We start from the raw sequence: 112302 nt of genomic DNA on the forward strand, positions 1-112302 counted from the left end.
CAAGGTCAATGTCGACGAGAATCCCGGCATCTCGGCCAAGTACGGCATCCGCTCGATCCCGACCCTGATGATCTTCAAGGGCGGCGAACTCGCCGATCAGGTCGTCGGCGCCAAGCCCAAGGGTGAGCTGTCGCGCTGGATTCAGGCCAAGGCCTGAGCGGCGCGGCCGCCGAACGACGAGGAGCCCGGCCGAGAGGCCGGGCTTTTTCGTATCCAAGGCCCGTCGTCGTCATGCATTGCCGACACGATGCAATTCCGACCCTGATCGGGAGCCCTGGAAAGTCGATATTGGTGTAAAATTAACGTACGCATGTCGATCATTCGCTCTCGGGCTGGTCTGGGACGCTCATCCGCCACCCTTGAGAGTGAGGAAGACGTGACGATGACGATCATGGCCGTGAGCGACGACAGCTTCGAGCAGGACGTGCTGCAGGCGGCAGAGCCGGTCGTAGTGGATTTCTGGGCCGAGTGGTGCGGACCCTGTCGGATGCTCCATCCGATTCTGGAGGATGTTTCGGTCAAGATGTCGGGAAGGGTAAGGATCGTCAAAATCAACATCGATCAAAACCCGTCGGTGCCGATGAGATACAATGTACGTGCGGTTCCGGCCTTGTTGCTTTTCAGGAACGGCAACGTCGTTGCGAGCAAGGTTGGACTGCTGCCGGCCAGCAAACTGATCGAATGGATCACGAGCAACAGCTGAATTTTTGCTGGACTGCGACGAACCGATGAAGGCGTCGTCCTCGCGCTCGCCGGCCGAGGGAAGGGGGCGGACTGCGCCGGCCCGACCGGGTGCTGGTGACGGTTGGTGCCTCACCCCCGCCGCAGCAAGGGCCGCGCGCTCCCCGGACCATAGGCTACCCAGATCGCCTCGCAGGCCGCCTGCCGGTCGCGCCGCAGCCGGGTGTCGAGGTCGTCGAGGGCTGCCTGGAGACGGACCGAGCGCGTCTTCTGGAAGAAGTCGGCGTGGTTGAGGCGCGTCTGCGACGAGAAGGCCCGGAAATGGTCGGCATCGATCCGGACGCCGTCGCATTTCCGGCTGGCGAGGTCGGCCTCGATGCCGGACAGCAGCACCGGGTCCTGCGGCGTCGCCTGTTCCCGATGCGGCTGGGCCGTGAAGCCGAAGGCGATCCAGGACGCCACGGCGAGAGCGGATCCGAGGGAGGAGCGCAGAATCATGGATGGGCTCGCGATGCGTCGATGACGAATCTGCGCCGAGAACGAGCGAGGACCATCCCTGTTCCTGCGCGCGCGGCCCGACATGTGCGCGGGCGCACGCCCGTAACGAGGGTCCGCGCCTCCGCTCGCTTTCATGCCGGGTCGCGGTCGATCCAGGCCGGGTCCATCGCCGCGACATCCTCCGCCGGGGCGACCCCGTCGAAGGGCGCCGCTGCCGGGGTCTCGCCGCGGATCAGGCTCTCGGCCTCGTCGTGGTCGACCTCGCGCATCTGCTCGGCCAGCAGCGCGAGGTAGCTCGCCGCCGCGGCCGTGCCGAACAATTCGGCGAACCGCGCATGGGCGACCGCCGTCATCGTCTCGACCAAGGCCTCGGGCGGGCTGCCGGCCTCGACGGCGTTGTCGAACACCGCCCGCCAGGCGCGGGACAGGCGCTCACGTAAGTCGAACGTATCGTCCACGGGTCGGCCTCTTTCGGGCCGGGAAAGGCCGGCCCTGATTATGGGCGTGCGGACCGGCGGTTTCCAGGCGGGGGAGGGGGTTCCCACCGGCCGGTCGGGTGCGATATCCGCCGCGGCGGTCGCTGCGCGGCCGCAAGGGAGAAAGACGCGATGAAACTCTACGGCACCAGCCTGTCGCCCTTCGTCCGCAAGGTCCTCGTCGTCCTCGCCGAGAAGGGCGTCGAGGTCCAGCACGTGCCGCTGCGCTTCCACGATCCCGATCCGCGCTTCCGGGCGGCGAGCCCGTTCGGCAAGATTCCGGCCCTGGAGGACGAGGACTTCCGGCTCGCCGATTCCTCGGCGATCATCCATTACCTGGAGCGCCAATATCCGGAGCCGGCCCTGCTGCCGCGCGGGGCGCGCGATCTCGGCCGGGCGACCTGGTTCGACGAGCTCGGCGATACCGAGCTGTTCCCGGTGCTGATCAAGCCCTTCGTCCAGCGGGTGTTGCGGCCCAAGATGATGAACCAGCCCTGCGACGAGGCGGTGGTCGCCAAGTGCATGACCGAGGAGCTGCCGCGGCTGTTCGATTATCTCGAAGGGGTGATCGACGGGCCGTATCTGGTCGGCGGCGCCTTCGGTCTGGCCGACATCTCGGTCGCGACGACGTTCCACAACCTGCATCTGGCCGGCGAGGCGGTCGATGCGGGGCGCTGGCCGAAGCTGGCGTCCTACGTCAAGGGCATCCTGGAGCGCCCGTCGTTCCAGACGGCGATCGCGGCCCGGCAAGGCTGAACGAGGACGGCGAGGAAAGGGAGGGAGAGGGGGCTTTTCCGCGTCCCCTCTCTCAGCGTCCCTTGGCGCTGCGGCGGTAGAAGCCGTCGACCTGGGCCTGGGCCTCGGCCCGGTCCCGCTCGTTGGCCGCCGCCATCGCCTGCTCCTGCAGGGTGACGATCCACTGGTCCTTCGGCCCCTCCGCGGCGTCGCGGGCGAGCGTCAGCCAGGCCAGGCCCCGGGCGCGCTGCACCGTGACGCCCTGGCCGTTGATCAGGAGCTGGCCGAGCAGCGCCTGGGCCGCCGGGTGCCCCTTCTCGGCGGCGAGGTTGAACCAGCGCGCCGCCTGGCGCGGGTCCTGGCCCACGCCGGTGCCGTCGAGGTACAGCCGGGCGAGGTTGTACTGCGCGTTCGGGTCCCCGTAATAGGTCGCCGCGTAGTTGAACATGTCGTAGGCGCGCTCGACGTTCGCGCGGACGTAGGAGCCCTTGATCCCGTCGAGGAAGTAGCGCCCGAGCGCCGTGAAGGCGCTCGCCACCACCCCGGCATTCGGCGCCTCCGGGCCCTCGTCGGCGTTCTCGTCGGCGATCTTCGAGAAGAACTCGAACGCCTTGAGGTCGTCGTGCGGGACGCCGTCGCCCTCCGCATACATGCGGCCGAGCTTCCACAGGGCGAGCGCGTGGCCCTGGCCGGCGGCGTATTCGAGGGCACGCGCTGCGCCCTCCTTGTCGCCGGCATTGTAGTCGCGCATGCCCGTCCGCATCGCCTCGCGGGCGTTGCGGTAGCCCACGGCTGCAGGCACCGGAGTCCGCACCGCGGCGTCGAGCGCCGCAGCGGGACCCGCCCCGGCCATGGTCAGGCCGAGCAGCGCGAGGAGGAACCGGCGACCCGCCCGCTGGGGCAGGCCGGCCTCAGATATCCGCATAGGAGAGCGTCTCCTGGGCCCCGCCCGGATGCGTCACCGCGCCCGTCACCGCCGGGCCGACGGTCTGCGCGTATTTCCACAGGTAGCCCGAGGTCGAATCGTTGGCCCGCGGCTGCCAGGCCGCGCGGCGCCGGGCCAGCTCGTCGTCCGAGAGGTCGACCGAGAGCGTCCCCTGGATCGCGTCGATGCGGATCATGTCGCCGTCTTGCAGGAGGCCGATCGGGCCGCCCACCGCGGCTTCGGGCCCGACATGGCCGATGCAGAAGCCGCGGGTGGCGCCCGAGAAGCGCCCGTCGGTGATGAGCGCCACCTTGTCGCCCATGCCCTGGCCGTAGAGGGCGGCGGTGGTCGCCAGCATCTCGCGCATGCCGGGGCCGCCGCGCGGGCCCTCGTAGCGGATCACCAGGACCTCGCCCTCCTTGTAGCTGCGGTTCTTCACCGCCTCGAAGCAGAGTTCCTCGTTGTCGAAGACCCGGGCCGGGCCGGCGAAGGTCTGCTTCTCCGGCGGCATGCCGGCGACCTTCACGATCGCGCCTTCCGGCGCCAGGTTGCCCTTGAGGCCGACCACGCCGCCGGTCGCGGTGATCGGCTGGCTGGAGGGGCGCACCACGTCCTGGTTGACGTTCCAGGCCACCTTGGCGAGATTCTCGGCGATGGTGCGGCCGGTGACGGTGATGCAGTCGCCGTGCAGGAAGCCGCCGTCGAGCAGCGTCTTCATCAGGAGCGGGATGCCGCCGACCTCGAACAGGTCCTTGGCGACGTAGCGCCCGCCGGGCTTCAGGTCGGCGATGTAGGGCGTGCGCTTGAAGATCTCGGCGACGTCGAACAGGTCGAATGCGATGCCGCATTCATGCGCGATCGCCGGGAGGTGGAGCGCCGCATTGGTCGAGCCGCCCGACGCCGCCACCACGGTCGCGGCGTTCTCGAGCGCCTTGCGGGTGACGATGTCGCGCGGGCGGATGTTCTTGGCGAGCAGCTCCATCACCATCTCGCCGGCGGTGGCGCAGAACCGGTCGCGGATCTCGTAAGGAGCGGGCGCGCCGGCCGAGTAGGGCAGGGCGAGGCCGATCGCTTCGGAGACGGTCGCCATGGTGTTGGCGGTGAACTGCGCGCCGCAGGCGCCGGCCGACGGGCAGGCGACCTGCTCCAGCTCCTCGAGGTCGTCGTCGCTCATCGCGCCGACCGAGTGCTTGCCGACCGCCTCGAACAGGTCCTGGATGGTGACCGGCTGGCCGCGGAAGGTGCCGGGCAGGATCGAGCCGCCATAGATGAAGACGGAGGGCACGTTGAGGCGCACCATCGCCATCATCATGCCGGGCAGGGACTTGTCGCAGCCGGCAAGCCCCACCAGCGCGTCGTAGGCGTGGCCGCGCATGGTGAGCTCGACCGAATCGGCGATCACCTCGCGGGACGGCAGCGAGGCGCGCATGCCGCGATGCCCCATGGCGATGCCGTCGGTGACCGTGATGGTGCAGAATTCCCGCGGCGTGCCGCCGGCCGCCGCCACGCCCTTCTTCACGGCCTGGGCCTGGCGCATCAGCGAGATGTTGCAGGGCGCCGCCTCGTTCCAGCAGGACGCCACGCCGATCAGCGGCTGGTGGATCTGCTCGCGGGTCAGACCCATGGCGTAGAGGTACGACCGGTGCGGCGCGCGCTCGGGACCCTCGGTCACGTAGCGGCTGGGCAGCTTCGATTTGTCGGTGGTGTGACGCGCGTCCATGGCCCTGTCCCGTACCCGTAGTTTCTTGAAAGGCCGGTTTTTCCCCGGTCCCGCTCCCTGCACCGCCCTGGGACGGCTCGCGCGAACGGACCCGTCGCCTCAGTCAATCCGCCAGCGCCGCCCGCGATCCCCGGGAGGCCCGGAACACCACGATAAATCACTGTAGGGACAGTCGTTTAACGTGGCCGTTGAGGTGCCGCCGGTTTATGGCGGGAACGCGGCGGTGCGGGGGGCGGTCTGGGGCAAAGCTGGGATGCTTTCGCGGTGTTGCGGCCTCGCCACAGCTAAGCTTGTGGAGAAGCTCTGACAGGCGAGGCGGTCGGTCGTCGGCATGGGGGGAGAGTGCCGGTTGTTTGTGCCCGGCGTGAGGCATGAGCCGTGCGGGAATATGGCTCGCGCGGGACGGTTTGGGGCAGCCATCCGATGATCGGCGCGATGCGTCGCATCGCTCCGGGAAAGCTGTTTTCCAGTAAAGCTTCCACCGCACAGGGTCATCCCGGGGCCGCGCAAGCGGAGCCCGGGATCCAGAACCGCCGGAGGACCAGGATCAAGCGGTGCGCGATCCGCCTTGTTCTGAATGGTCGGCAGTTCTGGCTTCCGGGCTCCGCTTGCGCGGCCCCGGAATGACGAGGAGGGTATCAAGACGGTCGGTACGAACCTCGAGTCGTACTCACGCCGAGCGCGGCGCCGCCACCCGGTGCCGCAACCCCGCGATCACCGCCCGGAGCGTCCCGGCCTCGGTCTCCGCCGCGTCGGTGCGGGCGTAGATGCGGTCGTGCACGAAGGACAGCTTGCCGATCGTCGCCGGCGTCATCCGGAACGGGTACAGGTCGGGCTGGCCCATGCTGCGGTTGAGCGAGTTCATGGCGAAGGTCAGCGGCAGCCAGGCCTCGATCAGCCGGCCGAAATCCGGGCTGCGATAGGGGTCGAAATCCACTTTCGCGGCCAGCGTGATCGGCGCGTGGAGCGCCGGCCCGGCCTGGAGCTTGGGCTGCACCCGCACGCCGAACTGGCTCGCCGTCTCCAGCGTGTCGACGATGTGCATGTAGTGGGCCCAGGTCTCGGCAAAGTCCTCCCAGGGGTGGGAGGTGGCGTAGGCCGACACGAAGGTCTCTTGCCAGCCCTCGGCCGGGCCGTGGGCGTAGTGGCGCTGGAGCGCCGCGCCGTAATCGGCCCGCTCGTCGCCGAACGCCGTCCGGAACGCGTCGAGGCAGGGATCGGCCCGCACCAGCACGTTCCAGAAGTAATGCCCGATCTCGTGGCGGAAGTGCCCGAGCAATGTGCGGTAATGCTCGCCGAACTGCGTGCGCCGCCGCTCGCGCTCGACGTCGTCGGCCTCCGCGATGTTGAGGGTGATGAGGCCGTTGTCGTGCCCGGTCAGCACCGGCGGGCCGGTGAGGTAGGATTCCGCCGGATCGACCAGGAAGTCGAAGGCGAGGCCGGTGGGGTCGTCGCGCCGGGAGGCGAGCGGCAGGCGCAGACGCAGCATGGCGTAGAACAGCCGGCGCTTGGCCGCCTCGACCTCGCGCCAGCGGGTCTTGTTCCAGGGAATCGACAGGTCCGGCACCACCCGGTTGTGCCGGCAGGCGAGGCAGTAGGTCTCGCCCGAGCCCGCGGGAACGAGCCAGTTGCAGCCGCCCGACTCACGGTTGGCGCAAGCGCGGTACTTCCGGCGCGGATCGGCGAGGCCGCGCCAGCGCGAGCCGGCCCGCAGCATCGCGGTCATGTCGGTCAGTTCGGGATCGTAGCCGAGGCGGCATTCGCAGCTCTCGCAGGAATCGGCCTCGAAATGGGCCGGCTGCGCGCAGGACTGGCACTGGAAGATCTTCATCGCGGCGTCCGGACGGGCCCCGCGGGATGCGGGGGTGGAAACCCGACGGGGCGAAACCTCAAGGAGCTATCCCGCCCGGAGGTTCCGTGGCGGACGGCACGGGACTTGCCTCAATTTTTTGCCCTGCCGCCTCAGGACCGGTTTCGCGATGACGTAGAGAGACGCGAGACCGGTGCCGAGACCGGTGCAAGGAAGCGTCCGTCACGCGATGCGGCGGCTGACGCGGGCCCTGCCACGGTGTAGAAGCCCAAGCTTGGAAGCCACGGAACGCGCGAACAGGCCGGCGGGCTCATCCCTCACGAGAGCAGAAGGTTCGGATTCGTCGTGTCGATCAAGGCCGCACTGCACCACGTCACGTCCTACACCTACGATCGGCCGATCTCCCTCGGCCCGCAGGTGATCCGCCTGCGGCCGGCGCCGCATACGCGCTCGCGGATCGAGAGCTATGCCCTCAAGGTCACGCCGGCCAACCACTTCGTGAATTGGCAGCAGGATCCCAACGGCAACTGGCTCGCCCGCCTCGTCTTCCCCGAGAAGACGACGCAGTTCCGGATCGAGGTCGACCTCGTCGCCGACATGTCGGTGATCAATCCGTTCGACTTCTTCGTCGAGGAGTATGCCCAGACCCGGCCCTTCGCCTATCCGGACGAATTGAAGGCCGAGCTCGGCCCCTACCTCGCCGTCGAGGAGGGCGGCCCGGAGATCGACGCCCTGATGGCGCGGCTGCCCGCCGAGCCCAACACCGTGCTGTTCCTGGTGGCGCTGAACGCGCTCGTGCGCGACTCGGTGAAGTACGTCGTGCGGATGGAGCCGGGGGTGCAGACCCCGGCCGAGACTCTCGTCAAGGGCAGCGGCTCGTGCCGCGATTCGGCCTGGCTGCTGGTGCAGGTGCTGCGCCGCCTCGGGATGGCCGCCCGCTTCGTCTCCGGCTACCTGCTCCAGCTCGTGCCCGACACCACCGCGGTCGACGGGCCGGCCGGTACCACCACCGACTTCACCGATCTCCACGCCTGGGCCGAGGTCTACGTGCCGGGCGCCGGCTGGATCGGGCTCGACGCGACCTCGGGGCTGCTCTGCGGCGAGGGCCACATCCCGCTCGCCGCGACCCCGCATTACCGCTCGGCGGCGCCGATCGCGGGCCTGGCCGACCACGCCGAGGTCACCTTCGACTTCGAGATGACCGTCACCCGCGTCGCCGAGGCGCCGCGGGTGACGAAGCCGTTCTCGGACGATGCGTGGAATGCCCTCGACGCGCTGGGCGAGCGCATCGACCGCGACCTCGCCGACCAGGACGTGCGCCTGACCATGGGCGGCGAGCCGACCTTCGTGTCGGTCGACGATTTCGAGGCGCCCGAGTGGAACGCCGCCGCGGTCGGGCCGACCAAGCGTGGCCTGGCCGACCAGCTGATCCGCCGCTTGCGCGACCGCTTCGGCCCCGGCGGCTTCCTGCATTACGGCCAGGGCAAGTGGTATCCGGGCGAGAGCCTGCCGCGCTGGGCCTTCGGCCTGTACTGGCGCAAGGACGGCGAGCCGGTCTGGCGCGACCCTGCGCTCATTGCCTCCGAGACGGGCAAGCGGGATGCCGGCATCGAGGAAGCCGAGGCGCTGATCCACGGCCTCGCCCGGCGGCTCGGCCTCGACGCCTATATCCAGCCGGTCTTCGAGGACCCGGAATACTGGGACCGCAAGGTCGCCGACCTGCCGGTCAACGTCACGCCCCTCGACCCGAAGGTCGGCGACGAGGAATCGCAGCGGCGGATGGTCCGGGTCTATACCCGCGGGCTCGAGAACGCGGTCGGCTTCGTGCTGCCGCTCGCCAACGTGGCGGTCGGGGCCGACCGGCACTGGGTCTCGGAACTGTGGCAACTCAAGCGCGGGGCGATCTACCTCGCGCCGGGCGATTCCCCGGCGGGCTTCCGCCTGCCGCTCGCCTCGCTGCCCTACGTGCCGCCGGGTGAGTACCCGTATTACGTGCCGCAGGATCCGGTCGAGCAGCGCGGGCCGTTCCAGCCCGGCGCCGCCGCCGCGCCGCCGCGCAAGCCCGTCCCGGTCGGCGTGGCGGTGCGCACGGCACTCGCGGTCGAACCGCGCGACGGCGTGCTCTGCGTGTTCATGCCGCCGGTCGAGCGGGTGGACGAGTACCTGAACCTGATCTCCGTCCTGGAGGAGGCCGCCGCCGAGATCGGCCAGCCGCTCCACGTCGAGGGCTACGAGCCGCCCTACGATCCGCGCCTCTCGGTGATCAAGGTCACGCCCGATCCCGGCGTGATCGAGGTCAACGTCCAGCCGGCCAAGACCTGGCGCGAGGCGGTCGAGATCACCACCGGCCTCTACCACGATGCCCGCCAGACCCGGCTCGGCGCGCAGAAATTCATGACCGACGGGCGCCATACCGGGACGGGGGGCGGCAACCACGTCGTGCTCGGCGGCGCGACCCCGGCCGATTCGCCGTTCCTGCGCCGGCCCGACCTGCTCAAGAGCCTGGTGCTGTACTGGCAGCGCCACCCGTCCCTGTCCTACCTGTTCTCGGGCCTCTATGTCGGCCCGACCAGCCAGGCGCCGCGCATGGACGAGGCGCGCCACGACGGGCTCTACGAACTGGAGATCGCGCTCGCCCAGGTGCCGCCGCCGGGCGGGCCGGACGTGCCGCTCTGGCTCGTCGACCGTTTGTTCCGCAACATCCTCACCGACGTGACCGGCAACACCCACCGGTCCGAGATCTGCATCGACAAGCTCTACTCGCCCGACGGCCCGACCGGGCGGCTCGGCCTGCTGGAGTTCCGCTCCTTCGAGATGCCGCCCGAGGCGCGGATGAGCCTCGCCCAGCAGGTGCTCTTACGCGCCCTCGTCGCCTGGCTGTGGCGAGAGCCGCAGGAAGGCAGCTTCGTGCGCTGGGGCACGACGCTCCACGACCGCTTCATGCTGCCCCACTTCCTGTGGGAGGATTTTTCCTCGGTGCTGAGCGACCTCAACCGCGCCGGCTACGCCTTCGATCCGGCCTGGTACGAGGCACAAGCCGAGTTCCGCTTCCCGCGCTACGGCGAGGTCGAGCGCGGCGGGGTCAAGCTCGAGCTGCGCCAGGCCCTGGAGCCCTGGCACGTGCTCGGCGAGGAGGGCGCGATCGGCGGCACGGTGCGCTACGTCGATTCGTCGGTGGAGCGGCTGCAGGTCAAGGTGTCGGGCTACGTGCCGAGCCGGCACGTCGTGACCTGCAACGGCCGGCGCCTGCCGATGACCGATACCGGCCGCTCCGGCGAGGCGGTGGCGGGCCTGCGCTTCAAGGCCTGGCAGCCGGCCTCCTCCCTGCACCCGACGATCCCGGTCCACGCGCCGCTGACCTTCGACGTGCTCGACACCTGGAGCGGCCGGTCCCTCGGCGGCTGCGTCTACCACGTCGCCCATCCGGGCGGGCGCAACTACGAGACCTTCCCGGTCAACACCTACGAGGCGGAAGGCCGCCGCCTCGCCCGCTTCCAGGAGAACGGCCACACCCCGGGCCGGGTGAGCGCGCCGCCGGAGGAAATCCGGCGCGAGTTCCCCCTGACCCTCGACCTGCGCACGCTTGGCGGCCGATGAGCGAGGCGCTGGCGAAGGCGGGTCTCCCGGCGCCGGCTCCTCCGCAGGACGGGCCGGGCGGGGAGGCGGTGCGCGAGGACGGGCCCGAGGAGCGGCTGGCACGCTGGACGGCGGGTTACGCCGCTCTGCCGGGCCTGCCCGATGAGCTGGTCGCCCCGGACGGGTCCCTGCGCCCGGCCTGGGAAAAGTTCCTGCGCCACCTCGCCGACCTGCCCGATTGCGAGATCGCCGCCCGCCTCGCCGCGGCCGGGCGGCATATCCACGAGACCGGCATCGCCTACCGGGCCTATGGCGAGGCGACCGAGCGCGATTGGCCGATCGGCGCCCTGCCGCTCCTGATCGAGGGGGCGGAGTGGCAGGCGATCGCCGCCGGGGTGGCGCAGCGCGCCGAGTTGCTGGAAGCGGTGCTGACCGACCTCTACGGCGACGGGGCGCTGGCCCGGGCGGGCCAGCTGCCGGCCGCCGCCGCTGCGGGCGATCCGGAATTCCTGCGTCCGCTCGTGGGCGTCGCGCCCCCGGGCGGGCGTCACCTGCATTTCTACGCCGCCGACCTCGCCCGTGGGCCCGACGGCGCCTGGCGGGTACTCGCGGACCGGACCCAGGCGCCGTCGGGGGCCGGCCACGCCCTCGAGAACCGCCTCGTCATGGCCCGGGCCCTGCCGGAGGTCTATGGCGCCCTCGACGTCGAGCGCGTCGCCTCGTTCTTCCAGGCGTTTCGCGACGGCCTCGCCGCGGCGGCGACCCGGGCCGAACCGCGCATCGGCCTGATGACCTCGGGCCCCTACAGCGATACCTACGTCGAACAGGCGGTGCTCGCCCGCTATCTCGGCTTCTCCCTCGTCGAGGGCGACGACCTCCTGGTGCGCGACGGGATGGTGTCGATCCGCACCGTCGCCGGCCTGAAGCGGGTCGACGTGCTGTGGCGGCGCATCGACGGCGACTTCGTCGATCCCCTCGAGCTGAACCCCGCCTCCCGCCTCGGCGCCCCCGGCCTGGTCGAGGCCCTGCGCGCCGGCGCCGTGGCGATGGGCAACATGCCGGGCACCGGCCTCGTCGAGAGCGCCTGGCTCGCCGCCTCCCTGCCGGCCCTGTGCGAGCGGCTGCTCGGCGAGAGGTTGCGCCTGCCCGGCCTGCCGACCTGGTGGTGCGGCGATCCCGAGCAGCGCGACGCCGTGATGGCGCGGTTCGACGACCTCGCTTTCCGGCCGGCGGCCGCGGCGGCGCAGGGTGCCTTCACCAGCCGGGCCTTCGGCGAGGGGCGCGACGCGGCCGAGACCGCGCGCCTGCGCGCCATCCTGCGCGACCGGCCCGGCGACCTCGTCGCCCACGAACCGGTGCGGCTCTCCACCGCCCCGGTCTGGGACGGCACCCGGCTGGTGCCCCGGCCCTTCGTGCTCCGGGTCTTCGCCGCCGCGACGCCGGAGGGCTGGCGGGTGATGCCCGGCGGCTTCTGCCGCATCTCCGAGACGCCGGACGTGCGCCCGGTGGCGATGGGCGCCGGGGTCCGCGCCGCCGACGTCTGGATCCTGTCCTCCGATTCCACCGCCGCCCAGGCGAGCCTGCTGCCGCCGACCGACCGGGTCGCGGTGCGCCGGGTGCCCGGCCTCCTGCCGAGCCGCGCCGCCGACAACCTGTTCTGGCTCGGCCGCCACCTGGAGCGTACCGAGGCGGTGATCCGCCTCACCGCCTGCCTGCTCGACGGGGCCGGCAGCATCTCGACGGCCGAGGAGGACCGCGCGACCTCGGCCCGCATCCGCGCCCTGCTCCATCGCTTGGGCGCCGTGCCGGCAGTCGAGGGGCCGGCGGTGCTTCTCGCCCACCACGCCCTGTCGGATGGGGCGCAATGGGGCTCCGGCCTCGCCCATGCCCTCTCGGCAAGGCGCAACGCCGCGTCGTTGCGCGAGCGCCTGTCCGGCGAGACCTGGCGCGCCCTCTCGGCCCTGCACGCCGCCCTGGAGGCGCCGGCCGAGAGCCCGGATTCGGAGGCCGCCCTCCTCGACCGGGCCGAGCGCGCCCTCTCGCTCACGGCGGCGCTGGCCGGCCTCGCCCAGGAGAACATGAACCGGGCCGGGGGCTTCGCCTTCGTCGACATGGGCCGGCGGGTCGAGCGGGCGGTCAACGCCTGCCGCTTCGCCCTCGAATTCGGCGCGGCGGGGGCGAGCACCGACGATCTCGGCGTGCTGCTCGAACTCGTCGATTCGCGCATCTCCTACGGCGCCCGCTACATCCTCGGCGTGGCGCTCGCGCCGGTGCGCGACATGGTGCTGCTCGATCCCTACAATCCCCGCTCGCTGGCCTTCCAGGTCGCGTGCCTCGCCGAGCGCCTTGCGGTGCTGCCGTCCTTGCGCCAGGACGGGGTGGCGGAATTGCCGGTGCGGCTCGTCGCCGGCTTATCCGGCGAGATCGCCGCCGCGGAAGCCGCCACCCTGCCGCTCGACACCGTGGCGGCCTGGGAGACGCGGCTGTGGGAGATCGCCGAGGCGATCGGTGCGCGCTACTTTCCGGGCGGGTCGGACGCCGCGCGGCCCGAACCCCTCACCACCCTGGCGTGAGTCGAAGCCCCCTGGAGCGGCGTCCGATCGCGCGACACGCGGATGGCGCTCTAGGTCTTTGATTTTGCCGCATTTTCTTTCGACGAACCGGTATCCACTTCGTCGGACAAGGCTCTATCTCCCCCCACGATGCTCTACCGCCTTCGCCATCTCACGGCCTATGCCTACCGCAACCCGGTCGGCTTCGCCCGCTGCACCTTGCGCCTCGCGCCCGCGGCGGGGGATGGGCAGGCGCTCCTGTCGCACGAGGTGGTGGTCGAGCCCGCACCGCAGACCGCGACCGAGCGCACCGACTTCTTCGGCAACCGCGCGGTCTCGCTCATCGTCGAGACGCCGCACCGGGACTTCCGGATCGATGCGCATTCCCGCATCCGGGTCGAGCGGCCGCCATTGCCCGACCCCGCGGCGGGACCGGCCTGGGAGGAGGTGCGGGCGCAGGTGCTGACCTGGCCCGGACTCGGGTCCGACGCGCCCCTGCATTTCGCGGCGCCGAGCCGGCGGGTGCCGCTCCTGCCCGAGATCACCGATTACGCGCGGGCGAGCTTTCCTCCCGGCGGCGGCGCCTATGCGGGCGCCTTCGACCTGATGCGCCGCATCCGGGCCGATTTCGCCTTCGATGCGGAGGCGACCGAGGTCGGCACGCCGCTCGCCGAGTCGTTTTCCGGGCGCCGCGGCGTGTGCCAGGATTTCTCCCACATCATGATCGCGGCCCTGCGCGGCCTCGGCCTGCCGGCGGCCTATGTCAGCGGATACCTGCGTACCCTGCCGCCGCCGGGCCAGCCCCGGCTGGAGGGCGCGGATGCGAGCCACGCCTGGGTCTCGGTCTGGTGCGGGGAGGGGTGGATCGGCCTCGATCCCACCAACGGCATCGGCGTGCAGGACGACCACATCGTCGTCGCCCGCGGCCGCGACTATGCCGACGTCGCGCCGGTCGCCGGCATCATCGCCGGATCGGGCGCGCAGAGCCTGCAGGTCGCGGTGGACGTGGTGCCGGAGGACGAAGAGGCGGGCGGGCCGGGCTGATGCGCTGAACTCGGGGAGACGAGTGGCCCGGCCCGCGGGTGCGACACCAGCCGAGTGCCGTCGTTCGGACGGGACAGGGCCGGCGTGGCGAGGGGCACACTGGGCCTGTTTCGGGGGGGCGTCCTCAACCTGGATCAATCTTCGGCGATTTCGGGGGGCGGGTAGAGATCGCTGACGTCATCGCGCTTGCCGAAGCGAGGGTTCGATAGCCGGTGCCGACGACGAGTGCGGCGGCGATCAGGGCGTGGGTGATCCCGGTCGTCTTGCGCCGTTCCCTGGTGAGGTCGGCCCGCTCCGCGGCAAGCATCCCGGTCAAGCGCACCTGCCGGACCCGTTCCGCGACGCAGCCATGCTGGGCCCGCACCAGAACCAAGCTAGCGGCGCCTCGTTGCCCCGGCATGGATCTCACGCTTCAGCCCGTGCGCGTCAGGACCGGAGGCGAGGCCGAGCACGGATTGCTCGTCTTCGTCGACGGCCATCTTGCGGCGGTGCTGGTGCGTCTCTCCGACGAGTACGGCGACGAGGCGGGCCTATGGTTCCTCGAGGCGGGCTTCGGCCGCCTGGCCTCGCCGCAGCCGATCACCTTCGCCGATCTCGACGCGGCGGAGGACTGGATCGCCCGGCGACTCGCCGACGTCATTTCCCGTCCTCCTCCGTGACGGTGTCGGAGAACGGCACGGTCATCACCGGGCGGCCGTCCTCGTCCGTCACCTCGAAGGAGCAGGCGAACCAGTCCCGCACCGCATGGAGCCGCACCCGGGTGATCAGGTCCCGGGCGACCATCAGCGCGTGGGCGCGCGCCGCCTCCGGCCCGGCCAACTCGTCCCCCTCCGGGTCCAACGCCAGGCCGTCGGACCCGGTACCGTGCCGCACGTGGAAGAAATAGCGCGGCATCAGGCGCCGTCGATCAGGCGGGCATACTCGGCTTCCGGCGTGCCGTAGCTGCCGTTCGTCAGCGCCAGGAGCTTGTCGCGGTCGAGCACCTGGATGCGCCGCCGCTTGGCCCGGATGCGGCCGGCGCCCTCCAGGTCCTGGATCGCCAGCGTGACCCCCGCCCGTTGCACGCCCAGCATCATCGACAGGAACTCGTGCGTGAGGACCAGTTCGTCGCCCTCCGTCCGGTCGTGGCACATCGGCAGCCAGCGCGCGAGGCGCCCCTCCAGGCTCGGCGACGCGTGGGCGTAGGCGGTCCGGGGTGATTCGGACGTTCAGGGTGTGGATTTAGCGCAGCAGCAGCCGGCGCAAGCGCGGACTGTCGCGCAGCGCGGCGCAGAAGGCCTCCCGGCCGATGTTCAACCCCTCGCCCGACAGGGGGACGAAGTCGACATGCGGCGTGGTCACGCCGTCGAGCGCGACCGGTACCGCGCCGACCAGTCCTTCGGGGCCGACCAGGCCGATCTCGATCCGGCGCCCGTCATGCGCGGTCGAGACCGAGACCATGCCGGTCTCGAGGAAGAACAGCTCGTCCACCGGTGCGTCCGCGGCGATCACCACCTCGCGCAGCTGCCGCGTGATCGGCTCGAGATGCGGCGGCAGCCGCGCGAAATCCTCGGGCGCCATGGCCCGCAGGAGACGGTTGCGCAGGGTCGATTGCCGAGGTTGCGGCACGGCTCCCTCCTCGCGGATCGGCGGCTGGGACTTCTGTCCCAACGGGACGGCATGTCGTTGGTTCGCGCTCGGCTCGAATCGTTCAACCTACCTGGAAAATAATCCATAATCATAACAATTGTTATATGGATTGTCATTTGGTACGAGTCGACATCGTTTTCGATTTATTACGTCAAATCGGGAACCGGCACCGCGTGATGTCATTGTACGATACAACACCGAACCGTGCGATCTCTTACGGGTGCGGCGACATGCGCCTATAATTCTTCGCAACGGCACGCATCCGCGCGCCGAAGACGGGAGAATCGCGTGTGCGCCAGGATGTTCGCCGTCCGACCGTCTTGCTGATCGAGGGAGAGCCGCTGGTCGGCGACGTGCTGGTGGAGGTCGGCTACCGGGTCGCCGGGCCGGTGACGAGCCAGGCGGAGGCCCTGGCCTGGATGGCCGGCGCCGCGCCCGACCTCGCCATTCTCGACCTCCCGCTCCGGAACGGCGACGGCAGCCGCCTCGCCGAGGTCTCGCGGGCGAGGGGCGTGCCGTTCCTGGTCCATGCCGACGACGCGTGCGGCGCCACGGCTTGCCCGGAGCTTCGCGCCGCGCCCCGATTGACCAAGCCGGCCTGGCACCGCGACCTCGTCCTGGTGCTCGGCCAGCTCGCCCGCGAGGCGCGATCATGACTTCGACATCGACGATGCCCCATCCCGCCAGCGTGTCGGGCCCGTGCGAGCCCCTGTTCCATCCCATCGTGCGCAAGCTCACGTCCTACGGGGGCCTCGACCACGCGGAGCAATCCGCGCTCGCGACCTTGAGCGCCGGCGGGCAGCGGGTGGACGGGCGCCTCGACCTCCTGGTCGAGGGAACCGTGCCCGACAACGCCGTGCTGATCCTGGAGGGGGTGGCCTGCCGCTACCGCCACCGCCCGAGCGGGGCGCGCCAGATCACCGCCTATCTCCTGCCCGGGGACCTCTGCGACCCCGATCTCATGTACCTGAGCCGGATGACCCACAGCGTCGGCACCCTCTGCCCCTGCCGGATCGCCCGCATCCCCCGGGAGGCGATGGCCGGTCTCACCGAGCGGCATCCCGGCATCGCCCGGGCCCTGCGCCATGCCAAGCTCGCCGAGGAGGAGACGACCCGCGAGTGGGTGATGAACATCGGCTGCCGCTCGGCGATCGAACGGGTGTCGCACCTCCTGTGCGAGTTGCACGAGCGGCTGCGCATCGTCGGCTGGGCGACGAAGGGCGGCTACGACTTGGCGCTGACGCAGCAGGACATCGCCGACACGACCGGCCTGTCGAACGTGCACGTCAACCGGGTGCTGCGGCAGTTGCGCCTGATGCGGCTGGTCGAGGTCGGCGGCAGGCGGGTCGACATCCTCGACCATCCCGGCTTGCAGGCCGTCGCCGAGTTCCAGCCCGGCTACCTGCGGCCGACCTCCGGCTGATCAGCCCAGATCCAGCTCCACCGTCACCGGCACATGGTCGGAGGGTTTTTCGAGGCCGCGCAGGTGTTTCTGCACCGAGGCCGAGACCAGGCGGTCGAGAGCCTGCGGCGAGAGCAGCAGGTGGTCGATCCGGATGCCCTGGTTGCGCGGCCAGCAGCCGGCCTGGTAGTCCCAGAAGCTGTAGACGCCCGGCCGCCCGTCGCAGGCGCGAAGCCCGTCGGTGAAGCCCTCGTTGACGAGGCTGCGGAACGCCGCCCGGGTCTGGGGCAGGAACAGCGCGTCGCTCACCCATTCCGCGGGGTTGGCCGCATCCTCGGGCTCGGGGATCACGTTGTAGTCGCCGGCGAGCACCAGCACCTCTTCCCGTGCCCGCAAGGCCACGGCATGGGCCTGGAGGCGGCGTAGGAAGGCGAGCTTGTAGTCGTATTTCGGCGTGCCGACGGGATTGCCGTTCGGCAGGTAGATCGAGGCCACCCGCACCGGCACGGTCGGGGTCGGGATCAGCGCCTCGATGTAGCGCGCCTGCTCGTCGGTCGCGTCGCCCGGCAGGCCGCGGCGGATCTCCTGGAGCGGCAGCGGCCGGCGGGCCAAGAGCGCCACGCCGTTGAACGCCTTCTGGCCGTGGGTCGCCACCACGTAGCCGGCTTCCTCGATCTCGGTGCGGGGAAACGCGTCGTCGACGCATTTCAGCTCCTGGAGGCAGACCACGTCGGGTTGCGCCTCGGCCAGGAAGCCCAGGAGATGCGGCAGACGCTGCTTGACCGAGTTGACGTTCCAGGTGGTGATCCGCATCGCGTCCCGCGCCGCTCGCAACCAAGCTCTCGCCGAAGGCCCCGTCATCGGGGTTTCGCGCCGCCCTGGCAAGCCGCGGGGAGCGGCGAGGTGGGGACGGGCATGGCGTCGGGATGGTGGGAGCCGGTGCGCGACTATTGCGAGCGCACCGGGCCGGGGCTGTGGGCCGAGCCGCTGAACGCGGTCTCGAACGCCGCCTTCGTGGTCGCGGCTGCCCTGCTCCTGCGGCGCGGCCGGGCGCCGGACCGGGTCGCCGACGGCTTTGCCTGGCTGATCGGGGTGATCGGCCTCGGGAGCGCGCTGTTCCATACGCTCGCCGTGCAATGGTCGATGCTCGCCGACGTGATCCCGATCGCGCTGTTCATCCACGCTTATTTCTTCGTGGCGCTCAGGCGCTTCCTCGGTCTCTCCGTCATCGTCGCGCTCGCCGGCACCCTGGCCTTCGCGGTGGCCGCCGCGTTCTTCGAGCCCGCCCTGTCGCGGATCGCCGGGCAGCCGCTCTCGCCCCTCACCAACGGTTCGATCGGCTATGCGCCCGCGGCTCTGGCCCTGTTCGGCGTCGGGGCGGCGTCCTGGGCGCGGGGCAGGCGGGAGGGCGCGGCTCTGGTCGGGATCGGGGCGCTGTTCCTGGCCTCGCTGGCGGCGCGCACGCTCGACGCCTCCTTTTGCCCGGTCGTGCCCTTCGGCACCCACTGGCTCTGGCACCTGCTGAATGCCTGCGTGCTCTACGCGCTGGTGCGGGCGACCCGCCGCGCGGGGCCGGCCTGACGCCGCGGGAGCCGCCTTCCTTGCACGGGTCCGGAAACCGTTGCAGAAGGACCCCGCTTGCGGGGCTGCGACATGTCGGCCCCGGCGCCTGCCTGCCCGGATTGTTCGCCATGACTCAAGCCCTCCGCCTCGGCATCGCCGGTCTCGGCACCGTCGGAGCCTCCGTCGTCCGCATGGTCGCGCGCCGCGCCGAGGCGATCGGCGCCACCGCCGGGCGGCCGGTCCGGGTCACCGCCGTCGCCGCCCGCGACCGCACCCGCGACCGCGGCCTCGACCTCGCGGGCGTGACCTGGTTCGACGATCCGGTGGCGCTCGCCCGCTCTGCGGATGTCGATTGCGTCGTCGAGCTGATCGGCGGCGCGGAGGGCAAGGCGCGCGAGACCGTCGAGGCGGCGCTCGCTTCGGCCAAGCACGTCGTGACCGCCAACAAGGCGCTTCTCGCCAAGCATGGCCCGGCGCTGGCCCGCGCGGCGGAAGGCGCCGGCGTCGCCCTCGCCTTCGAGGCCTCGGCGGCGGGCGGCATCCCGGTGGTCAAGGCCCTGCGCGAGGCGCTGACCGGCAACCGGATCTCCCGCGTCTACGGAATCCTCAACGGCACCTGCAACTACATCCTCAGCCGGATGGAGCTGGAGGGCCTGACCTTCGAGGCCTGCCTCAAGGACGCCCAGGCGCTCGGCTACGCCGAGGCCGACCCGACCTTCGACGTCGAGGGTTTCGACACCGCCCACAAGCTCGCGATCCTGACCAGCCTCGCCTTCGGCACCGAGCTCGACGCCGAGGGCGTCTCGGTCGAGGGCATCTCGGCGATCACCCCCCTCGACCTGCGCATGGCCGACGAGCTCGGCTACCGGATCAAGCTGCTCGGCGTCGCCGAGGCGACCGAGGCCGGCATCGAGCAGCGGGTCCACCCGACGATGGTGCCGAAATCCTCGGCCATCGCCCAGGTGATGGGCGTGACGAACGCCGTCACCATCGACACCGATGCCCTGCGCGAGCTGACCCTGATCGGCCCCGGCGCCGGCGGCGAGGCCACCGCCTCCGCGGTGGTCGCCGACATCGCCGACGTGGCCGCCGGCCGGGTGCCGCCAGCCTTCGGCCGTCCGGTGGCGGGTCTGAACCCCCCGGTGCGGGCCGAGATGCAGCGCCACGAGGGCGGCTACTACATCCGGCTCACCGTGCACGACCGCCCCGGCGTCGCCGCCGGCGTCGCCGCCAAGATGGCCGAGCGCGAGATCTCCCTCGAGAGCATCCTCCAGCACCGCTCCGAAAGCGCCGCCGCCCGCGACCGCCACGGGCGCTCGGGCCTGCCCGTGCCGCTGGTGCTGATCACCTACGCGGCGACCGAAGCGGCGATCCGCGCAAGCCTCGACGCCATGGCGGCGGACGGTCTCCTCTCGGAGCCGCCGCAGCTCATCCGCATCGAGCGCGAGTGAGCATGGGTGGGCGGCGCCAAGTCGCCGCCCGCTCCGGCCACGGATTGAACGGAAAACGATCCCGCACAATCGACTCTCGACCCCTGGCCGATTGACAAAATTCAGTTCAGCGCCGCCGGATTCTCCTTTAAGACCCGGCCTCAAGGACCAGAACGAGGATCACCAACGCATGTCGGACGCCAAGAAGCCGGGGCCGAGCCAGGTCATCGAGCGCATCCTGACCCTTGAACTGGTGCGCGTCACCGAGCGCGCCGCCGTGGCGGCGGCGCGCCTGCGCGGCCAGGGCAACGAGAAGGCCGCCGACCAGGCCGCCGTCGACGCGATGCGCCGCGAGCTGAACCGCCTGCCGATCGACGGCACCGTCGTCATCGGCGAGGGCGAGCGCGACGAGGCTCCGATGCTGTTCATCGGCGAGACCCTCGGCAACGGCTCCGGCCCGAAGGTCGACATCGCGGTCGACCCGCTCGAGGGCACCACGCTGTGCGCCAAGGACATGCCGGGCTCGGTCGCCGTGATGGCGATGGCCGAGGGCGGCACGCTGCTCGCCGCCCCCGACGTCTACATGCACAAGATCGCCATCGGCCCAGGGTATCCGGCCGGCACCGTGCATCTCGACGCGAGCCCTGAGGAGAACATCCACGCGCTCGCCAAGGCCAAGGGCGTGCCGCCGGCCGAGATCACCGCGCTCGTCCTCGACCGCCCGCGCCACACCGACCTGATCGCGGCGATCCGCCGGACCGGTGCCGGCGTGCGCCTGATCTCCGACGGCGACGTGGCCGGCGTGATCTTCACCACCATGCCGGAGGAGACCGGCATCGACATCTATCTCGGCATCGGCGCCGCGCCCGAGGGCGTGCTGGCGGCGGGCGCGCTGCGCTGCATCGGCGGCCAGATGCAGGGCCGGCTGATCCTCGACACCCAGGAGAAGCGCGACCGCGCCGCCCAGATGGGCGTCTCCGACCCGAACCGCCTCTACGCCCTCGACGACCTCGCCCGCGGCGACGTGGTGGTGGCGCTGACCGGCGTGACCGACGGGGCGCTGGTCAAGGGCGTCCGCTTCGGCCGCCACACCATCCGTACCGAGACGGTGGTCTACCGCTCGCATACCGGCACCGTGCGCCGGATCGAGGCCGAGCACCGCGACTTCGACAAGTTCCACCTGAAGTAGGGTGTTTCCTCGGGGGGCCGCGCGGCCCCCTTGATCCGGGGATCGTTCCCCGCGACCCTGGCGGCGATTCCCTTCCACAGGATCGCCGCCGGATGCCGACCCCCACGATTCGCCCGCTGCACCCCGACGAGCGCGCCGCCTGGGATCCGCTCTGGCAGGGCTACCTCGCCTTCTACGGCGCCACGGTCGCCCCCGAGGTCAGCGACCTCACCTGGGCCCGCCTGCACGACGCGTCGGAGCCGATGCACGCCCTCGTGGCCGAGCAGGATGGCGCCGTGATCGGGCTCGTCCACTACATCTTCCACCGCTCGACCTGGACCGCGGGTCCCTATTGCTACCTCCAGGACCTGTTCACCGCGAAAGCGGCGCGCGGGCAGGGGGCCGGACGGGCGCTGATCGAGGCGGTCTACGCGGCGGCGCGCGAGGCCGGTGCGAGCCGGGTCTACTGGCTGACCCAGGAGGCCAACGTCACGGCGCGGGCGCTCTACGACACGCTGGCGGACCGGCCCGGGTTCATTCAGTATCGGAAGGTGCTGTGAGGCCTCGCTGAGCGGGCCGTATCGGGACCCTCCCCCCACTGCGCAGGGGCTGTCCGGGGAAAGAAGAGGCGCGGGTTCTCTCCTCTCCCCGCGGGCGGGGAGAGGGCTGCTGACCCCTTGCTGGGTCAGCAGCTAGCCCGCAGGGCGAGGGTGAGGGGGTATCTCCGGATGAGCCTCCTCCGGCACCACCCCCTCACCCTCGCTCCGGCTTCGCCTCCGCTTGCTGCGTCTCCTGAACGGAGACACAGCCCTCTCCCCGCCCACGGGGAGAGGGGATTTCCAGCGCCATTCTTTTCCCCGGGCAGCCCGGCGCAGTGGGGGGAGGGTTCAAGCGCGCGTAGAGTCCCAAAGAAAAAGGCCGCCGGCGATGCGCCGGAGGCCCTTTGATCCAAGACTTCTGCGACCCCTACCGGAACAGCGACGCCATGCCACCCTGCATCCGGCCCAGGCCCTGCTTGGCGATCTGGTTGCCCTGGTCGATGGCGACGGCGCGCTGGTAGCTCTCCAGCGCCTCCTGGCGGCGGTTGGACTTCTCGTAGGCGAGCCCGCGATAGGCCCAGGAATCCGCGTCCTTGTTGTTGACGTTGAGGGCCGCGTTGTAGTCCTCGATCGCCTTGTCGTACTGGTTGGTGGCGATCAGGCTCTGGCCGCGGGCGGCGTAGGGCGCCGCCACGAAGGGGTTGCGGTCGATGGCGGCATCGAAGTCGCCGATCGCGGAGCGGTGCTGGCCTTGCGCCTGCCGCACCAGGCCGCGCGCGTGATAGGCCTCGGCCGATTCCGGCGTCAGGCGGATCGCCTGGCTCAGGTCGGAATAGGCGGCCTCGTAGTTGCCCTGCGCCCGCTGCAGGTTGGCCCGGCCGATATAGGCAGCGGTGTAGTTCGGATCGGCGTTGATCGCCTTGGTGAAGTCCTGGAGCGCCGCGTCGTTGCGGCCCGACTGGCGGTAGGCCAGGGCCCGGTTGCCGTAGGCAGAGGCCGAGTTCGGATCGAGCTGGATCGCCTTGGTGAAGTCGGCGATCGCCGAATCGAAGTTGCCCGCGCGGGCATAGGCCGCGCCGCGGGTGTTGTAGGCCGCCGCGTCGCTCGGGTTGCGCTGGATCACGTCCGACAGCGAGGCGATGTTGACCTCGGTGGCGCCGGACTTGTCGGCCTCGACCACCGCGAATTGCCGCGTCGCGGTGGCCCGGCTGACGGTGTCGCAGCCGGCGAGCGCCAGCGCGGTCAGCACCGTCGCCCCCAGCATCCGGGCCGCCGGTGTCACGCGGCTCAAGCCGATCACGTTGTTCATCGCCCGCTCCCCCGGGGCGGCGCATCCACGTCGCGCCGCACACCTTCGCCATTCGCACGCACGCGCCGCTCGAGCCGCGGTCCCGGTGCCGGACAGACCATTCCGGATCGGGGTGAACGCCGGCTTAAAGCGATGCGCCCCCGACGCTTGTGCGGTCCGATGTGGCGAAGGTGTGGCCTCTTACCGCCGCAAGGGCAGGGGAGCGCGCCGCCGGGACCGGGTGTGGCCGGAAAGCCGCACCTGCAAGGGGCCTCAATGGGTCAGGACCCGGTCGCGACCCGGGTGACGTGCCCCATCTTGCGGCCGGGGCGAGCCTCGCCCTTGCCGTAGAGGTGGAGATGGCGGCCCGGCTCGGCGAGGATCCGGGTCCAGTCGTCGGCCTCGGCCCCGATCAGGTTCAGCATCTCGACGCTCGTGCCGGTGAGCGATGCGCTGCCGAGGGGCCAGCCGCAGATCGCCCGGACGTGCTGGGCGAATTGCGAGGTCTCGGCTCCCTCGATGGTCCAGTGGCCGGAATTGTGCACCCGCGGGGCGATCTCGTTGACCACCACGCTCGCCCGGCCGTCGGCGCCGCGCACCAGGAACATCTCGACCGCCAGCACGCCGACATAGCCGAGCGCGTCGGCGATCCTGCGGGCGATCTCGACCGCTTCCGCGGCGGTCTCGGGCGCCATGCCGGGGGCCGGCACCACCGTGCGGGCGAGGATGTGGTGGCGGTGCTCGTTGGCGCACGGGCTGTAGGCCGAGAAGCGCCCTTCCGCGTTGCGGGCGGCGACCACCGACACCTCGGCCTCGAACGGCACGAAGCCTTCGAGGATGCAGGGCTGGTCGCGCAGGGACGCCATCACGGCGGCGGGATCGGCGACCGCCTCGCGCAGCATCACCTGCCCCTTGCCGTCATAGCCGAAGCGCCGGGTCTTCAGCACCGCCGGCAGGCCGATCTCCCTGATCGCCTCGGCGAGGCCCGCCGCGTCGTCCACCGCCCGGAACGGCGCCACCGGGATGCCGAGGCCGGCGACGAAGCTTTTTTCCGTCAGCCGATCCTGGGTGGTGGCGAGCGCCGAGGCGCTCGGATGCAGCGGCCGGCGCGCCGCCAGGATCTCGGCCGCGGCACTCGGAATGTTCTCGAACTCGTACGTCACCACGTCGACGGAATCGGCGAAGGCCCGGAGCGCCGCCGCGTCGTCGTAAGCCGCGATCGTGCGCCGTCCCGCCACCTCGAAGGCCGGGCTGTCGGGATCGGGGCAGTAGATATGGCATTTCAGCCCGTACTGCGCCGCCGCGACCGCGATCATGCGGCCGAGCTGGCCGCCGCCGATGATTCCGATGGTCGCGCCCGGCGCGATGGGGGGCGTGATGCTCACGGGGCGCTCGTATCCGGGTGTTCGGCCACCGCGGCGCTCTGGCGGGCGCGCCAGGCGTCGAGCCGGCCGGCGAGGTCGTCGTCGGTCAGGGCGAGGACGGCAGCGGCCAGCAGGGCGGCGTTGACGGCGCCGGCCCGGCCGATCGCCAGCGTGCCGACCGGGATGCCGGCCGGCATCTGCACGATCGACAGGAGGCTGTCCTGGCCCGACAGCGCCTTCGATTCGACCGGCACGCCGAAGACCGGCAGCGGCGTCATCGCGGCCGCCATGCCGGGCAGGTGGGCGGCGCCGCCGGCGCCGGCGATCACCACCCGGAAGCCCGCGGCCTTGGCGCCCTTGGCGAAGGCGACCAGGCGGTCGGGGGTGCGGTGGGCCGAGACGATGCGGGCCTCGTAGGGAATGCCGAGCGCATCGAGCGTCTCGGCGGCGTGGCGCATCGTGGCCCAGTCCGACTGGCTGCCCATGATCACCGCGACGGGGGGCGATGCCGCCATCGTCAAGCGCATCCTCCAGAAAGCGCTGCCAGGCCGCGAGCGGGCCGCAGCCGATCCTGTCGCAGTAGCGACGCATTTGCATTCGTGCAAGCCGAGTGCAAATGCCCGGCCGACCCGTCAGGCGATGATGTCCGGGGTCAGCTGGTCCTCCAGGAACGAGATGCGGTCGCGAAGCGCCAGCTTGCGCTTCTTGAGCCGCTGGAGCTGCAGGCGGTCGCCGGCCATGACCCCGGACAGGGCCTCGATCGCGTCGTCGAGGTCGCGATGCTCCTCCCGGAGCCGCGCCAGCTCGGTCTCGAATTCCTCCGTCGATTCCGCACTCAACTCGAACGCCATCGCCGCCCCAAGTTCTGGAGATATGCCCCTGGAAATATGCGGCGAAGCATGAACCAGGCCCCTGCCTCCGGCAAGGGCGTCGCGAGTGTGTCGGCAGGGTTGTGCAGCCCCTCCTTGGCCGGGCTCCTTGGCCGGGTGCTGCGGTGCACATTACGCAAATGCAATACGGAATGCCTTAGACATCGGCCGCGGGCTGTGGCAGGCTCCGTGTGTCACCTACATGACAGGAGGCAATGGCTGATGTCGCTGAACACGCATCTCTCCGAGCTTGAGCGTAAGCACGAATCGTTGGAGCGCGAGATCCAGGACGCAATCACCCACCTCTCCACAGACGACTTGCGAGTTGTAGAACTCAAGCGGCGAAAGCTTCACCTGAAGGATGAGATCAGTCGCCTGCGGACGACGTCCACCCGCGTGATGCACTAGCCCGGAAAAATTCTCCAGCGCCGCCGCGCCAGCGTTCGACGCGGCGGCCCCTGACTGGAGGACATTCGCCTAGCCCCGGCACCGTCGGAGCCGCCCGACCCGGGCGATTGAAGTCTTCCTTCTTTCTTGTCCTTCTCCGTCGCTATTTCGACGCACCATTTCTTAGATGGGACTGCAAGATTTCGTTTTTAACTGCAGGTTGCCTCGCCTTGCCGGCCGATGTGTCCGGTAGACCTTTCGCATCGACTCGACGACGCCCAGACCTGCAGCAAGCTCTCGGGCCGCGGTCGAGGGATCCTTTTTGGCCTGTTTTGCATCGGCGTGACGGCTATCGCGCCAGAATCCTCCCCCTACGAAACTCTGGCTTGCCCGAGTTTCGCATCCCTGTGCCCAAATCAGGCAAGTCCGGTTTGGGAGGGGGGAGGGTGCCCCTCGGATGCGGGGCGGGACGGGGGGCGACGCTTCCGGAGAGGTCGCGACATTCAAGGGCACGTCTGGATCAGCGCCGCGCTGCCCCACTCCCGGCCCTACTGACGCGGGGGTCGCCCTCCCCCGCAGATGCTGGCTGATTCACACTTTTCCTCTGAGGTCTAACTATCTGTCAGTATATGCGCCTCCCCTCCCCACAGGGGGAGGCGCACTATCTTCAAAGGAAGAAGCACCGGACCGAGATGTGTGAATGCAATAGCCCGCAAAGGGGGAGGGTTGCTGAGCGGCGTCTGTCGACATGCACCAAGTTACCTTCTGGTGCCATGAGCCCTGATGTTCGTCCATTCGCGGGCTGACCCCTCTCCAGCCGCTCGCGAAGCGACCGGACGATCGCGGAGTCGACAAAGCGGGCAAGCGGATTGCACCATCCCGCACAAGCGGTGATTCGGAATCCAGGCGCCGCTACTGCAAGTCCCTGGCGGTACTCGGCGGCTGGTCGTGCCAGCGGCTCCAGGCCCGGCGGAGCTGGCGCGGCGAGGCGAAGCCGGCCCGCTCGGCCACGCGCTCCATGTCGAGGCGGGTCCGGGCCAGCAGGTCGCGGGCGAGCGCCACCCGCAAGCCGTTGATGTAGCGGGGCAGGCTCATCCCGGCATGGCGGTTGAACAGCCGCGACAGGTGGCGCGGGCTCGTGGCTGCGAGGTCGGCCAGTGCCTCCAGGGTCCAGGCCCGGGCCGGATCGGCGCTCACCGCGTCCTGCACCCGGTGGATCGCCGGGTGGAGGTGGTTGCGCCCTTCCAGCCAGGGCGAGAGCTGCGGGTCATGGCCGGCCCGGCGCAGGTAGACCACGAGGTAGCGCGCCACCGCCGCCGCGCAGGCCGGATCGACGAGGCGCGCCACGAGATGCAGCATCAGGTCGATCCCGGCGGTGATGCCGGCGCTGGTCAGGCGCTCGCGGTCCTCGACGAACAGGCGGTCCTCCAGCACCCGGGCGGCCGGCGCCAGCGCGGCCAGTTCCGCGCAGGCCGCGTGATGGGTGGTGCAGGCATGGCCGTCGAGGAGCCCGGCCCGGGCCGCCAGCAGGGCGCCGGAGCAGATCGAGACGAGGCGGTGCCCCGGTCGCACCTCGGCCCGCAGCCATGCGACGATCGCCGCTTCGGCCGCCCGCTCGTCCGCGCCCGGGGGCGAGGGATCGCCCAGCACGAGTTCCGCCGTGCCGGCGAGGACCACGATCGCCCCCTCCGGCAGCGGCGACGGCAGGGGCGCGAGCCCCGAGAGCCCGAGTCCGATCGAACTCGTCACCTCGGGGCAGGGCCCGACATGGCCGACCCGGAAGCGGATCCGGTCCTGGATCAGGTTGGCCTTGCGCAGGACCTCGACCGGCCCGGCCACGTCGAGGAGCAGGGTGCGCGGTGGGCACACCACCACGACAGGGATCTCGGCCGGCCCGCTCACGCGGCGAGGCGGGGCGCCGGTCCGGACAGCGCCTCCTCGACCGTGGCGATGCGGGCGAAGCGTCCGGCGAGAACCAGTTCGGTGCGGGCCCGGATCTCCTCGGCGCTCCAACGCCGCCCGGCGGCGTCCGTCATCGCGAAGGTCAGGGTCGCCTCGGCCACGTAATCGACGCCGTAGCCGAGATCGGAGGCGTGGCGTGTGGTGGTCTCGCAGCATTGCTCGGTGCGGATGCCGCTGACGATTAGCCGGCGGATGCCGTTGCGGGTCAGCCAGACGTCGAGCCCGCTGCCGACCAGGGCCGAATGGCGCCGCTTGTGGAACACCGCGTCCGGCGCGATCCGCAAGGGCTCCAGGGGACGGACATGGCCGGAGGCGAGGGAGAATGGTCCCGGGTTCTCGACAGGGGAGTCCTCGACGTGGAAGACCTGCACGACGGGGACGTTTTGCGCCACGGCGCCGTCGATCAAGGCCTGCTGGCGATCGAGGAAGCGGGGCAGGTCCGCCTCGTCCCAGTAGGGGCGGTGGCGAAAGGATTCCTGCACGTCGATGACGAGGAGGGCGGTGTCCGGCATGGGGCTGATCCTTAGCGGGTGGGACGGCGCCAGGATAGGCACCGTCCCGAGACCCGAAAGGCCGCGCCCGGACCGGAAGCGGACGAAAAAGGACAGGCATCAGTGCGGTCGGAAGACCCGCAGCCGGTGTCCGTCGGGATCGAGGGCCACGAAGGTGCGGCCGAAATCCAGGTCGGTCGGCGGCTGGAGGATCGACAGGCCCCTTGCCGCCCAGTCCGCGTGGGTAGCCTCCAGGGTGGCGTCGTCCACCACCGTGACGGCGATCTCGGTCCCGCCGCCGGTGACGGAAGCGGCCGGCGCGACGGTGTGGCGGGACCACAGGCCGAGCTTCAGCCCGGTCTCGAAGGCGAACAGCACGAAGGTCGGGCCCGCCTCGACCGGGGCGCGGCCGAGCAGGGCGGCGTAGAATCGCCCGCTCGCCTCGGGGTTGTCGACGTAGAGGAGGGTGTAGGTCGGCTGGAGCATCGTCGGGGTTCCCGTCTGGTGCGACGCCCCGGGATCTACGCGGCCCCGCTGACAGATTCCGGCAGCAGCGATCACGCGGCGGGCGCGATGCCCTGGAGCGCCCGCCACTCCCGCATCAAGGCATGGCGGGGGCGGGGATAGCGCTCCCCGGTGAGGGTCAGGGCCTCGACCCGGTCGGTGCGGAAATGGCGAAAGTCGTCCCTCGTCTCGCACCAGGCGACGACGACCCGCACCCGTTCGAAGAAGCCGAGGGCGAAGGGCCAGATCACCCGCTCCGATCCCGCCCCGCCGGCGTCGCGGTAGCGGATCGCCACCCTGTGCTGCGCCCGGATGGCACCGCGCAGGGCGGCGAGGTCGATGCGCTCCGGCACCGCCTCCGCCGGGCCGACGATCAACGTCGAGGTATCGAGCCGTTCGCGCAGCGCCTGTGGCAGGACGGCGGCGATCTTCGCCAGCGCATCGCCCGCCGCCGCCGCCAGGGGGTCGTCGGTCCGCGTCGCCACCCAGCGCATGCCGAGGACCAGGGCCTCGATCTCCTCCTCGCGGAACATCAGCGGCGGCAGGGTGAAGCCGGGGCGCAGGACGTAGCCGAGGCCCGGCTCGCCCTCGATCGCCGCCCCTTGCGCCTGGAGACTGGCGATGTCGCGGTAGAGGGTGCGCAGGCTGACGCCGGTCTCCTGCGCCAGGTGTCGCCCGCTCACCGGGCCGCGGTGGCGGCGCAGGACCTGGATGAGGTCGAGCAGGCGTTCGGCACGGGACATCGGGGCGGGCTCGCGGCGGATCGGACGCCGCGTCGTCGCAGACCCCGCTCCGAAGCGGAAGCCCCCGCCCGTCAGCGCGCCGCGACCACCGCCACGCCGGCCCCGACCATGACGCCGCCGGAGACCCGGTTCGCCCGCCGGACCGCCGCGCGGGTGCGAAGCGCGCGCCGCAGCCGTCCGGCGAGGAGAACGTGGCCGCCGATCACCAGGGCCTCGACCGCGACGATGACCGCCGCCAGGAGCCCGACCTGGGGTGGCGTGAGCGCGGCGCCGACGACGTTCGGCAGCAGGGCCAGATAGAACAGCGGCATCTTCGGGTTGCCGAGATTGAGGGCGATACCGGTGAGGAAGCCCGCTACGAGGCCCGGCCGCCTGCCGTCCGCGCGCTCGGCCGGCAGCACCGGCTCCGCGGTCCAGAGCCGGATCCCGGTCCAGACCAGGTAGGCCGCACCGGCATAGCGCAGGACCGTCATCGCCACCCCCATCTCCCGCGCCACCACGGCGAGGCCGGTGGCGGCGAGCACGAGGAAGGCCAGGATGCCCGCCACCATCCCGAGCCCGTAGGCGATCCCGGCGGCCGGCCCGTGCGACAAGGTGCGGGCGACGATGGTCATGTTGTCGGGCCCGGGGCTCGCGGCGAAGACCAGGAAGGCGGCCGCGAAGGCGAGAAGGGTGGCGGAATCCATGGGGCGCTCCGGATCGGCGACGAGAGATCGCAACCCTATCAAGAGCCGGGCCACGGATTCCGCCGGGTCAAGCCGACGCGCAGGCGGGTTCCGGGCGCTGCCGTCCGCGCCGCAGGCCCAGCAGCAGGGCGAGGGCGGTGGCGGCCGCCGCGGCGCCGGCCAGCGACACTGCCGGGAAGCCGAGACCCGCATCGATCACCGCGCCGCCCAACGCCGCCCCGATCGCGTTGCCGAGGTTGAAGGCACCGATATTCATCGCGGAGGCGAGGTTGGGCGCGGCGGCGGCCGCGGCGACCACCCGCATCTGGAGCGGCGGGACGATGGTGAAGCTCGCCACCCCCCACAGGAAGATCAGCGGCACGCTGGCCCATTCCGAGCGCATGCCCGCCGCGAACAGCACCAGGAGCACGATGAGGCCCGCCAGCGAACCCAGCAAGGCCCCGTCGAGGGAGCGGTCGGCCAGTCGCCCGCCGAGCCAGTTGCCGAGGGCGAGACCCAGCCCGTAGACGACCAGCATCGCCGTGACGAAGGCGGAACCGGCCCCGGTCTCCCCCCGCAGGATCGGCGCGATGTAGGTGAAGACGGTGAACATCGCGCTGGCGCCGAGCACGGTCAGCAGCAGGGCGGCGAGGACGGGGCCGTGCCGCAGCGCGCGCAGCTCCGCCCGCATGTCGGAGCCGGCCTCGACCGGCAGCGGCGGCAGCGAGAGCCGCAAGGCCAGCATGGCCGCGCCGCCGATCGCCGCAATGCCGAGGAAGACGAGGCGCCAGCCCAAAGCCTCGCCGATCCAGGCGGCGAGCGGCACGCCGCCGATCGTCGCGATCGTCAATCCTGAGAACATCGCGGCGACCGCCGAGGCGCGCCGCTGCGGCGCCACCAGACCCGCCGCGACCACCGCGCCGATGCCGAAGAAGGCGCCGTGGTTGAAGGAGGTGACGACCCGGGCGGCGAGCAGCGTGCCGTATCCGCCGGCCAGGCCCGAGAGCAGGTTGCCGAGGGTGAACACGCCCATCAGGCCGATCAGCAGGGCCCGGCGCGGCGTGCGGGCGAAGAGCAGCGTCATCAGCGGCGCGCCGACGAGGACGCCGACCGCGTAGGCGCTGACCAGCAGGCCCGCCGCCGGAATCGAGACCCCGAGATCGGCGGCGATGGTCGGCAGCATGCCCATCGGGGCGAATTCGGTGACGCCGATGCCGAAGGCGCCGATCGCCAGCGCCAGCAGGGGTGGGTTGATCGTCTTCGGACGAATCGTCATGGAAAGCTCCCCGGTTGTTCCGGGCCGGAATTACGTCGACCGCGAGGAGGGCGGTAGCCGGGCTTGCGGACCAGGATCTGTGCGTGGGAGTCACGAATGGCGCGCGACGCGACCGACCGGGCCGGGGAGATGGCGGCCTTCGCCGCGGTGGTCCGGGCCGGCAGCCTGTCGGGCGCCGCGCGGTCGCTGGGCCTGACCCCGTCCGCGGTCAGCCGCATCGTCGCGCGCATCGAGGCCCGGCTCGGCGTGCGCCTGATCGTGCGCACGACGCGCAGCCTGCACCTCACGGCGGAGGGCGAGACCTATGCCCGGGCGGCGTGCCGCGTGCTGGCCGATCTCGACGAGGTCGAGAGCACCATCGCCGACCAGGCCTCGCCGCGCGGCCGGGTCCGGGTCAGCGCCGCCACCGCCCATGGGCGCCTCGTCGTGGTGCCGCTGCTGGCGGAGTTCGTCGCGCGCTACCCCGAGATCACCGTCGAGATCGATCTCAGCGACCAGATCGCCGACGTGCTCGGCGGCCGGGTCGACGTGGCGATCCGCTTCGGGCCGCTGGCCGACAGCCCGCTCACCGCCCGCCGCCTCGGCGAGACCGGCCGCATGGTGGTGGCGGCCCCGTCCTACCTCGCCCGGGCCGGCGTGCCGCGGGTCCCGGCCGATCTCGCCCGGCACAATTGCCTGGATTTCAGCTTCCGGCGCATCGAGCCGGGCTGGCCGTTCCGCGAGGCGGGACGCGACGTGCTGCTCGCGGTGCGGGGCAACCTGACGGCCAATAGCGGCGAGACGCTGGTGCAGCTGGCGGTCCAGGGGGTCGGCATCACCCGGGTGGGCACCTTCCATATCGGCGAGGAGGTGGCGAGCGGCCGGCTCGTCCCTCTCCTCGAAGCCTACAACCCGCAGGACCGCGAGAGCATCCACGCGGTCTTCGTCGGCGGCGCCACGGTGCCGGCACGGGTGCGCGTCCTGGTCGATTTCCTGGCGGAGCGGATGCGCACCCGGTCGGGCGACGGTTGATACGCCTGCGGCAGCCGCCCGTCAGTGCTCTCCGACTTCGCCCAGATGCGCCAGCAGCGCCTCGGCCACCTTCTCCGGTGCCTCGCGGGTCGGGAAGTGGCCGACCCCCTCCAGCTCCACCTGGCGGTAGGCCGCGGTGAAGAACTGCTTCTGGCCCTCGAACGAGGCCGGCAGCACGCAGGTGTCGGTTGCGCCGTGGATCACCAGGGTCGGCACCGCGATGCTCGGGGCTGCCTCGGCCGCCTGCCGCAACTCGGCAAAGCGCGGATCGGCTGCGTCGGCGCCCCAGCGCGAGCGGTAGAAGTTGAGGGTGACGGCGGCCCAGTCCGGGTTCTGGAACGATGGCGCGGTCTTCGAAAAGGTCTCGTCGGTGAACCAGGGGCCGGGCGGGCTCCAGGCCACCCATTGCTCGCGGGCGAAGGCCAGGGGATTCTCGCGCACGAAAGCGGCCCCCGGCTCGGTGTTCATGAACCACTGGTACCAGAAGGCCCGGACCTGCGGCAGCGGCGGCACGCCGATGCGGCCGGGGGCCCAGGGCACCGAGAGCGCGGCGAGCGAGGAGACCCGCTGCGGCCGGGCGGCGGCGAGCATGTAGGCGACGCGAGCCCCCCAATCGTGCCCGACCACCGGCAGGCGCGAGAAGCCCAAGCCATCCATGAAGGCCAGGATGTCGGTGGCGAGCGCCGCCGTCTCGCCGGTCCTCGGGGCCTCCGGGTTCAGGAATTTCGTCGGGCCGCAGCCGCGCCAATAGGGCACGATGGTGCGCCAGCCGGCGGCGTTCAGCAACGGCACCACGCCGTCGAAGGTCCGCGGGTCGTCCGGCCAGCCGTGCAGCAGCAGGACGGGCTGGCCCATGTCGGGGCCGGAAGCCTCGTAGGTGATCTCGACCTCGCCGGCCGTGACGCTGTTGACGTCCATGGGCACTACTCCCCCGTACACGAAACGCTAAGGGGCGGGACCCGCGAAGGTCCCGCCCCATGCACCCCTGAAGCCTCAGATGGGTCAGCCGATGATCTTGTCGATGGTGATCGGCAGCTCGCGGATGCGCTTGCCGGTGGCGTGGAACACCGCGTTCGCCACCGCGGCGGCGGCGCCGACGATGCCGATCTCGCCGAGACCCTTGACGCCGAGCGGGCTGACCTTGTCGTCGTGCTCGTCGACGAAGATCACCTCAATGTCGTGGATGTCCGCATTCACCGGCACGTGGTACTCGCCGAGATTGTGGTTCATGATCCGGCCGAGGTTGTGGTCGAGCATCGACTCCTCTTCGAGCGCTGCCCCGATCCCCATCACCACCCCGCCGAGGATCTGGCTGCGGGCGGTCTTGAGGTTGAGAATCTTGCCCGCCGCGATGGCGCTGACGATGCGGGTGACCCGCACCACGCCGAGATCCTCGTCGATCTTCACCTCGGCGAAGACCGCCGAGTGGGTGTAGGCCGAGAAGCGCATGTTGGTGAGCATGCTGGGCTTCACCGTCTCGGTCGCCTCGACCCGCTCGACGCCGCCGGCCCGCATCGCATCGGCGATTCCCACCTTTCGCGAGGGGTCGCCCTGGAGCCGGATCTCGCCGCCCGCGAAGGTGACATGGGCGAAATCGGCATTGGCGAGCGGCGAGTCGGCCATGCCGCGGGCATAGCCGAACAGCTTCTCCGCCACCGTCCGGCAGGCCGCCTGCACCGCCGCCCCGGACGAGGCCGCGGTCCAGGACCCGCCGGCGAGCGGCGCCTCGGGCAACGCCGTGTCGCCGAGCCGGGTGGTGACATGGTCGAGGTCGAGGCCGAGGGCGTCGGCGCCGATCTGGGCCAGGATCGTGTAGGTGCCGGTCCCGAGATCGGCGGTGGAGCAGGCGAGTTCGAGCTTGCCGTCGGGCGTGAGCGTGGCGCTCGCGCTCGATTGCATCATCATCGCCTCCCACACCCCGGTCGCCATGCCCCAGCCGACGAGCTCGCGCCCGTCGCGCATCGCGCGCGGCTCAGGCTTGCGCTTGCCCCAGCCGAACTTCGCCGCGCCCTGCTCGTAGGCGGCGCGCAGGGCCTTCGAGGTGAACTCCTTGTCCTCGCCCTCGTCGCGCTCGGCATAGTTGCGCAGGCGCAATTCCAGCGGATCGACGCCGGTGGCGTAGGCGAGTTCGTCCATCGCCGATTCGAGGGCGAAGATGCCGGTGACGGCACCGGGCGCCCGCATGTCGGAGGGGGTGTAGGTGTCGATCTTGGCGAGCTTGTAGTCGAGCGTGACGTTGGGGCAGTGGTAGAGCAGGCCCGACCAGTTGACGACCGCTTCCTGGTAATCCTCGAAGGTCGAGGTGCCGGCGACCGCGTCGTGGGTGAGCGCCTGGAGCCGCCCGTCCTTGTCGGCGCCGAGCGCCACATTCTGGTAGGTCTCGGGCCGGTAGCCGAAGGTGAACATCTGGTCGCGGGTCAGCACCACCCGAACCGAGCGCTTGAGGTCGAGGGCGGCCGAGACCGCGAGATAGAGCTGGTATTGCGGCCGCAACCCCGAGCCGAACCCGCCGCCGACGTAAGGGGTGATCACCCGAACGTCGTCGGGCTTCAGGCCGAACACGCTGCAGACATAGGCCTGCGAGTTGTTCACGCCCTGGATCTTGTCGTGGATGGTGAGCTTGCCGTCGGCCTCGTAGACCACCGTCGAGGCGTGCGGCTCCATCGGGTTGTGGTGCTCGATCGGCTGCTTGTACTCCTGCCGCAGCTGGATCGGCGCCGCGTCGTAGGCGCCGGCGGCGTCGCCGCGCGGGTCCGGCGGCGGCTTGATGCCGGAGCGCTTCTTCGGCGGCACGTAAGCCGCGTCACGGTTCTTCTCGAGGTCGGTGTTCGGGGCTTCCTCGGAATAGGTCACCTTGACGAGGCTGGCGCCGTGGCGGGCGAGCTCGAAGCTCTCGGCGACGACGAGCGCCACCGGCTGGCCGCCATAGACGATCTCGGGGCCGTTCAGCGCCCGGAACGGCGAGCCGGGCGGCGCGACCTGATCGCGGTAATTGTAGTCGAGCCAGGCGGTGCGCGGCTTGTTCTCGTGGGTGAACACCTTGATCACGCCGGGCACCGCCTCGGCGGCCTTTGTGTCGATCGCCGTGATGCGGCCCTTGGCGATGGCGCTCGACACGACCACGCCGTGGGCGAGGTCGGGGGCAGTGAACTCGGCGGCGTACTTGGCGGCGCCCGTCACCTTGGCGGGGCCGTCGAGCCGGCTCCGCGCGGTGCCGACATAATGCGAGGGGGTTGCCATGGCGATCCTCTAGGCGATGCGCTTGTCGGTCTGGGATTGCGGCGTGCCGGCGGCGGCTTGGACCAAGCCCCGCACGATGGCGCGCCGCGCCAGCTCGACCTTGAAGGCGTTGTGGGAATAGGGCCGGGCCTCGGCCAGGATCACGTCCGCGGCCTCGCGGAACGTCTCCGGAGTCGCGGGCTTGCCGGCCAGGCGAGCCTCGGCTTCCGCATTGCGCCAGGGCTTGTGGGCGACGCCGCCGAGCGCCAGGCGCGCGGTCTTGATCGTGTCGCCGTCCATCTCGAGGACTGCCGCGACCGAGACCAGCGCGAAGGCGTAGGACAGACGATCGCGCAGCTTCAGGTAGGTGTAGTGCTTCGAGAAGTCCTCGTCCGGCAGGTCGACCGACAGCACGATCTCGCCGTGGCGGAGCGTGGTGTCGCGGTGCGGCTCGTCGCCCGGCAGGCGGTGGAACTCGGCGAAGGGGATGCTGCGGCGGCCGTTCGGCCCCTCGACCTGCACGGTCGCGTTCAGCGCCGCGAGTGCCACGCACATGTCGGACGGATGGGTGGCGATACACTTATCCGACGCGCCGAGGATGGCGTGGATGCGGTTGACGCCGGTCATCGCCGGGCAGCCGCTGCCGGGCTCGCGCTTATTGCAGGGCGTGCCCTCGTCGTAGAAATAATAGCAGCGGGTGCGCTGGAGCAGGTTGCCGCCGGTGGTGGCGGCGTTGCGTAGTTGCGGCGAGGCGCCGGCGAGGAGCGCGCTCGCGAGCAGCGGATAGCGCTCGTTGACCAGCGGGTCGTAGGCGACGGTGGCGTTCGGCACCAGCGCGCCGAGACGCAGGCCGCCCTCGTGCTGGACGATCTCGTCGAGGGGCAGGCGGGTGATGTCGACGAGCCGGCCCGGCCGCTCGACGTTGTACTTCATCAGGTCGACGAGGTTGGTGCCCCCGGCGATGAAGCGCGCCGCCGGATCGGCGGCGAGCGCCTGCACGGCCTCCTGCACGGTGCCGGCGCGGGTATACTCGAACCGGTTCATTCCGCGGCCTCCCGGAACGACGACGCCTTGCTCTTCAGGACGTCCTCGACGGCGTCGACGATGTTGGAATAGGCGCCGCAGCGGCAGATGTTGCCGCTCATGTGCTCGCGGATCTCCTCCCGCGAGCGGGCCCGCCCCTCCTCGATCAGCGCCACCGCCGACATGATCTGGCCCGGCGTGCAGTAGCCGCACTGGAACGCGTCGTGCTCGACGAACGCGGCCTGGACCGGATGGAGGGCCCCCGAGGACAGGCCCTCGATGGTGGTGACCGTGGCACCGTCCTTCTGCACCGCCAGCGCGAGGCAGGAATTGATGCGCTTGCCGTCGACGATCACCGTGCAGGCGCCGCACTGGCCGTGGTCGCAGCCCTTCTTGGTGCCGGTGAGATCGAGCTCCTCGCGCAGGAGGTCGAGCAGGGTGGTCCAGGGCGCGACCTGGAGCCGCCGCTCCTGCCCGTTGACCGTGAGGGTGACCGGGATCGTGCCCGGTGGGGCGGAGGAGCCGCTTTCGCTCAGCATGGATCTGCCATCGATCGAGAGGGGGCCCGGCACCGGCGCGCACCGAGAGGGCGCGCGACCCTGGGCCGGGCGGCATACCCGATAACCGTTCCAAGGTGTGGTCGTTCCCCGAGGGGGTATCGGGGCGCGAAGCGCGCCATGCACCCGACGCCGTCCATCGCCCGCACCTCGCCGCTTCTGGCCGCCGCGCCGCTGCGCTAGTGATGGCGTCACCGCGGCCGGACACCCGTCCCCGCGCCCGCTACGACGCGAACCCGGAGACACCGCATGGCCGCGCTTGACCGGATCCTCAACGACATCGACCGCGACCTCGACACCTCCCTGGAGCGGCTCTTCGCCTTCCTGCGCATCCAGTCGATCTCGACCGATCCGGCCTATGCGGCGGAATGCCGGAAGGCGGCGGAGTGGCTCAAAGGCGATCTTTCCGCCATGGGCTTCGAGGCCTCCCTGCGCGAGACCGGCGGCCATCCGGTGGTGCTCGCGCATTACGCCAAGCCCGGCGCCCCGCACGTGCTGTTCTACGGCCATTACGACGTGCAGCCGGTCGATCCGCTCGATGAGTGGGAGACGCCGCCCTTCGAGCCGCGCATGGCGACCCTGCCGGACGGCCGCAAGGCCATCGTTGCCCGGGGCGCCTGCGACGACAAGGGCCAGGTGATGACCTTCGTCGAGGCCTGCCGTGCCTTCAAGGCGATCGACGGCGCGTTGCCGGTCGGCGTCACCCTGCTGATCGAGGGGGCGGAGGAGGACGGCTCGAAGTTCCTGCCCGAATGGGTCGCGGCGAATCGCGAGGAGCTGAAGGCCGACGTGGCGCTCGTCTGCGACACCGGGATGTGGGACCGCGATACCCCGGCCATCACCTCGTCGCTGCGGGGCTTGGCCTATTTCGAGGTCACGGTGGCGTGCGCCGACCGCGACCTGCATTCGGGTCTGTTCGGGGGGGCTGCCGCCAACCCGATCCGGGTGCTTTCGCGCATCATCGCCGACCTGCACGACGAGCAGGGCCGGGTCACCGTGCCGGGCTTCTACGACGGCGTCCACGAGACGCCGGACGCGGTGCTGGAGCAGTGGCGCGGCCTGAACCTGACGCCCGAGAGCTTCCTCGGCACCGTCGGCCTGAACCTGCCGGCGGGGGAGCGCGACCGGATGCTGATCGAGCAGATCCAGTCCCGCCCGACCTGCGACGCCAACGGCATCATCGGCGGCTATACCGGCGAAGGCACCAAGACGGTGATCGCCGCGAAGGCCAGTGCCAAGATCTCGTTCCGCCTCGTCGGCGACCAGGACCCCGAGGCGCTCGACCGCAACTTCCGCGCCTTCGTGAAAGAGCGCATCCCGGCCGATTGCTCGGTCGAGATCGTCACCCATAAGGGCTCGCGGGCGCTCGCTCTGCCCCACGGCATGCCGGCGTTGGAGGCCGCCAAGGGCGCGCTCGCCGAGGAATGGGGCCGGGCCCCGGTGACCATCGGCTCGGGCGGCTCGATCCCGATCGTCGGCGACTTCAAGCGCACGCTCGGCCTCGACACGCTCTTGGTCGGCTTCGGCCTCGACGACGACCGGGTGCATTCGCCGAACGAGAAGTACGACCTCCAGAGCTTCCACAAGGGGACCCGCTCCTGGGCGCGGATCCTGGCGGCTCTCGCGAAGTAGGACGGCCCACGCCTGCCGCCGGACCGCCGGCGGCAGGTCATCGCGTGACATGTCCTCGATCGCGAAGGGCCTGACGATGCAGCAGAAGGTCATCGGCCTGATCGGCGGGATGAGCTGGGAAAGCTCGGCCGAGTATTACCGCATCATCAACGAGACGGTGCGGGACCGCCTCGGGGGTTTGCGCTCGGCGCGCTGCCTGATGTGGTCGTTCGATTTCGGCGAGATCGAAGCCTTGCAGCATGCCGGCCGCTGGGACGAGGCGACGGCCGCGCTGATCGACGCCGCCCGGCGGCTGGAGCGGGGCGGGGCCGATATCGTGGTGATCTGCACCAACACCATGCACCGCATGGCCGACGCGGTGCAGGCGGCGATCGGCCTGCCCTTGCTGCACATCGCCGACCCGACCGCGGAGCGGATCCGCGCCGCCGGCCTGTCCCGAGTGGGCTTGCTCGGAACCGCCTTCACCATGGAGCAGGATTTCTACAAGGGCCGGCTCGCTGCGCGCCACAGCCTCGACGTACTGGTGCCCGAGGCCGAGGACCGGGCCGAGGTGCATCGGGTGATCTACGAGGAACTGGTCCGGGGCCGGGCGCTGCCGGCCTCGCGCGAGGCCTACCGGGCGGTCATCGCCCGGCTGGTCGCGCGGGGCGCGCAGGCCGTCATCCTCGGCTGCACAGAGATCATGCTGCTGGTGCGGCCGGAGGACAGCCCGGTGCCGCTCTTCGATACGACGGCGATCCATGCCGAGGCGGCGGTGGATTGGGCGCTGGCGGACGGCTAATTGCCGTTCACCAGCCGCCGGCTGAGCGCGTTGTGCCGCTCCGCCAGCCGCTCCGTCTCCAGCGTGAGCAACCGCCCGTCCCGCACCACGATCCGTCCGTTGACGACGCTCAAAGCCACGCCCGGCGGCGCACAGAACACCAGAGCCGCGACCGGGTCGTGCAGGGCGCCCGCGAGGCTGAGCCCCCGCAGGTCGAAGGCGACGCAATCGGCCGCCATGCCGGGCGCGAGCGCGCCGATATCGTCGCGCCCTAGCACCTTCGCCCCGCCCAGGGTCGCGATCTCCAGGGCCTGCCGAGCCGTCATGGCGGCTGGCCCATAGCCGACGCGGGCGAGCAGCATCGCCTGGCGCACCTCGCCCAGCAGGTGCCCGCCATCGTTCGAGGCCGAGCCGTCGACGCCGAGGCCGACCGGTACGCCCTCGCAGCGCATCCGCGGCACCGGGGCGATGCCGGAGGCGAGCCGCATGTTCGAGCACGGGCAATGCGCCACACCGGTCCCGGTGCGGGCAAACAGCCGGATGCCGTCCTCGTCGAGCTTGACGCAATGGGCGTGCCAGACATCCGGCCCGACCCAGCCGAGATCGGCGGCGTATTCGGCCGGTGTCTTCCCGAATCGCTCGCGGCTATACGTGACGTCGTCCTGGTTCTCGGCAAGGTGGGTGTGGAGCGAGACGCCGTAGGACCGGGCGAGCACGGCTGCATCGCGCATCAGGCCTTCGCTGACCGAGAAGGGCGAGCACGGCGCCACCACGATCCGGCGCATCGCGTAAGGCGTGGGGTCGTGCCAGGTCTCGATCAACCGGCGGGTGTCCGTGAGGATCGCGGCCTCGTCCTCCACCAGCGCATCGGGCGGCAGCCCGCCGGCGCTCTCGCCCACGCTCATCGCCCCGCGGGCGGCGTGGAAGCGCAGGCCGATCTCGTCGGCCGCTTCGATGCTGTCGTCGAGGCGGCAGCCGTTGGGATAGAGGTAGAGGTGATCGCTCGACGTGGTGCAGCCCGAGAGGATCAGCTCGGCCATCGCGGTTTGCGTCGAGACTCGCACCATCTCGGGCGTGAGCCGGGCCCAGATCGGATAGAGCGCCTTCAGCCAGCCGAACAGATCCGCGTCCTGCGCCTCCGGCACGGCGCGGGTAAGCGACTGGTACATGTGGTGATGGGTGTTGACGAGGCCGGGCAGCAGCACGTGGCCGGCGAGGTCGATCACCGTATCGGCGGTGTCGGGCACCGCCTCCGGCCCGCCGACCGCGACGATGCGGTTGTCCTCGACCAGCACGAAGCCGTGCTCGATCTCGCGCCGGCCCTCGTCCATGGTGACGAGGCGGTCGGCGTTGCGCAGGAGAAGCGTGGCCATGCGGGGGCTCCGGCGGGTCGGGACCGGCATGCTGGGCGCCGGGGAGGCCGCGGGTCAAGCGGCGCTTGACCAAGCGGCAGCCGTCGGGCACCCCGGGACGCCGAGACCGGAGATCCCGCCATGTCGAGCCACACCGCGTCGAGTCACGAGACCCCGCGCCTGACCACCCACGTGCTCGACACCGCCCGTGGCCGTCCGGCCGCCGGGGTGGCGGTGCAGCTCTGGCGCCTGGCCGGCGGCGCGCGGGAGGAGGTCGCCCGCACCCTCACCAACGCGGACGGGCGCTGCGACGCGCCGCTGCTCGCCGGGGAGGCCCTGGTGCCCGGCATCTACGAGCTGGTCTTCGCGGTCGGCGCCTATTTCGCGGGCGCGGGCGACGACGGTGCCGGCGACTTCCTCGACGAGGTGCCGGTGCGCTTCGTGGTCCGGTCCGGCCTGAGCCACTACCACGTGCCGCTGCTGATCGCGCCCTACTCCTACAGCACCTATCGCGGCAGCTGACGGATCATCCGGTTTCCGATTGATCGCTTCGCGATGCGGAAACCGGCTTCGCTCAGGTGCCGCGCGGGCTGGCTGATGCGGTTTCCGAACGGATCGTCCGGAAACCGCATCAGGCGCCCGGCTTCTGCCAGCCCCGGCGGCGCTCGGCCAGGCCGTGCTCGCGGTAATGGAGCAGCGGATTGATCCCCGCTCGCTCCACGTCGGGATTGGCCGAGAGGTAGCCCCTGGTGCTGAACTCGGCGGAGGGATCGCGCCCCTCGCGCCAGCCGAAATGCAGGTAATGCTCGAGGGGATCGCAGCCTTCGGCCGCGACATCCGGATTCTTGCCGAGATAGTAGATCGGGTCGAACCCGCCGACGAGGGCAGGTGCGTCGGCCTTGCGGCTCCATGGTGTGATGCGCCACAGCATCGGACGTCTCGAGGCTCCCTGGGACGAGGCCGAACGCCGCCGGTATTCCGCGACCTTGCGTTGCGTCGGTTGCCCAACGTCAGCAAAGCCGAATCCCGGTCCCGGCGCAAGTAGACCATAGCCGGCTGATCGACGGTTTTCCGCGGCACCCGGCGTCCGCGCGGGACGGCCCACGCGACGGGCCTCATCTCTGCCACAAGTTGCGGTCTCACTGGGCATGGGCGGCGGGGCGCGTTGCACAGGAGTTGACGATGGGACTCGTCATTCTCGACCCCCAATCGGGCCATCGCGTCGAAATCGGCATGGCATCCCCCGATCAGGGGACTGGTCCCGGAGGGACGAACAGGGCAGGTAGAGCCGACGCTCGGCCGGAAGGACTGCCCATGCCCCGATACTTCTTCAACACTCACATCGGCCAGGACGTCATCACCGATCTGAGCGGTGAAGAATTGCGTGATCCCGATCATGCCTGGGAGGCCTCGCGCGCGATCATCCGCTCGATGATGGACGACCCGAAGAACCAGGATCGGCTGCTTGCCGCGAGCCTGGTGGTGACCGACGAGGCCGGCGAGGTGGTGCTCGAATTCCCCTTCGCCGAGGCCCTGGCGGGGGACGCGCCCGAGGAGCCGTGGCACGGGACGCCGAACGCCCATTGAGGCCGTCGCGACACTGGACCACCCCTGCTCCGTGGCCGTGAGACCATGACAATCGTCCGCCGCGCCCTACATGCAGGGAGGGCGCCGGGGGCGGGCCGCACTCGGCGGCACGTTCGGCCCGGCGCCCTCCGAGGCCGCGGCTCGCCCGCGCCTCGCAAGAGGGATGACGTCATGGCGACCCAAGACAGCACCGCGCGCGGACAGGCCGAGACCCGCGCGGCGCGGGCCCAGATGCAGGCCGAGATGGCGGCGCAGGCCTGGTCCGACCTTGCCAATGCGGAGCGTAGCCGCGACGACAATACGGCTCGCCTCAAGGCCCTGCGCCTCGCCCGTGAGGCCGAGGATGAGGCCGCGGCAGCCTCCAAGGCCGCCGCGAAGGCCGCTCCCAAGACCGGCGCCAAAACCGTCACCAAGGCTGCCCCGAAGGCGCGGGCCAAGAAGAGCTGAAGGTTTGGAGCTGCAGATTTAGAGTTGCAGGTTTCTTGGCAGGGGACCCGTCGCGGCCCCGTGCATCCGGTGAGCGACACCGGTCCCTCGTGACTTCGAACGAGCCGGGCGATCCGTCCGCACGAGATCGGGGGCCGTGTTCCGCGCGCCGAAAGGGGCGGCCCGGGAGGGCCGCCCCTTTCGGCGCGCGACGCCATGCGCCCCGCCGGGCCCGCAAAGCCTAACAAGCGGTGCCGCCATCCGGCAGGCCGATAATGCCTCGTTTCCGGCCGCGCCGCTCGTGCCGGCGCGCTCGTGACCGGATCGTCGCACCCCGAATCCGGGCCGCGATCGACGGAAAGGAGGCCGATGACGCTCGGGGGCGCATCGGTCCGGCAAGAGCATTTTCCGACGAAGTGGAAACCGGTTCGTCGCAGAAAATGCGTCAAAACAAAGGCCTAGAGAGCTTCGCGATTGCAACGCGATCGTGAAGCGCCCTAAGCAGACTTGCGTTGGCAGGCCAACGCTTCGTCCGCTTAGATCCTTGTTTTATCGCAGATTTTTTCCGCAAAACCGGCGGCCACTTTTGCGAAATCTGCTTAGACCGGAGGCGTCACGGTTCCGCCCACGCAACGGGGCACGCAACACGCAGGCAATGCCCGCCTCCTATACGCCTCGCCACCGACGGCCGATCGCGGCTGCGAAAGTCCAGGCAGCAGGGGCAGGCACGATGCTCACCATCCTCCGGATCGTCACGGCCGCCGCCATCCTCGCCGGCGCGAGCCCTGCGAGGCCCGTCATGGCGGCGCATATCGTCCCGATCGACCGGGAGGGAGCGGCCGGGGCCGCGTCGCATCCAGGCGGCGCCTGCCCGCTGCGGGCCTGGCCTTACATCGGCTGACGACGCTACCGGATCGCGTCGTGTCCGACCCGCCCCCGAAGGTCGGGACCGCCGTTCCCGAGGGTGCCGAGCTGTTCCAGATCCGCAACGAGCGCATCGCCCGCACCGCCGAGGCGCAGCTGGAGGCGGATCTCGGCGCGACCCACGAGCGGTCAAGCGCCCTCGAAGGGCAGGTCGGCTCGCTCTCGGCCATCAAGAATCGCGGACCGGGGTGGGGGAGTGCCGCGACCGGATGATCGTGAATCCCTATACCGGGCACTATTCCCAGGACATCCGCCCGCTCGACACGTCGGCGATTGCCGGCGGGCTCTGGTCGCGCCTGGTCGGCCGAACGCGCGAGCGGCAACCTGAGCGTCAGCCGAGGAACCGGTTCGCGCGCAGCCGCGCCACGGCGAGGTCGACGAAGGTGCGCACCTTGGCCGGCGCCTGCCGCCCGTCGGGATGGACGACGTGGATGGGGAGCGGCGCCTCCTCGTATTCGGCGAGGGCGACCATCAGCCGGCCGTCGAGCAGGGCGGGCCCGACCTGGTAGGAGAGCGCCCGCGTCAGCCCCCAGCCCGCGAGCGCCGCCGCGATGCCGGCCTCGTTGGTGTTGCTCAGGAGGGCGGGCTGGACCGTCACGCGCTGATCCTGTCCGAAGCGCCACTCGGTCGAGGCCCAGGACCCGGTCGACATGGCGAGGCGGTGATGCTTCAGGTCCTGGGGCGTCGCCGGCATCCCGTGCGTCGCGAAATAGGAGGGAGCGCCGCAGACGACCCGGCGGACCGCGCCGACCCGGACGGCCGTGAAGCCGGAATCCGGTAGGTGGCCGATGCGGATCGCGACATCGATCCCTTCCTCGACGATGTTGACCTGCCGGTCGACGAACAGGGTCCGGGCGGTCATGGTCGGGTAGAGGTCGAGATACTCGGTCACGATCGGCAGGACGTGCATCCCGCCGAACAGGACCGAGGCGGTGACGGCGAGCGCGCCGGACGGCGTGGCGTAGGAGCCGGCGGCCGCGGCCTCCGCCTCGGCGATGTCGGCGAGGATGCGGCGGCAATCCTCATGGTAGCGGCCGCCCGCCTCGGTGAGCTTCACCGAACGCGTGGTGCGCACGAACAGCCGGGCGCCGATCGCCTCCTCCAGGGCCGCCACCGCCCGCGTCACCGCCGGCGGGCTCATGTGCAGCCGCCGCGCGGCCTCGGCGAAGCTCGCCGCCTCGGCGACCGTCGCGACGATGCGCATGGCCTGCAGGCGATCCATGGTTCCCCTCCTGGCCCTGCGGCGGCGACGCGCCGCCGTCGCAGGGCCGGTGATACGAGTACGATCGTCTCAGAATCCGAAATGGCTGAGGCCCGGATGGTCGTCCGGCCGGCGGCCGAGGGGCCAGTGGAACCGGCGCTCCTCCTCGCGGATCGGGTGCTCGTTGATGCTCGAATGCCGGGTGCGCATCAGGCCGTCCTCGGCGAATTCCCAGTTCTCGTTGCCGTAGGCGCGGAACCACTGGCCGCTGTCGTCGTGGTACTCGTAGGCGTAGCGCACCGCGATGCGGTTGCCGGAAAACGCCCAGATCTCCTTGATCAGGCGATAGTCGAGTTCGCGGTTCCACTTGCGGGTCAGGAAGGCCTCGACCTCCTGGCGCCCGGTGAGGAACTCGGCACGGTTCCGCCAGCGCGTGTCCGGGGTGTAGGCGAGGGCGACCTTGGCCGGATCGCGGCCGTTCCAGCCGTCCTCGGCGAGGCGGACCTTGTCGATGGCGCTCGCCTCGGTGAAGGGCGGCAGCGGGGGACGGGACATCGGATACTCCTCTAGGATTTTGCGGGATCGGGGCAACGTGACGGAGGACGGCGGCGGGGTCGATGGCCGCCGGGGCGAGACTCACAGGGCGAGATGGACGGGCCCGCTGCCCATGGCCGGGACGGCCGAGCAGATCAGGACCTCGTCCGCTGCGACCGCCGCCGCGGGTTCCTTGGCGTAGGTGACGGCGCCGGCAAGCAGCCGGGTCCTGCAGGTCCCGCAGGAGCCTTCCCGGCAGCTGAATTCGGGACTGAGGCCGCGGGCCTCGGCGAGGTCCAGCAGCATTCCGGATTCCGGCGTCCAGCGCGCCTCCTTGGAGGAATTCAGGAAAGCGACCGCGACCGGCTCCGCCGCGGCGGGCGGGCGCTCCGGCCTTGCGGCTGCCGCCGGCCCGCTGCGCACGAGCGAGGAGGGGCCGAACGCCTCGGCGTGGATGCGGTCGTCGGCGACGTTGAGGCCGCGCAGGGCGTCATAGAGTCCTTGCGTGAAGGCGGGCGGGCCGCAGAGATAGAAGTCGTCATCGCCGAACGGCAGGAGGCGGGCCAGCAGCGCCCTGTCGATCCGGCCGGCGACGTCGTAATCGACCCCCGCGACGGCGTCGCCGGGCTCGCTGAGCACCCGCACGAGCCGCACCGCGCCGCCGGAAGCGGCGGCGAGCTCGGCCAACTCGCGGGCGAAGGGCCGGTCCTCCCGGGACCGGGCGGCCTGGACCAGAACGGTCGGCCGGACGCGCCGGGTCCGCAGGCCCTCGTAGACGACGTGGCGCAGCATCGCGAGGAGCGGCGTGATGCCGACCCCGCCGGCGAGCAGAACGGCCGGGCGCCGGCCTTGCGCGTCGATGGTGAAGCCGCCGGCCGGGGCGCGGGCCTCGATCTCATCTCCCACCCGCAAGGTCTCGTGCAGGTGGCGGGACACCGCGCCGTCCCGCTTGACGCTGATCCGGTACGTCGCATCCGACGGCGCGACCGAGAGCGTGTAGGTGCGGATGACCGGCGTCTCCTGCCCGGGCAGCGTCACGCGGATCGGCAGGTGCTGCCCGGCCCGGTGCGGGACGAGCCCGGCCCCGTCCGCCGGCCGGAGATGGAAGGAGCGGATCGTCCGGCTCTCGTCGACGATCCGGGTGACGGTGAACGGGCGCCACCGCGTCGCGAGGTCGGCGGCACGGAGCCGGTCGGCGGCCTCACGCCAGTCGCCGGTCATCAGCGAATTGGGCGACCAGCCGTCCGGCCGGAAAGTCCAGCGCCGGGGCAGCGCGCCGCGCCGCCGCACCACCCGGCGCGGCCGGACCGTCCAGAGCCGCTCGGCACCCTGAAAGGCGGCGATCTCGGGTGAGGACAGGACGATTTCGGCGTCGCCCGTCAGCTGCAGCAGGTCGCCGGTCGCGAAATCTGCGAAGACCAGGCCGGCCTTGCCGTTGAGCAGGATGTTGCCCAAGGTCGCGAAGAACAGGTTGCCGGCGAAATCGGGAATCGTGAGCGTGCCGTCGGCGGCGACCCGCACGAAGCCGGCCTTGCCGCCGCGATGCGAGACGTCGACCTGACGGTGCCCGCCCTGCTCGGCGTAGGAGGCGACGAAGAAGGTGTCGGCGGCCGCGATCGTGGCGCGGGCCGCGTCGTCGAGGGCGCCGCTCTCCTCGACGTCGCTCGCGACGGCCCGCTGCGGATCACGGATCGCCGCGCCGTCGCGCAGCTGGATGTATTGCGGGCAATTGCCGAAGCTCTGCTCGACCTCGACTCGCAGGAGGCCCTCCGCCGATCCGCGGATGACGCCGTTCACCCGGTTGCGGCGGCGGGTGTGCAGCTCGATGCCGAGGAGACCGATCGCCTCGCCCTCGCGCAAGCCCAAGCTCGCCGGGTCGCCCGGATCGGGCCGCGCCGCGATGGTGAGCGCCCTCGGGCTCGGCGCGGCGACGAAACCCGGCGCACCGGCGATCAGCGTCGCCCAGGCGTCGCCCTGCGGGTCGACACTACCGGCGACGAGGAACGGGAGCTGCGCGAAGAAGGCGCGGTGCTGCTCCGGCATGAAGTCCCGCACCACCCGCCGGCCGACCTCCGCCATCCGCGCGGCGACGCCGACCTGCTCCTGGATGGCCGTCTCGCCCGGATGCCAGGGCGAAGCCTGGGGGGCGGAAGGCCCCGTCATCGTCGAACCATCGCTCATCATGCATCTCCCGTCCGGTTCGGTCGGGCGCAGCCTGACGGCGCGCCCGGACAGGTGGGGTCAGGCGGCGCTGAGGCCGGCCGGGGTCTCCGCGAAGGGGAGGAAGCCCGGCAGGGCCTCGATCCGGCGCAAGTACGCGACGACGTTCCGATAGTCCGACAGGTCGACGTTACCCTCGGGGGCCCGCGCCAGATAGCTGTAGAGCGCGACATCCGCGATCGTCGGATGCCCGCCCACCAGCCAGTCGCGGCCGGTCAGGTGCGCCTCCAGGCGCCGCAGCAGGGTATGGGCCCGTCCGATCACCTCCTCGGGGCGGAAATCGGCGCCGAACACCGTGACGAGCCGGGCGGCGGCGGGGCCGTAGGCCAGCTCGCCGGCGGCGACCGACAGCCAGCGCTGCACGGCGGCCGCGGCCTCTGCGTTCTCCGGCAGCCAGTCGGTCCGGCCGAGCTTCTTCGCCACGTAGACCAGGATGGCGTTCGAATCCGCGATGACGATGCCGTCGTCGTCGAGCACCGGCACCTGGCCGAAGGGGTTGAGGGCCAGGAAGTCGGGCCGCTTGTGCGCCCCCGCCCTCAAATCGACCTCGATCGCCTTGTGCGGCACGCCGAGCAGCGCGAGGAACAGCCGGGCCCGGTGGGCATGGCCCGAGAGCGGGTGGTGATAGAGCTTCATGATCGCGGATCCTCGTTTCCGTGGCCCGGCCTTGCCCGAACCGCCCCCGTACCATGCGGGGATCGGGCGCCATCGAGAATGCGCGCATTCGGCAGTTCATCATTCCGGATTCTGGAATAATAACTGTTTGCTTCTCCACACTGCTCAGGGCTGTTCGGGGAAAGAACAGGCGTGGGTTTCCCCTCTCCCCGCGGGCGGGGAGAGGGCTGCGAACCCCTTGTCGGGTTCGCAGCAAGCCCGCAGGGCGAGGGTGAGGGGGGTGTCTCCGGATGAGACTCTTCCGGCACCGCCCCCTCACCCTCGCTCCGGCTTTCGCCTGCGCTCGCTTCATCGACGACAAGGTCGATGAAGTCCTCTCCCCGCCCGCGGGGAGAGGGGAAAACACGCGCCTCATCTTTTAACGGGCAGGCTTTTGATGCGCGGAGCGTCCCAGGGCGATTGACGCAGATCAAGGCTCCAGACCCGCGCCACCGGCACATCGGGTTCGTCCCGCATCCGCGCCTGGAGCGAACCGATCCAGCCATGTCCGCCAGTCCCGCACCCAAATACATGACCGAAGGGGAGGCGGGCCTGTGCGCCGCCTTGGGCCTTGCCGCCCTCCTGTGCCTGATCGCCTCGGCCAAGGCGGTCGATCCGGCTTACGGTCTGCATACCGGCCTGTTTTCCCTGGCGGCGGTCGCCGGCATCGTGGCGATCCTGCGCCGCTACGCCGCCCGCGACCCCGAGCCGATCCCGCAGGAGATCGGCGGCAAGCCGAACTACAACCTGGGTCCGGTGAAGTTCGCCGCCATCGCCGCGATGGGATGGGGCCTTGCCGGGTTCCTGGTCGGCTGCATCATCGCCTTCCAGCTCTGGGCGCCCTCGCTCAATCTCGGGCTCGAATACACCACCTTCGGGCGCCTGCGCCCGCTGCACACCTCGGCGGTGATCTTCGCCTTCGGCGGCAACGTCCTGATCGCGACCTCGCTCTACGTGGTGCAGCGGACCTGCCGGGTGCGGCTCGCGGGCGATCTCGCGCCGTGGTTCGTGGTGCTCGGCTACAACCTGTTCATCGTCGTGGCCGGCACCGGCTACCTGATGGGCGTGACCCAGTCGAAGGAATATGCCGAGCCGGAATGGTACGCCGACCTCTGGCTGACGGTGGTCTGGGTCGTCTACCTCGTCGTCTTCCTCGCCACCCTCGCGAAGAGGCGCGAGCCGCACATCTTCGTGGCGAACTGGTTCTACCTCGCCTTCATCGTCACCATCGCGATGCTGCACGTCGTCAACAACCTCAGCCTGCCGGTGACCGTGTTCGGCTCGAAGTCGTACCCGATCTTCTCCGGCGTGCAGGACGCGCTGGTGCAGTGGTGGTACGGCCACAACGCCGTCGGCTTCTTCCTCACCGCCGGCTTCCTCGCCATCATGTACTACTTCATCCCGAAGCGGGCCGGGCGGCCGATCTATTCCTACCGGCTGTCGATCATCCACTTCTGGGCCCTGATCTTCATGTATATCTGGGCCGGCCCGCACCATCTGCACTACACCGCGCTGCCGGACTGGGCCCAGACGCTCGGCATGACCTTCTCGATCATGCTGTGGATGCCGTCCTGGGGCGGGATGATCAACGGCCTGATGACGCTCTCGGGCGCCTGGGACAAGCTTCGCACCGATCCGATCCTGCGCCTGATGGTCGTGTCGCTGGCCTTCTACGGCATGGCGACCTTCGAGGGGCCGATGATGTCGATCAAGGCGGTCAACGCGCTCAGCCACTACACCGACTGGACCATCGGCCACGTCCATTCCGGCGCCCTCGGCTGGGTCGCCTACGTGTCCTTCGGCGCCTTGTACTGCCTGGTGCCGTGGCTGTGGAACCGCCGCGAGGTCTATTCGCTCCGCCTCGTCGAGTGGCACTTCTGGGTCTCGACGCTCGGCATCGTCCTCTACATCACCGCGATGTGGGTCGCCGGGATCATGCAGGGCCTGATGTGGCGGGCCACTAACAGCTTCGGCTTCCTCGAATATTCCTTCGTCGAGACCGTCGAGGCGATGCAGCCCTACTACCTCGTGCGGGCGCTCGGCGGCGTCTTGTTCCTGATCGGCGCGCTGATCATGGCCTACAACCTCGCCATGACGATCCTCGGCCGCGAGGCGGGCGAGCGGAATTCCGTCGCCAACGCCGCCCTGGTCCCGGCCGAGTGATCTCCCGGGCCCGCCCGCCGGCGGGCCCCGTCACCTCATCGCAAGCGAAAGCACCCCGGCCATGGCCATCGCCCAGCCCGGCCTCTGGAAGAGGCATGAATTCTTCGAGAAGAACTCGATCCTGCTGCTGATCGGCATCCTGATCGTCGTCGCCATCGGCGGCCTGATCGAGATCGTCCCGCTGTTCTACCTGAAGAGCACCATCGAGGCGGCGGCGGGCGTGCGGCCCTACACGCCGCTGGAACTGGCCGGCCGCAACATCTACGTGCGCGAGGGCTGCTATCTCTGCCACAGCCAGATGGTGCGGCCGATGCGCGACGAGGTCGAGCGCTACGGCCATTTCTCCCTCGCCGCCGAATCCATGTACGACCACCCGTTCCAGTGGGGCTCGAAGCGCACCGGGCCCGACCTCGCCCGGGTCGGGGAGAAGTATTCCGACGCCTGGCACCGCGAGCACCTGAAGGACCCGCGCGCCGTCGTCCCCGGCTCGATCATGCCGGCCTACGGCTTCCTCGACCGGCCCCTCGACGCCGAGGCGATCGCCGACGACCTGACGGCGAATGCCAGGCTCGGCGTGCCCTACGGCCCGGAGATGATCCTGCGGGCGGGAAGCGATCTCGCCGCCCAGCTCGACCCCGAGGGCGCGGATGCGGGTCTCCGACAGCGCTACCCCGGCGCCGTCCTGCACGCCCCCGGCGAGAAGGGCCGCGTCACCGAGCTCGACGCCCTCGTCGCCTACCTCCAGGTGCTCGGCACGATGGTCGACTTCAAGCTCTACGACGACAAGAAGAACCTGAGGTGATGCCCGTGACCTACGACCTCGCCTCCCGCTTCGCCCAGACGAGCGGCCTTCTCTACTTCGTCGCCTTGTTTGCCGGAGCCACCCTCTACGCGCTCTGGCCGCGCAACCAGGGCCGGTTCGACGCCGCCGCCCGCCTGCCCCTCGACGAGGAGTGAGCCTCGTGACCGACACCAAGACCTCCCATCCCGAGACCACCGGCCACGAGTGGGACGGCATCGCCGAGTACAACAACCCGCTGCCGCGCTGGTGGCTGTATTCGCTCTACGCCACGATCGTCTGGGCCTTCGGCTACTGGATCGCCTATCCGGCCTGGCCGCTGGTCTTCGACCACACGCGCGGCCTCCTCGGCTACTCGTCCCGCGCCGCGGTGCTGGCCGATGTGGCCACGACCCGGGCGGCCCGCGCGGTTTTGGGCCAGGACAAGCTCGCATCCGCCGATCTCGCGGCGATCGAGGCCGATCCGACCCTGCTGCCGCTGGCCCTCGCCACCGGCAAGGCGGCCTTCGGCGACAATTGCGCCGCCTGCCACGGCACCGCCGCGACCGGCCGGGCCGGCTACCCCAACCTCCAGGACGACGACTGGCTCTGGGGCGGGGGTCTCGAGACGATCGCCGAGACGATCCGCGTCGGCATCCGCTCCGGCCACGCCGACACCCGCACGGGCGAGATGCCGGCCTTCGGCCGCGACGGAATCCTGAAGCGCGACGAGGTCGAGACGGTGGCGAACTACGTCCTGTCCCTGTCCGGCAAGGCCTTCGCGCCGGCTCTCAGCCTGGAGAAGGGCGCCGCGCTCTTTGCCCAGAACTGCGCCGCCTGCCACGGCGAGCAGGGCAAGGGCAATCCGGAGATGGGCGCCCCCAACCTCACCGACGCGGTCTGGCTCTACGGCGCCGCGCCGCAGGAGGTGGTGGCGACGATCCAGGGCGGCCGCAAGGGCGTGATGCCGACCTGGGAGGGGAGGCTGGACCCTGCCACCATCAAGTCGCTGGCGGTTTACGTCCATGGGCTCGGGGGTGGGAAGTAGCGGGGCTCTACCCGCGGACACGCCGCTCCTCGAGTTTTCCCCCGTGCCTGGTCTTGGAACTCTGCGGTAGCTTGATCAGCACGGTCCGCGGTGCGGCAGCAACGGCAGAGAGCATGAACCCTCCCCCGTAGAGGCTATCGGATTCACAATTCTCCCTCCACTTTGGCCCTTCAGGCTGCGTTGCAGAGGGCGTAGGTCCAGGGCGGTGGCAGAGCGAAGCGAGGTTTTGTTGTGTCTCGCCGACGGCGGGACGTTGCCAAAGCCTGTTCGCGCCAGAGCGCCCGGCGCACGCTGGCCAGCGCATCCGAGAAGGTAGGTCGAGCTTTCGGATACCAGGCGGCCTGCGCCGCCTTGCGCTCGCGGGCCCGGAGTCGCGCGGCCAGTAGGGTGACGATTGAGAACAGGGCGAGCAGGCAGGGGGTAGTGCGGGTGATCGCCTTGTCCGACCACTGGCGCTGGGTCTCGACGCCCAGGTGGGCGCGGGTCTCCTGGAAGGTGACCTCGACGCTCCAGCGCCGCACGAACCACGTCAGGATCTGTTCGGGATCACGGGCCAGGTCGGTACACAGCAAGGCCTGGGGTGAGAAGCGCTCCTCGGGATCGCGGATCAGCACCCAGTGGACCGGCACCGCCGGCAGGCCGGTATGCCACCAGACGGCCGTGTCGCTGGCGACCTCGATCGTGCGCTCGCCGGTCCCGTACCAGCCCGCCACGGTGAGCCGATGCCACCGGGTCTCCTCGGCCGTGAGAACCTGCGCCAGGCTCGGGCGCCGCGCGCCCTTGATGCGCGGACGTCCGACCGTGCCGGGCCGGCGAGGCGGAGCCGGATCGTAGAGGGCCGCATCGAGGCGCAAGCGGGTGATGACCGTCACGCCGCGGTGGCTCAGGGCGGCCAGGAAGGCAAGCGCCGCAAAGCTGCTGTCGGCTACCAGCACGAGGTCGCGCCCCGGCAGCCAGCGGCGCGCCTGGAGGACGAGTTGGCGCCCGACCGCGAGCAGAGGCTTGTGCCGGTGGCCCTGCTCGCGGCAGGCGCGCTCGGAGGGCACGAGGGCGGTGAGGAAGGGCAACGCCCAGACCCGCTGGGCAAAGGGGATCGGGGCCAGCAGCATCAGGCCGAGCCAGCGCAGGCCGCTGGTCTTGACGAAGTGGCTGCCGGAGGAGCGGACCGGATCACGATAGATGCCGCGGGCCCTGATGCGCTTGCCCCAGCGCCGCTCGATCGTGTCGTCGAGGCCCAGCACCACCGGGCCGCGCGGCGCGAACGCCGTGATCAGGTGTCCGAGCAGGATGCGGGCGCCGGCGTGAGGCGACCAGGCGGCGCGGTTGAGGACGCGGTGGAAGTTGACGAAGCGACGCTCATGGGCACGGCCCATGATCCGCAGCAAGCTGGCGACCGTGCGCCGGCCCGGAGCCAGGATGGCGCCCAGGAGCAGGATCCGGGCGTGGCACCAGGAGCGGTGGACGAACAGCGGCGCGAAGGCCAGGATGATCCCGGCGAAGCGGGCGGGCAGGTCCGGCATGACGGTGTCTCTTGCTCGAAACAGCGCCAGCCTACCCGTTACGCCCGCTTCGTCACCCCACCTCCACTCAGCCTGCCGACCCGCCAAAAATGGCCAAAGTCGAGCTGAGGGCTAACTCATTGAAAATTGAGGCGCCTCCCCTCCCCCTTGTGGGGAGGGGCTAGGGGTGGGGGTGGTGCCGGATCGAGCGCGGCGGTGCCGCCTGCACCACCCCCACCCCCAAACCCCTCCCCACAAGGGGGAGGGGAGGTGCTCTCCCATCAAAGGAGAAAGTGCTCCGACCGAGATGTGTGAATGCGATAGCCCGCAGAGGGGGGGAGGGTTCTGGCGCGGCGATCGTCACTCCCGCACTCGATCAGCCATCCGTGTCGTATACTATGCTGCAAATAGACTTAGTTTGAATTGCCCGCCCAGGACAGCCTCGACCCGATCGGCACCGGATTCATCGTGCAGCAGGCATGGCAAAGCCGAAGCATGCAGGACGAAGCCATCCGCCATGGCATTATTCGCCCGCCGCTTCGGCGCGCCGATCTGCGATCAGTTCGTCGGCCAGGCTGACGTCATCCGGTACGAGCTGCCGCATCAATCGGCGGGCGTTGGCGATCGCGGCGTTGCGTGAATGAACCCGCAATTCGCCGTCGACCAACTCGATGACGACGGTATCACCGACGTTGAAACCCAGTTCACGACGAAAGCTTTCTGGAATAACCAGCTTGCCCCCGTCCACGATCTTGGCCACCTGGGATGTCATGGCATCACCATCAGATTTGCACCGAACGGCAGTCTAGAGCACTTCACGATCGCGTTGCAATCGCGAAGCTCTCTAGGTCTTTGGTTTTGCCACATTTTCTGCGACGAACCGGTATCCACTTCGTCGGAAAATGCTTTAGTACCGAAACGTGCCTGGCGCATCAGGGGCGAACGGGTCGTGCCATCGCCTGCCCGAATGACGGTGTTCGTCGTCCAGACCCGGGTTGTGGGCGCCCAGGCCGCCCCGCCGATTGCGCGAGATCAATGCCCGGAGCCGCTTGCCGGCCGAAGACATCGAGCGCCCGTTCCCGGGCGGCTGGACAAGCGGCGATGGCCTCGACGGAACCCGTGCGGACGATCCAAACCACCACCTCGGCCAGGTCCCGCACGACCCTGATCGAGGGCCGCACCAAGAAGTTCGGCCAGGCGGCGACCCGGCGAATGGTGTCGGCGCCGAACGGCGCGCTCTACGAGGCGCGGCGCAAGATCCAGCCGCAAGCCGTGCGCGGGCGCTTCCGTACCGCGAAGTGGATCATCCTGGCGGTCACCCTCGCCATCTACTACATCGTGCCGTTCCTGCGCTGGGACCGCGGCCCGGGCGCGCCGTCGCAGGCGGTGCTGATCGACCTCGACCGGGGCCGGTTCTACGTCTTCTTCATCGAGCTGTGGCCGCAGGAGGTCACCTACGTCATGGGCCTGCTGATCCTGGCGGCCCTGATCCTGTTCCTGATGAACGCGGTCGCCGGCCGGATCTGGTGCGGCTATCTCTGCCCGCAGACGGTGTGGACCGACCTCTTCCTCGCGGTCGAGCGCCTGGTCGAGGGCGACCGCCGGGCGCGGCTCAAGCTCGACGCCGCGCCGTGGTCGATCGAGAAGGTCGCGTTGCGCACCATGAAGCATGCGATCTGGCTCCTGATCGCGTGGTGGACCGGCGGCGCCTGGGTGCTCTACTTCGCCGACGCGCCGACGCTGGTGCACCGGCTCGCGACCTTCCAGGCCCCGCCCCAGGCCGTCTTCGCCATCCTGACGCTGACCGCGACGACCTACGTGCTCGCCGGCCACATGCGCGAGCAGGTCTGCACCTACATGTGCCCCTGGCCGCGCATCCAGGGCTCGCTCACCGACGAGCACTCGCTCAACATCCTCTACCGGGTCGATCGCGGCGAGCCGCGTGCCTCGGTCAAGCGGTCGCGAGCCCTGCGCGCCGCCGGGCAGCCGGCCGGCGACTGCGTCGATTGCTTCGCCTGCGTCACCGCCTGCCCGGCGGGGATCGACATCCGCGACGGGCTCCAGATGCCCTGCATCCAGTGCGGCCTCTGCGCCGATGCCTGCGACGCCGTCATGGTGAAGCTCGGGCGCCCGACCGGCCTCATCGCCTACGACACAGAAGCGAATTGCCGGCGCCGGGCCGCGGGCCAGCCGCCGGTCCGGAAGATCCTGCGCCCGCGCACCATCGCCTACGGGCTGCTGGTGGCCGGCATCGGCGGCTTCATGCTGACCACGCTCGCGACCCGCAGCTTCACCGGCGTGAACGTCCTCCACGACCGCAACCCGCTCTTCGTCACGCTCTCGGAGGGCGGCATCCGCAACGGCTACACGGTGCGGGTCATCAACAAGCGCCCGTTCGCGCGCGACCTGACCCTCGCCGTCGAAGGCCTGCCCGGCGCCCGCACCGACATCGTGGGCGCGCCGGAGGGGGAGATCGCGGTGCCGGCCGACGCGACGCGGGAGATCCGCGTCCTCGTCTTCGCGCCCCCCGGCACCGCCGGCTCGATTCCGCTGACCTTCCGCCTCGCCGATCCGGTCTCGGGCGAGACCGCGCTGGCGCAGGACCACTTCAAGGCGCCCTGACCATGCACGCCCCCACCGCCGCACCGTTCCGCCTGACCGGGCGGCGCATCTTCCTCATCCTCGTCGGCTTCTTCGGCACGGTCGCGAGCGCCGACGCCTTCCTGGTCACGTCCGCGCTACGCACCTGGTCGGGGCTCGAGGTCGCATCGCCCTACCATGCCGGCCAGGTCTACAATTCAGACCTCGCCCAGGCCCGGGCGCAGGACGCGCGCGGCTGGCAGCTGGAGAGCGCCGTCGCCCGGGCCGGCACGGGCGCGACGCTCGCCGTCCTGGTGCGGGCGAAGACCGGGGACCTCCTGGCGGGCAAGGACCTGCGCGCCCGGCTGGAACGCCCCACCGATGCCCGCGCCGACCGGAGCCTCGCCCTCGCCGAGACGGCGCCCGGCACCTATGCCGGCCGGGTCGAGGAACTGCCGGGCGGCCAGTGGCGCCTCGTCGTCGAGGTGTGGGGCCCCGACGGGGTCGAGCTGCGGCGCGAACGCCGCCTGACCCTCGATTGAGAACCTGTTTGACTGATCGACGTACTGTATCCCACCCACAGCCTCATCCTGAAGTGTTGGCAATCGAAGATCGCACGCGATTGAAAATCGACTGACCTAGAAGGAGGGGTCAAGAAAATTCTGCGATCTCTGGAACCATCCTTCGAGGCTCCTTTCAGTCTGCGATCTCCGATCGCCAGCATCTCGGGATGAGGTCACGGATGGGACAGGCAATTTCGTTGCGGTGCTGGGCGCGCAACCCAAGCATGCTGTGAGAATCCGAGGCGATCCGATGTGCTGCACCGATGCCGCGCTGGCCTATGTCGAGGCCCATGCCTCGTGGAGCGAGGCGAATACCCGGCCCTCCCTCGGGCGCAACTACAAGGCCTTCGTCTCCCGTGGCCCCACGGGCATCGCCCGGGCGGAATTCGCCGTCGAGGGCGTGCGCTGCGCCGCCTGCATGAGCGCGATCGAGCGCGGCGTGTCGGAGGTGCCGGGCGTCGCGAGCGCGCGCCTCAACCTCTCCGACCGGCGCCTCGCCGTCGCCTGGGCGCCGGGAGCCGAGGCGGAGATCGGCGCGGTCCTGGAGCGGCTCGACCGCCTCGGCTACGCTGCGTATCCCTTCGATCCGCGCCGGCCCGCCGATGCCGAGGCGGCGGAGACCGAGCGGCTGATCCGCGCCATGGCGGTGGCGGGCTTCGCGTCGATGAACGTGATGCTGCTCGCGATCTCGGTCTGGGCCGGCAACGTCTCCGACATGGCGCCGGAGAACCGCGACCTCTTCCACTGGATCCAGGCCCTGGTCGCCCTGCCGGCGGCGGCCTATGCCGGCCGGCCGTTCTACGAAGGCGCCTTGCGGGGCCTGCGCGCCGGGCGGATCACCATGGACTTCCCCATCACCCTGGGCGTGGTGCTGACGCTGGTGATGTCGGTGGTCGAGACGGCGCGGGGTGCGACCCACGCCTATTTCGACGGCGCGATCATGCTGCTGTTCTTCCTGCTGATCGGCCGGGTGCTCGACCAGGCGATGCGCCGGCGCACCCGGGCGCTGGCCGAGAACCTGGCGGCCCTGCGCAGCGAGAATGCCGCCCGCATCGACGCCGAAGGATCGGTGCGGGACGTGCCGCTCCCGGACCTCGCTCCCGGCGACCGCGTGCTGGTGCGCCCGGGCGAGCGGGTGCCGGTCGACGGGATCGTCGAGCGCGGGCGCTCGGACCTCGACCGCAGCCTCGTCACCGGCGAGACCGCGTCCGTGCCGGTCGGGGAGGGCGAGGCGGTCCATGCCGGCGCCCTCAACGGCGACGGGGCCCTCGTCGTCGCGGTCACGGCCGTCGCGGGGGGAACGCTCCTCGACGAGGTCGAGGGGCTGATGCGCCGGGCCCTCGAGGCGCGCTCCCGCGCGCTGGTGCTCGCCGACCGGGCGACCCGGCTCTACGTGCCCCTGGTCCACACCGCCGCCGCCCTGGCCTTCGTCGCCTGGCTCCTGGCGGGTGCCGGCCCGCATGCCGCCGTGATGATCGCGGTCGCGGTCCTGATCGTCACCTGCCCCTGCGCGCTCGGTCTGGCGATCCCCGCCGTCCAGGTGGTCGCGGCGGGGGCGCTGTTTCGCGACGGCGTGCTGCTCGCCGACGGCACCGCCCTGGAGCGTTTCGCGCAGGTCGACACGGTGGTGTTCGACAAGACCGGGACCCTCACCCTGCCGGAGCCGATCCTGGCCGTATCCGGGGACCCGGCGATCCTGGCGCAGGCGGCCCGCCTCGCCCTGTCGAGCCGCCATCCGATGGCGGCGGCGCTGGCGAGAACCGTCCCCGGCGCCGAGCCCTGGCCGGGCGCGCAGGAGGCGGCCGGATTCGGCGTGCGGGTGGTGGTCGACGGCGTCGAACTCCGCCTCGGTTCCCCGGCCTTCTGCGGGGCCGAAGCCCAGGCCGCCACGTCGCTCTCCGCCGATCCGGAGGCCTCGGTGATCTGCTTCCGGGCCGGGGAGGGGGAGCCCGTCGCCTATCCGGTCCGCCAGGCCCTGCGCCCGGACGCGGCGGAGGTGGTGGTGGCCTTGCGGGCGTCGGGCCGCCGGGTGGTCGTCCTGTCGGGCGACCGCGCCTCCGCGGTCGCGGCGATCGCCGGGCGGCTCGGCGTCGCGGAATGGGAGGCCGGCCTGACCCCGCAGGACAAGATCGCCCGCATCGCGGCTTTGGAGCAGGCCGGCCGGCGGGTGCTGATGGTCGGCGACGGGCTCAACGACGCGCCGGCGCTCGCCGCCGCGCATGCCTCGCTCTCGCCGGTCACCGCCGCCCATGTGAGCCAGGCCGCCGCCGACGCCCTGTTCCTCGGCCGCAACCTCGCCCCGGTCCTGTCGGTGCTGGCGGTCGGCGCGCGGGCCAGGACCCTGATGCTCCAGAACCTGTGGCTCGCCGCCGCCTACAACCTCGTCGCGGTGCCGCTCGCCGCCGCCGGCTGGCTGACGCCGCTGATCGCCGCGCTCGCCATGTCGGGCTCGTCGGTGGTCGTCACGCTCAACGCCCTGCGGGCGCGGGGCCCGCTGCCGGTCAGGCCGGAGCCCGAAGCCGCGCCGGCGGCGGACCCTGGCGCACACGTCATCGGAGAGCCTGTTTGAGGTTCAGGGAGAGCATGGCGAAGCATTTCTCCATCCCACCCGCGGCCTCATCCTGAGGTGCTGCTGCCTGCAGCAGCCTCGAAGGAGGGCTCCAGGAACCTCTGCGTCGTCTGGAGCCCTCCTTCGAGGTCAGTCGATCTTCAATCGACTGACACCTCAGGATGAGGTTGTGGACGGGACAAACGATGCCGATCATCCAAGCAGACTCTTATCCCGACTTACCTGGTCCCGAATCATCCGAGGATCGACTCCAATGAGCGTGCTTCTCCTCGTCATCCCGATCGCGCTCGGCCTCGGCGGGCTCGGGCTTGCCGCCTTCCTGTGGGCGTTGCGCTCCGGCCAGTACGACGACATCGAGGGCGCCGAGCTGCGGGCCCTGTCGGACGACTAACCCCAAGACCTGACAGGGACGGCCGGCCGGACTGGCATTCCCGCCCGGCCTGGGGCACCTTGCGCCGCATCGGGTTCAGCGGCACCCGGGCGTGACGAGGGACGGGGATTCGATGGGCGTGGCATGCGGGCGGTGCGGCGGGTCTCGACCGGAAGAGGTCCCGGCGGCCCGACTTCGGCCGTGACCGCCGCCCCCGAGACGCCGCCTCCCGGCGCCCCGAACGCCGAGGAGCTGCGCCAGACGCTCGACGAGGTCGGCATCTGCTTCTGGTCGCTCGATCCTGGCACCGGCCGCATCACCGTCTCGCCGAGCGGCGCCCGGCTGTTCGGCGTGCCGCCCGAGCGCCTGGGCACCTTCGAGGCGACGCAAAGCCTGGTCCATCCCGACGACCGCGAGGCCCGGGCGAGCGTCATCCGGCGGGCGCTGGACCGGGGCGGCAGCTACGAGGTCGATTACCGCGTCGTGCGTCCCGACGGCGAGACCGACTGGCTGCGCTCCCGCGGGACCGTGGAGATCGACCCGGAGGGGGGACCCTTGCGCCACCGCGGGGTGGTGTTCAGCATCCGGGCGCAGCGCCAGGCCGAGACCGAGCTGCGCGCCCGCGAGGCGCATCTGCGCTCGATCCTCGAGACGGTGCCGGACGCCATGGTGGTGATCGACGAGGCGGCCCGGATCCAGTCCTTCAGCGCCGCCGCCGTGCGCCAGTTCGGCTACGCCCCCGAGGAGGTGGTGGGCCATAACATCAGCCTGCTGATGCCCGAGCCCTATCGCAGCCGGCACGATTCCTACATGGCCCGCTACCTCGCCACCGGCGAGCGGCGCATCATCGGCATCGGCCGCGTCGTGGTCGGCCAGCGCCGGGACGGCTCGACCTTTCCGATGGAACTGGCGGTCGGCGAGATGCGCTCCTCGGGCGCGCGCTACTTCACGGGCTTCATCCGCGACCTCACCGAGCGCCAGCGCACCGAGACCCGGCTGCAGGAACTGCAATCCGAGCTGGTGCACATGTCGCGCTTCACCGCGCTGGGCGAGATGGCCTCGACGCTCGCCCACGAGATCAACCAGCCGCTCACCGCCATCGCCAGCTACCTCAAGGGCTGCCGCCGCCTCATCGACCGGATGCAGGGCGCCGGCACGCCGCCCCCCGAGATGGCGATGCTCGCCGGCGCGGTCGACCAGGCCGCCGACCAGGCCCTGCGGGCGGGTCAGGTCATCCGCCACCTGCGCGAGTTCGTCGCCCGCGGCGAGGGCGAGCGCCACATCGAGGAACTGCCCAAGCTCATCGAGGAGGCGAGCGCGCTCGCCCTCGTCGGCGCCAAGGAGCGCGGCGTCCACGTCACCTTCGCCCTCGACCCGGCGGCGCCGCTGGTGCTGGCCGACCGGATCCAGGTGCAGCAGGTGCTGCTCAACCTGATCCGCAACGCCATCGAGGCGATGCAGGACTCGCCCCGGCGCGAGCTGCGCGTGTCGACCCGGGCGCTGCCCGGGGACGGCCTCGTCGAGATCGGCGTCGCGGATACCGGCCCAGGCCTCGCCCCGGAGGTGGCCTCGCGCCTGTTCCAGCCCTTCGTGACCACCAAACCGCAGGGGATGGGGGTCGGGCTCTCGATCTGCCGCACCATCGTGGAGGCGCATGGCGGCAAGATCCGCGCCGAATCCCGGCACGGTCAGGGGCAAGGGCAGGGGACCGAGTTCCGCTTCAGCCTGCGGGCGGTGGACAGGAGGGAGCTGGACGATGCCCGATGAGCCGCTGGTGCACGTGGTCGACGACGACCGGGCGGTCCGGCAGTCGCTCGCCTTCCTGCTCGCCTCGGACGGGATCCCGGTGCGCCTGCACGATTCCGCCACGGCCTTCCTGGAGGCGGTCGCGCGGGTCTCGGGCTGCATCGTCACCGACGTGCGGATGCCGGGCCTCGACGGGATCGAGCTCCTGCGCCGCCTGAAGGCCCGCGGCGAGGCGGCGCCGGTGATCGTGATGACCGGCCACGCCGACGTGCCGCTCGCCGTCGCGGCGATGCGGGAGGGCGCGGCCGACTTCATCGAGAAGCCGTTCGACGACGAGGTCTTCCTCGCCGCGGTGCGCGCCGCCCTCGCATCCGGCCGCCGGAGCGCCGAGCGGGACGCCGCCGCGGCCGGGATCCGCCAGCGCGTCGCCTCGCTGTCGGAGCGGGAGGTACAGGTGCTCGACGAACTGGTGGCCGGCAAGCCCAACAAGGTCATCGCCCAGGATCTCGGCATCAGCCCGCGCACGGTCGAGATCTACCGCGCCAACGTGATGGCGAAGATGCAGGCCGGGAGCCTGGCCGAGCTCGTCCGCGCCGCCCTGGCGGCGGGGAGGGGGGCGTGATACGAAATCCGGAAGATCCCTTCCGGATTTCGTATCACCAGCCCGCGCGGCGCCTGAGCGAAGCCGAAATCCGCATTGCGAAGCAATCAATCGGATTTCGTATGAGCGGCGGTGATTGGGCCGACGGGTATTCGGGCATCCCACCCGCGACCTCAGGATGAGGTGCTGGCGATCGACGATCGCATTCGACCGCAGGGAGCCTCGAAGGAGGGCTCCAGAGACCATGGCGATTTCTGGAGCCCTCCTTCGAGGTCGGTCGATCGAAGATCGGGTGCGATCTCCGATCGCCGACACCTCAGGATGAGGTTGGGAGAATAGGGTATCGCACGCCTGATACCAACGGCCCAAGATGCTGACGCATCGATTCGATCTCGGGCAAGCCCGAGGTCGACGGGGCCGTCGACCCATCTCGAGCTTTCGACACCAAGCCCAGAAGTCCGGGACCTCGGGCTTGGCGAAAATTCGAGAACGGAACCAAAGGTCGTTCTCAACGACCGTTGGGATGATTTCGGTTTTCGGGAGATCGACCCCGCGCCGCCTCACCGCGCCCCGGCCGGGCCGGGCAGCGGGGCGTCGCAGGCCCGCGCGGCCAACCAGGCGACGGCGAAGCCGGGATCGATGACGAAGGCGCCGTTCTCGTCGCGCCGGTACCAGCCGCTCTTCGCCGGCACGTGGCCGGTGCCGTGGACGGCCGTCGTCACGAGGCCCAGGATGGTGGCGACCCGCTCTGGCGGCACGAGCGCCCGCATCCCGGCCGCGGTGACCGTTCCTTGCGCCGCGAAGGCATCGATCAGCGCGAGGGAGATCCGCTCCGGGACGAGACGCTGGCGGGCCCGGACCAGCCGACGCGCCCGGTAGGAAGCGGCGGCCCAGTCCATCGAATCATCTCCTGGGGGCCGCCGATGTCGCGGCGCGGCCTCGGGCCGACCATCCGCCGCTCGCGGGCGATGTCAAGCGCCGGCCGGCTGAGGCGCCCGCAGGCAGGCCGGGAGCCAGGCCATCTCGTAGAGCGGCGGGCGCACGGCCGTGACCTGGAAGCCCAGGCGCTCGTAGAGGCTCCGCCCGTCGGTGGCGCCGGCCATCGGGGTCGAGAGGGTGATCGGCAGGCGCTGCTGCTCGGCCGCCATCTGGAGGCTGCGCACGAGGTCGGTGCCGATGCCCTTGCCGCGGGCCGCCGCGACGATCGCCAGTTCGGTGATGCGCCAGTCATGGTAGCCGAGATCGACCACGAGGCGCCCAACCGCCTGGCCCGTGCGCTCGACGATGAAGTCCAGATGCTCGGGATAGACCGTCTCGAGCCCGGTCCGCAGGGCCTTGAACTGCTGCTCGTAGAGCGTCTGCAGGAAGTCGCGGTCGTCGGCGGCCCAGGTGAGCCAGGGGCGCGACTCGACGAAGAGCTGCAGCAGGAAGTCCTGGTCCGTCGGGCGGATGGGGCGGAGCCCCAGGCCTCCGAGCAGCGGGATGGAGCCGGCATAAGCGACCATGCGGCGGGATGTCCTGTCGGGAGAAAACGGAACGAGGGCGCCCCTGCAGGCGGGCTGCGGAGGCGCGAGGGCGATCAGGCGAAGACCGCCTCGTACACGGCGCTGCCCGCCGGGAAGCCGATGGGCATGACGCGCTCGACATGGAGCGGCCCGACCGTGCCGAGCGAGGGGTGCGACAGCACGCACTCGCCACCCGGGGAGGCGCCGGCCGCGGGACCGGCGAAGGTCAGGCTGAACGCCGTGCGGGGGCTCCCCGGCATGGTCGCGCGGGGATGCTCGTCGCAATGCGCCAGCGTCACCGCCAGGTCGTGCCCGTCCGGGCCGTGCAGCCCGAACGCTTCCCCCACCAGGGGCGCGAAGACGCCTGCCGACAGGGTGTCGAGCGAGGCGCTCACTGGCGGCTCGGATAGATGCCGGTCAGCGCGACGATGAAGTTCAGCGCCAGCGAGGGCTGCAGGTTGGTGAAGCCCTGGTTGCCGCCGGCCACCGCGTTCGTCACGGTGCCGCCGGTCACCGTATTGACGGCGACGGTCTGCTCCGGGATCGCCGGGGTGCCCGACACCGTGATCGACGCGGCGTTGAGGGTCGTCATGGTGGCGGGGGAGGCCGGGGGATAGGCCGTGTAGATTTTTCCTGTCGAGGTGCCCGCTGCCAGCACGGTCCCGGCCCCCGGGTTGACGCTGCCGCTCCCGCTCGCGACGTTCAGCGCCACGTTCAGGGGGCCGGTCTGCGCCGGAATGGTGATGTTCTGGCTGCCGGTGGTCGGCGCGAACGTCGCCTGATGGGTGTGCATCGGCATGTTGGCGACGGTCAGCGTCGTCGTCTCGGTGCCGGTCGGCATCCCGATGCTGTAGTTTTGCAGGCCGGAGCCCTGGCCGACGCCCAGGGGAATGCGGCTGCGCAGATCCGGCAGGCCGAAAGTCGTCGTGCCGTTGCCGCCGTAATACGTACTGAAGAGAGAGAACAGCGCCGTGTTCTGATTGATGGGCAGGAGCTGCCCCTGGCACTGTGCCCAGCCGTTCGGTGGAAAATTGAATCCGACCGTCAGGATAGTTCCGAGAAAAGCTTCCATTGCGAGTTCCCCCTGGAGATTTTCGATTGGTCGAATTGAAATGTCGTAGAAAACGAATGAGATATCGATTCGATTGTTATCAGGAGCTCTAGTGAATGACAACGGCAATCCGCACATGATCGCGCGGTGATGGTCGATGGCGATGACGCAGCGACCGCATGAGGGGGTAGACCGGGAGGGATCGATGCCCGGGCCGCCGTCCGACGGCCGGAGCTTTGCCGCCGACTGCGATTCGCCATCCCGCGACCCTGCCGTCCACGGACGAGATCCGGCATCGTTCCCCCTCCGGCGGATGTCCCGTCGGGGGAGATCGGAGAGGCGGCCGCCGTGCCCGAGTGGGGACTGATCCCCGGCCGGGGCCGCCCCGCGCCGCTCAGGAGAAGACGGCCTGGTAGGAGGCCGTGCCCGGCGGGAAGCCGACGGGCAGGACGCGCTCGACGTAGAGCGGCCCGAATTCGCCGAGCGTCGGATGAGACAGCACGCCGTGGCCGCCGCCATAGTCGCCGACCGCGTCCGCCGGGCAGGTGAAGATCAGCCCGAACGCCGTGCGGGCGCTGCCCGGCATCGTCGCACGCGGATACTCGTCGCACCGCGCCAGCGTCGCCGTCAGGGCGGAGCCATTCAGATCCCGGAAGGTGAACGTCTCTCCCACGGCGGGGGTGAACAGCCCGGCGGACAGGGTGCTGAGCGAATCGGCCATCAATTCGGCCGCTGCGGGTAGAGGCCGAACATCGTGATGATGAAGTTCAGCGCCAGCGAGGGCTGCATGGTGCTGAACGGGGTGCCGCCGCTATTCGGGCCGACCGTCACCGTACCGCCCGTCACCGTGTTGATGGCAACGGTCTGCTGTGGGATTGCCGGGGTGCCCGTCACCGTGGTCGATGCGTCGTTGAGGGCCGTCATGGCATTGGGGGCAGTCGGGGGATAGGCTGCGTAGACCTTCGACGAACTCGTGCCCGATCCCAGCACGGTCCCGGTCCCGGGGGCGGCGCCGCCCGGCGCATTCGAGACGTTCACCGCCACCTTCAGGGGACCGGTCTGTGCCGGGATGGTGATGTTCTGGCTGCCCATGGTCGGAGCGAACGTCGCCGGATGGACGTGGGGCGGCAGGTTGGCGGCCGCCAGCGTCGTCGTCTCGGTGCCGTAGACCTTGGAGACGGCGTATTGCGTGGTGGGGGTGACCGTGGACTGGCCCGCGCCGATGGCCGCGCGGCCCGACAGGTTCGGCAGGCCGAAAGTCGTTGAGGCGTTGCCGCCATACATGTTGGTGATGAGGGAGAACACAGCTTGATATTGCTGGATGTTCAATATCTGCCCTTGGCAGGAAAGCCAGCCGTCCGGCGCCCAAGTGAACGGCACCATGAAAATCATGCTCGTCATCGCTTCCATGATAAAATTCCTTTAATAGATTGTGCCGTGCGGTACGACGGATGCAGACGAATCACTTGCAGCTGGCGATTCGCCCTGCACTTAGACTGTTAGACGACGCCACCGCCTCTCGGCAAGGGGATCTTTGGAAAACTGATGCCAGGCGCCATGCCGCCTGGAGCTAACGCTGAACCGGCAAAACGATCGCTAGGGCGAGCTTATCTGCTCATCATGGCTAGCTATTGGGATGGACAACCGCGGCGTCACCGGCAAGACGACACTTTCCTCATCGTGCGGCCTTTCATTGCGGTCCGGATTGGGCGGCTTGCCCGGCATGTCGACCGAACGACGACTGGGGCTTGTTCCGGCGTTCTTCCATGATCGGCCGGGACAAGATCGCCATCGAAGGCGAAAATATCCGATAGATTGCGAAAAAAATCCCAGGCTGGCAATTTCAGCATATCGCGCTTAGTTTGACCTATTATATTTGATATATTAGTATGTATATTACTGATAATATAAATATAGAACATCTCATTATACCACAAGATCATGAATATGGCGCAAATGTCACGTGCGGCGAGTTTGATGGATGGCAGCCGCGAAAATCTGTTTTTCTGCCTTCCGTTATGGATTGCTCGCGGGCATTTTGCCGAACGATCGATGCGCCGCATGGCCATTCCGCCTGCTTCGACAAGATCGAACGGGCGTGCAAAGATTTTTGGGGGATTGCAATGGTCCAGAGGCTGGTTACACTGTCGGGGACGACCAACGTCGATGGCAATTCGATCAGTTTTTTTTATGGAAACTCGACGAGTCAATCCAATTATCTTGGCACTGTTCCTGGATTGAATTCGAATGGCGGCTCGTTCAGCTCGCCCTATCAGTTCAGCTTTCAGTATATTGCGGACGATGCCACCGCGGCCGCCGTACAAGACGGCACCCAACAATATACGGCATACGACGCCGCCAACAACCTCACCTTCAGCGATACCGTGAATGACGGCAGCGCGACGTCACCGGCCGCCGGCTACAGCCTGACGGCCACCCGGGTGAACGTGACCCAAGGCCCGCAGGGCGCCACCGGTGCCCAGGGTGCGACCGGCGCCCAGGGTGCCACCGGCGCACAGGGCGCGACGGGCACCCAGGGCGCCACCGGTGCCCAGGGCACGACCGGCGCCCAGGGCACGACGGGTGCACAGGGCGCCACCGGTGCCCAGGGCACGACGGGCGCCCAGGGCACCACCGGCGCTCAAGGCGTGACCGGGGCTCAAGGTACGACGGGCGCGCAGGGCGCCACCGGCGCCCAGGGAGCGACGGGCGCGCAGGGCACGACCGGCGCCCAGGGCGTGACCGGAGCTCAAGGTGCGACCGGCGCGCAGGGTACGACGGGTGCGCAGGGCGCCACCGGCGCGCAGGGCGCGACGGGCGCGCAGGGCACCACCGGCGCGCAGGGCGTGACCGGTGCCCAGGGTACGACGGGTGCGCAGGGCGCCACCGGCTCGCAGGGCGCGACGGGTGCTCAGGGCACCACCGGCGCCCAGGGCGTGACCGGCGCACAGGGCGCGACGGGTGCGCAGGGCGCCACCGGCGCGCAGGGCGCGACGGGCGCGCAGGGCACCACCGGCGCGCAGGGCGTGACCGGTGCCCAGGGTACGACGGGTGCGCAGGGCGCCACCGGTGCCCAGGGCGCGACGGGCGCACAGGGCACCACCGGTGCCCAGGGCGTGACCGGCGCACAGGGCGCGACGGGTGCTCAGGGCGCCACCGGTGCCCAGGGCGCGACGGGCGCTCAGGGCACCACCGGTGCCCAGGGCGTGACCGGCGCACAGGGCGCGACGGGTGCTCAGGGCGCCACCGGCGCACAGGGCGCGACGGGCGCTCAGGGCACCACCGGTGCCCAGGGCGTGACCGGCGCACAGGGCGCGACGGGTGCTCAGGGCGCCACCGGCGCACAGGGCGCGACGGGCGCTCAGGGCACCACCGGTGCCCAGGGCGTGACCGGCGCACAGGGCGCGACGGGTGCTCAGGGTGCCACCGGCGAACAGGGCGCGACGGGCGCACAGGGGGCGACAGGCGCGCAGGGCGCCACCGGCGCTCAAGGTGCCACCGGCTCCCAGGGCCTACAGGGTACGACCGGTTCCCAAGGTGCCACCGGCGCTCAGGGCGTGACCGGTGCCCAGGGTGCCACCGGCGCTCAGGGCGCGACGGGCGTCCAGGGCTCCACCGGTGCCGAGGGCGTGACCGGTGCCCAGGGGACGACGGGCGCGCAGGGCGCCACCGGCGCTCAAGGTGCCACCGGCTCCCAGGGCGCACAGGGCACGACCGGTTCCCAGGGTGCCACCGGTGCCCAGGGTGCGACAGGGGTGCAGGGCGCCACCGGCTCCCAGGGTGCGACAGGCTCACAAGGTTCGACCGGTACGCAGGGCGTGACCGGCTCTCAAGGTGCGACGGGTGCACAGGGCGCGACCGGCTCCCAGGGTGCCACCGGCGAACAGGGCGCGCAGGGTGTGACCGGCTCGCAAGGTGCGCCGGGCACCACAGGCTCGCAGGGTGCGACGGGCTCCCAGGGTGCCACCGGCTCCCAGGGCGCGACGGGCTCCCAGGGTGCCACCGGCTCCCAGGGTGCGACGGGTGCCCAGGGTGCGACGGGTGCCCAGGGTGCCACCGGCTCCCAGGGTGCCACCGGCTCCCAGGGCGCGACGGGTGCCCAGGGTGCGACGGGTGCCCAGGGTGCCACCGGCTCCCAGGGTGCCACCGGCTCCCAGGGCGCGACGGGTGCCCAGGGTGCGACGGGCTCCCAGGGTGCCACCGGCTCCCAGGGTGCGACGGGTGCCCAGGGTGCCACCGGCTCCCAGGGTGCGACGGGCTCCCAGGGTGCCACCGGCTCCCAGGGTGCGACGGGTGCCCAGGGTGCCACCGGCTCCCAGGGTGCGACGGGCTCGCAGGGTGCCACCGGTCCGACGGGTGCCGATGGTGCCACGGGTGCTACCGGCCCGACCGGCCCTGTCATCTGCTTCGCGTCCGGAACGATGATCCTGACGCCGGAGGGTGAGCGTCCGGTCGAGGCCCTGCGGCCCGGCGACGCCGTCGTCACCGCTTCGGGCGAGACGGTCTCCGTCGCTTGGGTGGGTCACCGCCACCTCGACCTGCGGCGCCATCCGCAGCCCGAGCGGGCCAAGCCGGTCCGGGTCGCCGCGCACGCCTTCGGCCCCGGCCTGCCGCACCGCGACCTCGTCGTCTCGCCCGGCCACGCGCTCTTCGTCGAGGGCGTGCTGATCCCGGCCGGTGTGCTCGTCAACGGCACGTCGGTGGTGCAACTCGACCAGGCGGAGGTCATGTACCACCACGTCGAGCTGCCGGTGCACGACGTGCTGGTCGCCGACGGAATGCCCGCCGAGAGCTACCTCGATTGCGGCAACCGTGGCACCTTCGAGAACCACGACGGCCCGGTCACCCTGCATCCGGACCTCGTCGCCTCGGCGCTGAACCTGGAGCTGGCCTGCGCGCCGGTCGTCCTCCACGGCCCGGTCGTCGACCGGGTCCGGGCACGGCTCGCCGCCAAGGTCGAGGTCAAGGCCGAGCGGTCGGTCCTCGCGCGCCTCTTGCGGCGGGCGTAAGACGCCGCGCCGGCCCCCGGGGCCGGCCCGACCTCCCGAGACGAACCCGGCCCGCGGCGCCCCGAAAGGCGCGCCGCGGGCCTCGTCGTGAGGGCATCGGGGAAGCGGCACTCCCGGCCCGGCCGCCTCCCGGACTCATTCTGGCATCATCTCTCCCGGCGATCCTCGGCGCCCGCCCCCACTTCACCCGGCGGCACCGCACGCGCGCCCTCACCAGGACCCCGCATGACCCCGTCCGGCCAGACCCTCTGCCTCGCGATGATCGTCAAGAACGAGGCACCGGTGATCCGCCGGTGCCTGGATTCGGTGCGCCCGCTCATCGACCACTGGATCGTCGTCGATACCGGCTCCACCGACGGCACCCAGGACCTGGTGCGGGAGATCCTGGCCGGCCTGCCGGGAGAGCTGGTCGAGCGGCCTTGGGTCGATTTCGCCCACAACCGGTCCGAGGCCCTGGCGCTGGCGCGCCCGCACGGCACCTACACCCTGGTCATCGACGCCGACGACGAACTGCTCCTGCCGCCGGGCTACGTCCTGCCCGACCTCACGGCGGATGCCTATGAGGTCACGATCACGGATATCCCGCTGAGCTACCGGCGGATCCAGGTGGTGAAGAATACCCTGCCGTGGCGCTACCGCGGGGTACTGCACGAATTCGTCGAATGCCCGGACGGGACGAACCGCGCCCTCCTCGACATCACCATGCGGCGCAACCACGACGGCGCCCGCCGCCGCGACGGCGAGACCTACCGGCGCGACGCCGCAATCCTGGAGGCGGCGCTCGCGACGGAGACGGACCCGTTCTTCATCGCCCGCTACACCTTCTACCTTGCCCAAAGCTACCGCGATTGCGGCGCCCACGAGCAGGCGGTCGCCGCCTACCTGCGGCGGGCGGATCTCGGATACTGGCAGGAGGAGGTCTATATCGCCCTCCTCGCCGCCGCCCGGTTGATGCCGGGCCTCGGGCGCCCCCTCGACGAGACACTGGCGGTCTACCGCCGAGCCATCGCGCTCGGCCCGCATCGGGCCGAAGCCGCTTACTCGGCCAGCCACGCCTGCCGCCTCGCCGAGCGCTACGAGGAGGGCTTTCGCTTTGCCGAGCCCGCCCTGCCCCTGAAGCCGCCGGAGGGCGCGCTGTTCGTCGAGCCCTGGCTCTACGAGTATGGCCTGCGGGACGAATACGCGGTCAACGCCTACTGGGCCGGCCATTACTGGCACAGCCTCGCCGCCTGCCTCGACCTGATGGCCTGCCCGACGGCGCCGGAGGGCGAGCGCAAGCGCTACGCCGCCAATGCCCGCTTCGCCCTCGAGAAGCTGCCGATCCCCATCGAGGGCCGGCGCGGCTTCCTGTCGACGACCCGCCCGGGCATCGGCCCGAGCGACCTGCCGGACTTCTGGTCCGGCCTGTCACGCACCGGGCCCTGGCTGCCGACGCGCCCGCAGGGCGGCACGGAGCTGATGCACGAGGGCCTGTCCCGGCGCCTCGGAGCGGCGCTCCAGCGCATCAATCTCTGCCTCAACGGCTACGACGAGGGCCGGGTCGACGGGCGCCCGCTCGTGGTCTGGATCCATCACGCACCCGACCAGCCGGCGGTGGCCTGGCTGCGCGACGCCGCCCGGGTCGCCCGCGTGGCGCGCTTCGTCTTCGTCTCGGAGTGGCAGCGGGCGCAGTTCCTGGCGACCTTCGGCCTGCCGCCCGAGCGCTGCATCGTGCTGCGCAACGCCACCGAGGTGCCCGAGCGCAACCGCGTGCCCGGTCATCGCCGCCCGCTCAAGGTCGCCTATACCAGCACGCCCTACCGGGGGCTCTCGGTGCTGCTGGAGGCCTGGGCGCAGGCCGCGCCCGAGGCGGCCGAGCTGCACGTCTGGTCGTCGCACAAGCTCTACGGCCCGGGCGCCGACGACGCTCCTTACGCCGAGCTCTACGCCCGCGCCCGCTCGCTGCCGAACGTGCATTACCACGGGCTCCTGCCGAACGCCGAGCTGCGCGCCGCACTCGCCGACATCGACATCCTGGCCTATCCGAACACCTTCGCGGAGACCTCGTGCCTTGCCGTCATCGAGGCGATGGCGGCGGGCTGCCGGGTGATCTGCCCGAGCCATGGGGCGCTGCCGGAGACCACCGCCGGATTCGCCCGCCTCTACCCTCACGTCGCCGATCCGGCCGAGCATGCCCGCGCCTTCGCCGACCTCCTGGCCGGGGAACTGGCCGATCCGTGGCAGGGATACCCTGAGCGCGCGGCGGCGCAGCAGGAGCATTGCCGGCAGACCTACGACTGGCGCGTGCGGGTGCCCGAGTGGCTTTCGCTCATCGACGGACTCACCGCCCCGGCGCCGAGCCCCCGCTTCACCCCGACCTTCCGCAGGGTCGAGGCGCGGCACGGCACCTTCGTGGTGGTGGAGCAGGACTTCATCGGCCGGACGATCCTCGAGACCGGCGAGTGGGAGCCGCATCTGATCGAGTTCGCCCGCCTGTTCCTCGACGAGACCTCCCACGTCGTCGATCTCGGCGCCAATCTCGGCTATCACACCGTCCGGCTCGCCGGGCTCGTCCCGCGCGGCTCGGTCCACGCCTTCGAGCCGCTCGGCCTGTGCTACGCGCAATTGCAGCAGAACGTGCTGGCCAATCGCTGCGACCACGTCCGCACCTACAAGATGGCGGTCACAGACCGGTCCGGCGACACGGTCGAGATGGAGCCGCTGGAGGCGACGCTGACGGCGGGCGGCACCGTCAATATCGGCCATACCGGGATCGGGCAGGGTGGCGACCTCGTCTTCACGGTCCGGCTCGACGACCTGCCCCTGCCGCCGGTCGCCTTCATCAAGATGGACGTCCAGGGCGCGGAAGCCGCGGCGCTCGCCGGCATGCAGGCCCTCATCGCCCGCGACCGCCCGGTACTGTTCGTCGAGATCGAGGAGCATCACCTGCGCCGGCACGGATCGAGCTCGAAGGCGGTGATCGAGCACCTGCTCGGGCTCGGCTACAGCCTCATGCGGATCCGCAACGAGTGGCCGACCGACCACGTGGCGATCCCCAACGAGCGGGCCGACCTCATCGACCGGTGCCGCGGCCAGACATTCTATGAGACCGACTGGATCGCCGGCACGCGGGTGGAGCTGCACTTCGAGACGACGCATTACTATGCGTCCGTCGTGGCCTCGTGAGGAGGCCGCCGATCTCCTGATCTCGAAGCGACCGCCCGCGCCCTTCACCAGGACCTCGCATGACCCCGTCCGGCCAGACCCTCTGCCTCGCGATGATCGTCAGGAACGAGGCGCCGGTGATCCGCCGGTGCCTGGAGTCGGTGCGTCCGCTCATCGACCACTGGATCGTCGTCGATACCGGCTCCACCGACGGGACCCAGGACCTGGTGCGGGAGATCCTGGCCGATCGGCCGGGCGAGCTGGTCGAGCGTCCCTGGGTCGATTTCGCCCATAACCGCTCCGAGAGCCTCGCGCTGGCGCGTCCGCACGGCACCTACACCCTGGTCATCGACGCCGACGACGAATTGCTCCTGCCCGAGGGCTTCGTCCTGCCCGATCTGACGGCGGACGCCTACGAGGTCACCGTCACGAATGGCCCGCACAGCTTCCGGCGGACGCAAGCGGTACGCAACACCCTGCCGTGGCGCTACCGCGGGGTGCTGCACGAGATCATCACCTGCCCCGAGGCGCGGCCCCCGGCCTTCCTGGACGTCGCCATGCGGCGCCACCACGACGGCGCCCGCCGGCGCGAGCCCGGGACTTTTCGGCGCGACATCGCCATCCTGGAGGCCGCCTTGCGGACGGAGACGGATCCGTTCCTCGTCTCGCGCTACACCTTCTATCTCGGCCAGAGCTACCGGGGCGACGGAGCCCGGGCGGAGGCGATCGACGCCTATCTGCGGCGGGCCGAGCTCGGCTTCGGGCCGGACGAGGCCTACGTCGCCCTCGTGTCCGCCGCCGACCTGATGGCGGAACTCGATCGGCCCGTGGACGAGGTCCTGGCAGCCTGTCGCCGCGCCATCGCGCTCGGCCCGCACCGGGCGGAGGCCCGCTTCTCCGCGGCCCGCGCCTGCCGTCTCGCCGGACGCTGCGAGGAGGGGTTCCACTTCGCCGAGGCCGGCCTGTCCTTGCGCCCGCCGGAGGCCGGGCTGTTCGTCATGCCGTGGATCTACGCCTGGGCCCTGCGCGAGGAGTACGCCCTCAACGCCTACGAGACCGGCCGCGACTGGCATGCCCTCGCGGCCAGCCTCGACCTGATGGCCTGCCCGACGGCGCCGGAGGCGGAGCGCAAGCGCTTCGCCGTCACTGCCCGGCGCGCCCTGGAGCGGATGCCCGTCCCCCTAGACCCGCGCCGCGGCTTCCTGAACACGACGCGCCCGGGCATCGCGCCGAGCGACCTGCCGACCTACTGGTCCGGGCAGGCGCCAGCGGCGCCGTGACCTCCGGCCCGCCATGACGACCTCGAGGGACTACGACCTCATCGCCCGCTCGGGGCTGTTCGACACCAACCATTACCTGCTCGAATCGCCCGACGTCGTCGCCGACGGCGCCGATCCGCTGGAGCATTTCTGCCGGTTCGGCGCCCGCGAGGGAAGGCGCCCGAACCTCTACTGCGATCCGGGCTGGTACGCGGCCCTGTATCTCGACGGAAATCCGGAAGACGTGAACCCGCTCTGCCACTATATCCGGATCGGCGAGCGGGCGGGCTTGCGGCCGCTCCCCTATTTCGAGCCGGCCTGGTACACGCGCACCTATCGCCTGCGCCGGGGCGCCTCGCCGTTGCGGCACTACCTCGCGCATCGCCGCAGCCAGCTCTACGCGCCCAATGCCCGCTTCGACCTCGCCCATTACCTCGCGCGCTACGGCGGCGAGATCGGCCCCAACCGGGACCCTTTCGCGCATCTGCTCCGGCACGGCGCGCGGCGGGACCTCGATTCGTCGCCGGATTTCGACGCGGCCGCCTATCGCGCGCGCCACGGCCTGAAGACCCGGCCGGCCTCGGCCCGCGTCGCCGACCAGGAGGCGTGCAACCCGCTGGTCCACCGCCTGACGCGGGAGGCGGACGAGGAGCAGGCCCGGCGATCGGGTGCGGGACGGCTTGCGTGGTGGCAACGGCTCCTGCGCGGGGTCTGATGCGGGATGCCGGAGACCGGCATCCCGCACGGCCTTGCCTCAATACGGCTTCAGCTTCGTCAGCGCTCCGAACGAACCGCGGCCGGACAGGAACGCCACCGCGATCCACGGACAGACGAAGACCAGGAAGAACAGCAAGCCCATCACGAGCCTCCCTTCGGTTGCATCATGCTCAACCCCATCAATGCCGCGCGGCCGGCGGGGGTTGCACGCCGGACCGTGGGTCGAGCCGCGCCCTACTCGGACCCGGCCGGCTCGTCGCTGTCCCGGGCGCGGTGGAGCAGGAAGATCGACACCACCATCACCAGGATCAGCCCGGCCAGAACGCCGAGCTCGATCATCGAGGCGCGAAACAGCGCCTCCTTCTGCGCGTTCCACTCGCTGGCATGCATCTGCTCGGCGGTCTGGAGCGTGAGCACGAGGACGCGCCGGATCGAGGCGATCAGCCCGACGATCAGGAACGGCTCGCAGGTCAGCCGGCCGGAGCGCATCGACACCCGCACCGTGTGCAGGATCTCGACCAGCATCAGCAGGAACAGCAGCCGGTCGACCACGTCGAGGAGCTGCGCGGCGGCGCCGACGGACGTCACCGCCTTGAGGGTCATGCCGGCGGCATCGATCAGCGCCATCACGGCGGTCAGCGCCAGGAGCACGCCCAGCGCGGCGTAGATCGCGTGCTCGGTGTGCAGGAAGACGAAGGCGGAGAGCCGGGTGAGCCATCCGCCCTCCTTCTCGGCTTTCTCCAGTTTCGCGGTCTCCACCATGACGGTCTCCGGGGAACGGTGCTCGGCCTTGGGATGGGCGGGCGCGCCGGCTCAGCCTTGCGGGCGGGGCATGCGGAAGGGCAGCATGAACCGCACCAGCGGGTGGGTGAGCCGGTCGAGGTCGAGCGATTCGTGGACCGGCCGCACCGCCTCGCCGCAGATCCGCGCCGCGAGCAGCGAGCGCGAGTAGAACGGCGCGTCCTCGAAGCGGCGCAGCAACGCCGCCCGGCCGTCGTCGCTGCGGGTGGCGCGCGGCAGGCGCCAGAGCGTGCGCGGGAGCGCGGCCGGGACCGGCGGCGCGATCGGGCGCGGGGTGCCGTCGGGGTCGAAGCGCAGCGACAGGTCCTGGCGGCTGCCGTCGCGCCGCTCCACATCGTACAGGATCGCCGCGCCGTGCGTCAGCGTCGAGCGCGACCAGGTCCAGCTCCTGAACGACTGTTCCAGCGGCACGTCGCCGTCGTTGGTGTCGAAATAGGCGTGGCCGCTCCAGTTCAGCGAGGGCCTGTCGAACGCGACCTCGACCCGCGAGGAGGGCGCGAGCGGCCACCAGCGGTGGTGGCCCTCGCCGTCGAGGGTGAAGGGGCCGGGCGTGAACCCGCCGGGCCGGACCCGGATCGTGCCGGAGAGCCGGGCGGGCAGGGGGGTCGTCACCTCGTCGACCCGGATCGTCAGGGTGGTGCCGTCCCAGTCGAGGGAACTCGGGCCGATGGTGAGCGAGGTCGCGGTGCGGCTGACGTGGCGCCGGCTGCGCTCGGTCATCGCCCAGGCCTTGGGCCTTCCGTACAGCACCACGTTGACGGCGGAATGGTTGATCGGGTCGCCGCGCCCGCTCCAGGCGTAGTAGGGCGAGAACACGCTGCCCAGGAACGCGATGACGGTCAGGCCGTGCGCGCCGTCGTCGCTCACCGCGTCGACGTACCACCAGGCATAGCCGCCCGGCGCGACGGGTAAGTCGAAGCGAGGTCCTGCAACACGCTCGCGGCCGCCAGCCGGCCCGATTGCGCCGCCATCGGCACGCCCGGCCCCGGATGGACGCTGCCCCCCGCGAGATACAGGCCCGGCAGCCGCGTGCGTGCGCCCGGACGGCGGAACGACGCCATCCAGCCGTGCGAGGCCCGGCCGTAGAGCGCCCCGCCCGTCGCCGGAAACAGCTGCTCGAACTCCGCCGGCCCGGTGACCGTCCGCGCCGTCTCGCTGATCGTCAGGCCGCAGGCGGAGAGCCGCCGGCTCATCGTGTCGTGGCATCGGGCGATCTCCTCAGGGGGCAAGGCCGCGCCGGTGGCCGGCGCGTTGACGAGGCAGAGCAGGGCTTCCGGAGCCGCGGACGGCACGCCGTCGTCGCCCCGATCCTGCGCGCAGACATAGACGGTGGGATCGCGCGGCAGGCGGCCGGCGCGGAGGTCGGCGAACTCGGCGGCGTAGTCGGGAGAGAAGAACACGTTGTGGCGCACGAGGTCGAAGCCGTCGGGCCGGCCCGCTACCGCGAAGGTCACGGCCGAGAGCGAGCGCTCAGGGGTCGGCACCGGATCGACCGCCCGGGCGGGGGCCTCCCCGAACAGCCCGTCGGCCAGCGCCGCGGCGTCGGCATTCGCCACCACCCGGGTCGCCGGCAGCCGCTCGCCTGTATCGAGCGTGACGCCGGTCACCCGCCCGCCCTCGACCGTGAGGCCGGTCGCTTCCGTGCCGTAGCGCAGGATCGCCCCGCGCTCCGCGGCGAGGGCCGCGACGGCGGAAGCGAGCCGCGACAGCCCGCCCTCGACGGTCCACACGCCCTCCATCTCGACATGGGCGACCAGCATCAGGGTTGCGGGAGCGGCAAACGGCGAGGAGCCGCAATAGGTGGCGTAGCGGCCGAAGAGCTGGCGCAGGCGCGGATCGTGAAAGTATTCGCCGAGCGCCGACCACAGGGTGGTGAAGGGCTGGATGCGCATCAGCCCGCCGAGGCCCCGCGGCCCGGCCCGGATCGCGAGATCGACGGGCCCCGGCCGCTGGCCGCGGATGAACGGCTCGTCGAGCGTGCGGTAGATCTCGCCCGCCCGGGCGCGGAAGCGCCGGAAGCCCTCCGCCTCCCGCGCGCCGGCGAAATCGGCGATGGCCGCCGCGGAGCGCTGCGGATCGGCGAAGAGATCGAGGCGCTCGGGCCCGCTCCAGGCGTGGCGGGCGAGGATCTCGGCGGGGGCGAGAGCCACCCGGGCGCCGAGATCCGCGCCGCACTCCGAAAAGATCTCCTCGAAGATCCAGCGCATGGTGAAGACGGTGGGACCGGCCTCGACCTCCCGCGACCCGGCCGGGATCCGGCGCATCTTGCCGCCGGGGTGCGCGGCTTTCTCGACCAGCGTCACCGGCAGTCCGGCGGCGGCGAGCTTCAGCGCGGCGACGAGCCCGCCGATTCCCGCCCCGATCACCACCACCCGTTCGTCGGCCACGCCGTTGATCTCCCGCCGCAACAGTGTCAATCTAAGTTGACACTGCGAGATGTTCAAACGAAATGACACGCGGGAGAGACGCCATGGAACTCCTCACGGACGGCCTCGCGAATGGTCTGATGGATGACGGCCGGCGCATCGAGCGGGCCCTCGACGTGGCCGTGTCCTACGCGGAGGCGCCCGGCGCGCCGCCGCGCCTGGCGGAGGCGATCCGCTACGCGGTGTTCCCGGGCGGGCACCGCATCCGGCCGCGGCTCTGCCTCGCGGTGGCGCGTGCCTGCGGCGACGACGATCCGGCGACGGCGGATGCGGCGGCGGCCGCGATCGAGCTCCTGCACTGCGCCTCGCTGGTCCATGACGACCTGCCCTGCTTCGACGACGCGGCGTTGCGGCGCCAGAAGCCGACGGTCCACGTCGCCTATGGCGAGCCGGTGGCGCTCCTCACCGGCGACGCCCTGATCGTGCTGGCCTTCGAGACCCTGGCCCGCGGGACGGTGCGTCGGCCCACGCGCCTCGCGGCTCTGGTCGGGCTGGTCGCCCGGGCGGTGGGCTCGCCCGCCGGCATCGTGGCGGGGCAGGCCTGGGAATCCGAGCCGCAGGTCGGGCTCTCGGTCTACCAGCAGGCCAAGACCGGCGCGCTGTTCGCCGCCGCCACCGTGACGGGGGCCGCCGCCGCCGGGGCCGAGCCGATGGGCTGGCGGCTCCTCGGCGAATATCTCGGCGAGGCCTACCAGGTCGCCGACGACCTGCGCGACGTCGCCTGCCGGCAGGAGGAGATCGGCAAGCCGGTCGGCCGCGACGTGACCCTCGGGCGGCCCAACGCGGCGGCGCTCCTCGGCATGGACGGGGCACTCCGCCGCCTCTCCGACCTCGCCCACGAGGCGATGGAGGTGATCCCGGACTGCCCCGGCGTCGCGGCGTTGCGGGAGGAGATCCTGGCCCAGACCCGGCTGTTTCTGCCGGCGCGGCTGGCGCAGAGCCTGGTGGCTTGAGCCGATGGCCGGGGTGGCTCGCACGCGAGGCCGGGAGCCGCGCCCCCGAACCCTCCTCCATCTGCGGGGGAGGGGGGAATGGAAAAAATATCCTTTAAAATCAAGGCGCGGGATCCCCTCTCCCGAGTGGGAGAGGGGTAGGGGTGAGGGTGGTTCGGGTTCAGGATCGAACACCAGGCGTCGAGCTGCGCAGCTCGACGGTTCTGGTCCACTGCGGAACCCGGGCCACCCTCACCCCCGGCCCCTCTCCCACTCGGGAGAGGGGAGGCGCGACATTTCCTTCCCCGGCCAGCCCTGCGCAGAAGGGGGAGGGTCATGAAACCCGCCCCGCACGCCCTTCCGGCGACCCCGGTCGCCCCGCCCTCGCGCCCCGGGTTGCACGAGCGCTACCTCGCCTGGCGCCATCGCCTGATCGCCAGCCCGCGCTTCCAGCGTTTCGCCGCCGCCTTCCCGCTCACCCGGCCGATCGCCCGCCGCAACGCCCGCGCCCTGTTCGATCTCTGCGCCGGCTTCGTCTACGCGCAGGTGCTCGCGGCCTGCCTGCGCCTCGACCTGTTCCGGCTTCTCGCCGACGGGCCGATGACCCCGGATGATCTGGCGCGCCGCCTCGACCTGCCGCCCGACCGGGCGCTCTGCCTCCTGCGCGCCGCCGCCTCGCTCGGCCTCCTGACCGCCTTGCGCGACGGGCGCTTCGCCCTCGGCGATCTCGGCGCGGCGCTCCTCGGCAACCCCTCCGTCGCCGCGATGGTCGCCCACCACGCCATGCTCTACGACGACCTGCGCGATCCCGTGGCGCTGCTGCGCGGCACGCACGAACCGACGCGCCTCTCGGGCTACTGGGCCTATGCGGGGACGGACGACCCGACCCGAATCGACGCGGCGGCGGTCGAATCCTACAGCGCGCTGATGGGCGCCTCGCAGGCGCTGGTCGCCCGCGACATCCTCGATGCCTATTCGCTCAAGCCTCACGCCCATCTGCTCGATGTCGGCGGCGGGGAGGGTGCCTTCGCGATCGAGGCCGCGCGAAGCAACCCGTCCTTGCGCGTCACCCTGCTCGACCTGCCGCCGGTCGCCGCCCGGGCCGAACGGCGCTTTGCCGCCGAGGGGCTGGCGGGGCGCATGACCGCCCGCGGCGGCAGCTTCCATGACGGGCTGCTGCCCGGCGCCGACGCGGTCTCGCTCGTGCGCGTGATCCACGACCACGACGACGGGCCCGCCCTCGCTCTCCTTAAGGCGGCCCGCGCGGCACTCCCTCCGGGCGGACCGCTGCTCGTGGCCGAGCCGATGGCCGGCACCCCCGGCGCCGAGCCGATCGGCGACGCCTATTTCGGGTTCTACCTCCTCGCCATGGGCAGCGGCCGGCCGCGAACGGCGACCGAACTCACCGCGATGCTCGAAGCGGCCGGATTCGTGCGGGTGCGCGAGTGCCGGACCCGGCGGCCGATGCTGGTCCGCCTGCTCGTCGCCACGGCTCCCGTGGAGCCGTCCGCTACAAAAGTGTAAAGTAAACTTGACGCATGACACCGTCCATCTAAGATGACGGTTGCCGCCCAGAACGGCAGTTTCGCGAACAGGGGAGGGCCGTACCGCATGCACGCGCAGGCCGTGATCCTCGACCGTCCCGAACGGCTCGGCCTCGCCGACCTCGCTCTCGACGCGCCCGGCCCCTCTGATGCGACCGTGGAGGTCGCCTGGAGCGGCATCAGCACCGGCACCGAGCGCCTGCTCTGGTCGGGGCGGATGCCGGACTTTCCCGGCATGGGCTATCCATTGGTCCCGGGCTACGAATCGGTCGGAATCGTCGTCGAGGCCGGGCCCGAATCCGGCCGCCGCGTCGGCGAGACGGTGTTCGTGCCGGGCGCCCGCTGCTTCGGGCCGGTCCGCGGGCTGTTCGGCGGCGCGGCCTCGCATCTCGTCTCGGCCGGCCACCGGCTGCGGCCGATCCCCGATTGTCTCGGCGAACGTGGCATCCTGCTCGCGCTCGCCGCCACCGCGCGCCACGCCCTCGAAGGCAGCGCGGCGGAAGGGCGCCAGCTCGTCGTCGGGCACGGGGTGCTCGGCCGGCTCCTCGCTCGCCTGATGCGGGTCTCCGGCCTCGACCCGGTGGTGTGGGAGCGCGATCCCGCCCGCCGCGGCCACGAGGACTACCCGGTGATCGACCCGAGCCAGGACGACACCCGATACGCCCGCATCATTGATGCGAGCGGCGATGCCGGTCTCCTCGATACCCTGATCGCCCGGCTCCAGCCCGGCGGCGAGGTGGTGCTGGCGGGCTTCTACGAGGCGCCGCTCGCCTTCGCCTTCCCGCCGGCTTTCTTACGCGAGGCGCGGATCCGCGTCGCGGCGCAGTGGCAGCCGCACGACCTCGACGCGGTGGCGGCGCTCGCCGGCACCGGCGCCCTGTCCCTCGACCGCCTCGTCACCCATCGCCGCCCGGCAGCAGGGGCGCCTGACGCCTACCGCAAAGCCTTCGGCGATCCCGACTGCCTCAAGATGATCCTCGATTGGAGAGCCCAGCCATGAACGCTTCGCTGACCGGCGCCGCCCTCCAGGCCTCGATCCTGCGGGCCGAGGCCGCCATCCCGCCGGACCCGGTGCCGACCACCGCGACCCGCGAGACCCAGATTATCGCGATCTACGGCAAGGGCGGCATCGGCAAGAGCTTCACGCTCGCCAACCTGTCCTACATGCTGGCCCAGCAGGGCAAGCGGGTGCTGCTGATCGGCTGCGACCCGAAGAGCGACACCACCTCGCTGCTGTTCGGCGGCCGCGCCTGCCCGACGATCATCGAGACCTCGACCAAGCGCAAGCTCGCCGGCGAATCGGTCGAGATCGGCGACGTCTGCTTCAAGCGCGACGGCGTCTTCGCCATGGAACTCGGCGGGCCGGAGGTCGGCCGCGGCTGCGGCGGGCGCGGCATCATCCACGGCTTCGAGCTTCTGGAAAAGCTCGGCTTCCACGAATGGGGCTTCGACTACGTCCTGCTCGACTTCCTCGGCGACGTGGTCTGCGGCGGCTTCGGCCTGCCGATCGCCCGCGACATGTGCCAGAAGGTCATCGTCGTCGGCTCGAACGACCTGCAATCGCTCTACGTCGCCAACAACGTCTGCTCTGCGGTGGAATACTTCCGCAAGCTCGGCGGCAATGTCGGCGTCGGCGGCCTCGTCATCAACAAGGACGACGGCACCGGCGAGGCGCAGGCCTTCGCCGAGGCCGCCGGCATCCCGATCCTCGCCTCGATCCCCGCCGACGACGACATCCGCAAGAAGAGCGCGAATTACGAGATCATCGGCCGGCCGGACGGGCGCTGGGGACCGCTCTTTGCCGAACTCGCCGACAATATCGGCACCGCCCTGCCGCATCGCCCGACGCCGCTCAGCCAGGACCAACTCCTCGGCCTGTTCAAGGGCGAGGCGGTCGGGCGTGGCGTCGTGCTCGATCCGGCGAGCGACGCCGACATGCGCGGCCGGGCCGTCGAGCGCCGGCCCTCCCTCGAAGTCGTCTACGAGGCGGTGTGATCATGGGCGCCTCCCTCGACCTCAAGGCGCTGCGCGCCCGAAAACCCGTCGATGCCCCGGTCAACCTGGAGGCGACGCGGCAGGACGGGCTCGGCTGCCATTCCGGCAAGGAGACGATGGCCCGAGCGGCGGAAGCCGCCGGCATGGGCGAGACCCTGGACGCCCTGAAGCGCGACTACCCGACCGGCCCGCACGACCAGCCGCAGAGCATGTGCCCGGCCTTCGGGTCGCTGCGGGTGGGCCTCCGAATGCGCCGCACCGCCACGATCCTGTCGGGCTCGGCCTGCTGCGTCTACGGCCTCACCTTCACCTCGCATTTCTACGGCGCGCGGCGGACCGTCGGCTACGTGCCGTTCAATTCCGAGACCCTGGTCACCGGCAAGCTGTTCGAGGACATCCGCGACGCGGTCCGCGAGACCGCCAATCCGGCGCTCCACGACGCCGTCGTCGTCATCAATCTCTGCGTTCCGACCGCCTCCGGCGTGCCGCTGCGGCTGCTGCCCCGCGAGATCGACGGGGTGCGGATCATCGGCATCGACGTTCCGGGCTTCGGCGTGCCGACGCATGCCGAGGCCAAGGACGTGCTCGCCGGCGCGATGCTGAAGGTCGCGCGCGGTGAGGCGGAGCACGGCCCCGTCGCCGCCCCGCGCCAGCCCCGCGACGGCCGCCCGACGATCGCGCTCTTGGGCGAGATGTTCCCGGCCGATCCGATGCAGATCGGGGCGCTCCTCGATCCGCTGGGCTTGAGCGCCGGCCCGGTCGTGCCGACGCGGGAATGGCGCGAGCTCTACGCCGCTCTCGATTGCACGGCGGTGGCGGCGATCCACCCGTTCTACACCGCCTCCTTGCGCGAGTTCGAGGCGGCGGGCCGCCCGGCGGTCGCCTCCGCCCCGGTCGGCCATGACGGCACCGCCGCCTGGCTCGACGCGATCGGCGAGACCTGCGGCATCTCCCCCGCGATGGTCGCGGCGGCGAAGAACCGGTTCCTGCCGGCGATCCGGGGCGCTCTCTCCGCCAACCCGATCCGCGGCCGGATCACGCTCACCGGCTACGAGGGCTCGGAACTGCTGGTGGCCCGCCTCCTCATCGAGAGCGGCGCCGAGGTTCCTTACGTCGGCACCGCCTGCCCGCGCACCAAGCACTCGGAGGCCGACCGCGACTGGCTCGAGGCCCATGGCGCGCGGGTGCAGTTCCGTGCCTCCCTGGAGCAGGATCTCGCGGCGGTCGAGGAGTTCGGGCCCGACCTCGCCATCGGCACGACGCCGGTGGTGCAGAAGGCCAAGGAGCGGGCGATTCCCGCCCTCTACTTCACCAACCTGATCTCGGCCCGCCCGCTGATGGGCGTCGCCGGGGCCGGCTCGCTGGCCCAGGTGATCAACGGCGCCATGGCGCAACGCGACCGGTTCGACGCCATGCGGTCGTTCTTCGCCGGCGTCGGCACCGGCCACGCCGCCGGGATCTGGGAAGACGTGCCGAAGAAGCGGGCGGCGGTGAAGCGGGCCGCGCCCGAGAAGCCGGTCGGGGAGATGGCCTGATGCTCGTCCTCGATCACGACCGCGCCGGCGGCTACTGGGGCGCCGTCTACGTCTTTACCGCGGTGAAGGGCCTGCAGGTGGTCATCGACGGCCCGGTGGGCTGCGAGAACCTGCCGGTGACCTCGGTGCTGCACTACACCGACGCGCTGCCCCCGCACGAATTGCCGATCGTCGTCACCGGGCTCGCCGAGGAAGAGCTCGGCCGCCACGGCACCGAGGGCGCGATGCGCCGCGCCCACGCGACGCTCGATCCGAAGGAGCCGAGCGTCGTCGTCACCGGCTCGATCGCCGAGATGATCGGCGGCGGCGTGACGCCGGAGGGCACCAACCTCCAGCGCTTCCTGCCCCGCACCATCGACGAGGATCAGTGGCAATCCGCCGACCGGGCGATGTCCTGGCTCTGGGCCGAGTACGGAGCGAAGAAGGCGGCCAAGAAAGGCGTGATCCCGCCCCGGCCGGAGCGGGCGCCGGGGGTGAAGCCGCGGGTCAACCTGATCGGCCCGGCCTACGGCACCTTCAACATGCCCTCCGACCTCGCCGAGATCCGGCGCCTCGTCGAGGGGATCGGGGCCGAGGTGAACCTGGTCTTCCCCCTCGGCAGCCACCTGTCCGACATCCCGCGCCTCGTCGAGGCCGACGCCAATATCTGCCTCTACCGCGAATTCGGGCGGCTGCTCTGCGAAGCCCTCGACCGGCCCTATCTCCAGGCTCCGATCGGTGTCCACAGCACCACCAAGTTCCTGCGTGCGCTCGGCGAGATCTTGGGCGTCGATCCCGAGCCGTTCATCGAGCGGGAGAAGCACACGACCCTGAAGCCCCTGTGGGACCTCTGGCGCTCGGTCACGCAGGACTTCTTCGCCTCGGCGAGCTTCGGCGTGGTGGCGACCGATACCTATGCGCGGGGCCTGCGAAATTTTCTCGAAGACGAGATGGGCCTGCCGTGCCGGTTCAGCTTCTCGCGCAAGGCCGGTGCCAAGCCCGACAACGCGGCGGTCCGCCAGGCCATCCGCGAGACGCCGCCGCTGGTCCTGTTCGGCTCCTACAACGAGCGCCTCTACCTCGCCGAGAGCGGGGGAAGGGCGGTCTTCATCCCGGCCTCGTTCCCCGGGGCGGTGGTGCGGCGCCATACCGGCACGCCGTTCATGGGCTATTCGGGCGCCACCTACCTGATCCAGGAAGTCTGCAACGCGCTGTTCGACGCGCTCTTCCACATCCTGCCGCTGTCGCGCGACATGGACGCCGTCGAGGCGACGCCCGCCCGCGCTCACCGCGCTTTGCCCTGGGACGACGAGGCCCGCGAGCGCCTCGACGCCTCGGTCGAGGAAAGCCCGGTCCTGGTGCGGATCTCCTTCGCCAAGCGCCTGCGCGATGCCGCCGAGCGCGAGGCCACGCGCGCCGGCTCCGACAGCGTCACCGGTATGTGCGTCGAGCGCGCCCGCCTCGCCCTTGCGGCAGCCTGACGCCGAAGCTTTTCCGGCGCGGCCTCCGCCGCGTCGGCCACGGAAGACGCCGCGCGAATCCCGCGGGCCAGGGAGGAAATCATGAGAGCTGGAACCATGTCCCGTTCGTTCTTCACGGTTTCGCGGTCCCGTTCGGAAGCGGTCCAGTTCCGGGCCTTCCTGGCGGCGACCTACCCGGTCTTCCTGGCCGCCGCCCTGGTGCAGCGCCTGCGCCCCGCCGCCGAGCCGCGCCGCTCGGTCTTCGTCGAGGCCCGGGCGATGGCGCTCTCGGCGATCCCCTTCGCCTTCATGGGGTGAGGCCCGTCCGGGGCGAGATGCCCCGGGCGGCCCTCCCGTCGAATCCGAGTTTCCGTCGCCGTCCCGCGCGGCGGAGAGACCGCCCGTCCGTCACGGCCGGGCAAAGCCGCGCGGGAGCCCCCGCGCGGATCCGCATCCGGAGGTTCGGCAATGGCCAACGGCATGGACAAACCCAGCGTACTGTCAGGACTCACCGAAGAGGAGGCGAAGGAGTTCCACGGCATCTTCGTCACCAGCTTCATCATCTTCACGGCGATCGCGGTCGTCGCGCACTTCCTCGTCTGGCTGTGGCGGCCCTGGCTGCCCGGGCCCAACGGCTACTCGGCGCTGGAAAGCAGCGTGAAGGTCGCCGCCACCAGCATCCTGCCCTTCTTCTCGTAGGCAAGGAGTGACCGCCATGCACAAGGTCTGGCTTCTCTTCGATCCGCGCCGCACGCTCGTCGCGCTCTTCACCTTCCTGTTCGTCCTCGCGCTGCTGATCCACTTCATCCTGCTCAGCACCAACCGGTTCAACTGGCTGGAAGGCCCGGCGGCGAAGAAGGCGGAGATCGCGCAGATGCACGTCCTGCCGACCTGACCGGCCGGCGGACCGGGCGCCCCTCACGGGAGTGCCCTCGCACCGCGGACGGGCCTCGGGCCCGCCCGCGGCCACCACGCTTTCGCGGACGGGGAGGGCCGCGCCCATGGCCATGCTGAACTTCGAGCGCAAATACCGGGTCCGCGGCGGCACTCTGCTCGGCGGCGACCTGTTCGATTTCTGGGTCGGGCCGTTCTATGTCGGCTTCTTCGGTGTGCTGGGGCTGTTCTTCACCCTGCTCGGCACCGGCCTGATCGTCTGGGGCGCGGCCTTGGGCCCGACCTGGAACATCTGGCAGATCAACATCGCGCCCCCCGACCTCAAATACGGGCTGGCGCTGGCGCCGCTCCGTGAAGGCGGCCTGTGGCAGATCATCACCTTCTGTGCCGTCGGGTCGTTTTCCTGCTGGGCCCTGCGCGAGGTCGAGATCTGCCGCAAGCTCGGCATCGGCTACCACGTGCCCTTCGCCTTCTCGGTCGCGATCTTCGCCTACGTGACCCTGGTGGTGATCCGCCCGTTCCTGATGGGCGCCTGGGGCCATGGCTTCCCCTACGGGATCCTCAGCCATCTCGATTGGGTGTCGAACGTCGGCTACCAGTATCTCCACTTCCACTACAATCCGGCGCACATGCTCGGCGTGACGTTCTTCTTCACGACGACCTTCGCGCTGTCGCTGCACGGCTCGCTGATCCTGTCCTCGACGAACCCGCCGAAGGGCCAGGTGGTCAAGACCCCCGAGCACGAGGACACCTTCTTCCGCGACACGATCGGCTACTCGATCGGCACGATCGGCATCCACCGGCTCGGCCTGTTCCTCGCCCTCTCGGCGGGGTTCTGGAGCGCGGTCTGCATCGTCATCAGCGGCCCGTTCTGGACCCGCGGCTGGCCCGAATGGTGGGGCTGGTGGCTGAGCCTGCCGATCTGGCGCTGAGTCTCACCCGCGTTCGCACGACACCACCCTTCAGAAGGCATCCGCCGCCATGGGGTATTACCAGAACATCTACACCCAGGTTCAGGTCCATCCGCTCCACCCCGAGGCCGGGGTCGAGATTCCGGAGATCGACAATCGTGCCGGCAAGGGCGGCTTCAGCTATCTCGCCGGTCTCGTCGGCAACGCCCAGATCGGCCCGATCTATCTCGGTACTCTCGGCACGATGTCGCTGGCCTGCGGCTTCATCGCCATCGAGATCATCGGGCTGAACATGTGGGCCTCGGTGAACTGGGATCCGATCCAGTTCATCCGCCAGTTGCCCTGGCTCGCCCTCGAGCCGCCTCGACCGGAATACGGGCTCACGATCCTGCCGCCGCTCGCCGAGGGCGGCTGGTGGCTGATCGCCGGCTTCTTCCTCACCGCCTCGATCCTGCTGTGGTGGGTCCGCCTGTTCCGCCGCGCCCAGGCGCTGGGCATGGGCTACCACGTGCCCTGGGCCTTCGCCTCGGCGATCTGGCTCTACCTGGTGCTCGGCTTCATCCGGCCGATCCTGATGGGGAGCTGGAGCGAGGCGGTACCGTTCGGCATCTTCCCGCATCTCGATTGGACCGCGGCGTTCTCGCTGCGCTACGGCAACCTGTTCTACAACCCGTTCCACATGCTCTCGATCGTCTTCCTGTACGGATCGACGATGCTGTTTGCCATGCACGGCGCCACCATCCTGGCGGTGAGCCGCTACGGCGGCGAGCGTGAGATCGAGCAGATCGTCGATCGCGGCACCGCGACCGAGCGCGCCGCCCTGTTCTGGCGCTGGACCATGGGCTTCAACGCCACGATGGAATCGGTCCACCGCTGGCTGTGGTGGTTCGCCTTCCTCACCACGCTCACCGGCGGCATCGGCATCCTGCTCACCGGCACGGTCGTCGACAACTGGTACCTCTGGGCGGTCAAGCACGGCGTCGCGCCGCATTACCCGCAGATCTACGGCCCGGTGGTGGATCCGCTCGCCAGCCCGGGAGGCACGCCATGAAGATCGCGCTCCAAATCCTCGGCGTCGTGGTGGCGGTCCTGCTCACCGGCGCGATGTTCGGCACCGCGGGCTGGTCCCGGCCCCCGGTCCGCTCCGAGCAGACCGGATTCCGCGGCACCGGCATGGTGCAGGTGCAGAATCCCCGCACCCTCGCGGTCAAGCTCGAGGAGAACGTCGCGCCGGCGCCCCAGGATCCCGTGCCGCCGGGCGGCGAACCCGCCACGCAGACCTACCAGAACGTCAAGGTGCTGACCGACCTCTCGACCGACCAGTTCAACCGCGTGATGGCCTCGATCACCGAATGGGTCGCCCCCGAGCAGGGCTGCGCCTATTGCCACAACGTCGAGAACATGGCCGACGACAGCGTCTACGCCAAGACCGTGGCGCGCTCGATGCTCCGGATGGTCCGGCACATCAACGCCGACTGGAAGAACCACGTCGGCGAGACCGGCGTGACCTGCTACACCTGCCACCGCGGCAACCCGGTGCCGAAGGCGGTCTGGCACGACAATCCCGGACCGCCCCACGCGCAGGGCTTCGCCGCCCGCGCCAACGGCCAGAACCATCCGGCCCCGGAGGCCGGCCTGACCTCGCTCAACGTCGATCCGTTCCAGGGCCTGCTCGACGATCAGACCATCGACCAGAACGCCATCCGGGTCGCGGCGAAGACCGCCCTGCCCACCAGCCCGTCGAAACCGCTCCAGACGACGGAGAAGACCTACGCCCTGATGATCCACATGGCGGAGGGCCTCGGCGTCAACTGCACCTTCTGCCACAACAGCCGCGCCTTCTCGTCCTGGGAGGAGAGCACCCCGAAGCGCGTCACCGCCTGGCACGGCATCCGGATGGTGCGCGACATCAACGGCAACTACATCACGCCGCTGACGCCGGTCCTGCCCGAGGCCCGGCTCGGACCGGAGGGCGATCCGCCGAAGGCCAATTGCACCACCTGCCACCAGGGCCTGTCGAAGCCCCTCAACGGCGCCCAGATGCTCAAGGATTACCCCGAATTGGCCGGAGGGCCGATGCCGGCGGCGAAGTAGGGGCTGCCATCAGGATCACCCGACGAGGCCCCGGTTTCGCGAGGAACCGGGGCCTCGTCACGTCCGACGCACCGATACCGGTACGCGATGGACACTGAGGGACGCATAGGCCAAGCTTTGAGGTCAAGCTCTCTCACCCTCGACCTCATTCTGAGGTGTTAGTCGATTGAAAATCGACTGACCTCGAAGGAGGCCTCCAGCAGGCTCCGCGATCCCTGGAGCCCTCCTTCGAGGCTCCCTTCGGTCGCACCTCAGGATGAGGCCGTGCGTGGGAGAGGCGGGCGCCCCTCCGAAGGCCCCGCCATAGACCGCACAGACCGATGACGCGCAATCGATTGCCTGCAACCGGCATGTATTTCCGGCATCCCGGGTTGCGCGCAGACTTCGGATCATCTCATGACGATTTGCCGCATCGGCGGGATCAAGGACTCGCGGAGTTGGATGGATACGTGCGACGGCGGTCTTTCGCCCGTGCGCCCGTCAACCCCCGCCCGGTCCAGGGCAAACTTCGGAGGCAACGGCCATGGGCGATTCCGGCCTGATCTACATGCTCGCCTTCACGACCTTCGCGCTGGTCATCCTGTTCCTGATCTGGCAGCGGATGCGCGTCCAGCGCGCCAAGGAGACCGGCGAGCGCTCGAGCTTCACCGACCACCACGGCGGCACGCCGCGGCCGCACCAGGGGGTGGATCCGCGGTGAGGGCCGCGGGGCGCGTCGATCTTGGTGTCACGCGCCGGGTCGGGTGCGTGAACCGACTCGTTTCGCATCGGCGTTTGCAGGCAAGTGCTGGTTTCGGCGGGCTCCGGAATCTGTGTGACTTGGTCCTGCAGATTTGACACCCTCCGCGTCATTCCGGGGCCGCGCAGCGGAGCCCGGAATCCAGAGCCGCGGAGGGCGCCAAAAAGGGCGGATCGCGTTCCGCTTTATCTTTGTCCACCAGGGTTTCTGGATTCCGGGCTCCGCTTTCGCGGCCCCGGAATGACGCGGAGACTATTGATACCAACGGCCGGTGAGGCTGACTCGGCGTGTTGCGCGCGGGTTCCAGTTCTGATTCGGTTCACGGATCAGGAGAGCGTGCCATGACCGGGATCGCCATCACCCGCACGGATCTGAGCGCTGAGGCGTTGCGCGCAGCATCGTCCAAGGCGCCGAGCATTCCGGCGGCGCGTCGCATGCTGGCGCTCGCGCTGGTGCTGGAGGGTGCCGATCGCACCACGGCGGCCCGCTCCTGCGGCATGGACCGCCAGACCCTGCGCGATTGGGTCCACCGCTACAACGCCGAGGGGCTTGAAGGTCTGAGCGACCGCAAGGCGCCAGGCCGGGCCGCCAAGCTGACGACCGACCAGAAGCAGCAGTTGGCCGCGCTGGTCGAGGCGGGGCCGGACGTCGACACCGATGGCGTGGTGCGCTGGCGCCGGGTCGACCTTCAGGCGCGGATCAAGGATCTGTTCGGGGTCGAGATGCACGAGCGCACCGTTGGCAAGCACCTGGCGGAGCTTGGCTTCGTGCGGCTTTCGGTGCGCCCGCAGCATCCCAAGGCCGACGAGGAGATCCAGGAAGCATTTAAAAAAACTTCGCCGCGCGCGTGGCAGAGGTCCTGCCCGAACCCGTCCGCGCCAAGCCGCTCGAGATCTGGTTTCAGGACGAGGCGCGCGTCGGCCAGCAGGGCACGCTGACGCGGGTCTGGGCGCGCAAGGGCACGCGCCCGCGGGCGCCCCGCGACCAACGCTACAAGTGGGCGTACGTGTTCGGCGCGGCCTGCCCGGCGCGCGCGACCAGCGCGGCCTTGGTGCTGCCGACGGTCAACACCGCGATGATGTCGCTGCACTTGGCCGAGATCAGCAAGCAGGTGGCCGAGGGCGCACACGCGATCCTGGTGCTGGACGGGGCCGGCTATCACGGCACCGCCAAGACACGCCGACCGCGTGGCCTGGCGGTGCCGGACAACATCACGCTGTTGCATCTGCCGGCGTCCTCGCCGGAGCTGAACCCGATGGAACTGGTCTGGCAATACGTGCGCCAGAACAAGCTCGCCAATCGGGTGTTCCGTGACTACAGGCAGATCGTCGAGGCTTGCTGCGACGCCTGGAACTTCTTCGCCAACAACCCGGACCTCGTGACCTCAATCACAGCGCGCGACTGGGCGAAGGTCAAAGTTTAGGGCCGTTGGTATGATGTGTCGTGCCAATGAAGCAGGCGGTACCCGGGCTCAAGCGCCGACCAGCATCCGGGTCAGATCGCTCTGCGCCTCGGCCAGACCCGCGATGACGCTCAGATGATGCGTTCCCGCGATCTCGCAGGCCCGCGTCTCGGCCCCGAGCCCGTGCCACATCGTCGGCAACAGGAGGTTCTGGCGCCGGAATTCCGGCAATTCGTCTCCGCCGGCGACGGCGATCAGCCGGGCCCCCGGGCGCGGCGCGTGCAGCACCGGGCTCTCGGCCCGCGCCTCCTCGGCATCGAGGTGCAGGACCTGGTTCATCTGCGTCGCGAGGAGCGGGCGCAGGTCGTGGACGCCGCTGATCGAGACGACGCGGGCGAGGCGATCGGCGCTGGCGAGCGCGACATCGCTGCAGAGCATCCGGGTGACGAGATGGCCGCCGGCGGAATGGCCCGACAGATGGATCGGCCCCGCGACCTCGGTGCTTACCCGGTCGAGGAAGGCCGCGATCTCGGCGGTGATGCCGGCGATGCGCGCCTCCGGGCAGAGCGTGTAGCTCGGCAGGGCGACGGCGAAGCCGTGGGCCAGCGGCCCGGCGGCGAGGTGGGACCAGACCGAGCGGTCGAACGCCTTCCAATAGCCGCCATGGACGAACACCGCGAGGCCGGCGGGCGCCCCTTCCGGCAGGAACAGGTCGTAGGCGTGGCGGGGGCCCGCCCCGTAGGGCAGCCCGAGCCGCGCGCGGCCTTGCGCCGCGAGCCGGTCGCGAAAGGCCGCGGCGGCCTCGATCCAGCGCGGCGGATAGGCCTTGGCATCCGGGATCGCCCCGAGATTGTCGTAGGCGCGGTCGATGTCGCCGACCGCGCCGCCGGGGGTCCAGCTGGTCGCCTGCATCACGCGGCGTCCGGCACGATCGCGGTCGCCTCGATCTCGACCAGCGCGCCGGGCTCGACGAGATCCGCGACGCCGACCAGCGCCATGGCGGGGAAGTGGCGCCCCATCACCCGGCGATAGACCGGCCCGAGATCGGGCAGCGCGGCGCGGTAGGTGTCGACGCTGCGCACGTACCAGGTGAGCCGGGCGATGTGCTCCGGCCCGGCCCCGGCCTCGGCCAGCACGGCGAGGATGTTGCGTAAGGTTTGCTCGACCTGCGGGATGAAGCCCTCGGCCAGGACCTCGTTCTCGTCCCAGCCGATCAGGCCGCCGGTCATCACCACGGTGCCGCGGCCGGCCATGCCGTTGGCGTAGCCCCGCGGCTTCTTCCAGCCGGGGGGCTGGAGGGTGGAGAGGGCAGGGGTCTCGGCGGTGCTCCCGGGGTGGAGCGGGATCGGGCTGGCGGTCATGCGGTCTCTCCCTGGATTGCCGCGGCTTGTGCCTCGGCCTGCCGGCGCAGGGCGAAGCGTTGCAGCTTGCCGGATTCGGTCTTGGGCAGGCTCGGCACGTAATGCACCGCCCGCGGGTACTTGTAGGGGGCGAGGTCGTTCTTGACGTGGTCCTGCAGCGCCTTGGTCAGCGCGTCGTCGCCGGCGAATCCCGGATTCAGCACCACGTAGGCAGCGACGATGCGGCCGCGCTCGGGGCAGGGCGCGGCGACGACGCCGACTTCCGCCACCGCCGGATGGGCGAGCAGGCTCGCCTCCACCTCGGGGCCGGCGATGTTGTAGCCGGCCGAGACGATCATGTCGTCGTTGCGGGCCTGGAACCAGAAATAGCCGTCCTCATCCTGGAGGTAGGTGTCGCCGGTGACGTTCCAGCCGTCCTGGACGTAAACGGTCTGGCGCTCGTCGGCGAGGTAGCGGCAGCCGATCGGCCCGCGCACCGCGAGCCGTCCCGGCAACCCGGGCGGGCAGGGCCGGCCGGCCTCGTCGATCACCCGCGCCTCGTAGCCCGGCACCGGCCGTCCCGTGGCGCCGGGCCGGATCTCGTCCTCGGGCGAGGCGATGAAGATGTGCAGCATCTCGGTCGCGCCGATGCCGTCCATCAGCTTGATCCCGGTCGCCTTCAACCAGGCGTGCCAGGTCGGCGCCGGCAGGGTCTCGCCGGCCGAGACGCACTTTCGCAATGACGACAGGTCGTGCTGGCCGATCAGCCCCAGCATCACCCGGTAGGCGGTCGGCGCGGTGAACAGCACCGTGGCGCGATGGCGCTCGATTCCTGCCGCGAGGTCGGCCGGTCCCGCCTTCTCGAGCAGCACCGCCCGGGCGCCGACCCGGAAGGGGAACAGCACCAGCCCGCCGAGGCCGAAGGTGAAGGCGAGCGGCGGCGAGCCGATGAACACGTCGTCCTCGGTCGCCCGCAGGACCTCGCTCCCGTAACAGTCGCAGATCACCAGGAGGTCGCGGTGGTAGTGGATCGTCGCCTTCGGCAGGCCGGTGGTGCCGGAGGTGAAGCCGAGCAGGCAGGGATCGTCGGCCCGGGTCGCGGGCGGCTCGAACCGGTCGCCCGCCTTGTCGAGCAGGTCACCGAGTTCACCCCCGGCGGTGCCGCGCCAGGTGACGACCCGGACCGGATCGGCGCGCCCATCGACCGCCTTCGCCATCTCGTCGATCAGGCCGGCATCGCACAACGCCAGCGGGATGCGGGCCTTGTCGAGGATCTGGGTCAGTTCACGGGCGCGAAGCAGCGGCATCGTCGCCACCACGATCCCGCCGGCCTTGATGATGGCGAGGTAGAGCGCGACCTTGGTCGGGTTGTTGGCCGAGCGCAGCAGGACCCGCCCGCCCGGAACGAGGCCGAGCCGATCGACGAGGACGTTCGCCATCCGGTCGATCTGGCGTGCCAGCTCGGCATAGGTCCAGGTCACGTCCGGGCCGACGAGGGCCACCCGGTCGCCGCGCCCCTCCAAGACGTGCCGGTCGACCAGCTCGACCGTGGCGTTCAGGTGCTCGGGGTAGCCGAGCCGGTCGAGGTTGACGAAGTCCGGCATCCGGTCCGGCGGGGGCAGGTTGTCCCGCACGAAGGTGTCGGGCTGCCGGGCCCACGGGCTCCCGCCGGGGCGGGACCCCGTCCCGGCGGGATGCGCGACGGCCGGGATCTCCGGCATAGGGGCGTTCTGCACGGCAGCCTCCATCGGACGAACCTCCTCTCAGGCGAGAATCTGGCGGGCGATGACGAGCTTCTGGACCTCGGTCGCGCCCTCGTAGATCCGCAGCGCCCGGATCTCGCGGTAGAGCGTCTCCGGCACCGAGCCGGAGCGGACGCCCTCGCCGCCATGAAGCTGCACCGCCCGGTCGATCACCTCCTGGGCCGCTTCCGTCGCCACCATCTTGGCCATCGCGGCCTCGCGGGTGATGCGCGGCGCCCCGGAATCCCGGGTCCAGGCGGCGCGGTAGACGTGGAGCGCCGCGGAATCGATCGCCGTCGCCATCTCGGCGAGGCTGGTCTGGGTCAGCTGCATCGCGGCGAGCGGCGCCCCGAACAGCTTTCGGGATTGCGTGCGCGCCAGGGACGCGTCGAGGGCCCGGCGGGCGAAGCCGAGCGCCGCGGCGCCGACGGTGGAGCGAAAGACGTCGAGCGTCGCCATCGCGACCTTGAACCCGGCCCCGGACTCGCCGATGCGGTTCTCCGCCGGCACCCGGCAATCCTCGAAGCGCAGCCGGGCGAGCGGGTGGGGGGCGATGGTGTCGAGCCGCTCCGCGATTCCCAGGCCGGGCGTGTCCGCCGGCACGAGGTAGGCCGAGAGGCCGCGCGCGCCGGGCCCCTCGCCGCTGCGGGCAAAGACGACGTACTGGTCGGCGATGCCGCCATTCGAGATCCAGGTCTTCTCGCCGGTAAGCCGCACCGTGCCGTCGGGCATCGGCGTCGCCGCGAGCGCGATCTGGGCGACGTCCGAGCCGGCCTCCGGCTCGGTCAGCGCGAAGGCGGCGATGCGGCGGCCCGCCCGCACTCCCGGCAGCACCGCCTCGCGCTGCGCCGGCGAGCCGGCGAGCGTCAGCGCCCCGGTGCCGAGCCCCTGCATGGCGAAGGCGAAATCGGCCAGCCCGTCATGGCGCGCGAAGGTCTCGCGCAGGAGGCAGAGCGCCCGCACGTCGAACCGCCCGTCCTCGGGAGCGGCGTAGTGCAGGAACCCCGCCTCGCCGAGAGCCGCGACGAGGCGCCGGCACGAGCCGTCGACGTCGTGGTGGTCGACGAGGTCGGGCACCGTGCGGGCGGCCCAGTCGTCGGCCTCCGCCGCGAGGTCGCGGTGGCGGGGCTCGAAGAACGGCCAGTCGAGGAAGCTGCGATCGGGCATGGTCAAAGCCCTTTCACTTGGTTCTTCACACCCACAACCTCATCCTGAGGTGTCAGTCGATCGTCGATCGACTGACCTCGAAGGAGGCCTCCAGGGACCACAGCGATGTCCGGAGCCCTCCTTCGAGGCCCACTGCGTGGGCACCTCAGGATGAGGTCGAGGGTGGGACAGGGCGGGATTCCGAGGGCCATGGGCTCAATTCCCCTCGAAGACCGGCTTGGACTTGCCGGCGAAGGCCTCGAAGGCACGGCGGAAATCCTGGGTCTTCATGCAGAGCGCCTGGGCCATCGCCTCGGCGTCGATGGCGGCATCCACCCCCATCGCCCATTCCATGTGCAGCATCCGCTTGGTCAGGCCGTTGGCGTAGGCCGGGCCCTGCGTGAGTGCGCGGGCGGTCTCGCGGGCCGCCGCCAGCGCTTCGCCCGCCGGGACCAGGCGGTTGAAGAAGCCCCAGCGCTCGCCTTCCTCGGCGCTCATGAAGCGGCCGGTATAGAGAAGCTCCGAGGCCCGGCCCTGGCCGATGATCCGGGGCAGGATCGCGCAGGCGCCCATGTCGCAGCCGGCCAAGCCCACCTTGTTGAACAGGAACGCCACCTTGGCGCCGGCCGCGGCCACCCGCAGGTCGGAGGCCATGGCGATGATCGCGCCGGCTCCCGCGCAGACGCCCTCGACCGCCGCCACGACCGGCTGCGGGCAGGCGCGCATCTCCTTGACGAGGTCGCCGGTCATCGTCGTGAAGGCGTGGAGGTCGGCCGCGCCCATGGCGGTCAGCGGCTCGATGATCTCGAACACGTCGCCGCCGCTCGAAAAGTTGCCGCCGGCCCCGGTGATCACCACCGCCGTCACGCTCTCCTCGAAGCGCAGGGCCCGGAAGGTGTCGCGCAGTTCGGCGTAGCTCTCGAAGGTGAGCGGGTTCTTCTTCTCTGGCCGGTTGAGCGTCACGGTCGCGATGCCGCCCTCGATCGCGAAGCCGAAATGCTGCGGCGTGAAGGTGTCGAGCGGGGCCGCGATGGCGTTCTGGCGCCTCATGGTGCCTCCCTGGCGTTTTTGTCTGGGTTTCGTAGGAGTGCCCCCCGGCCGCACCGAGGCCTTGAGGGCGGAGAGCTGGGTCGACAGGGCGTCCTGCTCGGTCGGATCGAGGGCGCCGACGAGCTCGGCGATCCAGTCGGCATGGGCCCGGGCCATCTCGGCGAAGACCGCGCGGCCTTGGCGCGTGAGCCGCACCTGCACCGCGCGGCGGTCGGCCTCGGAGACCTGGCGGTCGATCAGCTCCTCCTGCGCCAGCCGCTCGACGAGGCCGGTGACGTTGCCGTTCGACACCATCATCCGGCGCGACAATTCCCCGAGCTGGAGCCCGTCCGGCGCGCGCTCCAGCTGCGCCATCATGTCGAAGCGGGGCAGGGTGGTGTCGAACCGGTCGCGCAGGCGGCGGCGGATCTCCGCCTCGATGGTGTTGGCGGTGGTGAGCAGGCGCAGCCACAGCCGCAACTCGGTGCGGTGGGTCGGAAGCTCCGAGGGGATGTCGAGGGGGGCGTTCACAGCTCGCCTCCCGCCACCGCGATGGCCTGGCCGGTCACGGCCCCGGCGCTCGGGCCCGCAAGCCACATCACGGCATCGGCCACTTCCTCCGGGCGGATCAGTCGTCCCATCGGGTTGTGGCGGGTGAACTCGGTCAGGAGGTCGTCGCGGGTGCGACCGGTCTTCGTCTCCAGCCCGTCGATGGCCGTGCCGACGAGGTCGGTATCGGTGAAGCCGGGGCAGACCGCGTTGACGGTGATGCCGGTGGCGGCGAGTTCCAGCGCCAGCGCCCGGGTGAGGCCCACCACCGCGTGCTTGGCGGCGCAATAGGCCCCCACATAGGCGTAGCCCTTGAGGCCCGCCGTGGAGGCGACCGAGACGATCCGCCCCCCGCCTTGCGCCTTCATGCCCGGCACCACCGCCCGGGCGGCGACCAGCACCGGTTCGAGGTTGAGCGCCATCATCCGGCGCAGGGTGTCGACGTCGCTGCGGGCGAGCGGTGCGGTCTCGGCGCCGCCGGCATTGTTGACCAGCACCGCGACCGGGCCGGCCTGCTCGGCGGCCTGCGCCAGGGCGCGCTCCAGGGCCGCCGCGTCGGTGACGTCGGCCGCGACGGCCTGGGCGGCGCCGAGTTCGGCCTTGGCCCGCTCGGCGCTCGAAGGCGTGCGGCCGAGCACCGTCACCCGCTCCCCCGCCGCCACGAACCCGGCCGCGATCGCCCGCCCGATGCCGCGGGTGGCGCCGGTGACCAGGATGTGGCGGGGAGAGAGGTGGGTCATGGATATTTCAACCTTAAAGGATTTGGGCGTGGGTCGTTCTCGTAGAGCACTTTCCCCTCCCCCCTGTGGGGAGGGGCTAGGGGTGGGGGTGGCGCCGGATTGACCGCGCGCTCTACGCGGCACCACCCCCACGTGGGATCTTCGATCCCCATGACCCCTCCCCACAGGGGGGAGGGGAAGGAGCTACACCGCCACCCGGAGCGGGCTCACGTTCCCCGCCACCGCGAAGCCGGCCTTGCCGGCATAGCCGCCGACGATCGCCTGCCTCTCGGCGTGGCTCAGCACGTCCTCGATCCGGGAAAACCCCGCCGGCGCCCGCTTCTCGACCTCGTCGATCACCCGCTCCGGCCCGCCCTTGCGGTTGAGCATCACGATCTCGGCGGTCTTCGGCCGGCGCTCGGCCTCGTAAGACGAGAGCGCCTGCATCGGATGCTCGGACCGGGCGAGCGCATCGCCGAGCGCCCGGGCGTCGAGGATCGCCTGCGAGGCGCCGTTGGAGCCGACCGGGTACATCGGATGGGCGGCGTCGCCGAGCAGCGTCACCCGGCCGTGGGTCCAGCGCGGCAGCGGATCGCGGTCGCACATCGGGTATTCGAAGATCTGCGGCGTCGCCTCGACGAGGGCGGCGAGGTCGAAATCCGGCAGGGCGAAGCGACGGGCGTAAGGCAGCACCTGCGAGCGGTGGGCGGGGCGCGACCAGCTCTCCTTGGGCGGCGGCGAGACTCGTCCATCCGCCATCTTCACGAACACCACCCAGTTCATCAGCTGGCGCCCGCCCTCGGCCTCGGCGATCGGGTAGAGGACGCATTTCGCCCCCATGCCGCCGCCGATCGCCATGGTGCGACCGTCGCCCCAAGGCTCCCATTCGGTGGCGCCGCGCCACATCAGCACCCCGTCCCAGCGCGGGGGGCCCTCGTCGGGGAAGAATTTCTTCCGTACCACCGAGTGGATGCCGTCGCAGGCGATCAGCACGTCGCCCCGCAGGGTGCGGCCAGCATCGCCTTTCAGCGAATCGGTGAAGTGCGCGGTGACCCCGCCCTCGTCCTGCAGGAAGCCGGAGAGCGCCAGGCCGGTCTTCACCGCATCGGGACCCAGCCGCTCGCGCACCGCGTCATACAGAACCGCCTGCAAGCGCCCGCGATGGATCGAGAATTGCGGCACCGGATGGCCCGCATCGATCCCGCGCGGCTCGCGCCAGACCTCCTGGCCCTGGCGGTTGTAGTAGGCCAGTTCCTTCGTGCGGATCGCCACCCGGTCGAGGGCCGGCAGCAGGTCGAGCTCGGCGAGTTCCCGGATCGCGTGCGGCAGGGTGTTGATGCCGACCCCGACCTCGCGCACCTCGGAGGCCTGCTCGACGATCGTGGCGCGGATGCCGCGCCGGTGGAGCATCAGGGCGGTGGCGAGGCCACCGATCCCGGCGCCGACGATGATGACGCGCATGGCCTCACTCCGCATCCGGGGGCGGCAGGAAATCGACCTCGTGCTTGGCCGAGATCGCCACCACGTCGGCCGGATTCGCCTGGGGGCCGAGATTGTGCAGGGCCCAGAACAGGTCGTAGAGGCGGCGGGCCGGCGAGACCCAGAACACGCACTTCACGTCGGCGTCCGAGCGGTTGAACAGCCCGTGCGGCTGGCCCCGCGGCAGCCGGATCGTATCGCCCGGCTCGGCCACGCTCTCCTGCCCGTCGAGCACGGCGGTCAGGCGCCCTTGCAGGATGTAGAGGAACTCGTCCTGAGTCGGGTGGATGTGCGGCGGCACGAAGGTGCCCGGCGGAAAGGTCGCGTGCCAGGACAGCGAGCTCTCGGAATGCTGCTTGGGCACGTAGATCTGCCCGAGGATGTTCCAGCGGACGCCCTCGATGCCTTCACCGGCGCGGGTGATGCCTGCGGTCATGGGGGTCATGGGCCTACTCCGTCGACAGATGTTTCACACATGAAGGAACCGGTCCTTCACCTCCGGCGCCTCGCGGAGCGCCGCACTCGTGCCGGTCCAGACCACGCGGCCCTTCTCGATCACCACGTGGCGGTCGGCGAAGCGGGCCAGCGCATCGACGTTCTTGTCGATCACCAGGATCGCCTCGCCCTCGTCCTTGATCGCCCGCAGGCAGGCCCAGATCTCCTCGCGGATCAGCGGCGCCAGCCCCTCGGTCGCCTCGTCGAGGACGACGAGGCGCGGGTTGGTCATCAGCGCCCGGCCGATCGCCAGCATCTGCTGCTCGCCGCCCGAGAGCTGGTCGCCGCCGTTGCGCCGCCGCTCCTTCAGGCGCGGGAACAGGCGGTAGACCGCCTCGAGGCTCCACTTGGCGCCCCGCCCGCCGCGATGGGTCGCGACCAGGTTCTCCTCGACCGAGAGGGTCGGGAAGACCTGGCGCCCCTCCGGCACCAGCCCGAGGCCCCGTCTCGCAACAAGGTGGGACGGGCGCCCGGCCATGTCCTCGCCGTCGATCAGGATGCGGCCGGCCCGGGGCTTCAGGAGCCCGAAGATCGATTTGACCGTGGTGGTCTTGCCCATGCCGTTGCGGCCGAGCAACGTCACCACCTCACCCTTCGCCACCGACAGGTCGATGCCGAACAGGATGCGGGAATCGCCGTAGGCGCTCTCCAGTCCCTCGACGGTGAGCATCAGGCCGCCTCCTCCTCGCCGAGATAGGCGGCGCGCACCGCCGGATCGGTGCGGACCGCCTCGGGCGCGCCGCTGGCGATGACGCGGCCATAGACCAGCACGCTCATCCGGTCGGCGAGCGCGAACACCGCGTCCATGTCGTGCTCGATCAGCACGATGGTGTGGGTGGATTTCAGCTCGCGCATCAGCCCGACCAGGATCGCCGATTCCTCCGGGCCGGTGCCGGCGAGCGGCTCGTCGAGGAGGAGCAGGCGGGCCTTCGTCGCGAGCGCCACCGCCAGTTCGAGCTGGCGCTTCTCGCCATGCGACAGGCTGCCGGCCCGGCGCGAGGCGCGGTCGGCGAGGCCGACGCGGCCGAGCGCGGCAAGCGCCTCGGCGTTGAGCGCGGTTTCGCTCGCCGCGGGGCGGAAGAGGCGGAAGCTCGAGCCGGAGCGGGCCTGGACCGCGAGCGCCACGTTCTCCAGCACCGAGAACCCGTCGAGGATCGAGGTGATCTGGAACGAGCGGGCGAGGCCCCGCCGCACCCGCGCCGTCATCGGCAGCGCCGTCACGTCCTCGCCGGCGAGATGCACGGTGCCGGAATCGCTGGCAAGGCTGCCCGACAGCTGGTGGATCAGCGTGGTCTTGCCGGCGCCGTTCGGGCCGATGATGGCGTGCAATTCGCCCGCCGCGACGTCGAGGCTGACGCCGTCGGTCACCCTCAGGGCACCGTAGGATTTCCGGAGGTTCCGGACGGAGAGAAGCGGGGTCACGCGCGCCTCCCGAGCTTCGCCGCGAGCCCGGCGAGGCCGCCGCGGGACAGCAGCACCACCGCGACCAGCATCAGCCCGAGGCCGAGGCGCCAATGGTCGGAGTAATGCGCCAGCACCTCTTCCAGCGCGATCAGGGCGGCCGCCCCGACGACCGGTCCGATGAGCGTGCCCATGCCGCCGAGCACCACCATGACGATCAATTCGCCCGAGCGCTGCCAGCTCATGTAGGCCGGCGAGACGAACTCGGCCTGGTTGGCCAGCAGCACCCCGGCAAGCCCCGCGACGGCACCGGCGATCACGTAGGCGGTGAGCCGGTAGGGCAGGGGCGAGAAGCCGATCGCCTGCATCCGCACGGCGTTGTCGCGGCTGCCGCGCAGCACCCGGCCGAAGCGCGAGGCGACGACGCGGCGCAACGCCAGCAGCGCGACCGCCAGCACAGCCAGCACGAGGTAGAACAGGGCCGGATCGCCCTCGATCAGCCGCATCCCGAACAGGGTCGAGCGGCCCGAGAGCGGCAAGCCGTCGTCGCCGCCGTAGGGCGCGAGCGAGACCATGAAGAAGTACGCCATCTGCCCGAAGGCCAGCGTGATCATGATGAAGTAGACGCCGCGGGTGCGAAGCGAGATCGCCCCGGTGACGAGGGCGAAGAGGGCGCAGACGAGGGCCGCTACCGGCGCCTGGATCGCCAAGTCGCGGATGCCGTGGGCGTCGAGGATGCCGACCGCGTAGGCCCCGAGCCCGATGAAGGCGGCGTGGCCGAACGACACCATCGCGCCGTAGCCGAGGACGAGGTCGAGGGAGAGGGCGGCGAGCCCGAAGATCATCATCCGGGTCGCGGTGACGACCAGGAAGGGCAGGCCGGCGGCCTCCGCCGCGACCGGCAGGGCGGCGAGCGCCGCCAGGACCAGCCCGGCGAGGGCCGTGCCGGAGAAGGCGGCCCGGCGCCGGGGCGGCTCGGCGGTGACGCGGGCGACGAGGGCGGTCATCGGGCCCCCCGCGCCGGAAACAGGCCGGAGGGCCGGAAGAACAGGATGGCCGCCATCAGGATGTAGATCAGCATCGGGGCGAGCGTCCGCCCGGTCTGCGAGGCCGCGGAGGCATCCATGACGCTGCGCAGCAGGATCGGCCCGAAGGTGCGGCCGAGCTGGTCGGCGAGACCGACGAGGAGGCCGGCCACGAAGGCGCCCCGCACCGAGCCGACCCCGCCGATGACGATGACCACGAAGGTGAGGATCAGCACCGAATCGCCCATGCCGGGATCGACCGACAGGATCGGCGCCACCATCGCGCCGGCGAAGCCCGCCAGCATGGCGCCGAGCCCGAACACCACCAGGAACAGCCGGCGGATGTCGATGCCGAGCGCCGCCACCATCGGGCCGTTGCTGGCGCCGGCCCGCAGCCGCATGCCGAGGCGGGTGTGGTTGACGAGGAGGTGGAGGCCGAGCGCGGTGGCGAGGCCGGCGGCGATGATCGCGACCCGGTAGAGCGGGTAATGCAGGGTGCCGACGAGATGGACCGAGCCCGACAGGGCATCCGGCACCGGCACGCTCATCGGGGCAGCGCCCCAGACGATCCGCACGCCCTCGTTGAGGATCAGGATCAGCCCGAAGGTGGCGAGCACCTGGTCGAGGTGGTCGCGCCCGTAGAGGTGGCGCACCACCAGGACTTCGAGGGCGAGGCTGAAGGCGAGCGTCGCCGGCAGCGCCAGCAGCAGCCCGAGGCCGAAGCTGCCGGTGGCGGCGGTGAACGTCGCCGCGAGATAGGCGCCGATCATGTAGAGCGCGCCGTGGGCGAGGTTGATGAGGTCCATCACCCCGAAGATCAGCGTCAGCCCCGCCGCCACCAGGAACAGCAGGATGCCGAGCTGGACGCCGTTCAGCGCCTGGATCAGGAACAGGTTGAGCATCACACGACCCGATCGCGCGGGGTTGGCCCACAGGTGCGTGCCACCCTCCGCGTCATCCCGTAGAGCTGTTCGGGGAACCGGAGGAACGCGGGTTCCCCCTCTCCCCGCGGGCGGGGAGAGGGGGAACCCGCGCTTCTCCGGTTCCCCGGACAGCCTTGCGGAGCCCGGGATCCAGAACCGCTGACGCAGCCAGCACAGGGGGGACGGTTCCGCATCATCCGGCAACCTCGGCGGTTATGGATCCCGGGTTCCGCTTTCGCGGCCCCGGGATGACGTGGAGGGTCAGGCTTCCGTCAGCAGGAAAGTCACTTCATCTTGCACTCGGCCGCATAATTGTCCTGATAATTCGAAAAGATCTTTTCGGCGATCTGGGTCTCATACTTCCCGTCCGCCCGCTTGGCCGCTTTGACGAGGTAGAAATCCTGGATCGGATAGTGGTTGTTGCCGATCTTGAAATTGCCGCGCAGGGAGGTGAACTCGGCGGCCTTGAGGCCGGCGCGGATCGCATCCTTGTCCTTGAGGTCGCCCTTGGCGCGCTTGACCGCGGCGTCGATCATCAGGGCGGCGTCGTAGGCCTGCATGGCGTAGGTGCCCGGCACGCTGCCGTACTTCTTCTCGTAGGCGCCGACGAAGGCCTTGGATTGCGGATTGTCGAGGTCGGGCGCCCAGTTGGCGCCGCCGAAATAGCCCACCGCCGCGTCCTTCTGGGCCGGCAGGGTGCTCTCGTCGACCGTGAAGGCGGAGAGGAACGGGATCGTGCTGAGGCCCGCCTGGCGGTACTGGCGCACCAGGTTGACGCCCATGCCGCCGGGCATGAAGGCGAAGACCGCGTCGGGCTGAGCCGCCGAGATCTGGGCCAGTTCCGCCGAGAAGTCGAGCTGTCCGAGCGGGGTGAACATCTCGTTCACCACCTCGCCCTTGTACGAATGCTTGAAGCCGGCGAGCGAATCCTTGCCCGCCTGGTAGTTCGGCGCCAGCAGGACGAGGCGCTTGTAGCCCTTGTTCTGCGCGTACTTGCCCAGCACCTCGTGCACCTGGTCGTTCTGGTAGGAGGAGACGAACAGGTTCGGGTTGCACTCCGCCCCGGCATAGTTCGACGTGCCGGCATTGGGCGAGATCAGGAAGGCGCCACTGTCGGTCACCGGGCGCACCACCGCGCGCAGCACGTTGGAGAAGGTCGGCCCGACCACGAAATCGACCTTGTCGCGCTTGACCAGCTCCCGCGCCTTGTTGGTGGCGACGTCCGGCTTCAGCTCGTCGTCGACCGTCACCACCTCGGCGTCGAGCCCGCCGAGCTTCTTGCCCAGGGTGTCGAGGGCCAGCAGGAAGCCGTCGCGGCCCTGCTCGCCGAGCACGGCCGAGGGACCCGACAGGGTGAACATCAGCCCGACCCGGACCTTCTCGCCTCCTTGCGCGGCGGCGGGGCCGGCCAGCAGCGTGGCGCCCAGGAGCGCGGTGCCCAGGAGCGCGGTCGCGAGGCAGCTGGCGTTCCGGATCGGATTCATCCCGTGTGTCCCTTCTCTGTCGAGAGCATCGACGGCACTTGTCCGGTGCGGCGCGGCCGAAGTCGAGTCGGTGCGTCGAGCGAAACCGGCGCTCTTTCGTCGGATCCCGACCCGCCTCGTGAGGAATACTTTACGCATGAAATATCGTCTGGCAACCGCCTCCTGGTGATTTTTCAGCCCTGCCGCAACCTTGTGCAATGCGGCAAGCAGAGTGCTGAAAAACAAGCATTTTCTTGTGTTGCGCCGCAACAATCGAACGGGCGCTCACGATCGCGGCCGGGGATGGCGGCGCGCCTTCCCGGGCGGTGGCGCCCTCCGCCGCCGCACCCCCTTGCGTCCGGATATTTCAAGTATAAAGTTTCTCGATCGGCGAATCCGGCATCACGAGAAGGAGCCCTCCATGCGCGTCACGGTGATCGGCGGCGGACCCGGCGGGCTCTATTGCGCGCTCCTGACCAAGAAGCGGCGGCCCGGCTGGCAGGTCGAGGTCTACGAGCAGAACCGGGCCGACGACACGTTCGGCTTCGGCGTGGTCTTCTCCGACGAGACCCTGCACGAGTTCCTGTCGCGCGATCCCCGCTCCTTCGCCCGCATCCGCGACGCGTTCTCGTACTGGGACGACGTCGCGATCCACAAGGACGGCCGCGTCATGCGCTGCGGCGGCAACGGCTTCGCCGGGGTCAGCCGGATGCGGCTGCTCCGGATCCTGCAGGAGCGCTGCCGCGAGGAGGGCGTGGAACTCCATTTCGGCGAGAGCGTCCCGCCCGACCAGCTCACGGACCGCTTCCCCGATTCCGACGTCATCGTCGCCTGCGACGGCATCAACTCGCGCATCCGCGAGCACTTTCGCGATGCGTTCAGGCCCGAGGTCGAGATCAAGTCGAACCGCTTCTGCTGGATGGGCTCGACCCGGCCGATGGACGAGTTCAACTATTTCTTCCGCGAGACGCCGCACGGCATCGTCTGCGCCCATACCTACCAGTACGAGCCGGGCCGCTCGACCTGGGTGTTCGAGATGGACGAGGCCTGTTGGCAGGGCCACGGCTTCACCGAGGCCGACGAGGAGGGCGCGCGCCGGGTCCTCGAGGCGATGTACGCCGAGGAATTGCAGGGCCACGGCCTGCTCCTCAACCGTTCCACCTGGCGCCGCTTCCCGCGGATCTTCTGCGAGACCTGGTCGCACGGCAACATCGTGCTGCTCGGCGACGCCAAGGCCTCGGCGCATTTCTCGATCGGCTCGGGCACCAAGCTCGCGATGGAATGCGCCATCGCGCTCTCGGATGCCCTGGTGGAGAAGGGCGAGGAGGACGTGCCGGCGGCCTTCGCGGCCTATGACCGGGCACGCCGCACGCCGTGTCAGGTCATCCAGCACAATGCCGACGTGTCGCTCGCCTGGTTCGAGCACATGAACCGCTCCTGGGACATGGATCCCGAGCAGTTCTCCATGGTGGTGATGTGCCGGGCGAAGTCCGTCACCTACGACAACCTGGTGGTGCGCGATCCCGCCTACGTGGCGGCGGTCGACGACGCGTTCTATGCCCGCCTCCAGGCCGAGACCGGCGAGGATTACCGGGAGAGCCGGCCGACGCCGATGTTCACCGGCCTCCGTTTACGCGAGATGCGGATCCCGAACCGGGTCGCGATGGCGCCGATGGCGCAGTACTCGGCCGACGAGGGCGGCAACCTCACCGACTGGCACTTCGTGCACTACACCTCGCACGCGCTCGGCGGCCCCGGCCTGCTCTTCACCGAGATGACCTGCCCGTCGGCGGAGGCCCGCATCACCCCCGGCTGCCCGGGTTTGTGGACCGACGCGCACGAGGCGCAATGGGCCCGCATCGTCGCTTTCGTCCATGCCCATAGCGACACCAAGGTCGTGATGCAGCTCGGCCATGCCGGGCGCAAAGGGTCGACCCAGGTCGGCTGGGAGCGGATGGACCACCCGCTGCCCGCGGGCAACTGGCCGATCGTCTCGGCCTCGGCCCTGCCCTATCTCGACGGCGTGAGCCAGGTGCCGCGGGAACTCGACCGGGCCGGGATGGACCGGGTGCGCGACGACTTCGTCCAGGCGACGCAGCGGGCGGCGCGGGCCGGCTTCGACATGCTGGAGCTGCACTGCGCCCACGGCTACCTGATGGCCTCGTTCCTCTCGCCGCTGACCAACACCCGCACCGACGATTACGGCGGGTCGATCGAGAACCGCCTGCGCTTCCCGCTCGAGGTCTTCTCGGCGATGCGGGCGGCCTGGCCGGCGGAGCGGCCGATGTCGGTGCGCATCTCCGCCACCGACTGGGCCGAGGGCGGCATGAGCGAGGCCGATACGGTCGCGGTCGCCGAGGCCCTGCAGGCGGCGGGTTGCGACCTCGTCGACGTCTCGGCCGGCCAGACCGTCGCCGACCAGCAGCCGGTCTACGGCCGGATGTTCCAGGTCCAGTTCGCGGACGCGATCCGCAACCGTGGCCGCAACCAGGCGCCGATGGCCGTGATGGCGGTGGGCGCGATCACGGAAGCCGGCCAGGTCAACACCATCCTGCATACCCGACGGGCCGACATCGTGGCGCTCGGCCGGCCGCATCTGTGGAACCCGAATTTCTGCCGCCAGGCCTCCGCCTGGTACGATGCCCGTACCCAATCCTGGCCGAAGCCCTACCGCCCGGGCCGCGACCAGGCCCACCGCGAATTGCCGAAGGCCCGCGAGCAGGAGATCGCCCTGCGGCGCAAGGCCCGGCCTCGGCCGCACCAGGTGGGGGCGGAATGACGCAGAAGCGAGAATCCGGGCGGAGCTGCCCCGCGCCGCTCGCGAAGCGGGCATCCCCTGCCCGGACGACCGGCGCCGGTGCTGAAATTTGCGGTGATCTGGCGCTTCGTGCGCCAGAGACTTTTTTCTTCATCAAGGACTAACGAAGCGACTTCTATAGCATAGATGCGCCTCGACACTCGAGGCGGGTCCATCGATGCCGGGCAGTCGCAGGATGAAGTTGTCGATCAAACACGTCCTGATCGGGACGATCATGACGCTGATGCTGTTCAGCGTGGCGCAGGGTGGCAACGGGATCTTGCGGCTGGTGACGCTGCGGGACGATATCGTCGATGTCGCCAAGACCCGGATCCCGGCATCGAACCTGATCAATCAGATCTACGCCGAGACCCAGAGTTACCGCATCCACCTCTACCGCTTCGTGGTGACCTCGACCGACGATGCCGCCTACGACCGCAACGAGCAGGCCCTGACCGACAGCCGCAAGGCCGTCGTCGATCTCCAGGCGCAATACGCGCCGCTGATGTCCGGGCCGGAGGAGCGGACGGCGTTCGGGCGCTTCGTGACCCGGTGGAGCGACTACCTCGAAGGCCAGAAGATGGTGACGGGGGCGATGGCGGCGGGCGACCAGGCCTCGGCGCTCGCCACGCTGACCAGTCCGCAGATGACCGGCGCCAATGCCGAGGCGACCGGCGCCCTGAAGGCGATCGTCGCGATGAATGCCGCCGCCGCCCAGGCGAGCGCCGAACACAGCAGCGCCAGCGCCGATACCGGCATCCTGGCGGCGGGAATCATGACGGCGTTGGCGCTCGCGGCGGCGATCGGCGCAGGCCTCTTCAGCCTCCTCGGCATCGCCCGGCCGATCGCCCGCATGACCGCCGCGATGGGGCGCCTTGCCGGCAACGACCTCGCGGTGGCGATCCCGGGAGCCGGCCGGCGCGACGAGATCGGCGCCATGGCGGCCGCCGTGCAGGTGTTCAAGGACGGGCTGATCCGAGCCCGGGCGCTCGAGGAGGAGACGGTGCTCGCCCGCGCCTCGGCCGAGGAGCAGCGCCGCGCCGGGATGCGCCAGATGGCGGACGCCTTCGAGCGGGCGGTCGGCGGCATCGTCGGCCAGGTCTCGGCCTCGGCCACCGAACTCCAGGCCACTGCCCAGGTCATGACGGCCACCGCGACCCAGACCGCCGCGCAATCGACCGCCGTGGCGGCCGCGGCCGAGGAGGCCTCGTCGAATGTCGGCACCGTCGCGGCGGCGGCCGAGGAGCTGGGTGCCTCGGTGTCTGAGATCGGTCGCCAGGTCGACGGCTCGGCCCGGCTGGCCCAGGCGGCCGTCGCCGAGGCGGGCCAGACCGCACACCAGGTGCGGGCGCTCACGGAAGCGACCGCGCGCATCGGCGACGTGGTCGGGCTGATCTCGTCGATCGCCGCCCAGACCAACCTGCTGGCGCTGAACGCCACCATCGAGGCGGCCCGCGCGGGAGCGGCGGGGAGGGGCTTCGCGGTGGTCGCTGCGGAAGTGAAGGAACTGGCCGGCCAGACGGCACGGGCCACCGAGGAGATCACCGGCCAGATCGCGGCGATCCAGGCTTCCACCGGCCAGGCGGCCGGTGCGATCGGCCAGATCACCACGCGGATCGCGCAGATCAGCGAGGTCGCGACTTCGATCGCGGCGGCGGTGGAGCAGCAGGGGGCGGCGACGCAGGAGATCGTCCGCAACGTCTCCCAGGCGGCCCAGGGCACCGGCGAGGTGACGGGCAACATCTCTGGAGTGGCGGGGGCTGCGGAAGAGACGGGCGCGGCGGCGAGCCAGGTGCTGGGGGCGGCGAGCGAACTGTCGCGCCAGTCCGAGCATCTTGCGGCCGAGGTGCATCGCTTCCTCGATACGGTGCGGGCGGCCTGAAGCTTTCTCGCGGGCGCGGCCGGGTCCGTCCGCGGGAATGCGGAGGCGCAGGTGTTCTCCTCTCCCCGCGGGTGGGGAGAGGCCTGAGCTCCGAAGGGGCTTAGGGAGCCCGCATGGCGGGGGTGAGGGGGTGTTTCCGGAAGAGCCTCGTCCGGAGACACCCCCTCACCCCCGCTCCGGCTTCGCCTGCGCTTGCCATGTCTCTTGAACAGCGACACGGCCCTCTCCCCGCCCGCGGTGAGAGGGAAAACCCGCGCCATTCCGTTCCCCGGACCACCTTGCGCGGGACGGTGACGCGGTCACATCACCTGCTCAACGCCCCAAATCCGCATCCATCACGGCCAGACAGGCGCGCCCTCCAGCCCCGCCGTTTCCGGCAACCCGCAGATCAGGTTCGCGTTCTGCACCGCCTGGCCCGCCGCGCCCTTGCCGAGATTGTCGACCACGCCCAACGCCATCACCAGGTTGCGCTCCGGATCGGCCGCGTAGCTGACGAAGGCGAGGTTCGAGCCGGTCGCCCATTTGGTCTGCGGCGGCGCGTCGGTCACGCGGACGAAGGCCCGGCCCGCATAGAAGCGCCGGGCGGCATCCAGGCACTGGGCCGTGCTGGCGCGGCCGCGGGCATAGATGGTGGCGAGGATGCCGCGGGTCATCGGCACCAGGTGGGGCGTGAAGACGAGGCCGGCGGCGCTACCGCCGCTCAGCCGCTCGATCGTCGCTTCCATCTCGGGCATGTGGGTATGCTTGAGCAGGCCGTAGGGCACCAGGTTCTCGTTGCTCTCGGCATAGCCGAACCGGCTGTCGCCGCCGCCCCGGCCGGCGCCGGAAATGCCGGTCTTGGCGTCGATCACGATCGAGCCCGGCTCGATCAGGCCTTCGGCGAGAAGCGGCGCCAGGGCGGTCAGCGTCGCCGCCGGGAAGCAGCCGGGATTGGCGATCCGGCTCATGCCCACGATCCGGTCCGGCCAGATATCGGCGAGACCGTAGGTCCAGCCCTCGACGTAGCGGTGGTCGCCGCCGATATCGACGATCTTCACGCTCGCAGGCACGCGCGCCAGCGCCGCCGCCGAGGTGCCGGTGGGCAGCGAGGCGAGCAGCACGTCGAGCGGCGGCAGGGAGGCAGGATCCCATTTCTCGATCACGAGGTCGGCGAGTCGCGCCGGCACGCCGGGGAAGCGGTCCTTGAGGCGGCTGCCGGCGCTGCCCTCGCCCGCGGCGTAGACGAGTTCGAAGGACGGGTGGCCGGCGATCAGGCGCAACGCCTCGCCGCCGCCGAAGCCGCTGATTCCGACGATGCCGACGCGAATGCTCATGGGTGGGGTGTCCTTCTCGGTGTTCGGGCAAAAGAAAACCCCCGGAGCCGGGGGCTGCGGGGGCTTGGTTCGGGATTGCGGGCCGAGGGTCCGCTTCCGGTCGGGTGTGGCGCGGCGTGAAGCCGCTACCCTTCGGAAGGACGCCGGTCGACGCGCAGCCGGATAGCCGCCGCGTGGAGGCGGCGTCGGCGTCGATCGCACAGGGTCCGGTTCCCGATCATGGGGCGGGACAGTGTCGCCGCCTGCCCCCCTCGTCAAGCGGAATGTCCGCGGAACTATTTCGACGCCGGCCCGCCCAGGTCGAGGCCCGGATCGGTGAACCGGTACGAGATCTGCGCGAAGGCGCCGTAGCGCTCGCTGGCGAACTTCGCCGGCTCGGCCAGGGTGGGGAAGCGGGCCGTGCCGTCCTGCCGGCCGACCTCCATGCGCCAGGTGCGGGCACCGATGCCGATGCTGATCCGCGGGGTCAGATCGTAGGCGATCAGGCCCTGCAGGAAATAGCCGCTGCCGGTGCCGCGCTCGCGCTGCGCGTTGATGTCGGGGCGCAGCCAGTGCCGGTCGTAGGCGTCGAGGCCGACCACCGGGAGATAGGCACCCTCGAGAGACAGCGTGAACCGGTCGTAGCGGGCCTCGCCGGCGAGGCCGACGCGCATCGCGTTCCAGTGATTGTCCTGGGTCAGCACCGCGACGCCGGCCGGCACCCCGCGGGCGCCGATCACCGGATTCGCGGCGAGCTGGACGATGCCGCCGGCATTGGCGCGCTCGATCGTGGATTGGTAGCCGAGGAAGGCGCCGAGCCGGTAGCTGTCGGAGCGCAGGACATCGTACCCGGCATCGATCGCCGAGAGCGCGACGTCGCCGTCGCGGATCTTGGACAGGGTGTTCGAGTAGACGTTGCCGCGGATGCCCGGCGGAAAATCCTCGTCGTTGAGCCGCCCGCCGGAGGTGACGAAGCCCGAGCCGAGGAAGCCCTTGGCGAACAGGCCGGTCGGGTTGTGGTCGAGGCGGGCGAAGGTCTCGCCGGAATGGGCGTCGAAGTCGCGATAGGTCAGGCGCGAGATCATCGTCTCGTTGGCCGGCCGGTAGAGCGACTTGCGGAAATTGCCGGAGCTGTAGACGTAGCGGGTGCCGATCTCGAAGCCCCATTCCTGCGCGACGGGCGGGACGTAGGGCACCGGGTCGATCAGTGCCTTCGCGACGTCGACGACCGGACCGATGACCGGCAGGCCGTCGTCGAAGCGGTAATTCAGGCCGATCCGGCCGAGGATGCCGCTCGTCTCGACGCGGG

General features: G+C 70.6%; 108 protein-coding genes and 1 pseudogene (2 of these 109 running past the window's edge). 52 read left to right on the top strand and 57 right to left on the bottom strand.

Features of this window, described 5'->3' with window-relative positions; all coding sequences use genetic code 11:
- Both trxA (HBB12_RS03830) and trxA (HBB12_RS03835) read left to right on the top strand, forming a co-directional pair.
- Positions 1 to 157: the 3' end of a thioredoxin gene (gene trxA / locus HBB12_RS03830; protein ID WP_236988142.1), read on the top strand. Its footprint begins 164 nt before the window's first position; only the last 157 of its 321 coding nucleotides appear in the window; its start codon lies off the left edge, out of view; its stop codon occupies positions 155 to 157.
- Positions 158 to 382: 225 nt separating this feature from the next.
- Entirely contained in the window at positions 383 to 703 is a 321-nt protein-coding gene (gene trxA, locus HBB12_RS03835) for a thioredoxin (RefSeq protein ID WP_236992650.1), read from the top strand.
- 110 nt (positions 704 to 813) lie between these two features.
- Here trxA (HBB12_RS03835) and HBB12_RS03840 read toward each other — a convergent pair whose 3' ends face one another.
- Entirely contained in the window at positions 814 to 1179 is a 366-nt protein-coding gene (locus HBB12_RS03840; RefSeq protein WP_236988143.1) for a hypothetical protein, read from the bottom strand.
- A 131-nt stretch (positions 1180 to 1310) separates the two neighbouring features.
- Positions 1311 to 1637, bottom strand: a complete 327-nt coding sequence (locus HBB12_RS03845) for a hypothetical protein (protein ID WP_236988144.1) — start codon at positions 1635 to 1637, stop codon at positions 1311 to 1313.
- Positions 1638 to 1787: 150 nt separating this feature from the next.
- Between HBB12_RS03845 and HBB12_RS03850 the strand changes: the two genes are divergently transcribed.
- Positions 1788 to 2411, top strand: a complete 624-nt coding sequence (locus HBB12_RS03850; protein ID WP_236988145.1) for a glutathione S-transferase family protein — start codon at positions 1788 to 1790, stop codon at positions 2409 to 2411.
- Positions 2412 to 2463: 52 nt separating this feature from the next.
- Here HBB12_RS03850 and HBB12_RS03855 read toward each other — a convergent pair whose 3' ends face one another.
- The 3 genes from HBB12_RS03855 to HBB12_RS03865 all read right to left on the bottom strand — a co-directional run bounded on the left by HBB12_RS03855 (position 2464) and on the right by HBB12_RS03865 (position 6866).
- Entirely contained in the window at positions 2464 to 3315 is an 852-nt protein-coding gene (locus tag HBB12_RS03855; RefSeq protein WP_442919223.1) for a tetratricopeptide repeat protein, read from the bottom strand.
- Entirely contained in the window at positions 3302 to 5035 is a 1734-nt protein-coding gene (gene ilvD, locus HBB12_RS03860; protein WP_236988146.1) for a dihydroxy-acid dehydratase, read from the bottom strand. Before ilvD ends, HBB12_RS03855 begins: the two co-directional genes overlap by 14 nt.
- A gap of 670 nt (positions 5036 to 5705) precedes the next feature.
- Positions 5706 to 6866 carry a zinc-binding metallopeptidase family protein gene (locus HBB12_RS03865; RefSeq protein ID WP_236988147.1) on the bottom strand — a complete coding sequence of 387 codons (1161 nt, stop codon included), beginning with the start codon at positions 6864 to 6866 and terminating at the stop codon, positions 5706 to 5708.
- A 324-nt stretch (positions 6867 to 7190) separates the two neighbouring features.
- Between HBB12_RS03865 and HBB12_RS03870 the strand changes: the two genes are divergently transcribed.
- The 3 genes from HBB12_RS03870 to HBB12_RS03880 all read left to right on the top strand — a co-directional run bounded on the left by HBB12_RS03870 (position 7191) and on the right by HBB12_RS03880 (position 14017).
- Entirely contained in the window at positions 7191 to 10442 is a 3252-nt protein-coding gene (locus tag HBB12_RS03870) for a transglutaminase family protein (RefSeq protein ID WP_236988148.1), read from the top strand.
- Entirely contained in the window at positions 10439 to 12994 is a 2556-nt protein-coding gene (locus tag HBB12_RS03875) for a circularly permuted type 2 ATP-grasp protein (RefSeq protein ID WP_236988149.1), read from the top strand. Before HBB12_RS03870 ends, HBB12_RS03875 begins: the two co-directional genes overlap by 4 nt.
- 129 nt (positions 12995 to 13123) lie before the next feature.
- Positions 13124 to 14017, top strand: a complete 894-nt coding sequence (locus HBB12_RS03880; protein WP_236988150.1) for a transglutaminase family protein — start codon at positions 13124 to 13126, stop codon at positions 14015 to 14017.
- 124 nt (positions 14018 to 14141) lie between these two features.
- Here the strand turns inward: HBB12_RS03880 and HBB12_RS03885 are convergent, their stop codons facing one another.
- Entirely contained in the window at positions 14142 to 14390 is a 249-nt protein-coding gene (locus HBB12_RS03885; protein WP_236988151.1) for a hypothetical protein, read from the bottom strand.
- A 25-nt stretch (positions 14391 to 14415) separates the two neighbouring features.
- Between HBB12_RS03885 and HBB12_RS03890 the strand changes: the two genes are divergently transcribed.
- A complete protein-coding gene (locus HBB12_RS03890; protein WP_236988152.1) occupies positions 14416 to 14676 on the top strand; it encodes a hypothetical protein in 261 nt (86 codons plus the stop codon).
- Here the strand turns inward: HBB12_RS03890 and HBB12_RS03895 are convergent.
- The 3 genes from HBB12_RS03895 to HBB12_RS34375 all read right to left on the bottom strand — a co-directional run bounded on the left by HBB12_RS03895 (position 14654) and on the right by HBB12_RS34375 (position 15625).
- Complete coding sequence (locus HBB12_RS03895) at positions 14654 to 14911, bottom strand: DUF6894 family protein (protein WP_236988153.1); 258 nt, start codon at positions 14909 to 14911, stop codon at positions 14654 to 14656. The two genes, HBB12_RS03890 and HBB12_RS03895, sit on opposite strands and share 23 nt — an antisense overlap.
- Positions 14911 to 15150, bottom strand: a complete 240-nt coding sequence (locus tag HBB12_RS34370) for a helix-turn-helix domain-containing protein (protein ID WP_336886925.1) — start codon at positions 15148 to 15150, stop codon at positions 14911 to 14913. The genes HBB12_RS03895 and HBB12_RS34370 overlap by 1 nt, the downstream gene beginning before the upstream one ends.
- A gap of 88 nt (positions 15151 to 15238) precedes the next feature.
- The gene (locus tag HBB12_RS34375) at positions 15239 to 15625 is read right to left on the bottom strand and encodes a cyclic nucleotide-binding domain-containing protein (RefSeq protein ID WP_336886926.1); all 387 of its coding nucleotides are present in this window, start codon (positions 15623 to 15625) and stop codon (positions 15239 to 15241) included.
- A gap of 311 nt (positions 15626 to 15936) precedes the next feature.
- On the opposite strand from HBB12_RS34375, the gene HBB12_RS03905 reads away from it, so the two are divergent.
- Positions 15937 to 16302 carry a response regulator gene (locus tag HBB12_RS03905; protein ID WP_236988154.1) on the top strand — a complete coding sequence of 122 codons (366 nt, stop codon included), beginning with the start codon at positions 15937 to 15939 and terminating at the stop codon, positions 16300 to 16302.
- Positions 16299 to 17069 (top strand): Crp/Fnr family transcriptional regulator, encoded by a 771-nt coding sequence (locus tag HBB12_RS03910; protein ID WP_236988155.1) that lies wholly within the window; start codon positions 16299 to 16301, stop codon positions 17067 to 17069. The genes HBB12_RS03905 and HBB12_RS03910 overlap by 4 nt, the downstream gene beginning before the upstream one ends.
- On the opposite strand, the gene xth is transcribed toward HBB12_RS03910, so the two are convergent.
- Positions 17070 to 17861 carry an exodeoxyribonuclease III gene (gene xth, locus HBB12_RS03915; RefSeq protein ID WP_236992652.1) on the bottom strand — a complete coding sequence of 264 codons (792 nt, stop codon included), beginning with the start codon at positions 17859 to 17861 and terminating at the stop codon, positions 17070 to 17072. It lies immediately after the preceding gene.
- A 102-nt stretch (positions 17862 to 17963) separates the two neighbouring features.
- On the opposite strand from xth, the gene HBB12_RS03920 reads away from it, so the two are divergent.
- The 4 genes from HBB12_RS03920 (at position 17964) to HBB12_RS03935 (ending at position 21769) form a co-directional block, all read left to right on the top strand.
- Positions 17964 to 18629 carry a ceramidase domain-containing protein gene (locus tag HBB12_RS03920; protein WP_236988156.1) on the top strand — a complete coding sequence of 222 codons (666 nt, stop codon included), beginning with the start codon at positions 17964 to 17966 and terminating at the stop codon, positions 18627 to 18629.
- A 110-nt stretch (positions 18630 to 18739) separates the two neighbouring features.
- Positions 18740 to 20062, top strand: coding sequence for a homoserine dehydrogenase (locus HBB12_RS03925; protein ID WP_236988157.1), 1323 nt, complete (start codon positions 18740 to 18742; stop codon positions 20060 to 20062).
- Positions 20063 to 20231: 169 nt separating this feature from the next.
- Complete coding sequence (glpX, locus tag HBB12_RS03930; RefSeq protein WP_236988158.1) at positions 20232 to 21230, top strand: class II fructose-bisphosphatase; 999 nt, start codon at positions 20232 to 20234, stop codon at positions 21228 to 21230.
- 92 nt (positions 21231 to 21322) lie between these two features.
- On the top strand, positions 21323 to 21769 hold the full coding sequence (locus HBB12_RS03935) for a GNAT family N-acetyltransferase (RefSeq protein WP_236988159.1): 447 nt from the start codon (positions 21323 to 21325) through the stop codon (positions 21767 to 21769).
- Between the two features lie 406 nt (positions 21770 to 22175).
- Here the strand turns inward: HBB12_RS03935 and HBB12_RS03940 are convergent, their stop codons facing one another.
- From HBB12_RS03940 to HBB12_RS03955, 4 genes are all read right to left on the bottom strand, one after another.
- On the bottom strand, positions 22176 to 23057 hold the full coding sequence (locus HBB12_RS03940; RefSeq protein WP_236988160.1) for a tetratricopeptide repeat protein: 882 nt from the start codon (positions 23055 to 23057) through the stop codon (positions 22176 to 22178).
- Between the two features lie 260 nt (positions 23058 to 23317).
- The gene (locus tag HBB12_RS03945; protein ID WP_272913243.1) at positions 23318 to 24421 is read right to left on the bottom strand and encodes a 5-(carboxyamino)imidazole ribonucleotide synthase; all 1104 of its coding nucleotides are present in this window, start codon (positions 24419 to 24421) and stop codon (positions 23318 to 23320) included.
- Entirely contained in the window at positions 24418 to 24915 is a 498-nt protein-coding gene (purE, locus tag HBB12_RS03950) for a 5-(carboxyamino)imidazole ribonucleotide mutase (RefSeq protein WP_139033956.1), read from the bottom strand. The genes HBB12_RS03945 and purE overlap by 4 nt, the downstream gene beginning before the upstream one ends.
- Before the next feature lie 117 nt (positions 24916 to 25032).
- Positions 25033 to 25251 (bottom strand): YdcH family protein, encoded by a 219-nt coding sequence (locus tag HBB12_RS03955; RefSeq protein ID WP_236988161.1) that lies wholly within the window; start codon positions 25249 to 25251, stop codon positions 25033 to 25035.
- A 240-nt stretch (positions 25252 to 25491) separates the two neighbouring features.
- On the opposite strand from HBB12_RS03955, the gene HBB12_RS03960 reads away from it, so the two are divergent.
- Entirely contained in the window at positions 25492 to 25677 is a 186-nt protein-coding gene (locus tag HBB12_RS03960) for a YdcH family protein (RefSeq protein ID WP_236988162.1), read from the top strand.
- An 891-nt stretch (positions 25678 to 26568) separates the two neighbouring features.
- On the opposite strand, the gene HBB12_RS03965 is transcribed toward HBB12_RS03960, so the two are convergent.
- The 6 genes from HBB12_RS03965 to HBB12_RS03990 all read right to left on the bottom strand — a co-directional run bounded on the left by HBB12_RS03965 (position 26569) and on the right by HBB12_RS03990 (position 31297).
- A complete protein-coding gene (locus tag HBB12_RS03965; protein ID WP_236988163.1) occupies positions 26569 to 27531 on the bottom strand; it encodes a GlxA family transcriptional regulator in 963 nt (320 codons plus the stop codon).
- 23 nt (positions 27532 to 27554) lie between these two features.
- Entirely contained in the window at positions 27555 to 28130 is a 576-nt protein-coding gene (locus HBB12_RS03970) for an isochorismatase family protein (RefSeq protein ID WP_236988164.1), read from the bottom strand.
- 99 nt (positions 28131 to 28229) lie between these two features.
- Entirely contained in the window at positions 28230 to 28595 is a 366-nt protein-coding gene (locus HBB12_RS03975) for a VOC family protein (RefSeq protein WP_236988165.1), read from the bottom strand.
- A 71-nt stretch (positions 28596 to 28666) separates the two neighbouring features.
- Positions 28667 to 29356 carry a helix-turn-helix transcriptional regulator gene (locus HBB12_RS03980; protein WP_236988166.1) on the bottom strand — a complete coding sequence of 230 codons (690 nt, stop codon included), beginning with the start codon at positions 29354 to 29356 and terminating at the stop codon, positions 28667 to 28669.
- Between the two features lie 71 nt (positions 29357 to 29427).
- The gene (locus HBB12_RS03985; protein WP_236988167.1) at positions 29428 to 30042 is read right to left on the bottom strand and encodes a LysE family translocator; all 615 of its coding nucleotides are present in this window, start codon (positions 30040 to 30042) and stop codon (positions 29428 to 29430) included.
- A gap of 67 nt (positions 30043 to 30109) precedes the next feature.
- On the bottom strand, positions 30110 to 31297 hold the full coding sequence (locus HBB12_RS03990; RefSeq protein ID WP_236988168.1) for an MFS transporter: 1188 nt from the start codon (positions 31295 to 31297) through the stop codon (positions 30110 to 30112).
- A 96-nt stretch (positions 31298 to 31393) separates the two neighbouring features.
- Here HBB12_RS03990 and HBB12_RS03995 point away from each other — a divergent pair, with 96 nt between their 5' ends.
- On the top strand, positions 31394 to 32308 hold the full coding sequence (locus HBB12_RS03995; protein WP_236988169.1) for a LysR family transcriptional regulator: 915 nt from the start codon (positions 31394 to 31396) through the stop codon (positions 32306 to 32308).
- Positions 32309 to 32329: 21 nt separating this feature from the next.
- On the opposite strand, the gene HBB12_RS04000 is transcribed toward HBB12_RS03995, so the two are convergent.
- The 4 genes from HBB12_RS04000 to HBB12_RS04015 all read right to left on the bottom strand — a co-directional run bounded on the left by HBB12_RS04000 (position 32330) and on the right by HBB12_RS04015 (position 37089).
- Entirely contained in the window at positions 32330 to 33226 is an 897-nt protein-coding gene (locus HBB12_RS04000; protein ID WP_236988170.1) for an alpha/beta fold hydrolase, read from the bottom strand.
- An 84-nt stretch (positions 33227 to 33310) separates the two neighbouring features.
- Positions 33311 to 35548 carry a xanthine dehydrogenase family protein molybdopterin-binding subunit gene (locus tag HBB12_RS04005; protein ID WP_236988171.1) on the bottom strand — a complete coding sequence of 746 codons (2238 nt, stop codon included), beginning with the start codon at positions 35546 to 35548 and terminating at the stop codon, positions 33311 to 33313.
- Positions 35549 to 35557: 9 nt separating this feature from the next.
- Positions 35558 to 36571 (bottom strand): FAD binding domain-containing protein, encoded by a 1014-nt coding sequence (locus HBB12_RS04010; RefSeq protein WP_236988172.1) that lies wholly within the window; start codon positions 36569 to 36571, stop codon positions 35558 to 35560.
- On the bottom strand, positions 36568 to 37089 hold the full coding sequence (locus HBB12_RS04015) for a (2Fe-2S)-binding protein (RefSeq protein ID WP_236988173.1): 522 nt from the start codon (positions 37087 to 37089) through the stop codon (positions 36568 to 36570). Before HBB12_RS04015 ends, HBB12_RS04010 begins: the two co-directional genes overlap by 4 nt.
- 267 nt (positions 37090 to 37356) lie before the next feature.
- Here HBB12_RS04015 and HBB12_RS04020 point away from each other — a divergent pair, with 267 nt between their 5' ends.
- Entirely contained in the window at positions 37357 to 38739 is a 1383-nt protein-coding gene (locus tag HBB12_RS04020) for a M20/M25/M40 family metallo-hydrolase (protein WP_236988174.1), read from the top strand.
- Positions 38740 to 38788: 49 nt separating this feature from the next.
- A complete protein-coding gene (locus HBB12_RS04025) occupies positions 38789 to 39520 on the top strand; it encodes an aspartate/glutamate racemase family protein (RefSeq protein WP_236988175.1) in 732 nt (243 codons plus the stop codon).
- Here the strand turns inward: HBB12_RS04025 and HBB12_RS04030 are convergent.
- Positions 39517 to 40872 carry an 8-oxoguanine deaminase gene (locus tag HBB12_RS04030; RefSeq protein WP_236988176.1) on the bottom strand — a complete coding sequence of 452 codons (1356 nt, stop codon included), beginning with the start codon at positions 40870 to 40872 and terminating at the stop codon, positions 39517 to 39519. The two genes, HBB12_RS04025 and HBB12_RS04030, sit on opposite strands and share 4 nt — an antisense overlap.
- Before the next feature lie 120 nt (positions 40873 to 40992).
- On the opposite strand from HBB12_RS04030, the gene uraH reads away from it, so the two are divergent.
- The gene (gene uraH / locus HBB12_RS04035) at positions 40993 to 41373 is read left to right on the top strand and encodes a hydroxyisourate hydrolase (protein WP_236988177.1); all 381 of its coding nucleotides are present in this window, start codon (positions 40993 to 40995) and stop codon (positions 41371 to 41373) included.
- A 109-nt stretch (positions 41374 to 41482) separates the two neighbouring features.
- On the opposite strand, the gene HBB12_RS04040 is transcribed toward uraH, so the two are convergent.
- Positions 41483 to 41782, bottom strand: a complete 300-nt coding sequence (locus HBB12_RS04040) for a hypothetical protein (protein WP_336886927.1) — start codon at positions 41780 to 41782, stop codon at positions 41483 to 41485.
- 383 nt (positions 41783 to 42165) lie between these two features.
- Here HBB12_RS04040 and HBB12_RS04045 point away from each other — a divergent pair, with 383 nt between their 5' ends.
- The 4 genes from HBB12_RS04045 (at position 42166) to HBB12_RS04060 (ending at position 44001) form a co-directional block, all read left to right on the top strand.
- Positions 42166 to 42438: a DUF6894 family protein gene (locus tag HBB12_RS04045; protein WP_236988178.1), complete on the top strand. Its 273-nt coding sequence runs from the start codon at positions 42166 to 42168 to the stop codon at positions 42436 to 42438.
- Between the two features lie 171 nt (positions 42439 to 42609).
- A complete protein-coding gene (locus HBB12_RS04050) occupies positions 42610 to 42885 on the top strand; it encodes a hypothetical protein (protein ID WP_236988180.1) in 276 nt (91 codons plus the stop codon).
- A gap of 709 nt (positions 42886 to 43594) precedes the next feature.
- Positions 43595 to 43765, top strand: a complete 171-nt coding sequence (locus tag HBB12_RS04055) for a hypothetical protein (RefSeq protein ID WP_236988181.1) — start codon at positions 43595 to 43597, stop codon at positions 43763 to 43765.
- A gap of 20 nt (positions 43766 to 43785) precedes the next feature.
- Positions 43786 to 44001 carry a hypothetical protein gene (locus HBB12_RS04060; protein WP_236988182.1) on the top strand — a complete coding sequence of 72 codons (216 nt, stop codon included), beginning with the start codon at positions 43786 to 43788 and terminating at the stop codon, positions 43999 to 44001.
- Between the two features lie 118 nt (positions 44002 to 44119).
- Here HBB12_RS04060 and HBB12_RS04065 read toward each other — a convergent pair whose 3' ends face one another.
- The 4 genes from HBB12_RS04065 to HBB12_RS04080 form a co-directional block, all read right to left on the bottom strand.
- Positions 44120 to 45010 carry a LysR family transcriptional regulator gene (locus HBB12_RS04065; RefSeq protein ID WP_236988183.1) on the bottom strand — a complete coding sequence of 297 codons (891 nt, stop codon included), beginning with the start codon at positions 45008 to 45010 and terminating at the stop codon, positions 44120 to 44122.
- A 69-nt stretch (positions 45011 to 45079) separates the two neighbouring features.
- Positions 45080 to 45544 (bottom strand): nuclear transport factor 2 family protein, encoded by a 465-nt coding sequence (locus HBB12_RS04070; protein ID WP_236988184.1) that lies wholly within the window; start codon positions 45542 to 45544, stop codon positions 45080 to 45082.
- A gap of 81 nt (positions 45545 to 45625) precedes the next feature.
- On the bottom strand, positions 45626 to 47704 hold the full coding sequence (locus tag HBB12_RS04075) for a 2Fe-2S iron-sulfur cluster-binding protein (RefSeq protein ID WP_236988185.1): 2079 nt from the start codon (positions 47702 to 47704) through the stop codon (positions 45626 to 45628).
- A 60-nt stretch (positions 47705 to 47764) separates the two neighbouring features.
- Positions 47765 to 48379, bottom strand: a complete 615-nt coding sequence (locus HBB12_RS04080) for a glutathione S-transferase family protein (protein ID WP_236988186.1) — start codon at positions 48377 to 48379, stop codon at positions 47765 to 47767.
- Between the two features lie 522 nt (positions 48380 to 48901).
- On the opposite strand from HBB12_RS04080, the gene ccoN reads away from it, so the two are divergent.
- The 4 genes from ccoN to ccoP all read left to right on the top strand — a co-directional run bounded on the left by ccoN (position 48902) and on the right by ccoP (position 52386).
- Complete coding sequence (gene ccoN, locus HBB12_RS04085) at positions 48902 to 50560, top strand: cytochrome-c oxidase, cbb3-type subunit I (RefSeq protein WP_442919224.1); 1659 nt, start codon at positions 48902 to 48904, stop codon at positions 50558 to 50560.
- A gap of 61 nt (positions 50561 to 50621) precedes the next feature.
- Complete coding sequence (gene ccoO, locus HBB12_RS04090; RefSeq protein ID WP_236988187.1) at positions 50622 to 51362, top strand: cytochrome-c oxidase, cbb3-type subunit II; 741 nt, start codon at positions 50622 to 50624, stop codon at positions 51360 to 51362.
- Entirely contained in the window at positions 51362 to 51517 is a 156-nt protein-coding gene (locus tag HBB12_RS04095) for a cbb3-type cytochrome c oxidase subunit 3 (protein ID WP_428913983.1), read from the top strand. The genes ccoO and HBB12_RS04095 overlap by 1 nt, the downstream gene beginning before the upstream one ends.
- Before the next feature lie 5 nt (positions 51518 to 51522).
- Positions 51523 to 52386, top strand: a complete 864-nt coding sequence (gene ccoP / locus HBB12_RS04100; RefSeq protein WP_236988188.1) for a cytochrome-c oxidase, cbb3-type subunit III — start codon at positions 51523 to 51525, stop codon at positions 52384 to 52386.
- A gap of 170 nt (positions 52387 to 52556) precedes the next feature.
- On the opposite strand, the gene HBB12_RS04105 is transcribed toward ccoP, so the two are convergent.
- Positions 52557 to 53906: an IS701 family transposase gene (locus tag HBB12_RS04105; RefSeq protein WP_236988189.1), complete on the bottom strand. Its 1350-nt coding sequence runs from the start codon at positions 53904 to 53906 to the stop codon at positions 52557 to 52559.
- 502 nt (positions 53907 to 54408) lie between these two features.
- Positions 54409 to 54645: an AbrB/MazE/SpoVT family DNA-binding domain-containing protein gene (locus tag HBB12_RS04110; protein ID WP_236988190.1), complete on the bottom strand. Its 237-nt coding sequence runs from the start codon at positions 54643 to 54645 to the stop codon at positions 54409 to 54411.
- A gap of 452 nt (positions 54646 to 55097) precedes the next feature.
- On the opposite strand from HBB12_RS04110, the gene ccoG reads away from it, so the two are divergent.
- The 6 genes from ccoG (at position 55098) to fixJ (ending at position 62335) form a co-directional block, all read left to right on the top strand.
- On the top strand, positions 55098 to 56507 hold the full coding sequence (ccoG, locus tag HBB12_RS04115) for a cytochrome c oxidase accessory protein CcoG (RefSeq protein ID WP_236992655.1): 1410 nt from the start codon (positions 55098 to 55100) through the stop codon (positions 56505 to 56507).
- Positions 56508 to 56509: 2 nt separating this feature from the next.
- Complete coding sequence (locus tag HBB12_RS04120) at positions 56510 to 57007, top strand: FixH family protein (RefSeq protein ID WP_236988191.1); 498 nt, start codon at positions 56510 to 56512, stop codon at positions 57005 to 57007.
- A 271-nt stretch (positions 57008 to 57278) separates the two neighbouring features.
- Positions 57279 to 59597 carry a heavy metal translocating P-type ATPase gene (locus tag HBB12_RS04125; protein WP_236988192.1) on the top strand — a complete coding sequence of 773 codons (2319 nt, stop codon included), beginning with the start codon at positions 57279 to 57281 and terminating at the stop codon, positions 59595 to 59597.
- Positions 59598 to 59850: 253 nt separating this feature from the next.
- Complete coding sequence (gene ccoS, locus HBB12_RS04130; RefSeq protein ID WP_236988193.1) at positions 59851 to 59988, top strand: cbb3-type cytochrome oxidase assembly protein CcoS; 138 nt, start codon at positions 59851 to 59853, stop codon at positions 59986 to 59988.
- A 123-nt stretch (positions 59989 to 60111) separates the two neighbouring features.
- Positions 60112 to 61734: a PAS domain-containing sensor histidine kinase gene (locus HBB12_RS04135; RefSeq protein WP_442919225.1), complete on the top strand. Its 1623-nt coding sequence runs from the start codon at positions 60112 to 60114 to the stop codon at positions 61732 to 61734.
- Positions 61724 to 62335: a response regulator FixJ gene (fixJ, locus tag HBB12_RS04140; protein ID WP_236988195.1), complete on the top strand. Its 612-nt coding sequence runs from the start codon at positions 61724 to 61726 to the stop codon at positions 62333 to 62335. Before HBB12_RS04135 ends, fixJ begins: the two co-directional genes overlap by 11 nt.
- Before the next feature lie 539 nt (positions 62336 to 62874).
- Here fixJ and HBB12_RS04145 read toward each other — a convergent pair.
- From HBB12_RS04145 to HBB12_RS04170, 6 genes are all read right to left on the bottom strand, one after another.
- Positions 62875 to 63213: a hypothetical protein gene (locus HBB12_RS04145; protein WP_236988196.1), complete on the bottom strand. Its 339-nt coding sequence runs from the start codon at positions 63211 to 63213 to the stop codon at positions 62875 to 62877.
- 72 nt (positions 63214 to 63285) lie between these two features.
- Positions 63286 to 63819: a GNAT family N-acetyltransferase gene (locus HBB12_RS04150; protein WP_236988197.1), complete on the bottom strand. Its 534-nt coding sequence runs from the start codon at positions 63817 to 63819 to the stop codon at positions 63286 to 63288.
- 74 nt (positions 63820 to 63893) lie between these two features.
- Positions 63894 to 64214 carry a DUF6916 family protein gene (locus tag HBB12_RS04155; protein WP_236988198.1) on the bottom strand — a complete coding sequence of 107 codons (321 nt, stop codon included), beginning with the start codon at positions 64212 to 64214 and terminating at the stop codon, positions 63894 to 63896.
- Positions 64211 to 64891 (bottom strand): phage tail protein, encoded by a 681-nt coding sequence (locus HBB12_RS04160; protein WP_236988199.1) that lies wholly within the window; start codon positions 64889 to 64891, stop codon positions 64211 to 64213. The genes HBB12_RS04155 and HBB12_RS04160 overlap by 4 nt, the downstream gene beginning before the upstream one ends.
- Positions 64892 to 65264: 373 nt before the next feature.
- Complete coding sequence (locus HBB12_RS04165) at positions 65265 to 65591, bottom strand: DUF6916 family protein (protein ID WP_236988200.1); 327 nt, start codon at positions 65589 to 65591, stop codon at positions 65265 to 65267.
- Positions 65591 to 66280, bottom strand: a complete 690-nt coding sequence (locus tag HBB12_RS04170) for a phage tail protein (protein WP_236988201.1) — start codon at positions 66278 to 66280, stop codon at positions 65591 to 65593. Before HBB12_RS04170 ends, HBB12_RS04165 begins: the two co-directional genes overlap by 1 nt.
- Positions 66281 to 67254: 974 nt before the next feature.
- Between HBB12_RS04170 and HBB12_RS04175 the strand changes: the two genes are divergently transcribed.
- The 4 genes from HBB12_RS04175 (at position 67255) to HBB12_RS04190 (ending at position 74997) form a co-directional block, all read left to right on the top strand.
- The gene (locus HBB12_RS04175) at positions 67255 to 69879 is read left to right on the top strand and encodes a Hint domain-containing protein (protein WP_236988202.1); all 2625 of its coding nucleotides are present in this window, start codon (positions 67255 to 67257) and stop codon (positions 69877 to 69879) included.
- Positions 69880 to 70104: 225 nt separating this feature from the next.
- A complete protein-coding gene (locus HBB12_RS04180) occupies positions 70105 to 73044 on the top strand; it encodes an FkbM family methyltransferase (protein ID WP_236988203.1) in 2940 nt (979 codons plus the stop codon).
- A gap of 59 nt (positions 73045 to 73103) precedes the next feature.
- On the top strand, positions 73104 to 74303 hold the full coding sequence (locus HBB12_RS04185) for a glycosyltransferase (protein WP_236988204.1): 1200 nt from the start codon (positions 73104 to 73106) through the stop codon (positions 74301 to 74303).
- Between the two features lie 13 nt (positions 74304 to 74316).
- Positions 74317 to 74997, top strand: a complete 681-nt coding sequence (locus HBB12_RS04190; RefSeq protein WP_236988205.1) for a hypothetical protein — start codon at positions 74317 to 74319, stop codon at positions 74995 to 74997.
- 236 nt (positions 74998 to 75233) lie between these two features.
- Here HBB12_RS04190 and HBB12_RS04195 read toward each other — a convergent pair whose 3' ends face one another.
- The 3 genes from HBB12_RS04195 to crtD are packed head-to-tail and all read right to left on the bottom strand — an operon-like array spanning position 75234 to position 78187.
- Entirely contained in the window at positions 75234 to 75761 is a 528-nt protein-coding gene (locus HBB12_RS04195; protein WP_236988206.1) for a phosphate-starvation-inducible PsiE family protein, read from the bottom strand.
- Between the two features lie 51 nt (positions 75762 to 75812).
- Positions 75813 to 76667 carry a carotenoid 1,2-hydratase family protein gene (locus HBB12_RS04200; RefSeq protein ID WP_236988207.1) on the bottom strand — a complete coding sequence of 285 codons (855 nt, stop codon included), beginning with the start codon at positions 76665 to 76667 and terminating at the stop codon, positions 75813 to 75815.
- Positions 76664 to 78187 (bottom strand): 1-hydroxycarotenoid 3,4-desaturase CrtD, encoded by a 1524-nt coding sequence (gene crtD / locus HBB12_RS04205; protein WP_236988208.1) that lies wholly within the window; start codon positions 78185 to 78187, stop codon positions 76664 to 76666. Before crtD ends, HBB12_RS04200 begins: the two co-directional genes overlap by 4 nt.
- 119 nt (positions 78188 to 78306) lie before the next feature.
- On the opposite strand from crtD, the gene HBB12_RS04210 reads away from it, so the two are divergent.
- The 14 genes from HBB12_RS04210 to HBB12_RS04275 all read left to right on the top strand — a co-directional run bounded on the left by HBB12_RS04210 (position 78307) and on the right by HBB12_RS04275 (position 91732).
- Positions 78307 to 79179 carry a polyprenyl synthetase family protein gene (locus tag HBB12_RS04210; RefSeq protein WP_236992656.1) on the top strand — a complete coding sequence of 291 codons (873 nt, stop codon included), beginning with the start codon at positions 78307 to 78309 and terminating at the stop codon, positions 79177 to 79179.
- A 315-nt stretch (positions 79180 to 79494) separates the two neighbouring features.
- Complete coding sequence (locus tag HBB12_RS04215) at positions 79495 to 80682, top strand: methyltransferase (protein ID WP_236988209.1); 1188 nt, start codon at positions 79495 to 79497, stop codon at positions 80680 to 80682.
- 87 nt (positions 80683 to 80769) lie between these two features.
- On the top strand, positions 80770 to 81702 hold the full coding sequence (gene bchC / locus HBB12_RS04220) for a chlorophyll synthesis pathway protein BchC (protein ID WP_236988210.1): 933 nt from the start codon (positions 80770 to 80772) through the stop codon (positions 81700 to 81702).
- The gene (locus HBB12_RS04225) at positions 81699 to 82697 is read left to right on the top strand and encodes a chlorophyllide a reductase iron protein subunit X (RefSeq protein WP_236988211.1); all 999 of its coding nucleotides are present in this window, start codon (positions 81699 to 81701) and stop codon (positions 82695 to 82697) included. Before bchC ends, HBB12_RS04225 begins: the two co-directional genes overlap by 4 nt.
- Positions 82698 to 82699: 2 nt before the next feature.
- On the top strand, positions 82700 to 84232 hold the full coding sequence (gene bchY / locus HBB12_RS04230; protein ID WP_236988212.1) for a chlorophyllide a reductase subunit Y: 1533 nt from the start codon (positions 82700 to 82702) through the stop codon (positions 84230 to 84232).
- The gene (bchZ, locus tag HBB12_RS04235) at positions 84232 to 85692 is read left to right on the top strand and encodes a chlorophyllide a reductase subunit Z (RefSeq protein ID WP_236988213.1); all 1461 of its coding nucleotides are present in this window, start codon (positions 84232 to 84234) and stop codon (positions 85690 to 85692) included. The genes bchY and bchZ overlap by 1 nt, the downstream gene beginning before the upstream one ends.
- Before the next feature lie 81 nt (positions 85693 to 85773).
- Positions 85774 to 85989: a hypothetical protein gene (locus HBB12_RS04240; protein WP_236988214.1), complete on the top strand. Its 216-nt coding sequence runs from the start codon at positions 85774 to 85776 to the stop codon at positions 85987 to 85989.
- Between the two features lie 150 nt (positions 85990 to 86139).
- Positions 86140 to 86370, top strand: a complete 231-nt coding sequence (gene pufB, locus HBB12_RS04245; RefSeq protein ID WP_236988215.1) for a light-harvesting antenna LH1, beta subunit — start codon at positions 86140 to 86142, stop codon at positions 86368 to 86370.
- A 16-nt stretch (positions 86371 to 86386) separates the two neighbouring features.
- Positions 86387 to 86566 (top strand): light-harvesting antenna LH1, alpha subunit, encoded by a 180-nt coding sequence (gene pufA / locus HBB12_RS04250; protein ID WP_236988217.1) that lies wholly within the window; start codon positions 86387 to 86389, stop codon positions 86564 to 86566.
- A gap of 106 nt (positions 86567 to 86672) precedes the next feature.
- The gene (pufL, locus tag HBB12_RS04255) at positions 86673 to 87497 is read left to right on the top strand and encodes a photosynthetic reaction center subunit L (RefSeq protein WP_236988218.1); all 825 of its coding nucleotides are present in this window, start codon (positions 86673 to 86675) and stop codon (positions 87495 to 87497) included.
- A 49-nt stretch (positions 87498 to 87546) separates the two neighbouring features.
- Entirely contained in the window at positions 87547 to 88527 is a 981-nt protein-coding gene (pufM, locus tag HBB12_RS04260; protein WP_236988219.1) for a photosynthetic reaction center subunit M, read from the top strand.
- Complete coding sequence (gene pufC, locus HBB12_RS04265) at positions 88524 to 89570, top strand: photosynthetic reaction center cytochrome PufC (protein ID WP_236988220.1); 1047 nt, start codon at positions 88524 to 88526, stop codon at positions 89568 to 89570. Before pufM ends, pufC begins: the two co-directional genes overlap by 4 nt.
- A gap of 523 nt (positions 89571 to 90093) precedes the next feature.
- Entirely contained in the window at positions 90094 to 90270 is a 177-nt protein-coding gene (locus HBB12_RS04270; protein ID WP_206289885.1) for a hypothetical protein, read from the top strand.
- Positions 90271 to 90650: 380 nt separating this feature from the next.
- Positions 90651 to 91732, top strand: a protein-coding gene (locus HBB12_RS04275) for an IS630 family transposase (RefSeq protein ID WP_236987631.1) whose coding sequence is annotated in 2 segments (ribosomal slippage) — positions 90651 to 91137 and positions 91137 to 91732 — 1083 coding nt in all. Because the reading frame shifts where the segments join, the coding sequence is not laid out codon by codon here.
- A 48-nt stretch (positions 91733 to 91780) separates the two neighbouring features.
- Here HBB12_RS04275 and HBB12_RS04280 read toward each other — a convergent pair.
- From HBB12_RS04280 to HBB12_RS04345, 14 genes and pseudogenes are all read right to left on the bottom strand, one after another.
- A complete protein-coding gene (locus tag HBB12_RS04280) occupies positions 91781 to 92623 on the bottom strand; it encodes a hormone-sensitive lipase (protein ID WP_236988221.1) in 843 nt (280 codons plus the stop codon).
- The gene (locus HBB12_RS04285; RefSeq protein WP_236988222.1) at positions 92623 to 93072 is read right to left on the bottom strand and encodes a RidA family protein; all 450 of its coding nucleotides are present in this window, start codon (positions 93070 to 93072) and stop codon (positions 92623 to 92625) included. The genes HBB12_RS04280 and HBB12_RS04285 overlap by 1 nt, the downstream gene beginning before the upstream one ends.
- Positions 93069 to 94655 (bottom strand): AMP-binding protein, encoded by a 1587-nt coding sequence (locus tag HBB12_RS04290; RefSeq protein WP_236992657.1) that lies wholly within the window; start codon positions 94653 to 94655, stop codon positions 93069 to 93071. The genes HBB12_RS04285 and HBB12_RS04290 overlap by 4 nt, the downstream gene beginning before the upstream one ends.
- Positions 94656 to 94814: 159 nt before the next feature.
- Complete coding sequence (locus HBB12_RS04295; RefSeq protein ID WP_236988223.1) at positions 94815 to 95960, bottom strand: acyl-CoA dehydrogenase family protein; 1146 nt, start codon at positions 95958 to 95960, stop codon at positions 94815 to 94817.
- A gap of 195 nt (positions 95961 to 96155) precedes the next feature.
- Entirely contained in the window at positions 96156 to 96989 is an 834-nt protein-coding gene (locus tag HBB12_RS04300; RefSeq protein WP_236992658.1) for an enoyl-CoA hydratase family protein, read from the bottom strand.
- A gap of 210 nt (positions 96990 to 97199) precedes the next feature.
- Positions 97200 to 97565: pseudogene (locus tag HBB12_RS04305) on the bottom strand (MarR family transcriptional regulator); the annotation flags it as partial.
- Positions 97496 to 98257, bottom strand: coding sequence for an SDR family NAD(P)-dependent oxidoreductase (locus HBB12_RS04310; RefSeq protein ID WP_236988224.1), 762 nt, complete (start codon positions 98255 to 98257; stop codon positions 97496 to 97498). The pseudogene HBB12_RS04305 and the gene HBB12_RS04310, both read right to left, overlap by 70 nt.
- A 183-nt stretch (positions 98258 to 98440) precedes the next feature.
- Positions 98441 to 99697, bottom strand: coding sequence for a flavin-dependent oxidoreductase (locus HBB12_RS04315; protein ID WP_236988225.1), 1257 nt, complete (start codon positions 99695 to 99697; stop codon positions 98441 to 98443).
- A gap of 4 nt (positions 99698 to 99701) precedes the next feature.
- A complete protein-coding gene (locus tag HBB12_RS04320) occupies positions 99702 to 100160 on the bottom strand; it encodes a cupin domain-containing protein (RefSeq protein ID WP_091888912.1) in 459 nt (152 codons plus the stop codon).
- A 24-nt stretch (positions 100161 to 100184) separates the two neighbouring features.
- Positions 100185 to 100880: an ABC transporter ATP-binding protein gene (locus tag HBB12_RS04325; protein WP_236988226.1), complete on the bottom strand. Its 696-nt coding sequence runs from the start codon at positions 100878 to 100880 to the stop codon at positions 100185 to 100187.
- Entirely contained in the window at positions 100880 to 101632 is a 753-nt protein-coding gene (locus HBB12_RS04330) for an ABC transporter ATP-binding protein (RefSeq protein ID WP_236988227.1), read from the bottom strand. Before HBB12_RS04330 ends, HBB12_RS04325 begins: the two co-directional genes overlap by 1 nt.
- Entirely contained in the window at positions 101629 to 102618 is a 990-nt protein-coding gene (locus tag HBB12_RS04335; protein WP_236988228.1) for a branched-chain amino acid ABC transporter permease, read from the bottom strand. Before HBB12_RS04335 ends, HBB12_RS04330 begins: the two co-directional genes overlap by 4 nt.
- Positions 102615 to 103538, bottom strand: coding sequence for a branched-chain amino acid ABC transporter permease (locus HBB12_RS04340; protein WP_236988229.1), 924 nt, complete (start codon positions 103536 to 103538; stop codon positions 102615 to 102617). The genes HBB12_RS04335 and HBB12_RS04340 overlap by 4 nt, the downstream gene beginning before the upstream one ends.
- Positions 103539 to 103843: 305 nt before the next feature.
- A complete protein-coding gene (locus HBB12_RS04345) occupies positions 103844 to 105043 on the bottom strand; it encodes an ABC transporter substrate-binding protein (protein WP_236988230.1) in 1200 nt (399 codons plus the stop codon).
- Between the two features lie 400 nt (positions 105044 to 105443).
- Between HBB12_RS04345 and HBB12_RS04350 the strand changes: the two genes are divergently transcribed.
- Together HBB12_RS04350 and HBB12_RS04355 are read left to right on the top strand one after the other, a co-directional pair.
- Entirely contained in the window at positions 105444 to 107801 is a 2358-nt protein-coding gene (locus HBB12_RS04350) for an oxidoreductase (protein WP_236988231.1), read from the top strand.
- 214 nt (positions 107802 to 108015) lie between these two features.
- Positions 108016 to 109701 (top strand): methyl-accepting chemotaxis protein, encoded by a 1686-nt coding sequence (locus HBB12_RS04355; protein ID WP_236988232.1) that lies wholly within the window; start codon positions 108016 to 108018, stop codon positions 109699 to 109701.
- 335 nt (positions 109702 to 110036) lie between these two features.
- Here HBB12_RS04355 and argC read toward each other — a convergent pair whose 3' ends face one another.
- Complete coding sequence (gene argC, locus HBB12_RS04360; protein ID WP_236988233.1) at positions 110037 to 111014, bottom strand: N-acetyl-gamma-glutamyl-phosphate reductase; 978 nt, start codon at positions 111012 to 111014, stop codon at positions 110037 to 110039.
- A 275-nt stretch (positions 111015 to 111289) separates the two neighbouring features.
- A protein-coding gene (locus tag HBB12_RS04365) for an omptin family outer membrane protease (RefSeq protein WP_236988234.1) crosses the window boundary here: on the bottom strand, positions 111290 to 112302 show its 3' portion. It continues 766 nt past the right edge of the window; the window shows 1013 of its 1779 coding nt (coding positions 767-1779); its start codon lies off the right edge, out of view; its stop codon occupies positions 111290 to 111292.

This window comes from Methylobacterium sp. SyP6R (genome assembly GCF_019216885.1).
Taxonomy (GTDB): Bacteria; Pseudomonadota; Alphaproteobacteria; order Rhizobiales; family Beijerinckiaceae; genus Methylobacterium.

Coding starts and splice junctions, on each gene's coding strand:
- trxA (WP_236992650.1), top strand. CDS start 383: ATGACGATCATGGCCGTGAGCGACGACAGCTTCGAGCAGGACGTGCTG.
- HBB12_RS03840 (WP_236988143.1), bottom strand. CDS start 1,179: ATGATTCTGCGCTCCTCCCTCGGATCCGCTCTCGCCGTGGCGTCCTGG.
- HBB12_RS03850 (WP_236988145.1), top strand. CDS start 1,788: ATGAAACTCTACGGCACCAGCCTGTCGCCCTTCGTCCGCAAGGTCCTC.
- HBB12_RS03855 (WP_442919223.1), bottom strand. CDS start 3,315: ATGCGGATATCTGAGGCCGGCCTGCCCCAGCGGGCGGGTCGCCGGTTC.
- ilvD (WP_236988146.1), bottom strand. CDS start 5,035: ATGGACGCGCGTCACACCACCGACAAATCGAAGCTGCCCAGCCGCTAC.
- HBB12_RS03865 (WP_236988147.1), bottom strand. CDS start 6,866: ATGAAGATCTTCCAGTGCCAGTCCTGCGCGCAGCCGGCCCATTTCGAG.
- HBB12_RS03875 (WP_236988149.1), top strand. CDS start 10,439: ATGAGCGAGGCGCTGGCGAAGGCGGGTCTCCCGGCGCCGGCTCCTCCG.
- HBB12_RS03880 (WP_236988150.1), top strand. CDS start 13,124: ATGCTCTACCGCCTTCGCCATCTCACGGCCTATGCCTACCGCAACCCG.
- HBB12_RS03890 (WP_236988152.1), top strand. CDS start 14,416: ATGGATCTCACGCTTCAGCCCGTGCGCGTCAGGACCGGAGGCGAGGCC.
- HBB12_RS03895 (WP_236988153.1), bottom strand. CDS start 14,911: ATGCCGCGCTATTTCTTCCACGTGCGGCACGGTACCGGGTCCGACGGC.
- HBB12_RS34370 (WP_336886925.1), bottom strand. CDS start 15,150: ATGTGCCACGACCGGACGGAGGGCGACGAACTGGTCCTCACGCACGAG.
- HBB12_RS03910 (WP_236988155.1), top strand. CDS start 16,299: ATGACTTCGACATCGACGATGCCCCATCCCGCCAGCGTGTCGGGCCCG.
- xth (WP_236992652.1), bottom strand. CDS start 17,861: ATGCGGATCACCACCTGGAACGTCAACTCGGTCAAGCAGCGTCTGCCG.
- HBB12_RS03920 (WP_236988156.1), top strand. CDS start 17,964: ATGGCGTCGGGATGGTGGGAGCCGGTGCGCGACTATTGCGAGCGCACC.
- HBB12_RS03925 (WP_236988157.1), top strand. CDS start 18,740: ATGACTCAAGCCCTCCGCCTCGGCATCGCCGGTCTCGGCACCGTCGGA.
- glpX (WP_236988158.1), top strand. CDS start 20,232: ATGTCGGACGCCAAGAAGCCGGGGCCGAGCCAGGTCATCGAGCGCATC.
- HBB12_RS03935 (WP_236988159.1), top strand. CDS start 21,323: ATGCCGACCCCCACGATTCGCCCGCTGCACCCCGACGAGCGCGCCGCC.
- HBB12_RS03940 (WP_236988160.1), bottom strand. CDS start 23,057: ATGAACAACGTGATCGGCTTGAGCCGCGTGACACCGGCGGCCCGGATG.
- purE (WP_139033956.1), bottom strand. CDS start 24,915: ATGGCGGCATCGCCCCCCGTCGCGGTGATCATGGGCAGCCAGTCGGAC.
- HBB12_RS03955 (WP_236988161.1), bottom strand. CDS start 25,251: ATGGCGTTCGAGTTGAGTGCGGAATCGACGGAGGAATTCGAGACCGAG.
- HBB12_RS03960 (WP_236988162.1), top strand. CDS start 25,492: ATGTCGCTGAACACGCATCTCTCCGAGCTTGAGCGTAAGCACGAATCG.
- HBB12_RS03970 (WP_236988164.1), bottom strand. CDS start 28,130: ATGCCGGACACCGCCCTCCTCGTCATCGACGTGCAGGAATCCTTTCGC.
- HBB12_RS03975 (WP_236988165.1), bottom strand. CDS start 28,595: ATGCTCCAGCCGACCTACACCCTCCTCTACGTCGACAACCCCGAGGCG.
- HBB12_RS03980 (WP_236988166.1), bottom strand. CDS start 29,356: ATGTCCCGTGCCGAACGCCTGCTCGACCTCATCCAGGTCCTGCGCCGC.
- HBB12_RS03985 (WP_236988167.1), bottom strand. CDS start 30,042: ATGGATTCCGCCACCCTTCTCGCCTTCGCGGCCGCCTTCCTGGTCTTC.
- HBB12_RS03990 (WP_236988168.1), bottom strand. CDS start 31,297: ATGACGATTCGTCCGAAGACGATCAACCCACCCCTGCTGGCGCTGGCG.
- HBB12_RS03995 (WP_236988169.1), top strand. CDS start 31,394: ATGGCGCGCGACGCGACCGACCGGGCCGGGGAGATGGCGGCCTTCGCC.
- HBB12_RS04000 (WP_236988170.1), bottom strand. CDS start 33,226: ATGGACGTCAACAGCGTCACGGCCGGCGAGGTCGAGATCACCTACGAG.
- HBB12_RS04005 (WP_236988171.1), bottom strand. CDS start 35,548: ATGGCAACCCCCTCGCATTATGTCGGCACCGCGCGGAGCCGGCTCGAC.
- HBB12_RS04010 (WP_236988172.1), bottom strand. CDS start 36,571: ATGAACCGGTTCGAGTATACCCGCGCCGGCACCGTGCAGGAGGCCGTG.
- HBB12_RS04015 (WP_236988173.1), bottom strand. CDS start 37,089: ATGCTGAGCGAAAGCGGCTCCTCCGCCCCACCGGGCACGATCCCGGTC.
- HBB12_RS04020 (WP_236988174.1), top strand. CDS start 37,357: ATGGCCGCGCTTGACCGGATCCTCAACGACATCGACCGCGACCTCGAC.
- HBB12_RS04025 (WP_236988175.1), top strand. CDS start 38,789: ATGTCCTCGATCGCGAAGGGCCTGACGATGCAGCAGAAGGTCATCGGC.
- HBB12_RS04030 (WP_236988176.1), bottom strand. CDS start 40,872: ATGGCCACGCTTCTCCTGCGCAACGCCGACCGCCTCGTCACCATGGAC.
- uraH (WP_236988177.1), top strand. CDS start 40,993: ATGTCGAGCCACACCGCGTCGAGTCACGAGACCCCGCGCCTGACCACC.
- HBB12_RS04040 (WP_336886927.1), bottom strand. CDS start 41,782: ATGCTGTGGCGCATCACACCATGGAGCCGCAAGGCCGACGCACCTGCC.
- HBB12_RS04045 (WP_236988178.1), top strand. CDS start 42,166: ATGCCCCGATACTTCTTCAACACTCACATCGGCCAGGACGTCATCACC.
- HBB12_RS04050 (WP_236988180.1), top strand. CDS start 42,610: ATGGCGACCCAAGACAGCACCGCGCGCGGACAGGCCGAGACCCGCGCG.
- HBB12_RS04055 (WP_236988181.1), top strand. CDS start 43,595: ATGCTCACCATCCTCCGGATCGTCACGGCCGCCGCCATCCTCGCCGGC.
- HBB12_RS04065 (WP_236988183.1), bottom strand. CDS start 45,010: ATGGATCGCCTGCAGGCCATGCGCATCGTCGCGACGGTCGCCGAGGCG.
- HBB12_RS04070 (WP_236988184.1), bottom strand. CDS start 45,544: ATGTCCCGTCCCCCGCTGCCGCCCTTCACCGAGGCGAGCGCCATCGAC.
- HBB12_RS04075 (WP_236988185.1), bottom strand. CDS start 47,704: ATGAGCGATGGTTCGACGATGACGGGGCCTTCCGCCCCCCAGGCTTCG.
- HBB12_RS04080 (WP_236988186.1), bottom strand. CDS start 48,379: ATGAAGCTCTATCACCACCCGCTCTCGGGCCATGCCCACCGGGCCCGG.
- ccoN (WP_442919224.1), top strand. CDS start 48,902: ATGTCCGCCAGTCCCGCACCCAAATACATGACCGAAGGGGAGGCGGGC.
- ccoO (WP_236988187.1), top strand. CDS start 50,622: ATGGCCATCGCCCAGCCCGGCCTCTGGAAGAGGCATGAATTCTTCGAG.
- HBB12_RS04095 (WP_428913983.1), top strand. CDS start 51,362: ATGCCCGTGACCTACGACCTCGCCTCCCGCTTCGCCCAGACGAGCGGC.
- HBB12_RS04105 (WP_236988189.1), bottom strand. CDS start 53,906: ATGCCGGACCTGCCCGCCCGCTTCGCCGGGATCATCCTGGCCTTCGCG.
- ccoG (WP_236992655.1), top strand. CDS start 55,098: ATGGTGTCGGCGCCGAACGGCGCGCTCTACGAGGCGCGGCGCAAGATC.
- HBB12_RS04120 (WP_236988191.1), top strand. CDS start 56,510: ATGCACGCCCCCACCGCCGCACCGTTCCGCCTGACCGGGCGGCGCATC.
- HBB12_RS04125 (WP_236988192.1), top strand. CDS start 57,279: ATGTGCTGCACCGATGCCGCGCTGGCCTATGTCGAGGCCCATGCCTCG.
- ccoS (WP_236988193.1), top strand. CDS start 59,851: ATGAGCGTGCTTCTCCTCGTCATCCCGATCGCGCTCGGCCTCGGCGGG.
- HBB12_RS04135 (WP_442919225.1), top strand. CDS start 60,112: ATGCGGGCGGTGCGGCGGGTCTCGACCGGAAGAGGTCCCGGCGGCCCG.
- fixJ (WP_236988195.1), top strand. CDS start 61,724: ATGCCCGATGAGCCGCTGGTGCACGTGGTCGACGACGACCGGGCGGTC.
- HBB12_RS04145 (WP_236988196.1), bottom strand. CDS start 63,213: ATGGACTGGGCCGCCGCTTCCTACCGGGCGCGTCGGCTGGTCCGGGCC.
- HBB12_RS04150 (WP_236988197.1), bottom strand. CDS start 63,819: ATGGTCGCTTATGCCGGCTCCATCCCGCTGCTCGGAGGCCTGGGGCTC.
- HBB12_RS04160 (WP_236988199.1), bottom strand. CDS start 64,891: ATGGAAGCTTTTCTCGGAACTATCCTGACGGTCGGATTCAATTTTCCA.
- HBB12_RS04165 (WP_236988200.1), bottom strand. CDS start 65,591: ATGGCCGATTCGCTCAGCACCCTGTCCGCCGGGCTGTTCACCCCCGCC.
- HBB12_RS04170 (WP_236988201.1), bottom strand. CDS start 66,280: ATGGAAGCGATGACGAGCATGATTTTCATGGTGCCGTTCACTTGGGCG.
- HBB12_RS04180 (WP_236988203.1), top strand. CDS start 70,105: ATGACCCCGTCCGGCCAGACCCTCTGCCTCGCGATGATCGTCAAGAAC.
- HBB12_RS04185 (WP_236988204.1), top strand. CDS start 73,104: ATGACCCCGTCCGGCCAGACCCTCTGCCTCGCGATGATCGTCAGGAAC.
- HBB12_RS04190 (WP_236988205.1), top strand. CDS start 74,317: ATGACGACCTCGAGGGACTACGACCTCATCGCCCGCTCGGGGCTGTTC.
- HBB12_RS04195 (WP_236988206.1), bottom strand. CDS start 75,761: ATGGTGGAGACCGCGAAACTGGAGAAAGCCGAGAAGGAGGGCGGATGG.
- HBB12_RS04210 (WP_236992656.1), top strand. CDS start 78,307: ATGGATGACGGCCGGCGCATCGAGCGGGCCCTCGACGTGGCCGTGTCC.
- HBB12_RS04215 (WP_236988209.1), top strand. CDS start 79,495: ATGAAACCCGCCCCGCACGCCCTTCCGGCGACCCCGGTCGCCCCGCCC.
- bchC (WP_236988210.1), top strand. CDS start 80,770: ATGCACGCGCAGGCCGTGATCCTCGACCGTCCCGAACGGCTCGGCCTC.
- HBB12_RS04225 (WP_236988211.1), top strand. CDS start 81,699: ATGAACGCTTCGCTGACCGGCGCCGCCCTCCAGGCCTCGATCCTGCGG.
- bchY (WP_236988212.1), top strand. CDS start 82,700: ATGGGCGCCTCCCTCGACCTCAAGGCGCTGCGCGCCCGAAAACCCGTC.
- bchZ (WP_236988213.1), top strand. CDS start 84,232: ATGCTCGTCCTCGATCACGACCGCGCCGGCGGCTACTGGGGCGCCGTC.
- HBB12_RS04240 (WP_236988214.1), top strand. CDS start 85,774: ATGAGAGCTGGAACCATGTCCCGTTCGTTCTTCACGGTTTCGCGGTCC.
- pufB (WP_236988215.1), top strand. CDS start 86,140: ATGGCCAACGGCATGGACAAACCCAGCGTACTGTCAGGACTCACCGAA.
- pufA (WP_236988217.1), top strand. CDS start 86,387: ATGCACAAGGTCTGGCTTCTCTTCGATCCGCGCCGCACGCTCGTCGCG.
- pufL (WP_236988218.1), top strand. CDS start 86,673: ATGGCCATGCTGAACTTCGAGCGCAAATACCGGGTCCGCGGCGGCACT.
- pufM (WP_236988219.1), top strand. CDS start 87,547: ATGGGGTATTACCAGAACATCTACACCCAGGTTCAGGTCCATCCGCTC.
- pufC (WP_236988220.1), top strand. CDS start 88,524: ATGAAGATCGCGCTCCAAATCCTCGGCGTCGTGGTGGCGGTCCTGCTC.
- HBB12_RS04270 (WP_206289885.1), top strand. CDS start 90,094: ATGGGCGATTCCGGCCTGATCTACATGCTCGCCTTCACGACCTTCGCG.
- HBB12_RS04280 (WP_236988221.1), bottom strand. CDS start 92,623: ATGCAGGCGACCAGCTGGACCCCCGGCGGCGCGGTCGGCGACATCGAC.
- HBB12_RS04285 (WP_236988222.1), bottom strand. CDS start 93,072: ATGACCGCCAGCCCGATCCCGCTCCACCCCGGGAGCACCGCCGAGACC.
- HBB12_RS04290 (WP_236992657.1), bottom strand. CDS start 94,655: ATGCCGGACTTCGTCAACCTCGACCGGCTCGGCTACCCCGAGCACCTG.
- HBB12_RS04295 (WP_236988223.1), bottom strand. CDS start 95,960: ATGCCCGATCGCAGCTTCCTCGACTGGCCGTTCTTCGAGCCCCGCCAC.
- HBB12_RS04300 (WP_236992658.1), bottom strand. CDS start 96,989: ATGAGGCGCCAGAACGCCATCGCGGCCCCGCTCGACACCTTCACGCCG.
- HBB12_RS04310 (WP_236988224.1), bottom strand. CDS start 98,257: ATGACCCACCTCTCTCCCCGCCACATCCTGGTCACCGGCGCCACCCGC.
- HBB12_RS04315 (WP_236988225.1), bottom strand. CDS start 99,697: ATGCGCGTCATCATCGTCGGCGCCGGGATCGGTGGCCTCGCCACCGCC.
- HBB12_RS04320 (WP_091888912.1), bottom strand. CDS start 100,160: ATGACCCCCATGACCGCAGGCATCACCCGCGCCGGTGAAGGCATCGAG.
- HBB12_RS04325 (WP_236988226.1), bottom strand. CDS start 100,880: ATGCTCACCGTCGAGGGACTGGAGAGCGCCTACGGCGATTCCCGCATC.
- HBB12_RS04335 (WP_236988228.1), bottom strand. CDS start 102,618: ATGACCGCCCTCGTCGCCCGCGTCACCGCCGAGCCGCCCCGGCGCCGG.
- HBB12_RS04340 (WP_236988229.1), bottom strand. CDS start 103,538: ATGCTCAACCTGTTCCTGATCCAGGCGCTGAACGGCGTCCAGCTCGGC.
- HBB12_RS04345 (WP_236988230.1), bottom strand. CDS start 105,043: ATGAATCCGATCCGGAACGCCAGCTGCCTCGCGACCGCGCTCCTGGGC.
- HBB12_RS04350 (WP_236988231.1), top strand. CDS start 105,444: ATGCGCGTCACGGTGATCGGCGGCGGACCCGGCGGGCTCTATTGCGCG.
- HBB12_RS04355 (WP_236988232.1), top strand. CDS start 108,016: ATGAAGTTGTCGATCAAACACGTCCTGATCGGGACGATCATGACGCTG.
- argC (WP_236988233.1), bottom strand. CDS start 111,014: ATGAGCATTCGCGTCGGCATCGTCGGAATCAGCGGCTTCGGCGGCGGC.